The following is a 115,343-nucleotide window of genomic DNA, read 5'->3' as shown; positions in this document are numbered from 1 at the left end:
TAGAAGCGATCGCTGCTTTGCGTCGTCAGCACTATGACGTTGTGTTCATGGATGTTCATATGCCAGAAATGGACGGATTGATTGCTACACAACGCATCTGTAAAGAATGGTTACGCGAGCGTCGCCCTTGGATTATCGCGATGACTGCTAATGCGATGCAAGGCGATCGTGACAAGTGTATCGCTGTCGGGATGAACGACTATATTAGCAAACCAATCCGGGTAGACGAGCTAATCCGCTCCTTAAGCGAGTCACAGCCTCGTGTGAAGAATCCAGAACCCGTCCCTGTGCTAGAGGAGGCGATTGACACTTTGGTACTACGAGATTTTCGGGCTACCCTAGGTTCGGATGGCAATCAGTTTCTGGTGCAATTAATCGAGCTTTACCTAGAAGATGCACCATCACTACTGGCAGCGATGGACGAGGCTGTGACCCAAATCAATCCAGCACAAATGCAAGAAGCGGCTCACACCCTCAAGTCGAGCAGTGCTTCCTTGGGTGCAATGAACCTCTCAAATCTTTGTGAACAACTGGAAATGTTGGGACAGACTGGAACGACAGTAGGGGCACGAGAAATCATAACGCAGGTTCAGTCAGAGTATGAACGAGTCAAGACTGCTTTGCAACTAGAGTGTCAGGAAGCTTGAACTACCGCCAGTGTCACTGCTGCTGGAACTGCTCATAAGCGCGATTAATCGCTACCGCTCTTTCGTGAGCATCGACACTCTTATTGATATCCGGATGATACAGTCCCACTAGACGGCGATAAGCTTTTTTGACCTCATCTTTGTCTGCGTTTGGTTTAACGCCTAAAACTTCCCACCATTCTCCAGAGTTAGGAATCAGGATTTCCTGAATTAACTCCCAAGACACACCATAGACAACCCGATAGATGAGCTTGAGACGATTGATACCCAACCTTAATTCAGCTACCTCATGCCACTCAATAAAAGCTTGCCGGAGCATATATTTATCGTTTCGATCAGCAAGGCGACCTCTTTTAGAGAATTCTCCAAAGGTCAACGTTGGGACTCTAGATTTTCGTTCTGGCATGAAGAATGGGTTCTTGCCATCTGGTAGTGCTTGTAGCACTAAACGTGCGAAATCATCGGGTTCTGGTAAGGTCAAAAGTAGACTCAGTTCAGGACAAACCTGCTGTGATTCAGGATGATCTGACCATGACCAGTAGTGAATATTTGGCTTTGCTAGCAAACTTGCATAAGTTTCCAGCAACGTCATTTTCCGATCAATTGTCGGCGGCTCCACACCTAGCTCAGACAAGCTTAAGATTTTGTAGAAGTAATTGACGCGAATATAAAATCCTGCTCCTGAATCTTGCATCCGGATAAAGCCACCACCCCACTGACGCAGGTACTCATGGAAATTGTCTCGATCTAAGGTCTGATTGGGGATACCATTTTGCAAGAGCTGATCAACAAATTTCTTAGTGATTTGAATCGCTTCGAGATGAGTCGGTAAGCTCAGATTCGTTTCCAGATCGATCGCACTAAATTCACCCGGAAGATCGCCGACTCGTGCCCTACCTCTGAACCCAATAAACTTGTTCCGCACCAGTGGGATAGCTTCAATCGCCACATCTCGGTGAACTTGGGTATAAATCTCTCCCGCTTCCCAGAGTCGTTTGGCTTCAGATGCGATCGCTCTTTCTTGTGTTAACGATTCTGTCGTTGTCACAGTACGCTTGTGCTTGGGGACAGCCTGCCGTTCGTCATAAAGCCAATAACGCGGACGCTTATCGTTTTTTGTTTGAAAACACCCATCTGGATCGCCTGTATCCCTTGGTTTCAATCCTGCCTGGAAAAGTTGCCCGACTGTCTTTAAGGGGTCTGGGATATCCCCCCACCGACCAAAGCGGGGAACGCCTGGACAAGGGCTTATGGGAGGTTCACGCCATTGCCAGCGGCAAATTGTACAGCGGCAACCGTATTCATTCTTTGTCAGATAGTGTTTTTTCATCACAACCCCCCAGGCACTTCCACATCGGCTTAGACTACCTTCATAGAGAAACCCCGCTTAGTATTGACTAGCGGGGCATACAAGAGAGTAGAATACCGAATTGATTTCGAGCAAGGATATCAAAGGGCTTTAACAACGTTTTCACAGCGAATGTAGGTAAAGAAGCTGCAACCTAAGCAGTATCTCAAGTGAGCAAGAGCCTAATTTTATCTTTACAGAAGCTCACCAGCGTTGTCCACCTCAAGAGAGCTTCTGTTCAATCGAGTTCTTGCTCAAAGTCAGGGGAAAGCTGAAAGGGGAAGATTAGGCAGCAGTGAGGAAGACAAAATTAAACGAACACAATCTTTCTAATAATTTATAGAGAATCTTGATACTCTTCGAGCAAATCCATCAAATTCACCTGGCACTGCATGGGTAGCAAATCAGCTAAGGGGACTTCCCGTTTACCACCCCCTAATTTGACAGGAATACGTTGGAGGATTTGTTGCACTTGATCTTCTGACAAATTCTTGTTAGTCAGCAGAGGATAAATTTGTTCAGCCAAAGTGGTATGGAGATGAGCATCCCGCAAGTAGAGGTGCCACTTGGCGACATCAATGTAAATGTTTTCGCCAATTTCCGCCGCGAGGGCTTCAATTGCTTCAGTGGTGTTTGAACTAGCCATAGCGATTTAATAAGTGTTTAGTTGAGTCGCTGGCGTTAGGTTACGCCAGTTTGTGATTAAGAGGATTTTGTGGAAGGATCTTTGGCAGCCAAGGGAGAATAATCTGCGATCGCAAAGATATAAATGGCGTGTCCGATCAAAATCCCTGCCCAAAGTCCAGTGATTAAGTACGCCCAACGCCAGTCAGCATACTGTAGAGTTCTAAAGAACCAAATACCGGAATTACAAGCCGCAAACAGGGCAACATGTACGGCAAAGTTCATCCGGTCATCTAGACGGCGGTAGCTGGGGTCACTCCGATCAGGTTTACGGGGCCAACGAGGAGGCATAGATAGATGGTTGTCAGTTGTCAGTTGTTCGTTATTGGGTCTAATAACTAGCTTAATTCTACGCCTCTACCTGTCATCCTCCGTCAGATGGTAGTCACCTGACTTACCGCCAGTTTTGCTCAACAGGCGAATCGATTCAATCTGAATGGACTTTTCTAAGGCTTTTGCCATGTCGTAGAGAGTGAGCGCAGCGACAGAAACGGCTGTCAAGGCTTCCATTTCTACACCAGTTTCAGCTTTAGTCGTGACAGACGCTTGAATCTGATATCCCGGTAACTGGGAGTCAGGCATCACTTGCACTTCTACTTTGTGCAGTGGTAAGGGATGGCACAAGGGAATTAGTTGGGAAGTCTGCTTAGCTGCCATAATCCCGGCTAGTCTTGCTGTTCCCAGGACATCGCCTTTGGGCGCATTGCCAGCTTGAATTGCCTCAAATGTGGCAGCTTGCATCCGCACTTGCGCCACTGCAACAGCCTCCCGCTTAGTTGGCACCTTGGCAGAGACATCAACCATCTGAGCCTGACCCTGAGTATCTAAATGACTTAACGGTTGAGTTTTCGGAGATTCTTGCGTCATTGAATAAAGGTATGATATTATCAATAATCGGTGACTGAATAGAAAGTACACCATTCAAGCAAGGGCTTGTAGCTCAGTGGACTAGAGCACGTGGCTACGGACCACGGTGTCGGGGGTTCGAATCCCTCCTAGCCCGTCCCAGAAGAAGGCGAAAGATGTAATATCTTTTGCCTTTTTTATTTGCCGTTGTTGACAGATTACTGTCGTTTTGTTTAATTGGGTGTCATCTTGTCAAATTTACTGTTATTCGGTTGATGTTGACAAATTATTGTCACTGCATGAACTCGCATCCGCTAAGCCCAAATTGATGTAGATACTGTAATGATAAAGCTTCAATTAGCGCTAGGAGGGATTTGCTTTCAACCCACTCTAAAGCAGCCAGATTAGCAATAAATCTGGCTGCTAAACTTATGTTGTCAAGCAATCTTCAACCTACCCCTAGCTGGGATGGCAATGGGTCAATGGCGTGTGATCGCAACATATCCTTAAGTTTAGTTGGGGATATTCCTTCCCTCTCAAACTGATTGAGGTAAACCGAAGGGGGTTTGGAGCCGATTTTTTTGTTAGTACTGGCTGACAAAGGGGTGCGATTGACTAAGCAGTTGTAATATTTGGGGTCGATGCCTTGCTTTCTACACCAGGAAACAGGGAAGAGCTGGTGCGATTTAACCCGTTCAGTATTTTCACGGATGTACAACTGATGAATAGATCTTACTTTGAATTATTGAACATATTAAAAACTATGTCTTTTTTTATCTAACCTTCTAACTTTCAAAGGAGGCAAAAATTACTTTTACAAATGATTTCTGGCGAGATAATAACTTTCGCCTTGAACCTTGGGGGACTGATTACGAACCCCCGATTGAGCTGAGTGAAGAACTTTCTATCTCTGAAAGCGAGGTTGACCCCACAGTCGAGACAAAAGACTGGACGGCATTTAAGCCTCAACAACAACCTTCACTCCCCAACCGACTCATCTTTATTGATGGTCGTCGCCGCATCGATGCTGCTCTTGTGGGAGGAGAGAGAGACACCGTTTATTACGGAGCTTTTGGCACCATTGCTGTTGGTGCTGTAGACGTGAATCGAGCAATTGGTACAGCAACTTACTCACACTTGACGATTCGTAGAATTCTCGGTTTCGGTGGCAACCAACAAGCCCCACTTACCTGTATCCCCTGTCCTCTGGGTAGCACGGCTGAATTAATCTATGAACCCATCGAACCGACCTATGACAATACTCCTCAAGTTCGGAAGTCTCTCATCCAAAACGTGATGCTGAAAGCCGAGGATCGACTAGCGGCTGAACTGCTGGCAAAGGAACCTGAAACCTTGGTAATTCGAGATGGGCAATTGCGCTGGTATGACAAGCCCAATGCCATGCTGGGTTACGTCAAAACGATGCATAAAAACTACTTGCCTGGAGACTGTGCCGCTCTCCTTTGGAAGTTAGAACCAGGAGAGAGAACTCCCATTTTCTGCATCGGAAAGGAAGGCGATATAAGACGGCGTTGGAGTTGGTATCTGCGTTCTGGCACCTCGGATGTCTGCCCAAAGCGCTTGGGCTATCACAAGCTACAGGGAATTGTGCGCTTGGAGTTGTACCGCGAAGCGGTTCTCTTAGACAAGGCAGTAGAAATCGCTGACCAAAGTACCTACCTAATTCCACAGTATGCCTCCCATCCTTCCCGTGACCCCCGCGCCCCGCAAAATCTCACACCTGTTGGAGCGCTAGAGAGGGAACTGGGACGACGGATGGGCGATAGAGCAGTCATTGAACGTCGTTTGCGGTCTTTCTTTGCCTCTTTAGGAGTGATGTCATGACGATGAGTATTGGTTTTGTTCTCGGCACCCTGGAAGCCACGCCTTTAGAGTTTTGGGTTGCCGTTTCACCGGGTCATGTTTTGCGACTGGATGATGTGGTGGAAGTTCAGACTCATCGACCTGATGGTGAAGGTGTTGTCCGCTTTTATGGTGTGGTGGACTATGTCCGCACGATGTATGAAGGAGCGCAATTTGACACCGACACTTTTCTGGTCAAAAGTGGCAGTTTGCCTGCAAACATATCTTATGCCGCTCATGTCCAAGTTACCCGGATTGAACCGGAGGAATATTTACCTCCCCAGCCTGGAGACTCCGTAAATCTGGCTGTGGATGAAGATTTGAAGCGTGCCTTGCACTTTGATGGCATGGAAAAACGCATCCCAGCAGGCACGATGCGTAACAGTTTTCCAGCTTACTTGAACTATGAGTTCATCAATGGCGAGAAGGGCGCTCATATCAACATCTCAGGTGTATCGGGGGTAGCAACCAAGACTTCCTATGCTTTGTTTCTCCTCCACTCCATCTTCAATTCTGCTGCCCTTGGCGCTCAACGAGCGAATACGAAAGCCCTGATTTTCAATGTTAAAGGTGAGGATTTATTTTTCCTTGATAAGTCCAATAGCAAACTTCGTTCAGAAGATTACACCAGCTATCAGACTTTGGGGGTTCCAGTCGAGGCGTTTAAAGATGTCCGCTTCTGTGCAGCTCCCAGGAAAGGCTCTCACGATGTCGATCCCCATCTAGATCAGCGTCCCGATAATATCTCAGTATACCTATGGAGTATCCGGGAATTGTGTCGCGATCGCTTATTCAGTTTTCTCTTTGCTGGAGAGGACTTAGAACGCGGTAACTTAGGCTTTTTGGTTGCTGGTGTTGAGGAAAAACTCGCACGGTTAGCTGAAGATAACGATCGAGCAGACAAAAAAGCAAACCGCAAACCTGGAGTGCATTTGGAGGTCGAGCCTTTTGGCGCTCTCGATAAGCAAGAAGTCGAAACCTTTAGAGACTTAATCGAGTTTCTAGAAGACAAACTGGTAGACAATCCTGACAATAGCTGGTTGGGGCGCAACGCGGCTTCTACTGCCGAAGCATTGATTCGCCGACTGTGGGGAATTAACAACGAAATAGGTCACTTGATTCGGGGAGATTTATCCCCAGAACGAATGACTAAATATCAGCTTGACCCACTTTCAGACGCACACCGGCTTACAGTTGTGGATATCAACAAACTGGGAGGAAAAGCCCAAAAGTTTGTGGTGGGTGTGCTGTTGCAAAAACTGTTCTCTGAAAAAGAAAAGCGAGGACAAAACCCAGTTGTCTTTATTGTCTTAGATGAATTGAACAAATATGCGCCTCGCGAAGGTCGTAGTCCCATTAAAAGTCTACTGGTGGAAATTGCCGAACGCGGACGTTCTTTGGGCATTATTCTGATTGGCGCACAACAAACCGCTTCAGAAGTCGAGCGGCGTGTAGTTGGACAAGCGGCGATTCGGGTTGTTGGCAGACTCGATTCTGCTGAAGCGGAACGTCCAGAATACAACTTTCTCACTGGAGCTTGCCGAAAGCGATCGCTTCTCCTCAAATCCGGCAGTATGTTCGTCCATCAGCCCGAAGTTCCAGCACCGCTACTGATTAATTTCCCCTTCCCCGCCTATGCCACTCGTGAGAGTGAAGCCAGCCGCACGGAAGCAGAAATTGCCCAAATAGAAGATGACCTTGACCGTTTTTAGCAGGAAAAATTATGCGTCTAATTCATACGTCTGACTGGCATTTAGGAAGACGACTAAAAGGGGTTGATCGTACCCCAGAAATTGAAGCAGCACTCAATGAATTACTTGAGTCAGCCAAAACTTTAGAAGTTGATGCTGTCTTAGTAGCAGGTGACATCTTCGACGTACCTAGCCCGACGGCTGACGCTGAAAAAGTTGCCTATAACTTCTTCTGCCAGCTACGAGAAGCCAAAATTCCAGCGGTTGTCATTGCTGGAAATCACGACTCAGCCTTTCGTATTGATGGTGTATCCAGACTTCTATCTCATGTGGGAGTTCATGCATTAGGTAGACCCCGAAAAGCCAATCAAGGGGGAGTCATTCAGCTAGATACGCCTAGCGGCAAATTGTCAGTAGCTGCGATGCCTTTTGCCTCAGAACGGCGTTTATTGAAGGCTGAAGATTTGTGGGACAAAGATGATTTAGAACAACGCCAGCACTACAAACAGTTAGTTGCCTATCTATTTGACAACTTAGCTAGCAACTTTCGAGAGGATAGTGTCAATGTGGTGATGGCACACCTCACCCTGGATGGCGCTCTTAGAGCTTACTCAGAAGTGGATTATTACACGCGAGATACCTACAGTCTGGCGGGGCAAACCCTACCCCCAGAAGCTCAGTATATTGCCTTAGGTCATATCCACAAACCTCAACAGGTTTCCAACGCAGCTCCTACTTATTATTCAGGTTCGTTAATTCAAGTAGACTTTGGAGAGGCGGGGGAGGACAAGGGGTTTAATTTAGTGACCGTTGAACCCGGAAGACCCGCTAAAGTTGAGTTTAAATCAATTCCCTGCCAGAAACCGTTAAAGATTATCCAATGTGATGAAAATAACCTAGATGAAACGTTGGAAGCGAATCGAGAACATCCAGGTTTTTTGAAAGTAATTGTTGAACTCAATACCCCCAAAATTGGTTTAGCCGACAGTGTGCGTAAAGTCTGCCCTCAAGCCTTGATTATTGAACCGCGCTACCCGGAAGCTAAAGCCCAAAAGCGGCAACAATCCCAAGGCACTAATCAGTTTGATGCGATTGAGGAGTTCCGCAACTACTGGCGTGACCGCGTAGGAACAGCTCCCGACTCTTCCGTTTTAAAAGCATTTGAAAACTTATATCAGGAATTGAGCGATGCGACCCATTAGACTGACTTTAGAAGGCTTTACCAGTTTTCGCACCCATCAGAGTCTCGATTTTTCCACCCTCGATTTATTCGCAATTACGGGGCTAACTGGAGCAGGAAAGTCGTCTTTACTCGATGCTATTACCTATGCGCTTTACGGAAAAGTTTCTCGAAAATCGAATATCGACGAACTGGTGAGCCAAGGAGCTACTGAGTTAAAAGTCGAATTTCAGTTTTCTGTGCAACAGACAGAGTATAAAGTACTCAGAACGTGGCGGTATCGTCCCAGTACTCCAGTTACAAAGTGTCTGCTGGATAAACTTCAAGATGGGAAGTGGGAACGCTGCGATCGCACGGTGAAAGTAGAGGACATCTTAATGATGGATTTCGATACCTTTACTCGCGTTATTGTCCTTCCTCAAGGACAGTTTGATGAGTTTCTTAAAGGAAACCCTCCAAAGCGTCGAGAGCTTCTGCGCCAGTTAGCTGGATTTGAAATCTTCGAGCGGATGCGGAAAGAAGCGAGTGAGCGTGTCAAACAGTTAGATACTCAACGCAAGTTGATGGAGGGACAATTAGAGAGTCTTCAAGCTCCAACAGAAGCTGAAATCAAGGAAAAGCAAGAGCAATTGAAAGCTTTAGAAGACGAAATTCCTCAATTGGCTCAAGCAGCTACCACTGCCCAAAAATTACTTGATGATGAAGAAAGACTATTGACTCAAATCAAGCGTCAAGCTGAATTGCAAGAAGATTTAGCGACGCTAGAAGCTCAAGCTCCTAAAATTGCGTCGTTGCAGCAAAAGTTAAAAGAAGCTCAATCTGCCAGTACTCTTCAATCAGATTGGATACTCTTACAAGATGCTCGGAATCAAGCAGTCAAGGCAGAGAATGCCGTAAAAGCCGCTGCTGAAAAACTGACTCAAGCTCAAGCCGATTTAGAAGCCCAGCATCAAAAATACGAGCTTTTCAAATCTCAACAAACAGAAGTAAGAGAACAGCTAGAGATTCGCGAACGTAACTTAACAACGGCTAAGGCTTACGAGGAACAGCGCCAACAGTACGAGCAGGAGGTGACACAGGCATCAAAAACGTTTAAGTCAAAAGAGCAACAGCGTTCGGACGCAGAAAAAGAATTACAATCAGCTCAGAAAAAAGAAAAAGCCGCTCGCGCACAGCTTACTGAGACTAACGAAAAACTGGCAAAGTCCTCTCCTGGAGGCTCTCGCCTAGAGATACTCAACCAAGTTGTCTCCCCATTAACTCAATGGGAAACTATCAATAAAACCACCCAAACAGCCCGGAAGAAATGGGAAAAAGCTCTCAAAGAGCGGCAAAAAGCTGAAAGTGATTTTAAAAAGGCTACCTCGCAGCGCCAACAAGCTGATGCTAATTTCCAAGCAGCTAAAGCTGCACTCAAAGAAGCCGAACAAGCCAATACGATTGCAACTCGACACAATCATTCTGCTGCCTTGCGTGCTTCACTTCAACCTGGAGAACTCTGCTCAGTTTGCGGTGGTGTTTACCCGGAAGCTCATCAGCTACCCCCACTGTCAGAATCTGCTGAAGTGGATACCACCCCATTGCAAGAATCGGCAACAGCAGCAGAACAGGCATACCATCAAGCCTCTACCGCACTGACAAAGGCACAAACGAAGCTAGAAACACTCCAGGAGCAGGAGTCCGAGTGTCGTCAGGATTGGGAAAGCCATGAGGCTGAACTAATTCAATGCCACGCTGAAATTAGTGCTGTTTTAGATACCGAAAACTGGGAAATTTCCGCGCTAAAGCAGGCACATCAGACACTGATTGAGAGTAATGCCCAACATCAAGAGGCATTAGCTGCACAAGCCAAGACAGCGAATGAACTAGAAAAGTGGGAACAGACTTTACAGTTTGTCCAGAAAAACCATGCTGCCGTATTAGAGGATGTACAAGCTACCAGCCAAGAAGTTGAACATCGTCAGCGTAACCTTAAGGAAGTACAAGCCAAGCTACACCAGCTAACTGAAGGTAAACCCTACGAAATACTGCGCCAAGCACTAAAGCGAGATAAGCAAGACTTGGAAAGTAAACAAAAAGCCGTAGAAGAATCTTATCAAGCTGCGGATAAGCGTGTGGCTCAAGCAGAAGAAGCCGATAAACAAGCGAGAGTTGCAGCTGAGTCTACCCGTGCTAAAAGACAACAACTTGAGGCTCAGTGGGAAAAGGCGTTGCAATCAGTCAACTTCTCTGAGGAGAGCTTCCTAGATGCTCAAGTTACTCCTGCCGAACAGGAAAAGTGGAAGAATGCGATCGCACATTACAACAACGAAAAAGTTGCGTTATCAAGCCGCATTAAAGAAGTAACCAGCTCAATTGGAGACAGGACAACTGACGAGGAACTATTAGAGCAGCGCCGCCAAGTCAAATGTTATGCCGATGAACAAGTTGACCTGGCACGTTCACAACGAGCAGAACTATCAGCAGAGATGAATGTAGCTCTAGACAGGCAACAGCAAGCCAAACAACTCTTAGAGCAGCAATCCACACTTGCTGCACAGGAACAGACTTATCACACCCTATCACGCAATCTCAAGTCTGATGAATTTCAAGATTACATCTTGGAGCATCTACAAGCCGAGTTAGTTGCTTGTGCCACAGAACGACTCAAAGAGTTAACAGATTCTCGCTATGCCTTGAGAATTCAGGACGGAGAATACTGGGTTGAGGATAATTGGAACGGAGGCGAAATTCGGCGAGTACGAACCCTCTCCGGGGGCGAAACCTTTGCCACTTCCCTATCGATGGCGTTAGCACTGTCGGAAAAACTGTCAATGGGTGTTGAGTTAGGTAGTCTGTTTTTAGATGAAGGATTTGGAACTCTGGATGCAGAAACCCTTGAAAGCGTTACCCAGATTTTGCGATCGCTGGGACAGCAAGATCGACTGATTGGGGTGATTACCCACATTCGAGCCTTGGCAGAGCAATTACCCACCCAGATTAAGGTTCACAAATCTCCAGAAGGTTCGCGGTTGGTAGTTGAGGCATTTTAGAAGGGATGCAATCTATAACTGCTGCCTGACCCAGTTGTGGAAATTCCGGGTAGAGGTCAGTTCACCAACCTTTCGGCTCTCTTTGATAAACCGGGGAATCTCTTTGACTGGCACAGGGGCAAAGGCAAGACTGGAGCCGGACTCTGTATACTGCCCTGATTCGAGTTTGTAAATTCGCAACACACTCCCGTCATAGCGCCAAAATTCGGGAATTCCCATTGCGGCATAGAGGGAAAGCTTATCTATCTTTGACCTAGAGTATTCCACTTCTAATACCAAGTCAGGGGGTGGGTCAGATTCTAGATCGATCTTTTCTTTATCTCGAACTAAAGGCTCATTCTGGATGTAGTAACTGCTATCCGGTTCAGCTCCACGCTCTAAGTCATCTCGCGTTAAGGTTAACGAACCAGTTCGTTTGATCTCCAAGCCCAACTCTTCGCACAGCACGACAACAAAACCTTCAATAAATCGGTTGGAGTTCTCCTAAAGCTTTCGATAGATTTGCGAAAAACCTGAGGGCTTTAGTCAACCCCCAGGTTTTTACTAAATTCGAGACGCGCTTAAATTACATTAGTCCCCAGTAGTGCAATACACCCTGTCCAGAGAAGAATTCAATAGCGATCGCAATCACAAATCCGAGCATTGCTAGCCGTCCGTTCCAAATCTCTGCTTGTGGGCTAAATCCGCCTACCCAAGCATTGCGTTCTTCGGGATTGGTAATGGGTGGTGTTGGTGTTGGTACGTTACTCATTTGCTTCTTTCCTTACCTTGATTAATTAGTCAGTTCTATTCGACTTACATCAAGCCCCAGAAGTGCAGAACGCCTTCGTTTGAAAATAGCTCAATCCCAATAGCGATGACGAATCCCAGCATTGCAAGGCGACCGTTCCAGATTTCTGCTTGTGGGCTGAAGCCAAACTTAACAGCGTTGCGATCTTCAGGATTGGTAATTGGTGGTGTTGGTGCGTTAGCCATTGGTTTGATTCCTTTTATTGATTACTATGTGAAAGGATTGCTCTTGATACGGATGCTTGGGGCTTATAGAAGACCCCAGAAGTGCAGAACACCTTGGTTCGTGAATAATTCGGTCAGCAGTGCGGCGACAAAGCCAATCATGGCGAGGCGACCGTTCCAATTTTCCGCTTGGGGTGTGAAACCTGATTTCCAAGCGTTGCGCTCTGCTGGATCTGTAATCGGCGGTGTTGGTGCGTTTTGCATGGTTACTGATCAGCTTCCTGACGACTTGGTTGTTTCTTTTCGTCTTATATTAAGTAATGTAACGCAAATTTTGAAATTAGGCTCTCTGCCTGAAGTTAGAGGCTACCAAATTTGTGAAAGCAAAGCAGGATGAAGTCCCTCGTTCCTTATAGATGCCAGAGGCACGAGAGAAATCGCCTATTTGTTTCAACGGCTGATTAGCCGGAGGAGGTAACAGTTGCTTTTGGTAGTCAGCGTAAGTCCGAATTCAATCCAGTGGGAATACCCAGTACTGAACAAGGGAAATGGGTACCTAGTTGCTGAATGATCGGATGACTAACCGAATTACAACCCAAGAACAGTAGAGTTGCCGCTTCTGATTCAACAACTTCTCTCAGTTCACTTGCCACGTCACCAAACCGTAGATGCGCTTTGAAGGAACCCCGCCATTCTTCTGCCAAACAACGTGCTTGCCACAAAATTCGATCAGCCTGCTCAAATGAATCTGCTTGGCAAGAGGTGGATTTGGGACGGCGTGATTTTACTGATTTCTTGGGTGATGTAGCTAAGGCTTGGGGTTTGGTTTCGGTCAAAACCGATAGCTTAGACTTCTTTAACGATGTGTTTATGTTTAACAACTCTGATGGCGACTGATGTTTTGACAAGTCGCTAGCACTAGCCGTGTTCAAGCCATCTGAATACTGATTCTTTTGATTTTCATCAACGACGTAGACAACTTGAACCGTGACTTGCTTTTGTGTAACCAAACGAGTTTGATGAGCAATCCACATCGTCAAGTCCAAAGCCGTTTGACTGCTAGGAGAGGCATTGTAGCCAACAACCAGATTTACCGATTTTGTAGAGTTTGACCACTTGGCAGCCGCTGAAGCGGGTTCAGGCAGCAACACCATTTGTTCAATTAAATCATTGCGATCCATCGCGCCTTCAAGACGCACTAACATTGGCTTGATGTTCACTGTTTTTAACCTCTCTTAGAAGAAAACGATAGATAAGTGAGAGGTGGGTCAAGAACAGATACCTCAGTTGTGTCCCAGAACATAGAGGTATCTGTAAGGAGACTCCAATTGCTTTTTGTTACAAAAGCGATAGTCTTGGTACTCCTAGCATCGCCGACGGAGTTTGTTGACGGGCTAAAACTGGAAGATGCCTCTCTCATGCCGGAGATTAGCCCCAAAAATTGGTTCCTCCGCTCCCAACCGAAAGCTGACAGCTAAATTCTGTCAGCTTGTGATTGAATTAGGCTGCCCACTCAAAAATAAAGTTAAGGGATTGTACGCTACTCGTCTTGGTTGAAATATCGATCCAGGAAGTTCAAGGCATGGTTACGCAATTCAAAATACTCTTTTGATTCGCGTAGTGCTTGGCGATCGCGTGGATGGGGAAAAGGTACCTCCAAAATCTCTCCGATTCTAGCATTCGGTCCGTTCGTCATCATCACAATGCGATCGGACATATACAGAGCTTCATCGACATCATGAGTCACCATCATTACAGCTTGCGGGTTGTTCTCCCAAATGTCGAGTACCTGTCGCTGCAACTTACCGCGAGTTAAGGCATCAAGCGCCCCAAACGGTTCATCCATCAACAACATTTTAGGACGAATTGCTAACGCTCGCGCAATACCTACTCGTTGTTTCATCCCACCAGAAATTTCATCCGGATATTTATTTGCCGCTTGGGTTAAATTCACCATTGCCAGATGTTCGCTGACAATCTGCTTTTTCTCAACAGGAGAAGCATTTTTAAGTACTTCATCGACCGCTAATCGGACATTTTCTGTAACTGTCAGCCACGGTAGGAGAGAATAGTGCTGAAACACCATCATCCTCTCTGCACCAGGCTTGCGAACCTCTTTGCCCTCCAGCCGTACCATTCCGGAAGTGGGCTTTTCCAAACCAGCGACCATCTTGAGTAGCGTTGATTTACCGCAGCCAGAGTGACCGATTAGAGAGATATATTCATCATCAGCAATGGTGAGATTGACATTATCTAAAACAACCAGCTCCCCACCCTCTGAATTGGGGTAAGACTTTACAATATTTTCAATTTCGAGAAATCCTGCTCCATTAACGGTTCGAGAATTAGTCTTGTCAGAAAAAGAAGTAGATTTTGTCATAGAATGCTCCGCGAAGAAGTTTAAGGTTTAGGGTCTTAATTCAAAACTCAGCACTGACCTTTGAAAAGCTTGTATAAAGCGTGTATAAAGCTTTGATGAATTTAAGACATGAAGAACGATTTAGGAGCATTGGCTCTAATTTCAAAGCTGTTGAGATACCCGACTGGATCGCTAGGGTCAAACGCTTTGTTGTCGATAAAGAATTCAGCAGGTTCAACTTTGTAGTCTTCCTTAGGACATTCAATCCCCATTTCCTCAGCAATCTCTCGATACAAGTCAGTTTTCCAACCTTGACGCGCCTTTTGTTCGGCATCTTTGGGAAATTGATCGATTTGTCCCCAACGAGTTGCCTGGGTCATTAACCAGATAGCTTGTGATTGCCAAAGAAATGTGGAATGGTTGCCTGGGATGTTGGCAAGTTTATCAGGCAAATCGAAGAAAATGGTGCTGTAAGGGTCATTAGCCATGCGCTTTTGCCCGTCAAAACCGCCGTAGTTGTATTCCCCAACAATTGCTGGTGCCGTGAATTTATCGATTGGGGCATCTTTCTTCTTCGGTTTAGCACCTGTAAAGGAGGGACTAGTAATATATTTGGCGACTTCAGGACGATTTTTGGGGTTACTGCAATACTGGCAAGCTTCAATCATTGCTTTTACCAAGCTTCGGTAGGTTTTGGGATTTTCCTCAATGAAGGATTCCATAACCCCAAGCAATCTATCTGGGTGTCCATACCAGATTTCCTTCCCTTGGGCAAAGGTAAAGCCAACACCTTCGTTACCAGCGATCGCTCTCGTGTTCCAGGGTTCTGCGACCATGTAAGCTTGCATCGCGCCAATCCGCACATTATTGACCATTTGGGGCGGTGGAATGATGATGACTCGAAACTCCTCGGCTGGATTAATCCCAACAGAGGCAGATAAGTAGCGGACAAAGTACTCATAGATGGAAGAACTTAAAACCACAGCCCAGATGCGTTGCTCTTGAGGTAGGCTTTGAAAGTAGCCATGAAAATTCTTCCCAAATTCTTCTAAGTTGCCGTTATATGTGTTCCAAGGTCGTAACCCAGAGTTCCACATAGCTTTGTTCATGGTCATGGCGTTGCCGTGCCGATGAATGGTCATGGCAGCACACAACGACGCATGACGTGCCCCTTCAGCACCAATTCTGGCGTTGGTGACTGCCCCAGAGACAACGGGTGAGGCATCAAGACGCCCAAAAATGATGCCATCACGGGAGTTTGCCCAGCTTGCCTCGCGGCTTAGGGTGACGTTTAGTCCGTATTTGCGAAAGAAGCCTTTTTCCCAGGCGATCGCAAATGGCGCACAGTCATTAACAGGGACAAATCCTACTGTAAGATTGGGTTTTTCCAGGCTGCTGGGATCTACAACGGGTTCGACGGCTTCGGCAGTTTTCGAGAGTCCGTAGGGTGCGGTAACTCCCTTGATGGCACAAGACGACAAGGCGAATCCTGCTGCCGATGCACCCATTTGTTCAAGAAATCTTCGTCGGTTCAAAGAATTCATGGCGGTATCACTAATGTTGTTAGTTCTTATGATGAATGGCTAGCAGTAACGATTCAGCTATGACTGTAGCTGAAACTGACGCAATGTCAGTGAGGCGTAGTTCTAGTTGGTAGTTGCAGTGGGTCGTCGGTGAGTGGCTAGAGATTCAATTTTGCCCAAAATGTAGTCAAGCACTAGCCCCGTTACACCAATCACAACCACTGCCAAGAACACAGAACTCAAATTTAAGCGGTTCCATTGATCCCAAACGAAGAAGCCGATGCCAATACCACCGGTGAGCATTTCGACAGCGACGATGACTAGCCAAGCAATTCCTAAACTAATCCGCAAGCCAGTGAAGATGTAAGGTAAGCTTGCAGGCCAAATGATTTTTGTAATCTGTCGCCAGCGAGGCATTTCTAGAACGCGGGCAACATCCAGATAATCTTTTTGAACGCTGGATACGCCGAGTGCTGTGTTGATAATCGTCGGCCACAACGAGGTGATAAAGATAACAAAAATTGCTGAAGGTTCTGCCAGGTTGAAGATGGCGAGTGCGATCGGTAACCAAGCCAATGGTGATACAGGCTTAAAAACTTGAATCAAAGGATTGAGAGTTAGCATCGCTGCTCTGGACATCCCAATCAGAAATCCCAAAGGAATTGCCACAGCCGCACCCAACGAAAATCCCAGTAATACCCGCCGCAGACTTGCCAGCAATAACCAACCGAGTCCTAAATTACCAGGGCCTTTCCGAAAGAACGGGTTGGCGTATTCTGCGCTATCGAGAAGCGCTTGCAGCGGGGTGGGCATTAAATCTGTTAAGAATGTTGCAGTAAACCACCACAGCAAAATTACTCCCAAAAACCCTAGGGCAGGCAGCAAGACCACATCTCTTATAAGTACTGGTTTTGCTTTTTTCCAGGTAGCTTGTCCAGCGACAGCGACGATCGCTGCCAAATTTAGCTGAAACAACATATTGCAATGCCTCAGACTCAACAACAGGTACACAAAACTGAGCAGTACCAGCCGGAGAAACTGACAAAATCAAGACATTGCTAAAAAATGCCGATCTTTTCAGAAGTCTCCTCTCAATGCCTACGGAGTTAGCTGACGGGCTAGGGCTGAGAGATGCCCCTCTCTACTCACTCTCTGAGTTAGAGAATACGCCCCCAAGGATGGTTCCCCCGTTCCTTACTTCACCTTGTTTACAGATGAACGTGTTGGCGAAGCTTTTGGATTAGGCTGACTTACTCTAGTTAAGGATGAAGAATAACACAATTTTTCCGGATTCTTGTTCCTTCTAAAGTAATAGTTAACATTAACCGTTTATGCGGCTTAAACCCCCTTAGGGATTGAATTACAAGAGAAATGAACTACTGCCAGTGCCTACGGCTCAGGCAGTTTCCGACTTCACGGGGGATTGCGTCAACTTCGACTTGCGTCCAAGTTTCGGACTCACATCCCCTCCATCAGCAGCAGTCCTAGTTCCTAAGACCGATAGCATTCTGATTCCCTCTGCTCTTATGTTCTGACTAGCGTTCTCGTCCCTATCGTGATGAGTGCCACAGCTAGGGCAAGTCCAAGCCCTAACATCTAGCGGGAGTTCACTGATTTGATAGTGACATTTTGAGCAGAGTTTAGAGCTAGGAAACCACCTATCAATTTCTACCAGTACCTTGCCGTCATGGTCTAATTTGTACTGCAAGAAATTGACAAACATTCCCCATCCCACATCAGAAATAGCTTTGGCTAGATTATGGTTGCGAACCATGCCCTTTGTATTTAGGCTCTCGACTACGATGACTTGATTATCGTCAACAAGCTTACGTGAAAGCTTATGTAAGTAGTCTTGACGGACATTACCAACTCGTTCGTGAACCCTAGCTACTAATCTTCTTGCTTTGTTTCTGGAATTTGACCCCGTTATCTTTCTCGCTAATTTTTGCTGCTTCCTCTTTAGGTTACGCTCGTGTTTGGCTAAATGCCTTGGATTGGCAAACTTAGATGTTTTTATACCATCGTGAACAATGGCGAACTCCTTCAGCCCCAGGTCTATACCTGCAACTTTTCCATTAGTATGCGGGGTTGGGTAGTCACCTTCTAATTCCACCAAGATAGCCGCGTAGTAATTTCCTGACGGATTCTGACTGATAGTTACTGTCTTGATGGTGCCTTCAATCTCTCTATGCAGTTTGCAAGAGACAACACCAACACTACCTGGAAACTTGAGACAACCTTCAACTATCTTGACCGACTGAGGATACTGAATTGACTGCCTATTTTTCTTGGCTTTGAATCGAGGGTATTTAGCCCTGCGTTCAAAGAAGTTCTTGTAAGCCGTCACTAAGTTGAGTGTTGTGGCTTGCAAGACTTGAGAGTAGCACTCACCTAGCCAAGATGTTTCCTCCTGTCTTTTGAGTCCTGGAAGCATTTTGTTCAATGCAACTTGAGTCAAGCCTTTGCCTGTCTCCTTGTAGGTTCCGATGCACAAATTGAGCGCATAGTTCCACCACCAGCGACTACAGCCAAAGTGTTGAGCTAGTATCTCTTGCTGTTCAGTTGTTGGATATAGCCTGACTTTGATGGCTTGGTGTCGCATTGATTTACCTCCTCTTAGTACTATATAGTATTTTTGCTAAGAGGTAAAGCAAGCCAGTACATTGATGAGGACTGGAGCTGGAGGTTTCCTCCAGCTAAGGAAGTCCGTTCGCTCTCATCCCAAGCGTGCCTACGGCTCAGGGGGATTTCTCGCTCACATCTCGTTAAAAAAATCGGCATTCCGCCCGTCAATTCCAAATAAGCGATCGCTAATTAAGTTACTCGTGAAACTCTCAAAGCAAAGTACAACAGCACCTGGCTACTTACACCTCACTAGCGTCAGGCGAATCTTCAAAAATTGCCCCTCGCCGGATTAAATCCAGCTTTGTTTCCTCAGAAATTCCTAAGTTGTTGCCAAATACAGCATTCTTCACGCTAGCACTACTTAAATCAGCGTCAATGAGGTTAGCCCTCAGCAACTTAGAATGGCGCAAGTTAGCTCTCACCAATCTTGCTCCTTGAAGGTTGACCCTAGATAAATCGGCACGGCTGAGGTCAGCATCTGTCAAATCTCGTCCCTCTGCTCCCTGATTGACAATTTCCCAAATTAGATGCCATTTAGCATCAAGTTGTGTCGCCTCGTTGATTGTTGCCCCTTCAAGCAGTGTCGTACTCAGGTCAGCACCGTTAATTATTGCTTCCTCTAGATTAGTATTGCGCCAATCGGCACTATGAATCGTTGCTTCCTCTAAGTTTGCCCGCCTCAAGTCTGCTCCCTGAAAATTTGCCTCACTGAGGTTGGCATGACTCAAATCTGCTCCCTGAAGATTTGCCTCGCTGAGGTTAGCATTGCTCAGGTCAGCACCCTTTAGGTTTGCCTCGCGGAGGTTAGCGTTACTCAAGTCAGCTACTTTCAGGTCAGCGACTCTCAAGTTTGCCTTGTCAAGATTTGCTTCGCTGAGGTCAGCGACTCTCAAGTCTGTTCCCCTAAGGTCAGCACCTGTTAAAACCGCACCCCTGAGGTCAGTACCCCGGAAGATAGCTGCGCTTAGATCAGCCCCTTTTAAATTTGCTCCATTCAAGACGGCACCACTTAGATCAGCTCCTTTCAGATTTATCCCGTTCAAATTTGCATCACTTAAGATCGCATCACTTAGATCAGCCACTCTAATGTCAGCACCACTAAGGTTGGTATGGCTGAGGTTGACATTAGTGAGATTCGCATGGCTGAGGTTAACTTGGCTGAGGTCGGCTCCCTTGAGGTTTGCTCCTCGAAAGTCGGCATGGCTCAAGTCAGCCTGATTCAAAATTGCCTCGCTCAAAATTGCCGCCCTTAAGTCAGCGTTATTAAGGCTGATATTACTGAGGTTTGCCCTGCTCAGGTTGGTACTGCGGAGGTTAGCGCCACTAAGGTTTATCCCTTGGAGGTTTGCCTCGCTCAGGTTGCTACCTGCAAAATCTTCAGCCGGATTTAGGTCAGCTATCCTCGCTAATTCCAGAAAGGCTTGGGTTTGGCACTCCATCACTCGCTGGGTCAGGTCTTGAACTTCTAGGCAAAATTCTTCATTAGTCATATCGTAGTTGTTGCCGACTGAGATAAGGCTTTAGTTTTCGCTTGAGCAACAGTTGGGCAATTCCTCTTTCTAGGACTGCTAGCTGGTTTCGGCTAATGTTTGGCGACCACAGTCCCTGCGTCTGTGTCAGATAGACATCTTTCAGTGAGACTTCAAATGTTACTTCTATATAGCAAGGTAAAGCGATCGCTTTTAGGGTTGCCAACTTGACATTGTTTATTGAGCCTTTCAAAATTGGCTCACCTGTTTCTACTTCAAACACCCAGGCGGGATTCTGCTGTGAACCCTTCGTCGTTACTTGAAAGGCAACCAACTGAGACGGATTGGTTTTGTCTTCAGTGAGTTCTGTCCCCCTTTTCCCTAAACTGTTATCTTCGCTCTGGATAACAGAACTTTCTACAGTATTTTGCGCTTGATTATCTTGAGAGTCTTGCTCTTGTTGGCGGTAAGAAAGTTTTAAGGAACCCGATAACTCACGAAACTCATAGGGAATACTACCGTTTTCCAGTCTTAGCTTGAGTTCTCCACCTTTTAAGCCAAATTTAACGCGATCGCCAACTAGAGGCTCACACTGCTCGTTGAAGTTAATCGTTAAGTACAGGTCAATCTGACCAGGCTGAACGGGAATTCCTTGTAGTTTCATCGATAGGCAGCCTGGACATCGGTTCTCAAGCGAGCTTTCCTGAGCCGATGAGGGGAGAGGTTGTTGCATTGCCAAGCATCAAATAAATCGTTCAGTTGGTTGCCTACCAAGCTAGCACGAGGCTTCAGTTCAAAAGTGTTATTTGTTGTTTGTTCTTCGTTATTAATATTACTAGACTCAAACAACTGTTCAGTCATTTGATTAACTACTTTTATAGTTCCTGAAGATGTTGTCTCGATTAATTAGTCTCGCAGAATATGGCACTTTATCTAGATAAAATATGTGAAGAAGTTGTGAAGTAATTCCTGCTGTCAGCTTTGTTAAAAAAAACACTCAAAATTATGGTGTGATTAGAGTTGAATCTTCAAAAATTGCTCCTCGGCGTAAGAGATCAAGCTTCATTTCATCAGAAAGCCCAACGTTATACCCAAACCTAGCCTTTTGTACATTTGCACGGCTCAGGTTAGCATTCCTTAGATCAGCACGACTCAGGTTAGCACCGCTTAGCTGGGCACTACTTAAGTTAGCGTTCATCAATTTAGCAGCAACTAAATTCGCACGGATTAGGTTGACACCAATTAATTTTGCCCCGATCAATTTGGCACTAATTAATTTTGCACCTCTGAGGTCTGTACCACTCAAGTCAGCACTGCTCAAGTCAGCACTACTTAGGTTGGCACTCACCAAGTTGGTACTAATTAAATTAGCTTTGCTCAGATTAGCACCGCTGAGATTAGCACCACTCAGGTTAGCACCGCTTAGGTCAGCTCCAATCAAGTCAGCACTAATTAGCTCAGCGCGGCTTAGGTTGGCACTAATCAAGTTAGCACCACTGAGGTCACCAAGGCTGAGGTCGGCACCACTCAGGTTAGCAAGACTAAGGTCAGCATCACTCAAATCCGTTTCATTCAGGTTTGCCCCCCTCAAGTCAACACCACTCAGGTCGTCGCCACTTAGATCTTCACCACTGAGATCGACACCAACAAAATCTTCAGTAAGATTTAAATCAGCAATTTCCGCTAGCTCAGAAAAGCTCTCTGTTTTTGCTCCCATAATTTGCTGGATAAGGTCTTGAACTTCCAAGCGAAATTCGTCATTAGTCATATCGTAATTGTTGCCGACTCAGATAAGGCATTAATTTTCGCTTGAAAAAGTGACGAACAATCGCTCTTTCGATGATTAGACGGCGTTTCTTGCTGATGTTTTGTGGCCAGAGTCCTTCAGCCTCAGTCAGACAGACATCTTGTGGCAAGACATGAAAGATTGCTTCCACATAGCAGGGTTTTGCTTTTACATTGATAGTTGCTAGTAAGGCGTTTTTGAGTAACCCTTTCAACACAGATTCACTTGGCTCTACTCCAAAAACCCAAACTGGAATTTCCTCTGAACCTTTAATTCTTGTCTGGCAAGTAGTGAACTGAACATTATCAGGTTTCTCGGTTGTTTTTTTGGGGCTGGGGTTTATTTTTTCTTCGAGTTTTCCCTTACCCATGGAAGCTTCTCTATCACTTTGATTTTCAGAGTCTTCTTGCTGTTGCTCCTGCTGGATAGCAAGCTTACAGGAGCCAGATAAGTGACTTGATGACAAGGAAATTTTGCCATTCTTCAACTTGACGCTCAGTTTGCCACCTTTTAGTCCAAATTTAACGTGCCCCTCAAGCAACTGCTCCCGCTGTTCGTTAAATTGGATAGTCAAGTGCAGATTAATTGGTGTTGTTGTCGTAGATTGTGACTGCTTCTGTGTCTGACTCGGAATGGTTTCCAATTTCATGAATAAGCAGCCTAAGCACTTGTTCTCAGGTTCTTGCGGAGGCATTGCGGAGACTGGTTTTTGCATTGCCAAGCACCAATCGTTCAGGTTGTTGCCTATAAGCTACCATGATGCTTTGAGCTGTTGCTTATATATATTAGAGAACTCGGTATCACAAGCTCTCGGCGGATAACGATGCATTCTCCATCTGAAAGGATGAAGGCTTCTCTTTTGCCAGAATATTAAATTATAAATAAATTTTGAGGGAGTCGGGATGTATCCCAAACCAAAAACTCATCGCCGTGCTATCCAAGCTTGTGACTGGTCGATTGAGCAATTGCCTGGATTAAGTGTTCAAGACCAATCAAAGCTCAGAGAATTGGGCATTACAACCACCAAACAACTGCTAGAAGAAACCAGCACACCACAATCACGACAAGCACTGGCAAGTCAGTTGCCAATAAAAGTTCAGTACGTGAACAAATGGGTTGCTCTGGCAGATTTAGCGCGTGTCCCCGATATCGGTTGCCAATATTGTGGGCTATTGTTACACGCTGGGATTTGTTCTGTAACTCAGCTTGCTCAGACTCCTGCCCATAAATTGCATCAACAAATTTTACGGCTGCAAGTGGCAACCCTGCAACGCCGTGACCTCTGTCCTCATGTGGAGGAAGTAGCAGGATGGATTAAACAAGCACGAATGTTGGTGGTTAGTTGAGGGTTGGTGGTTGATGGTTGTTGGTGACTAATCTTTTGCTAAGACACCATTGAGGAAAATATCGGCAATTCCTTCTGCCATTTCTTGCATCGCTTGGGGGGAGGCTCCTGGCTCCATAATGGTTTCATGGCTGAAACCAGCAACAGCAAACATTCCTAAGAACACCTGCGCGACTATCTTGGGGTTGGTGCGACGATAGATGCCTCGATCCATCGCTGTTTGGAAGAAGGCTTCTGCAACATCCGTCATTTTCATGATCACGTCTGACTGAATGCGATCGCGTAACTCTGGATGAAACTGCGCTTCCATAAAGCAAACCTTCATCATGTCAGCGTTTTCACGCATCCGCATCATCCGTCGCCGCATCACTTGAGCAACGGCTTTATAGCTACCCATCTCGCTGAGTTCTGTCAGCAAATCCGTGAGAATCTCTACCCAACCTTGTGTTGCCACTTCGATTAAGATTGCTTTCTTATTCTCGAAATGGCGAAATAGTGTGCCTTCTGCGACTCCAGCCGCTTGAGCCAAATCGCGAGTAGTTGTACCGTCATATCCCCGACGTGCAAATAAACGTTGCGCTGCCTGGAGGATGCGGTTTCTTGTCTCCGTCTCTGACTGAGGAGGCCGATTTAAAATTCGCATCGAAGTATAAAACAAAAGTTGTAGGGCTATTGTGCAACAGCTTGTCTAATAATTGGCAAAAGCGTCATAGTTCCTCACAATTTCCTCCCCGACAAAGGGGAGTATCGTTCTGGCGCTTTCGAGAGTTTTGCTTACAAACAGCTATTCTTTGAACCGATTGTTGGCGGTGGTTTATTCACTGCCGCCGCACCGCCATTAATTAACCGATTTTGGCCAATTCCCGTCTTACTACTTACAAGCGTTATTCTTGCCTTCTGGCTTATGTTTGGTTTGTTGAACTACAGGCAAATAACTAGCTCAATGGAGCCTAAGCAAGGATAACTTCAGGATAGTTATTTCTGCCACGCTGCACTATGGCAATTCTTGTCTCAGTGAGGTATAGCAAAAGGCAGAAGGCAGAAGGCAGAGGGCAGAAGCTTTATTACTGGTACGTGGTTGTTTCAGCCGTTAGATTTGTCCTAACCTTTATGGCGACAGCTATACATCTAAGTTTCTTGCCAATTCCCAATTCCCGAAAACCCAGAAATTTGTACCTCATCCACATGAGAACCGCTATAAATTTATCAACCATTGTGAGCTAGGCGAACCACCAGCCTCACAACGGCTGATTTTTTTTGTCACGATAGACCAATAGCTCAAGAAATTCTTAGGCTAATAACAGTGCCGATCGCTACCGTTTTATGAGTCAGTTGAGTCAATTTATTTTGTATTGCAGGCTTTTTACTGCCCGGTTGAGAAAACACCGATGGCAATCTGTAATTGTGGCTTGCCTGGGAGTTGCAATTTTGGCGTGGGGAAGCTTGCCAACGGCGGCTTTTGCTCGCACCGAGACACCTACGGCTACCTCTGAGTCGATCCAACCTTACTTAGACAGAGTTATTCAGCAAGTCACTGAATTTCAGTTGGATAATGGCATGAAGTTTATTGTTCTGGAGCGACACCAGGCACCTGTCGTGTCTTTTTTCACCTATGCCGATGTCGGTGGTGTCGATGAGCCTACGGGGAAAACAGGTGTTGCTCACTTCCTGGAGCATTTGGCATTTAAAGGTACAACCCGCATTGGTACGCAAGATTATCAGGCGGAAAAACCTCTGTTAGACCGATTGGATGAGTTATCCAAACAAATTCAAGCGGCTTCATCGGCGGGTAAAGAAGCAGAAGTCACGCAGTTACAGGCAGAGTTTGCCAAAGTTGAGGCAGAGGCAGCCAGTTTAGTCAAGCAAAATGAGCTAGGTCAAATTGTTGAGCAAGCTGGAGGCGTTGGCTTAAATGCTGCAACCTCTGCGGATGCCACGGTATACTTCTACAGCTTCCCTTCAAACAAGCTAGAGCTATGGATGTCTCTAGAGTCGGAACGCTTTCTAGACCCTGTGTTTCGCGAATTCTACAAAGAAAAAGACGTGATTTTAGAAGAACGTCGTCTGCGAACTGATAACTCTCCCATCGGTCAGATGGTTGAAGCATTTCTCGATACAGCGTTTCAGGCACATCCCTACCGACGTCCAGTGATTGGCTATAACGAAGACATCCGCAACCTTACCCGTGAAGATGTCCAACAGTTTTTTGACACTCATTATGTTCCCAATAACTTGACGATCGGGGTTGTGGGCGATGTCGATCCAGCTCAAGTGCAGCAGCTAGCTCAAACTTACTTTGGACGCTTCAAAGCTGGCGCTGCACCACCAGAAGTAACGATTACTGAACCACCCCAGCAACAAACACGGGAAGTGAAGTTAGAGTTACCTTCCCAACCTTGGTACATGGAGGGTTACCATCGACCCGCCATTGACCATCCTGATAATGTGGTTTACGACATCATTGGTAGTCTGCTTAGTAATGGTCGCACGTCTCGGCTTTACAAGTCTCTGGTGGAGGAGCAACAGGTTGCGCTTTCTGCGGAGGGATTTAGTGGCTTTCCTGGTAATAAGTATCCAAATTTGATGTTGTTGTACACCCAGACAGCGCCAGGGCATACGGTGGATGAAGTGGCGACATCATTGCGTAATGAAATTGAACGACTCAAGACGGAACCTGTTTCAGCTATTGAGTTGGATCGGGTGAAGACACAAGCGCGGGCTGGGCTTTTGCGATCGCTTGATTCCAATTCCGGTATGGCACGAAATTTGGTGGAGTACGAGGTAAAAACAGGCGACTGGCGCAACTTATTCAAGGAGTTAGAAGCGATCGCTGCTGTTACCCCAGCCGACATTCAGCGCGTCGCTCAAGCGACATTCCAGCCAGACAATCGTACTATCGGACGTCTTTTATCAAGTCAGTAGTTAGTTGTTAGTCGTTAGTCGTTAATGGCTGATGGCTGATGGCTAATAGCAATGTTTGCGTAGTAAAGCAGTGCCATTTGGTACACCGCAAACAATTAGCAACGAAAAATTAGCAATGAACAATCCAAAATCCAAAATCAAAAAACCAAAATTCCTACGCTGGCTGGGGCTACTGCTGCTGACAATGCTACTGGTGGTTGTGTCGCGTGTACCAGCAGTGGCAGCGACACCACGGCACTACACGGAGTTAGAGTTTGCTCCTGTACCAGAAATTCAGATCCCAGAGTACACGCGCTATAAGCTGGACAATGGGATGGTTGTGTATCTGATGGAAGATCATGAACTGCCCCTAGTTGGCGGCACTGTCTTGATTCGTACAGGCGATCGCCTTGAACCAGTCGATAAGATTGGCTTGGCAACGATGGTTGGCGAAGTGATGCGTACTGGTGGTACAAAGCAGCACTCTGGCGATGAACTGAATGCGCTTTTAGAACAACGTGCGGCTTCTGTGGAAACTGGCATTGGTACAGCATCGGGTAGTGCTAGTTTCAGCGCCCTAACAGAAGACTTAGATATGGTTTTTGATTTGTTTGCTGAGGTGATTCAAGAACCCGTCTTTGCCCCCGATAAGCTGGAGTTAGCCAAACGCCAACAAGCAGGGCAAATTGCGCGTCGGAATGATGACCCCAATGATATTGCGGGTCGAGAATTTCAGAAACTGATCTACGGTGACAATAGTCCTTACGCCCGTACTGTTGAGTATCAGACTCTTGATAATATTACTCGTGACGATGTAGTGGCGTTCTACGGGCAATATTTTCATCCTGAAAATATGATTCTGGGAATCATCGGGGATTTTGATTCTGCAAAAATGCGATCGCGCATTCAGGAGCAATTTGGCAATTGGAAATCTGCCTCAAAGCGATCACAACCGACTATGCCAGAGGTATCTCAGGCAAAGCAAACAGGTGTCTTTCTGGTGAATCAGCCCCAACTTACCCAAAGTTATGTCCAGATGGGACATTTGGGAGGACAGTTCAACAGCCCTGACTATCCGGCGTTGGATGTCTTAAATCAGATAATGAATGGATTTGGCGGACGTTTATTTAACGAAGTGCGATCGCGCCAAGGGCTTGCCTATTCTGTGTACGGATATTGGAATCCTAGCTTTGATTTTCCAGGTACGTTCATCGCTGGTGGACAAACTCGCTCAGATGGTACAGTCCCTTTAATTAAAGCGGTTCTCGCAGAAATTGAGGAACTTCGGACAACACCTGTGACACAAGCTGAACTTGCCTATGCCAAAGATCAGGTAGTCAACTCATTTGTGTTCAACTTTCAAGACCCTGCTCAAACGTTATCGCGGTTAATGCGTTACGAATATTACGGGTACCCAGAGGATTTTCTGTTCCAGTACCAAAAAGGTGTTCAATCAACGACTGTTGAAGATGTCCAACGTGTCGCACAAAAATACTTACAACCCGACAAAATTGTGACTCTGGTCGTAGGAAATGCAGCAGCCATTCAGCCACCGCTTACGAGTCTCTCTGCCGACGTGACTTCATTAGATATTACGATTCCAGAGCCAAAAAGCAGTTAATAAGCTTGCTTAGCACCTAAAGAGTTCTACTATAGCGAAGGGTGGGCAATGCCCACCCTTCGCCTTTTCCTTTACCAAGAATAGTGGGTCTAAAGCCTCCCCCTTCCAGGGGGACTTTTCTTAACTTTATAGCAATCTACAGCTATAAAAGTGATATAGTATTCCTATGATAACCCTAGAGTTTAAGTTAAAAGGTAAACAGCAGCAGTATCGGGTCATCGACGAGATGATTCGCACCGCTCAGTTTATCCGCAACAAGGCTTTGAGGCACTGGATGGATAACTCCAGCGTTAAGTTGTCTGACCTCTACAAGCAATGCGCTGTACTAGCGAAAGAGTTTGAATGGGCAGGTAAACTTAACTCAATGGCACGACAAGCTTCGGCTGAACGTGCCATTTTTGCTATCCAACGTTTCTTCGCTAATTGCAAATCAAATAAACCTGGAAAGAAAGGGTATCCGCAGTTCAAGAAGTTCTCTCGCTCTGTGGAGTACAAGACTTCAGGGTGGAAGCTTTCTTCTGATAAAAGAAGTTTGACTTTCACTGATGGTTTTGCGGCAGGAACGTTTAAGTTAGTGGGTTCTCGTGACCTACACTTCTATGCTCCGAGTGAGATTAAGCGAGTGCGGGTGATTCGTCGTGCCGATGGCTACTACACCCAGTTCTGCATTGCCGTCGAGAGGACCGAAGCACTCACTCCTACGGGGAAAGCCCTTGGAATAGATGTTGGACTCAACCACTTCTATACCGATTCAACGGGTGCAACCGTTCCTAATCCTCGCCATCTCCGCAACAGCGAGAAGGCGTTGAAACGGGCACAGCGTAGAGTTTCTAGAATGAAGTTGGGTTCAGCTAATCGCAAAAAGGCGATTAACCGATTGGGGAGAAAACACCTAAAAGTCAGTAGGCAGCGTAAAGACTTTGCTGTAAAGACAGCTTTGTGCGTGGTGAAATCTAGCGATTTTATTGCCTATGAAGACTTGCAGGTGAGGAATATGGTGAAAAATCACAAGCTTGCCAAAAGTATCAGTGATGCGGCTTGGTCGCAGTTTGCCCAATGGTTGCAGTACCTAGGGAAAGTGTATGGGAAGACAGTTGTTGCTGTCGCTCCCCAGTACACTTCTCAAGACTGTTCAACCTGCGGCACCCTAGTTCATAAGGCTTTATCTGTCAGGACTCATGTTTGTGAGTGCGGGGCAGTGTTGGCTCGTGACCATAATGCAGCGCTGAACATCTTAGCTAAAGCCTTAAGGCAAGCAGGTGTCAACTTAAATACGGTGGGGCACACCGAAATTAACGCTTGGGGACAGACCGACCTCTAAAGAGCTGGTGGTGACATCAACTCTTCAAGCCGACTGATTGAACCAAGAATCCTCGTGCCTTCAGGCTGAGGAGTGTCAACCTGCTGTCATTGCTCTGGTACGGCAGAACACAACTTGGGATTAGTTTCCGTGATAACATAGAAAATCATACTTTGTCATACTTTTTATCCAAACAGCGTTCTAGAAGTTGAATTCTGTATAGATAGGCAAAAAGCCTAGGATTGAGTATTAGTTTATTTGTAGAGCTAAAGATAGGCTGGTTGAGAAATTCCCAGATAGGAAACCGAACTTTGACGAGTTTTGGAGCCATAGAAGGAAAGTGATAGAGAAGAGAACCAGTTTGAGAAAGCTTGGTACTTTGCGTTAGCTGACCAATTTGGGTGCTTAGTTAAACTTGCCACACTATCTCGTAGATTTTCTTGGTGAGAATTACGGAATAGTAAAATAGTTTTTTGGCAATGTCTGTAGTTTCACGGAAGGGAAGAAGGCTTCACTGCAAAACTATGCAGTCTGTATAGTTACAGGCTTGGGATTTGGGTATCAATCCTGGCAAAAGTTAGTAAAGTTGTTGCCACATTAATCATTAATATTGCAATATGTAAATACTGAGTCTACGCCTTGACAAAGTGATTGCCTCCTGACACATATCTAATTCACAGTCAGTCCAAAATAGTTGTGTATTTGCACCACAAAGTCTGGTATATGAGTCTGCTACATACTAGCACGGATAAATCCTTGTCGAGTAGGTTTTGGGACATAGCACATCCTCCGAAAGAAGGATTTACTAGAGAATAACCACAATTTCGGTTCTTTTAGTGAACCACTACTTGGCTTTAGGTCAGTACTAAAGGTTTTAGATAAATCTTGTCAATTGCACGCGGTAACGTTCTTTCTTGGTTACAGCGACTTCCCCAACTTCCAAGCGTCCTTTACCGCGAATCGCAATCAAGTCTCCTGTTTTGATGAGGTAACTGGCTTGGCTAACATCTTTCCAATTGACTCGGACATCACCCGCCGTAATCAAATCAGCCATTTTGCTGCGGGAGACTCCAAAGCCAGCCGAGGCGATCGCATCTAGGCGCAGCGATGCCTCTACCGTTGTCATCTCTTTTTTCTTCGGTTCTCGAATCTTCAGTTCACTCAAGTCAATGCGTCGAGTTTTCACGGGTACAGAGCGAACTTGATTGAGTTGCGTCTCCAAAAACTCTGCCATTTCGGGAACGACAATTACCTGTGCCCCTCGTTCTCCTAAGACAATGATGTCGCCAGTTTTTTCTCGAACAATACCACAACCTAGCATTGCCCCTAGGAAATCTCGATGGGTTGGCGGGTCAAAAAGAAAGTTACCTGCAATATCTAAAGCCACGACTTCTACCTGAGATTGCTCAAGCGGGAGTTCTGAACGAGCGATCGCTACACGTTGTCGTTCGGCTTGGGGATAGCCTCCCCAAGCCAGCAGTTGTACTTCCGTCAAACGTCCAAACTGCTGTTGGATTTCGGCTATTACTGGCGGCGAGAGAAAATCACTCAAGACAACTTCCCACGTCTTGATTGCCTGATCAGCTTGGTCGATGACACGGGCAACAGTATCTCGATTTTCGACTCCTTTGAGTAAATCTTCTCTCGGCAGCATTCGTAATCGCTTTTGTAAAATACTTTCTTGATTCTACCTAGGCATAAGCGATCGGGGATGAGGGCTTGTGCATTAGTGATTGGGGATTGGGGACTGGGGATTCAGGATTGGGAGAAAGAGACTGTTGTTATGTACGAGTTAGATACTGGCTGGGTCAACATAGCCTTGAATAGTCTCAGGCTCGAATTGGCGTAGGATTCGGGTAGCTTGCCTAGTCAAACTCTCAGAACCTTTGACGACAATTAAATATTTACCTTCATTAAGCCGATTGCGGTAAGGTAAGGCATCACCGCCACCAAATACTAAGCCAACACCGCCACCGACAAAAAAGCTGCCCATTGCTGCTGCGATCGCACCAAATACGCCACCAATGATGTGGTTACCGATGCTACCTGCCCATTCAAACACTTCTATCCCTGTTTGGAGGTTAAAGGCATAACCAGCTACAAATCCAAAGGGAATTAGCCAGTAAGCAAGTAGACGGCTTTGCTTTTGCGCTTCTAAACCGGGGTCAATCAAACCAAATTCATCAGCACTTTTGTACCCTCTACCCAGAATGGAGATTTTATCCAACGGTAAGCCTTCTTTCTCCAAGGCTGAGTAAGCTTCTTCTGCTTCTATACGGTTTTGCAATACGGCGATTAAATAGTTCATTGCTCTATCTAACGATTAAATCGGAATCCGGCTTCCAAAGAGTACGGTAACAGCTTTCGTCTCATAGTGCCCAACCCCCAATTCCCCAATTCCCATGAAACTTAAAAACTTTTAGATAATCAGCGGTTTAGCACCTCCTTTGCAGTTAAAATAGCCTCCTGCGGTACTACCTTGATAGTGAGGTAAAAGTATAGGTGTATCAAAAAACGCCTACTGCATTTAACCGCGATCGCTTGTCGTATTACCTGTAGCGCTCTTGGATTGGATATGATTCGCTCATTGAAGGACAGGGCGTGATGTGTGTAACCCCTTTCAACCCCTCTGCTGGTAATGTCTAAGGTTCTCGTCTCCGACACAATTGATCAAGCCGGAATTGATATTCTTTCTCAAGTTGCTCAGGTTGACATCAAAACCAATCTACCGCCTGAGGAGCTAATTGCGATTATTCCGGACTATGATGCCTTGATGATTCGCTCTGGTACACGAGTTACCAAAGAAATCATTGAGGCTGGTAAACAACTAAAAATTATTGGACGCGCTGGTGTTGGTGTTGATAACGTCGATGTGCCAGCGGCTACCCGTCAGGGAATTGTTGTTGTTAATTCTCCTGAAGGGAATACAATTGCCGCTGCTGAACACGCACTGGCAATGATGCTGTCCCTATCTCGCCATATCCCTGACGCTAATCAGTCCGTCAAAAACAACCAATGGGATCGCAAAAGCTTTATCGGAACAGAAGTTTATAAGAAAACATTGGGTGTCGTTGGGTTAGGGAAAATTGGCTCCCATGTTGCAACAGTGGCACGAGCGATGGGAATGAGGTTGCTGGCGTATGACCCGTTCATTTCTCTGGAACGGGCAGATCAGATAGGCTGTCTCCTCGTTGATATGGATATGCTTTTGCAGCAATCTGACTACATCACGCTGCATATGCCGAAGACCCCAGAAACCACTCATCTGATTGATGCCGAGGCACTGGCGAAGATGAAGCCCACGGCTCGAATCATCAACTGTGCCAGAGGCGGTATTATTGATGAGCAAGCCCTGTTTGAGGCGTTGGAAGCAGGTAAGATTGCGGGCGCAGCATTGGATGTGTTTGAGTCAGAACCACTGGAAGATTCTCCGTTGCGATCGCTTGGGAAAGAAATGGTTCTCACTCCCCACTTAGGTGCCTCAACCGCAGAAGCGCAAGTGAATGTGGCAATTGATGTCGCTGAGCAAATTCGTGATGTCCTTTTGGGCTTACCCGCACGTTCAGCGGTCAATATTCCAGGACTCTCGCCAAATGTTCTCGAAGAACTCCGACCCTACATGCAGTTGGCTGAAACCTTGGGTAACTTGGTGGGACAGCTATCGGGTGGACGAATTGAGATGTTGAATGTTCACCTCCAGGGGGAACTCGCAACAAATAATAGCCAACCGTTAGTAGTTGCTGCGCTCAAAGGCTTGCTGTCTCAGGCACTGCGAGAGCGCGTCAACTATGTGAATGCCAGCATTGAAGCGAAAGAACGGGGAATTCGAGTCATTGAAACGCGGGATGCCTCGATTCGGGACTACTCCGGTGGGTCATTACATTTATCTGCGATCGGTTCCCTAGGCGAACATTCGGTAACGGGGGCACTGTTGGGTGATGGTGAAATCCACATCACAAGTGTTGATGAGTTCCCGGTGAATGTTCCTCCCAGTCGCTATATGCTGTTTACCTTGCACCGTGATATGCCAGGGATTATTGGTAAAATCGGCTCTCTGTTGGGCAGTTTTAATGTCAATATCGCTAGTATGCAGGTTGGTCGCAAGATTGTCCGGGGTGACGCTGTAATGGTATTGAGTATTGATGACCCGTTACCGGAAGGAATTTTGTCAGAGATTACGAAGGTTCCGGGAATTCGAGATGCTTACACGGTAACTTTGTAGTTATTTGGTTGTTGGTGGTTAGTTGTTAGAAGCAAGATTAGCAGAGTTACCTGTCGTTCTATAGCTAAGGGATAATAGCTAATTTCTAACAACTAATAACTAATAACTAATAACTAACAACAAATATGGCAAACAGCTGGTGGGAAATTCAGATTCTCTGCGACCCAGCGTTGGAGGATTTAATCTTCTGGCGATTGGAAATGTTTGGCTGTCGCGGCACATCAAGTGAAACGAAAGGGCATTTGCAACTCATCGGTGCATATTTGCCCCAGATGCAGGCACAGTTGTTGGATTTGGCAGCGCTTTCTCTGTGGTTGCGTCAAGATGCCCTAACGGTAGGACTGCCAGTGCCAGTAACGCAGTGGCACCTGATTGATGAAGAAGATTGGGCAAGTAGTTGGAAGCAACACTGGGAACCGCAAGAAATAGGTGATCGCTTATTAATTTACCCAGCTTGGTTGCCAATCCCAGAATCCTCAGAACGATTGCTGTTACGCCTTGACCCTGGTGCGGCATTTGGAACAGGTACCCATGCAACCACTCAGTTGTGCTTGGAGGCGTTGGAAATGCGCGTCACTGAGGATAGCAACTCTGTGATCGCGGATATTGGTTGTGGTTCTGGCATTCTCTCAATTGGAGCTGTGTTATTGGGGGCGAAGAAGGTTTATGCGGTAGATATTGACCCCTTAGCTGTGCAGGCAGCCCACAGTAACCGCGACTTGAATCAAATTACTGAAGAGCATCTTGTGGTAGGAAAGGGGAGTGTTGAGCTATTGCCGCAGCTTACTGATGGTAAACCTGTTAATGGGATTCTCTGCAATATTTTGGCAGAGGTGATTATTGATTTAATCCCAGCGATCACTGAAATCGCTGCGCCTGAGTGTTGGGGAGTCATGAGCGGTATTTTGTTAGATCAAGCAAAACCAATTGCCGATACCCTAGAACAACACAACTGGATTGTCGCAACGCTTTGGAGGCGTCAAGATTGGTGTTGCTTTAATATTAGGCGGTCTTGAATTGTTGGTTGTTGGTTTTTGGTCGTTGGTTTTTGGTTGTTAGGCAATCTTTCAATGACTGCTATAAATTCCTCCCAACTTCCCCTGCCACAAAGATTCTTGAATTGGTCTTAGAGGGGACAGGGAGTTTAAGGATAAAAAGCGATCGCCTGTTTCCCCTCTACTGATTGACGTGCTGCGTCTGCCACTTTTAGGGCATATAAACTAGCTGCTGCTGACACATACAGAGGTGTTCCTTCAACTAAGTAATCCAACACCATGCCTGTGTCCTTCCCAAACAAGCCACGTCGCCCACCGACTTCAATGGGTATCCGTTCTTCTCCCCGAATCAGACTACCTTGATCACCCTCAAAAACCAGCGTTCCTTGCTCACCATGTACCTCAAAATTGCGTAAACCTTGCCAGAATACTTCCCCTTTCCCATAAGTGACTTCTGCAATGAGATTATTGGTAAAGCGCAGTTGAGCGGTACACAGACAAGCCTTGTAATAATCAGAAGCCTCCCAAAACCGAGACTGACAACTCACTGTTGTGACATTGCCGAACAAGTCAGTAAATCGTTGAATTCGGGAAAGGGCACCACTTAAGGGAAAGCCAAATTGTTCTGGGTGATAAGTCCAGCGCCTTGGTGCAGGATGCTGAGGCATGATAGTGATGTAACGGGCATAAAATGGATTACCAATCTCTGGTAAGGCTTGCCGAAGTGCTTGATGTAAGCCGCCTAATAATTCAATATGCTCAACATGAAGTAGCTTTCCTTGAGCTTCGGCAAGAGCAATCAGCGACTCAGCTTCTACGGGATCGAGGGAAAGAGGATATTCGACAACAACGTGCTTCCCAGCCTCAAGGGCAGCTTGTGCGATCGCACCATGGTCACGATTAATGGTACAAATTATCACCAAGTCTAAATCAGGATGCTCTACCAACTGCTGCCAGGAATCTAAAGCTATGGCTTCGTGGTTCCTCGCAAACTCTTGAGTTTTTTCAGGTGTATGACCACTAACCGCCACTAAATGCGATCTCGAATCGCTCTGCAAGGCTTCCGCCCGTAGCTTCGCGGCAAACCCAGTTCCAACAAGACCAGCTCTAATAGGAAGAGAAGGAGTATTAATCTGCGTCACTAGTAGTACCCAAGAATTTGGAGGTCATTTACTACCATTTCATCATTAGACTATTCAGGGCAAGTTAGCTTTATCAGGAATCAAAGTTATGGCAATCAGCAGTCAGCTTTCAGCGGTCAGCTTTGGGTCAAATTCCCCTACTCTTTCTAGTGCCGCCACAAAGCAATACCGCCCAATAAGCCAGATATATTAGGGACAATTTTGACATTGGGTGGTAGCTCGATAGTGATTTTCTTAGTTTCACCACCACCAATGTAGAGGTAGTCGTAGTTAAATAGATGCTCAAGCGAGGCGATCGCTTTTTCTAAGCGACTGTTCCATTTTTTTTGCCCCCCCTTCTCCAACGCCGCACGCCCTAGCTGCTGCTCATAGGTTTCTTCTTTACGAAACTCATGATGCCCCATTTCCAAATTTGGCACCAGCTTTCCATCTAAGAATAGAGCAGAGCCAAAGCCTGTACCTAGAGTAATTACCAATTCCACCCCTTTCCCAGAAATGGCTCCCAATCCTTGCATATCGGCATCATTAATCACACGAACTGGCTTATCTAAACGCTGAGATAACGCCGTTGCCAAGTCAAACCCAACCCAATCTGGATCTAAGTTCACGGCTGTTTCTGTGACACCACCACGCACTACACCAGGGAAGCCCACCGACACCCGATGAAACTCCCCTTGTCCTGCTGCTAGATTTGCGATCGCATCAATCACCGCATCTGGCTTAGGGGGTTGCGGTGTTTCTACGCGGCGACGTTCTGTCAAGGCATTGCCAGCTTCATCTAAAACCATTGCCTTAACGCCACTGCCGCCAATATCCACAGTAAGAGTGCGGATTGAGCTATCTGCTTGAGCCATTTGGATAGTCCCTCTTTAGGGCTGAGATCTGCTTTTCCTTCCAGTGTAGGGGGCTTTAGGGAGCGGTCAGCTTTCAGCTTTCAGCTTTCAGCTTTCAGCTTTCAGCTTTTTAAGAAAGCCTGCCCTGTCTTCAGATAAAACATCAAACCTGACAAAGGCTTCTACTTTATCCTCGCCCAAGTTGTGGCTTGTAGGTAACTTTTTCTCTGGCTGATAGCTGAAAGCTGACCGCTAAAAGCTTCATTGCTGCATTAATTTTTGCTTAGCTTTTTCAGAACGCGCCTCAGCACTATCCATCACTTCAGCCATCTTTTCGAGGACTTCGCCTGGATAGTTTTCAAGAACTCTGGTGGACAGAGAAATGCGACCTTTTGCTTCATCCAAGTCAATAATTAACGCTTTTATAGGCTGACCAATTTGGAATACAGCCGGGAGGGATTCAATAAAGCTTTGACTGACTTGCTTAATGTGTAGTAAGCCTGTGATGCCTTCAAAATCAATAAAGGCACCGAAAGGCTTAATTGAAACAATCTTGCCTTCTACCAGTTGCCCTAACTCTAGCTGATTGAAATTAGCAGAGCGAGTGGCTTCGCGCTGAGAAAGCACTAGCTTTTTGCGATCGCGATCCACTTCCAGAAACGTTGCGGTGAGGGTTTGACCAATTAACGATTCTAAGTTTTCTCGCTCACTCAAATGCGATCGCGGAATGAATCCACGCAATCCACGCACATCCACTGTGACACCACCTTTATTCACCGCAGAAACGGTCACCTGTAGTGATTTACCATCCTCCTGTAGCTGTGCTAACTCATCCCACACCAGCTTCTCTTCCAACTGACGCCGTGAAAGCGTTACCTGTCCATCCGCATCCTGTTCCTGAATGATCAGGAAATCCATCTCCTCCCGCAACGGCAGTATCTCAGCCCAATCTCCTGTCAGTTTTACTGAAACTTCATTGATTGGCACATACGCTAAAGACTTGCCGCCAATGTCAATATACGCACCATCATTCTCGTAGTTGTGTACCCGACCACGCACCACTTGTCCTTGTTTAAACTCGTAGTCGTGTTGTTCCAAGGCTTTAGCAAAGTCATCCATCGTAAACGATGAACTGCTGGCTTGAGAACGGGTTGATTTTGAATTCATGACAATTACTTTGCAAAAAGAAGAGAAAAAGGGTTAATAATTACCTGCTTAGGTCAGCAAGCGTGAGGCAAAGATACAAGACACCGACCTTAACGAAGTTCCTGCCTAAACAGATGCTTCACTTGATCCCAGGCATCAAAGGCGGCTGCCTTATTGTAGCTAGCTCGTTGATCACAGAAGAAGCCGTGGTCTGCTCCTTCATAGCGAAAAATACGGTGAAGTACTTGGTGTTCGTTGAGTGCGTCTTCGATTTGGTCTACCTGTTCAGCCGGGATACTAGCATCATCCATTCCAAAGAAGGCATAGAGTGTCTTGCCTCCCTTAATGTCTTTGGTTCGTGTAATAGTAGGCTCACCACCACCCGGAGTCATCATTGTAATCCCAGCACCATAGAAAGAAGCTACAGCAGCAATATCGGGTAGGGTCGCGGCAAGATAGGCAACATGACCGCCAAAACAAAAGCCAATACAGCCGATTACATCTGCTTTTGCTGGTGTCTGGCTGATGAGATAATCAATGCTGGCTTTGATGTCACCCAATAGTTCTTCTGCTTTGGTTTGAGCTTTATATTCCTTCCCAACTTGAATGTCTTCGGGGGTGTAGCCAGTTTCAAATCCAGGAGCTTGCCGATGGAAAAGTGCGGGTGCGATCGCAACATAACCTTCTTTTGCGAATCGTTCGGTGACATCACGGATATGGCTATTTACCCCAAAAATTTCCTGCAGTACCACAATTCCTGGAGCTGATTCTACCCCCACTGGCATTGCCAGGTACGCTGGAATTTCTAGATTGCCATTGGTAATTTTGACTGAATCTGTTTGAATTTCTCTATTCGCCATAATAAGGATGTGATGGTTACTCGACGCTCTGTTGATGTTAGAGCGGCTAGCCTCTATCGAGTTATTGGCTTGCTAAGCGCTACAGGAACTTAAGTCTAATTTTAACTCTAAGCTACCCTCTGTTTCTAAAACTTTAGAATTGAATTTATTTTTCAAGTGTATGCCATTAATCAATAGCGGTTTTCAGCAGTTTTATTGCACAATCATTAAATGAATTACTCAATTATTTAAATTGTGTAAACATTGGGTTTATTAAGTATATCTGCATGGAATAAATTATACAATAAGCTAGTAATTTATTAGATTTTACTAGTCTTTGGACAAAATCTGTGCAAACTATTAATTCAATTTAAATTAACTTGCTTATCAAGGTTTTGAATTTGAGAATAGTAAGTTAATAGCATAGAGTAGCCACTGCTGAAGTAAGCTGAAAAAGTTTAATATTGAAGTAAGTGGATATAGATAAACCTCACTGGAGGCTTGTCCGTTTGACCCACTACCAACCAGTGACTCATTCCTACCTACGTTTATTTACAGCTCTTACTTACCCTCGCCCCTTGTTCTTAACTTCAGCTATGATGCTTTGTCACATAGGTTGGGTTTGTAGCTAGCCAATCCTACAGAAACCTAGTGCTGAGTAAGAATAAGCGCGACATTAGACAAAATAGTTGTTGTAAATAGTGCCCATGATAGAACTACCACTCTTATTGATTTACCAGTTCGCTTTGGAGACTCGGTAATGGTTCAGTATCATATTCAGCCAGACAGCGAAATCCCGGCTTCTAAGCAGCTATTTGACCAAATTCAGTTTGCGATCGCCTCCCGCCAATATCCCCCTGGTCATCGACTGCCAAGTACGCGGCAGTTGGCAATGATTACAGGTCTACACCGCAATACGATTAGCAAGGTCTATCGGCAACTAGAAGAAACAGGTTTAGTAGAATCCCAAGCAGGCTCAGGCATTTATGTTAAAGCACAAGGTCATGAGGGTGGTACACAACGCCAGTCTCCTATCCTGAATCAATATCCTGAAGCCTATAAAGTTGTGCAACAGAGCCTTGATGACCTATTAGGACAAGGTTGCTCCCTCAGCGAAGCAAGAGAATTGTTTCTAGCGGAAATTGACTGGCGATTGCGCTGTAGTGCGCGGGTACTTGTTACCGTTGAGTCGCGAGATTTGGGTGCAGGTGAATTGATGGTGCAGGAACTTGAACAAGCATTAGGAATTCCTGTGCAGTTGGTACCGATGGAGGAACTCTCCGAAGCACTGGATTTAACCAACTCTGGTACGGTGGTAACTAGCCGCTACTTTATTGGACAAGCCGAAGCGATCGCAGCTCCCAAATCGGTTCGCGTTATCCCCGTAGATATCTACGACTACGCTAAAGAAATCCAAATTATTCAACGCCTACCCAATAATAGCTGTCTGGGTGTCGTGAGTCTGAGCGTCGGTATTCTACGGATTGTGGAAGTGATCATCCACAGTCTGCGGGGCGATGACATCCTCCTGATGACGGCGCAGGTTAAAGATGCCTACAAACTCAACGCTCTGGTTCGCAGCGCTCAGACCATTATTAGCGACCAAGCAAGTTATCAAACAGTCAAAGCCGCAATCTTAGCAGCCAGAGAGGACATTATTCGTCCCCCAGAACTCATCCTTTGTGAGAATTACATCGGCAGTAAGTCGATTAACTTGCTCAAGCGCGAACTAGGTTTAGGTTAACGTCACTTCTGCTCAGCACAACAGTAGCTTCTTGCAGAACAAGTGAGGGACAAGGCCTATTTAATTTGTCCCGATCGCTAATCTCCAATCCCCAGTTTCCAGTTGACCGTTAACTGTCAATTGCACCATGCTAAGTTTATTTTCACTACTAGTGAAGAGGAAAGACGATGACAACTGAAATGCCTTCAACACTGGGATTAAAAGAAAGTATTGAGCAGCGTCGTGCTGCCAGAGCTTTTCGCAGTGACCCCATTCCCGACCCGATTTTACGAGAAATCTTGCGGTTAGGTGTTCGCTCACCATCTGGTTATAATCTACAGCCTTGGCGCTTTGTGGTTGTGAGGGAGCAAGAGAATAAGGAGAAACTCAAAGCTTGTGCCTTTAATCAGCGGCAAGTTAGCGAAGCACCAGTAGTCTTAATTTGCTGCGGTGACAGACGAGTGGGAGACTCAGACTACATCGAATCAGTTATCCAATTAGGTATGGAGGTAGGTGGAGTAAACGAGCAGTTTGCGAATGTGATGCGTGAGCAAATCCCTGCTTTGTTTGAATACCATTCCTCCTTTGAAAACGTTGAAGCTTGGACAAACCGCCACACGATGCTAGCTGTTGCTCATATCATGATTGTGGCAAAGAGCTTTGGTGTCGATAGTTGCCCAATGGAAGGGTTTGTTAGCGCTCAAGTGAAAGAAGCCTTTCAGATTCCAGAGGAAGTCGATGTCTGTTGTCTGCTACCACTAGGTTATGCGGCTGAGCCATTCAAGGCATATGGTGGGCGCTTTGAGATTGACCAGGTTTTCTTTGCTGAAAGTTACGGTGAGTATTTCGAGCTATAGGAACATCAAGAGACTTCTTGCAAAGGTACTTGTATTCAGGCGGTGTTGGAAGGGCGATCGCATCTCTATCAAAACAGCTAGGGTAGAGAATAACCAGACTCTACCCTAGTTAGTATGCAGAGGACTTTCTCGAAAACTAACAAGCAACGCGATCGCGCCCGATTATGGCAAGTCCCCTATCTGCAAGGGATAGATATTTTGCACGCCCATTATGTCACGCAATCCTTCACCCGTCATGCTCATGATGCTTTTGTCATTAGCGTGATTGATCAAGGAAAGGGAGATTTTTGGTACCGGGGCAGTCTGAGGAATTCATCAGCGGGATGTGTTGGATTGCTGAATCCTGCGGAACCCCACACCGGACATGTAGTGAGCGATTGCGGCTGGGCTTATCGGGCACTTTACGTCGATCCAGACGTGATTTTTAAACTTGCTCGCGATATTACTGACAAGCCTTGGCAGGGTTGCTGGTTTCCTCAGCCGATCATCTATGATGAACAGCTTGCCCAACGGCTGCGGCGTTTGCATCACACCCTGAGTTGTTCTGGAAGACTAGAGTGTGAATCTGAATTCTTAGCCGTTTTGTCTCACCTACTGTTGCGCTATGCAGAACATCCCCCAGTTGGGCAACAGCTTGGGCAGGAACACAAAGCAATTGTTCAGGTGCGAGACTATATTGATGCTCACTATGCAGAAAATATCTCCCTGCAAACCTTAGCTGATATTGCTCAACTCAATCCCTTCTATCTCTCCCAGGTTTTCCGCAAAGCCGTTGGGCTACCCCCTCATGTTTATCTCAATCAGGTGCGGGTGTCTCATGCCAAAGCATTAATTTTAGCTGGAGAAGCGATCGCTCAGGCAGCTTACGCAACAGGTTTTGTTGACCAAAGTCATTTAACTCGACGGTTTAAGCAAATTTTTGGCATCACACCGGGACAACTGGTTAGATCCGCCGCTTAGTAATCCACCTCAAGAATGTACAAGATCGCTACCTGTGTTGTCTGCAAAGGTAGAGACAGTTCTTACCAGAGGTGCCTGATGGTCAAACCATCGAACGAACGCAGCAAGCAGCAGGGGACAGATCATGTCGTTGCGTCAACGAAAAGCGGTTCTACAGCTAGTCAACCTTTGACACTGATCTACCTCAAGTTGACGGGAATGACAGTCATTTGGGGTGGGACATTTATTGCAGGACGAGCAGTTGTTCAAACGGTAGGGCCATTCTCAGTGGCTTTCTGTCGTTATGCGATCGCTACATTGCTCCTACTCCTCCTCTCGTTCAAACTTGAAGGAGGACTGCCACGGTTGCGGCAACATCATCTATTGCCGATTGTCATGCTGGGCTTGAGTGGCATCTTTGCCTACAATGCCTTCTTTTTCTTGGGATTGCAGACTGTTCCGGCAAGCCGAGCTTCTCTAATTGTCACGATTAACCCAACCGTGATTGCTCTGTGTGCTGCCCTCCTGTTTAACGAGCGGCTTACTCCGATTCGGTTGACTGGAATTGGTGCAGCGCTTTTAGGCGCGGCAATTGTAATTAGTCAGGGAAATCCTCTTGCAATTCTGGCACAGGGAGTTACGGCGGGAGATTTGTTCTTGCTTGGCTGTGTTGGGACTTGGGTGATTTACACGCTAGTTGGAAAGCAGGTTATAAAAACGCTGTCTCCCTTGGCGGCAACAACCTATGCTTGCCTAGTAGGAACGCCACTATTTCTAATCCCTGCTATTCGAGAAGGACTCCTACAAAACTGGCAAACCTTTTCTTTTACAGTTTGGTTAGGGATTTTGTATCTTGCCGTTTTGGGAACAGTGGCAGCGTTTTGCTGGTACTACGAAGGACTAAATGCGATCGGGGCGACAAAAGCCTCCATTTTTATCAATCTTGTACCTGTGGTTGCAGTACTCCTTGCAATTGTTTTACTGAACGAACCGCTTACTCCTGCTTTGATTCTTGGCGGAGTACTCGTAGTTGTGGGTGTTTCACTAACCAATCGTAAATAAGTCAATCTTTGTAACAGGACGAACCTACTGTTAAAAAGACTTGATAAATGTGGCTGCACTGTTAAAAAATAAGCAATGGTTGTTAGGTAATCTTAAAAGTTGTCGCGCCTATTCCAAATTAGCAATTTGTTGAGCAAACCAAGTCGCGGCACTGCCATTTGTACCCTCATTTAGAAGTGCTAAAGTTTGCTCTAGTAAGGAAATAGGTAATCCTTCGAGCGTTAATGATTGAGTACATTCCTTATACTTACAATTTTGCTGCAACTGAAACGCAATTACCCGTTGCCCCCGAACATCAACTACCCAATACTCAGGAATTCCAAAATCAGCATAGAGTTGTTTTTTCTCGTCTAAATCAGTTGCCAAAGTAGTGTCTGCAATTTCGCCAACTAAGTTAGGAACTCGCCATTGATTTAAATCAATGCGACGTGATTCTCCTGTTTTCCAGCGGGGGTAATCTTCACCTAAATAAAGCACTAGATCGGGCGCACCTGCTTTTGTATTAGGTTTTTCTATCAAGCAACGCCCTAGCGAACTAAATATCTGTTCTGGTTTCTGGTTGAACCAGATAAAAAACAACATAGTAAATAGATCGCTAATAGTAGCGTGATTAATTCCTTCTCCACCCATGTCAATAACTAAAAGATATCCCTGATGAAAAAACAGCCTTACCCTCTCTGTCGTTGGATCATCACGGTAGGTTAAGTACTCTTCCCAGGTAGCAGGTTTCCATATATGTAAAGTCTTTGTGGGGTTTGTCTCAATGACTGTAGGGATTGAGGCAGTCATGGCACTGACGCTGATTAGGGTTGTAGAGAAATTATAGCGATCGCTCTTTTCAATCGCTGAGCATATGGTTGCCGTGCATCATTGACGCTGCTTATAAGGCTAGTTAGGATCGAAAAAATCTTGATAATCTTAGTTATCCGTGAAGAAGCCACAGGCTATTAAGCTACTTGAGGGTGAAGGATGGACAAAAGCAGACGCTATCCGAGCTGTAGAAGTAATTGACTTCAATACCAATCCTGATGAGCTTACCATTCGCAGAGCTATTTCGTCATTTTCCGGTTCTGAACTAATTAAGCGTCAGCGTCTTCAAGCTGCTCAGAAAGCTCTTGTAACGAAGAAAACCAAAGAAATTGAGCGAAAGGATAAGGAATATGCTGTCCAAATTGCTCGACTTGAGAAGGAGCAAAAACCGAAATCAGAGAGAGGTGAAGCTGAAATTCAAGACTTGGTTTCTAAAAATCAGACCCTAGAAGTTGAAGTTAAGACTTTACTTTCTCAAAACAATGAACTAATTGACGTAAACAATCAACTTAAAAAAGATAATAAAGCTTTAAAAAACTTAGTCGATCAAATTAAGCTCCAGCTCGCGAAGGATACAAAAAAGCTTCTGCAATATGAAGATAGTGAAATTAGGAAAGCACTAGTTAAACTGTTCAAATGGACACTAGGCTAAGGAACTAAGCCAATGACAAAGAAAAACAACAAAGCTAAGAAGTTTCAGGAGATGAGTTATCGCGAGGTTCAACGTGCTAACTCGAAGGAGCGAAGTAAACTCCAGAAAGAAGACCAAAGGTGGTTGAAAGATAATGGTTACAGAAATGTTGGCTGGGATAATATCATCAATCTTCATGAAAAAACTAAGGAGTTCCTAGATAAATATCAATTAAAAGATTTAACAATTGAAGAATTGTTTTTAGAAGCTGATCGAATTGGGAATAAATATCTAACTAGTCAAGAGATAGAAAATTTTAATCAAAGGTTATCTAAAGAAGTCGAGGGAATTAACGACGAGATCGATAAACAGTTCCCTGATACAGAGATTGAAATCATTGATTTCAGTGGCAAGACTAACAATAGCTCTCGGAATAATTACAATCAAAAGTCACATAAAATTGTCAAATTTTAGCGAGAGACACTGTGAACCTTGAAGACAAAGAACTTAAGGAATTATTTGAGCTTGCAGACAAAATTGGTAAAAGGCGATATCACAAACTAACTTCTCAAGATTTTGAGAATTATAGGAAATTTGATTACTGGCGGTATGTTAATGGTGATTATGAGTGTGGAACAACCCAGGAAAGCAAAGAATGGGTGAAAGACCATTCAGACTGGTACTGTCCAATCTGTGGAGAAAAGTACTCTGAAAAGGGTGGTAAGACAATCGATCACAAGCTACCTCGATCACAGTATCCCTGGTTGGCAATGGAAGTCAAGAATTTGTGGGTCATTTGCCAAGTTTGTAACAAAGAAAAGGGTGAGATGCATTGGTACGAGTATGAACACTATATGTTCGTTCATCATCTCGATCTCTATCTTGATGTGAAGGTTGCACGTCCTAGCCAGTTGCTCCAATCTCTAAAAGATTAAACAAACCAGCGTGATCACCTATCGCCGTCAATTGGATTCATGCCCGTTAAGGCGATCGCAAATAGGCAGCTACATCTCATCCAAGATGGCTCAAAACTATGCGATCGCCTTTTCAACTACCTGTAATCTTGGGATTGAATAGTCCACAAGCGAACCTCAGAACGCTTAAACCTATGAAAAAATTGTTACCTTCTTCCATTAAGGACATTGAGGATGTTGCCCACCATTAGCGCAGATAAACTTAATTTGCTTAGCATCTAAATTCTTAGCTTTGGCAAAATTAACACCCTTAACGCGAGCAGCCGTTGCGGCAGATGGTGGTTTTTCTAGGAATTGATTCGACTGTCCTGGTGTTGCAGCAGCAAAGGTGACTCCCAGAAAATCAGCTCCCGTTAGATTAGCGCCCTGCAAGTTTGCTGCACTTAGATTGGAGTTGCGGAGGTTGGCATTTTGCAACTGGGCATTGCTAAGATTTGCCTCAACTAATTTAGTAGCGCTGAGGTCAGCCTCTCGGAGATTAGCATTGCTCAAATTCGCTCTCGAAAGGTCTGCGCCTTGCCAGTTGGATTGACTCAAATCAGCGTAGGAGAAGTCTCCTCCCATGGCATTAGCCTGTCCTAAACGTGCGCCATGCAGATTGGACAAGCCTAACTTTGCCTGTCCCAAATTTGCACCAGTCAGGCTAGCATTTTCAAGCATAGCTTGCTGTAAGTCAGCGCCAATGAGCTGTGTGCTGCTGAGGTTAGCACCTCCCAAATGGCTGTTGGATAAGTTTGCTTGGTTGAGAGTTGCCCGAACGAAATTGGTACGATTCATCGGGACATTGCTGAGATTTGCACCTGTGAGGTCAGCTTCTTTGAGGTCAGCACCGCTCAAATCGGCAAGTGAATCATCAAAGGTACCAAAGCGCTGGTCTTCACCAGCACCGTAGAAGCGGCTGTTGCGTAGACTGGCATTGGATAAGATTGCAGAGCGAAAGTTGATGCCGGATAAGTCAAGGTTATCTAGAACTAGAGTGAATTGAGCTGCCCCACTATTCACTTGCCCTAGGTTAGTACGGCTGAGGTCAGCGTTGTGGGTTTGACCTGCGTAGACTGTGAGAATTTTTGCGATCGCTCGACTCGTTGCTCGTTGTCGTAAGGCTACTATTTGCAACTCTTTTGCCGCACCCCGCCGCTTTAACGTCTCTTGGTCATTTTGTAGGGATTGATTTAAGCGTCGCAAAGCGGGTAATGATTCTGGCCCTGTACTCACCAACGCTTGCTGAATCGCATCAATCAGCGTGGGTGTCCTTTCCTGACCTAGCATATCAACCAGCAAAGGAACAGCACGCGAATCATCCAGCCGTGCTAATGCCAAGAGTGCGCCTCTTCGCTCCTCTAAAGCCGTTGGGGAAGTCGAGCTTAACTGTTTAACTAGCGCCAGAAATACTTCGTTATCCTGTTGTTTAAACTCTCGTCGATTTGCCTGACTTTGGATGTAGATTTGGGTACCAACAAACGTTCCCAATACAGATGCCATTCCCGCAAACGCGATAATCAGCAGCGTTAAACCCGGATGGCGGCGCATCCACAACCATAGATTTAGCGATCGCCGATTCGGTTGTTGTGAAGTCAGAACAATGGTTGTAACCGTTCGCTCAGGTCTTTGACTTGTGGTGGTATCTTCAGAAGGCGACTGCCAACCGTTTTCTACTTCCAGCGTGACGAACTGCTCATGTCCTCGCCGAGGGTGAAAACGTTCTGAATAAGGTGGTACACGACCCGCCTCAACAACATAGGTTCCTGCTAGCCGATCGTGCAAGGTACGCCGTCGAGAGTTGAACAAGGCACTCGCACTCTCGGCTAAGAGCATTAATCCTGCTAGTCCCAGCAAAATCCCAATATCAGGAAAAGCTCCCGTATAGCGCCAGAGAAGATAAGCCGTTCCGACTGGTATTCCCCAACGTCCTACTCCCTCACGCCAAATCACACGTAGCAATCCGGGCGCTGTCCCATATGCAGTAACAACTTGAATTCCCAACCAGTCTTTTGGAGTCGTTTTCCCCGTTTTTCCCAGCCGATAGAGCTGCCAGCTTACTACTACCACTGGCATGACCAATGCACCACACCAAAATAAATTGGTCAAGGGGGCGACTTGCCGAGTGTGTAGCTCACGTAACGGATAGGCTAGCGTTTCGGCGATCGCTTCCTCTGTAGAAGCTAGCACTGGGTTTAGGGGAACAGGTTGAGCCGTCGAATGCTCTTTGGCATACAACCCAATACTGTACGGAACTAACGCACTCGCGGCAACCAGCGAGACTTCCATTAGAACAGCCGCGCAACGTCGGGTTACAAGGGGTAACGCCAAGTGGAGTCGCAGCGGAAACGACTGACCAACCTCTTGACTTTTGCTTCTTTTAATGCTGGGGCTAGCCATACTCAGATCTCACGCCACGCTGAAAGAGTTTGCACTTACTTCGATGACTTGGAGGTAACGAAGAATTTATACACCAAGTACAGTATTACTCCCAAAATGGCAAGACTGATCAGGGAAGCGACCAACTGTAGCACACTTCTCAAAATGGCAAAGCCAACAACTGCCGCGACGATACCGACAGCCACTTTCCCCCCACTCGGAAGGCGGTTAAACCAATTGGCAACCTGACTCAACACAGATTTCTCCGGTTGAGACTGATTAACATTACGAGTTAGAAGCGGCTGCCCCAACTGGTTATCGACCGTTGGTATTCGGTCTTTATCCAATTCCGTTTCTAGCTCCTGAAGTCTACGCTCGTAGTCTCGATTTTCTTGAGGATTCATCTTAAGATTCGCTGCTTGCCTGGGACTCAAGTTTGGTTAGATAACTATTGCTATCACAACCAAAGGAGCATCTGGTGTGATTGTAACGTGCGTTAGCTTAACAAAATTCTTTAAGTTCAGTGAAATACTTATAAAGTGTAGAAAGCTGTAGAGTCTGATGTCGATAGTGACAGTTATGAAAGAGGAACAGCTATTCTCTCAAATGTTAAGTAATTTAGGACAATTGTATTAGAAAGACTGGAGGCAGAACCAGGGGATGACAAGGTTAATAACTTGATAGGAAGTGGTACATCCCGCCCCGCTTCCTCCTCGTATTAAGACTCGACGAGGTTTTTAGCGGTAAGAATGTAATGAAAATACTTAAGTCCTCGATCGCTATTCCCGCCGCATTGGCGATGCTCTTGACGAGTGCTGGTGCTGTTCGCAGTCAGCCGATACAAATTACGCCAGGGTTCCAGCCTGATCCAATGGTTGTTACAGGCACCTCTGGCGGCTCACAATCAGGTAAAGGCTGCGGTATGACAGGAGCAACACCCAATCATGTCGTTAGATTAGACAATAACTTCAACTACTTGCGCTTCAGCCTACAAAGTACAGGTCAACCGACACTGTTGATTGAGGCACCTAGTGGAAATTCCTGTTTGCAAGCCGATAGTTTCTCTGGAGGAACGATTCAAGCACCAGGCTATTGGGAAAAAGGCACCTACTCAATCTATATAGGCGATCGCGCTGGTGGTCAAAATCCATACACGCTCTCGATCACTCAAACTCGTTAAGCTGTTGGTTGTTAGTTGTTGGTTGTTAGTCGTTAGTGGGAAGCCTACTAACGATTAATTGCTAATCTTCAATCTGCTTAACTGATACTTCTACTGCTTCAACATCAATCGTACCGGGAGGTGTCAAACGGTTAAAATGCCCCTGTTCAACTCGTAGGGGTTCTCCACAACTGGGACATTGACATTCCGTTTGGTTAAACCCAGTAAACTCATAGGTACAAACTGGGCACTTATCTTCAACGAGATTGCGTCTCAACCACCAGCGAAACACAAACCACCCAATTACAGGTGAAATCAGTACTAATCCAATCAGAATCAAAAACCCGTTGACCACCCAGCCCAAGCCAACCGCTCCTAGCAACAAAAACGTTGTTAAGAGCGTGAGCCAACAGCCCATGCCAGATAGGTTAAGCCGAAAAGTTTTAGGGATGTCCTGGTTCACAGTAACGAAGATTTCATGATGGTATGGGATACCTCCATCCTAGTTCAGATTCGTCTTTACCTGAGATTGGGAATTGGTGATTGGGAATTGGGAATTGGGAATTGGGAATTGGGAATTTCAAGAGTCTTTGTCAACAACCCTCCTCTAAGAAAAAAAGGTAGAGAGAGCAGAGGAGGCAGGGGAGTCTAATCTCGAATTACTAAGGGAGTATCCGATTCTCCAATCCCTATTCCCCATTCCCCCTATTTAGAAGCTGTTTTAACTGCCGAGTGAGTGCTTCTTTCCCAAATCGGGCAAGGGACTGTTCTCGTAACCACTGACTATTACAGCGCTGGTCATTGCCTTTAAGAATTTCGATACAAGCAGAAGCAACCGCTTCGGGATTTCTGTGGGGGACTTGCCAGCCAAGATGCCCATCCTGTAGGGGGTCAGCGGAACCATCAGCATCACCAGCCAGCACTGGTTTACCACAAGCCATTGCTTCTAGATAGACAATGCCAAAACCTTCTTGAGAGGGCATGATGTAGGCATCAGCAAGGCGGTAGTGTTCTACAAGATCGGCGGTGGGGACGAAACCCGCAAAGATAACGCGATCGCTAACCTCCAAATCTTTCGCCAGTTGCGCTAGTCTTGGTTGGTCATCACCACGACCAATAACTAGATATTTAACATTCGGGAAAACTTTTGCGATCGCAGGTATTGCTCGAATCGTGACATCGACACCCTTGTAAATATCACCCGACCACAGTCGCGCTACGGTCATCAGCACCTTGGCACCTGCTATACTATACCGTGCGATTAATTCGGGTGATTTAGAGCCAGGGGTAAAGACCTCGCCATCCACTACACAAGGCAACATCTGGACTTTCTGGGTATTCAAGTCATTAGCCGCACAAAGGCGATCGCGACTATAACGGCTAATTGTCCAAATTTCTGTCGCTGCTGCTAGGGCACTATGTTCACGATTTGGCAAGCGATACCAAACTTCTTTCCCATAGGTCAATACTGTATAGGGAACACCCCGCCATTGACACAATAGCTGAGTTAGTGGTGCTAGCTTAATATGTCCACAGTAAACATGACTAGGACATCGCCGCCAAAAACACCAGCTAAGTGCCATTGCTAACCTCAAACGTCCTAGTAGAGGTAGCCGAGTTTCCAGGTAATGAAATTTAAGTGGGTAGGTATCCAAGGGATTTTCGCAGTTAGGACTATCCCTGAGCAAAAACACCTCAGCTGTAGTTTGTCCTGTTTGAGAAGTTAGGGACAAGTAGGCTTGTAAAATATCTTTGACATAGGACTGAATGCCTCCTTCACACTTAAAAATTTCTAGAAAAATAAAGATGTGGTCAGTTGTGCCTTTAATCGTCTGACCTCCAAATTTCCTAACTGTTTAAGATAGACTTTCATGGGGATTACTCACGAACGTTGCGATGAAAATTCTTCTTCCCTACTACCTAACACCTATCTTCAACTTAGACACCATGAGACTAAAGCTCACAACAAATGGATGAAAATCCTTCTGCCTTCTGCCTTATTTTCAAGTTAGAGGCTACTGCAAATCAATAGACAATTCCTACCATCTTGACAGCGTTCATAGATAACGTGATCAGCAAGGCGTCTAAGTAGAAACCACCCATACCCACCAATGCAGAGAGTTCCTGGCATAGGTTCCACTAAATTATTTGGATCAAAAGGCTCTCCATAATCCCAGATCCGAATTTCTATCCGCTCATCCCAGATAGCTAGCTCGATTTCAATTGCTGTTTCGGAGGGTAATTTGTGATGAGCATGGCGAACAGCATTAGTAAATCCTTCTGTCAGAGCTAAATTCAAGTGAGCGAATGAATGAGAAGAGCTGTTGATCCGAGAGATATAGTTTGAACAATTTTGTGCAAACCATCCGTTTAAGTCAGTGATGACATTCAGATCGCTTTTGACTTTGAGGCGCTCAAATAATAACATCCCTTTGCTCGACTTTTTGCTGAGCCTACCTTACAGCAGCTTACTAGAAATTGAAAAGTAAACAACCATATTACCGATTGTTTTAAATAATTACTATTAACCTAAAGATAAGAGCAAAAAAACTTAGCTTACTCTGTAAACTCCCATCAAGTGGCTTTTAGTAAATTCTGCACGGATACCAGTGATGCTCATTTTGCATAGACACCCTGAGCTTTTTGTAGAGCAGCTCACTCTCAAATAGGATAGTTTTCCAACTGAGGTAGTTATGTATCGCTAATTTAATGCTACCTCAATAGGTATAAAGAAGAATATTAATAAAAATAAAGATAGGGGAATGTTTTCAATTTGAAGCAACTAACAAATTTGATGGCATGAATGATGAAGGGTGCTTCCCCTCACCCTCTAATTTTTAAACGTTGATATTCAGAACTTACAAAAAACTGATGCCTGTTAATGTCTTTTGGCAGTACATCCGTACAGCTAAAACATCAACAGGCATTGAGGTGAGCGATCGCTTTCTTAAAACAGACCCCAGGTCAGGGATTTGTCGATTGGTAAGGTTGCGCCAACACCCAACCAGATCGTAACAAGGGTGCCAATCAAGAACACTGTAGTCGCTACAGGACGACGGAATGGGTTCTGAAACTTGTTCACGTTCTCAATGAAGGGAACCAAAATCATACCCAAAGGAATGCCAGCCATGCAAGCAACACCCAACAGTTTGTTCGGTAGCGTGCGTAGAATTTGGAAAACTGGGAATAGATACCATTCGGGGAGGATTTCTAAAGGCGTTGCGAACGGATCGGCTGGTTCACCAACCGTTGCTGGGTCAAGCACCGCCAAACCAATACACAGCGCAATCGTCCCCATAATGACGATAGGGAAGGTATAAAGAAGGTCGTTTGGCCAAGCGGGTTCACCGTAGTAGTTGTGACCCATCCCTTTGGCAAGCTTTTCACGTAATTTTGGATCAGCTAGATCCGGCTTTTTGAGAATTGACATCGTAGATTATTCTCCTTAATCAACAAAGATCAGCAAGCAGGAGGCAGTTAGCGTTTAGCTCTTAGAAGATTATCAGGCAAGATAAATGATGACTAAGGACTAATGGCTAACTGCAACGTATTAATTTACAAGGGACCAGAAATACCTTGTTTGCGGATCATGATGAAATGTAACAGCATGAAGACCGCAATCAGCCAAGGCAAAACAAAGGTATGAGCACTGTAGTAACGAGTAAGGGTAGCTTGACCAACGCTACTGCCACCGCGTACTAGATCGGCCATAAAAGTACCGACAAAAGGAATTGCCTCAGGAACACCAGAGACAATTTTGACAGCCCAGTAGCCGATTTGGTCCCAAGGCAGCGAATACCCGGTAACACCAAAAGAAACCGTGATTACTGCCAGGATTACACCAGTCACCCAAGTCAACTCACGGGGCTTTTTGAAACCGCCAGTGAGGTACACACGGAACGTGTGCAAAATCATCATCAGCACCATCATGCTGGCAGACCAGCGGTGAATAGAGCGGATGAGCCAGCCGAAGTTGACTTCCGTCATTAAGTACTGCACGGAGGAGAATGCCTCGGTGACCGTTGGTCTATAGTAAAAGGTCATTGCAAACCCAGTAGCAAACTGGATTAGGAAGCAAACGAGAGTAATCCCACCCAGGCAGTAAAAAATATTAACGTGCGGAGGTACATACTTTGTGGTAACGTCGTCGGCAATTGCCTGAATTTCTAGACGCTCCTCAAACCAGTTGAAGGCTTTTGAGTCGGTTATCTGCTTTGAAAACATGAAGCCAGAATTCCTAAAAGGATATTGCTGTTTTTGACGTAGTTAACGCTCGATTGGCAGTCTGCCACCGAGGAAATTGATTATGGCTTTGGGTGAGGGGAGACACACCAATAAAGCTGAGCTTACACAAATCTGATCAGGAACGCTGACCCGGTTTGATGTCCACTATACAAGAAATGTAACATAGCTTGTCAGAGGTAGACATTGCTGTTGAAGTAACTCTCAAAGGTCTGCCCGCGAAGTGTGCCTTAAGGGTTACGACAGGGGGGATGCTGTTGACGACTGACGGTTGCTTGTTGAAGTGTGAACTATGAACCGTCAACAGTCTACGGTAGTTTATTTCAAGAGATCGCGTCGTCCCTAGGCTCTGCCACACTGACAATTTAGGGAATTAAAGCCTGAAGTGAAAATTTTAGTCATGCACAAACGAGCTTTCTGGGTTGGAGTTTTACTAATCTGCCAAATCATCTTCTCATCGGCATGGTGGACAGCACCAGCATCTGCTTTTACAGAGGAGCAAAAGATTTTCTCGCAAGCGTGGCGAATCGTCTCTCAAGCGTATATAGATGACACGTTTAATGATCAAAATTGGTGGGCATTACGAGAAAAAACGTTGAAACAGCGGCTAGATAATCGCGAAGCGACCTATGCAGCGATTCAAAAAATGCTAGAGAGTCTTGACGACCCTTTCACACGACTCTTGAAGCCCAACCAGTATCGCAGTTTACAGGTCAATACCTCCGGAGAACTATCGGGTGTAGGACTACAAATTGCTCTGGATGCTGAGACGGGAGAATTAGAAGTAATTGCCCCAATTGCTGGGTCACCCGCTGATCAGGCAGGAATTAGCCCACGCGATCGCATCCTGGAAATTGATGGTGTACTAACTTCAGAACTCACTCTCGATGAAGCCGCCTCTCGGATGCGCGGCCCCATTGGTACGACAGTTACTCTGAGAATTCAAGGTGATGATGGGAAGCCAAAGTCAATCGAACTGGTACGCGATCGCATCGCTCTCAACCCAGTTTATGCCGTCTTAGATACCCACCCTGGTAGTACCCCAGTTGGTTACATTCGCCTGACCCAGTTCAGTGCCAATGCCCCGACTGAAGTCGCTGACGCGATTAATCAACTCGAAGAACAGGGCGCAGATGCTTATGTCCTTGACCTACGAAATAATCCCGGTGGTCTGTTGCAAGCTGGTATCGAAATTGCTCGTCTCTGGTTGGACAAAGGAACAGTTGTTTATACCGTTAACCGACAGGGAATGCTAGGTAGTTTTGAAGCCAATGGCCCGGCACTAACGGAAGACCCTTTAGTAGTCTTAGTCAACCAAGGAAGTGCCAGCGCTAGTGAGATTCTCGCTGGAGCATTACAGGATAACGGGAGAGCTAAACTAGTTGGTGAAAAAACCTTTGGCAAAGGCTTAATCCAGTCATTATTTGACCTATCGGATGGGTCAGGATTAGCCGTAACTGTTGCCAAGTACGAAACACCAAACCACCATGATATTCATAAACTAGGCATCACCCCAGACTTTCAGGTGCCGTTAGAACAAATAACGTTCAATCAAGTCGGCACAACAGCAGATGGTCAATATCAAGCAGCTATAGAGTTTCTGGCATCCAACTCCGTAGTGGCTGATGCTGTAAGTAACTAAGCTTGTTGTCCAGTTAACCTCATCGCACGTCATTAAGGGCGTGGGATGAGGTTAACGTGTTGTTAGCTTCAAAGATGTCAGAAAAGCTTCATAGCAAAGGTTGAATATGTCGCAAAGCTGCTAAATCCAGTTGAGTTAGTTGCTCATACGCCTGATCAATTACGCCTTTGCCTCGCAAACTTCCTGTATTAGCACCAGGGCAAATATAATGCAATGTTGTCGGTATAAAGCGCTCAATTAAGGACTGCACACTTTGAATTTGTCTTCGCCAATGAAAGGTTTTTGAAGTGCGTAAAGGTTCTGGTTTGCCTTGTCGATTTGGCAATAGATGACGCCCAGAGAAGAGAACACCACCTGCACTGGTGTAGTAAAGACAAGAAGAACCTGGCGAGTGACCCGGTGTCCAGATAGCGCTACAGTTGGGAGTGAGAGTAAACTCGTGTTGGAAGGGAGTTATGTCTAGTCCCGGCAACAGGTAAGCTTCTTGTTCTTGAACCACAATAGTACAGCCGAACGTCTTCTGAATTTCCTGCGCTCTCCCAATGCCACCTCTATGAGTCAGGAATAGTAAGGACACTCCCCCTTTTTGTCGAATGAATTGTTCATTGGTTTCATTCAACGCCGGACAATCGATCAGGAGATTGGCGGAATTTCCTACAATAAGATATGCCGTACCACCTAACGTATCGCGATTGGGTGGAAATGCGAAAATTGTTTCTAGGACAGGGCGTGGTGGTTTGAGTACAGCAGGTTGCAGATTTGACGGTGGGGTTTGAGGAGGAGTAATATTGCCCTTTTCGGGGAAATCAGGTTGCACAATGCTTGTCTGCCTGTAGTTTGAGTGAACGGTACTAACCTTTATGAAAGATGGAGAGAGTGGGAGATGAGGGAGAGGGGAAGAAAATGCTACCCAGTAGGGGGCAATTGATATTCCGAAGAAGAACTAAGTAGAGCGTTGGAAATAAACATTGCTGGTTTAAGTGATTAAAGCTTGGGAAACTTTACCCAGCCACTACTCACTAGCCCACAGTCCCCAAAACGATAAGTTCTGTTTGATTGCGCCTACTTGCTTATCTTGACTTATGCCTCATGGTGCCAGTGCCTATACGGAACAAGGCATCTACTATAAACTCCTCCCCTCTTGGTCAAGATCGCTCCATTACACCAATTGTGATCTATCATCATGGAACTGTTGCTCCTAATTCTACTAGGCATTATCACTTACTTCATCGTCCAGCGTAGTGTGGCAAGCATTACCCGGACACCAGTCTGGTTATTGTGGCTGGTAATGATGACTCCTGCACTGGTCTGGAGTGGATGGAATCAGCTGTATGAAGATGCACCGATGCCACCTGCCCTTGTATTTGGACCTTTCGTGATTTGCCTGCCGTTGTACTGGTTCTTGATTCAGTGGGGACGCCGCGATTCTACCCCTCCAGCAACTCAGGGAACAGAGACAACACCTCCAGCATTAACGCCAAAACCAACAGTTCCAGTAGCGAGTGAAGAGTCAGCGCTACGCCCAATTAGCAAACAGGAAGAAACTGACCTTAGAAATTGCTTTCCCTGGGGAGTTTACTATCTTCAGAATGTTGAGTATCGTCCCCAAGCTGTTTTGTGTCGAGGAAAGCTACGCACAAGCCCAGAGGCAGCCTATCAGACAGTACGGCAAAATATTGAAGCCGAATTTGGCGATCGCTTTTTTGTAATTTTTCAAGAAAGCCTGAATGGGACTCCCTTCTTTGCTTTAGTTCCGAATACGCAAACTCAAGCCAAGGTAGGGACTGAGTCGGAACCTGTGTCGCGCCCAATTTTGGCGTTGGGGTTACTGTTGACTACTTTGTTGACCACCACAATGGGAGGCGCACTGATTGCGGGGCTTACTGAAAAAGAGCTTAACCCCTCGACTTTAGTGAAAGGGTTCCCTTATGCCTTAGCACTGATAGCAATCTTGAGTGTCTATGAATTGGGTCATTACTGGGTAGCAAGGCTGTACAAAATGCGGATAACGCTGCCCTACTTTATCCCGTTGCCTCCAATGCAATTCTTTCCCCTAGGGACAATTGGTGCATTTATTCAGATGCGATCGCCTGTTCCGCATCGTAAAGCCTTATTTGATGTTGGGATTACTGGCCCCTTAGTCGGGTTGATTGTCACCTTACCAATTTTAATTTGGGGGCTTATCCACTCCAGAGTGGTTCCAATTTCAGATGCCTCAGGACTGTTAAATTTTGAATCCCTTAATCCAAGATTTTCCTTCTTGCTAACCCTACTCAGTAAGTTGGCATTAGGTAATGAATTAACGCCAACAATGGCAATTAATTTGCATCCTGTGGCAGTGGCAGGCTATGTCGGTTTAATCGCGATCGCGTTGAAGTTGATGCCAGTGGGGCAACTTGATGGAGGTCACATCGTCCATGCTATGTTTGGACAGAGAACGGGTGCAACAATTGGTCAGATTACCCGCCTGCTGGTGCTGGTACTTGCCTTGCAGGAGTCAGATTTATTAACGTTGGCGATTATTTTATTATTCCTGCCAGTCGCAGATGAACCAGCCCTAAACGATGTCTCAGAACTTGACAACTGGCGTGATTTAGTGGGATTTCTGGCTCTATTGATTTTAGTAAGTATCATTTTACCGCCACCAGGTACGCTCACTGGGCTGTTAAATGTTTAGGAGGCTGAGGACTAGTGCGTAATTAGCTATTCGTCTTTTAGGTTGCACATTCGCAAAGTTCTACCTCAAGGGAGAAAAAGTCATTTAAGCTAATGTGTATTCAAGTTGCATTTCATGGAAGATGGTTAAGCTAATCTACTTCAAAATTCAGGGTTGCGTCTCTAAGATTTCGTGAACTAATGCTCTTCAATTGAGCGCATATAGGCAGTCTTCTGCGCTCAATTGTCGAAGTTGCACTGTCAGCCATCCAATCTTTTGTCCTGCAAAACTTCACTTCGTCACGAGAAGTCGCTTGACGTTTTATTCAAACCCTGTAAAGCCAAGGATTGTGAAAATGCCTGAAGCCGAAACCTCTCACTTCCATCACTCGAAACACAATCTTTCACCTATTGGTTCAACTACAAAGCCAATCTCCCCTTCAGAACCGCAAGAGGTTCATTGGTTGATTGTGAAAGATGACCAGGGACGGAAAGAAATTCCCTTGGGAGGAGAGGTATATTCCATTGGGAGAGACGCTGAATGTGATATTCGTCTCTTTTCACTGTTTGTTTCTCGCCGACATGCCACGTTAGTCCGGCAACAGCGTGATGACGGGAACTACTACTACCAAATTGTCAATGGAAATCTTCAAGGTCAACTCAGTGCTAATGGTATCGTGATTCATGGACGCAAAATTCAAAGCTATGACCTCAAAAATGAGGACAAGATTGTGTTTGGGCCTGGGGTAAGTGTTACCTATTATTTACTCAAACGCAACAATCGCAAGAGTGGACCACTTGATCCATTTGACATTACACTGATCGACCCTGGCATGGTAGAAGAACAAGAAAAGTAAACGTCTTGGGAGTACAAGCGCCAACCTCAACAAGTGACCATGGAGGAAGTAGCGAGGCAAGAATACTTCCTTGAACGGGGCAAGAGACGAGGAGGATGAATGATGGAGAAGCAAATGATTCATGTAATTGGTGGTGGACTAGCTGGTACAGAAGCCGCATGGCAGATTGCTAAGGCGGGTGTGCCAGTGGTACTCCATGAAATGCGCCCCTTAAGAAAAAGCCCTGCTCATCACACCGAGGAACTGGCGGAACTGGTTTGTAGTAATTCCTTTGGTGCCCTCTCAAGCGATCGCGCGGCGGGTTTGTTGCACGAAGAACTCCGTCGCCTTGGCTGTATAATTATCGGCACGGCTGATGAACACGCGGTTCCTGCGGGTGGCGCACTAGCGGTAGATAGAGGAGTGTTTAGCCACAACTTAACGGAAACGCTTGGGAGTCATCCCTTGATTGAGTTGCGTCGCTCAGAAGTTCAGGAAATTCCCACTGAGGGAGTTGTTGTTCTGACCACTGGCCCTCTGACTAGTCCTGCTTTAACTGAAGACTTGCAACGCTTCACAGGCATGGAATACTTCAGCTTTTTTGATGCAGCAAGCCCAATTGTCACAGGAGAATCGATTAATCGTGAGATTGCTTTTTTTGCCTCGCGCTACGACAAAGGCGAAGCCGCTTATCTCAACTGTCCGATGAATCGAGAGCAGTATCTCCACTTCTGGCAGGAATTGTGTGCTGCCGAAAAAGCGGAATTGAAAGATTTTGAGCAAGAAACTGCCAAATTCTTTGAGGGTTGCTTGCCAATTGAAGAGATGGCACGGCGCGGCGAAGATACAATGCGCTATGGTCCTTTGAAACCAGTGGGGTTATTTGATGCCCGAAAGGGAGATTTTCGCGCTCCAGAAAACCAATCCCAGCGTCCCTATGCTGTCGTACAACTTCGACAGGAAGATAAGGCGGGTCAGTTGTGGAATATGGTGGGATTCCAAACCAATCTGCGCTGGGGTGAGCAGAAACGGGTATTTCGGCTGATTCCAGGTTTGGAGGAAGCGGAGTTTGTCCGGATGGGTGTGATGCACCGCAACACGTTCCTGAATGCGCCTCAACTATTGCACTCGACGCTGCAATTTAAAAAACGCCCAACGTTGCTAGCGGCTGGTCAACTGGTTGGTACAGAAGGCTATACAGCAGCAGCGGCTGGGGGTTGGCTGGCGGGGACGAATGCAGCGCGGTTAGTACTAGGATTGGAGCCTGTAACGCTGCCAACTACGATGATGATGGGTGCGCTATTTGACTTTATCAGTTCGGCATCACCGAAGCATTTCCAGCCGATGCCACCGAATTTTGGGATTTTGCCAGAACTGGGTAAGCGAATTAAGAATAAGCAAGAGCGATATGGAATGTATCGCGATCGCGCTTTAGGTGATCTTGATAGTTGGAGTAGAGGGCTGAGAGCGTCTGCCGCTTGAGTTATAAGGTTTTATTGATTGACTAATGCGATCGCTTCGTCTCCTTCAAAGGGGATGAGAAAGCGATCGCCTTTTAGCTAAGTGGGTAAACAAGAAGGTAATCAGAAGAATATCGAGGCTTAGGCACGAATAATCGATTTTCTTGCCCAATCTCTTGTATTTTCCAGGTTTAGAAGAACCTCTCTCCCTACTTTGGAGAGAGGTTTTCTTTGGTGGCTAACTTATCTGACTTGCCCGAATGAACTTAGGAATCAGGCTTTGTTATCCTGTTCTCTTTATTCGGGAGGAGTGAAGATAATCTCAAACTCAGCCTTTGGCATAAACCGTTGCAAAACTCTTTTGTGGTCATCAGCGTCTTGACGGTTAAAGAAACAAGCGGCGGTATAGTGCTGAGCATTTAGCAAAATAAGCACAATTGCCCAAGGGCGATTCCCCTCAGGATAGCTTCGCTTCACCCTTTGCTCACTCATTGGTTTTAACATTGGTAGAGTCTCCTCTTATTTGGGAGCCAGAAGCCAGCGGAGAGCCTAGGAACTTTGCCGCTGGCTTTGACTTGTTTCAATTTAGCACAAATACAGCATACGTGTGTGCCTTATATGAGCTAGATTCGACATAAAAGCCTAAATACAGCACAGTAATGAATGATCTGCCTAGACGAGAAACTTCTGAATCTCTAATGACTAAACGCTTAGCAACCTATTTAGCAGATGGGATCTATGACCTACTCGAAGAGTGGGCAACTCAAGAACGCCGCTCAATCAGCAGCTTGGCAGCATTCCTTCTGGAAAAAGCTGTAAGAGAGCATCAGGAGCAGAGGCAGATACCAAAGCCGCCCCCACCATCTGATGAGCAACAGGGGCGTTGGGAGTAGTTTAATTAAGAGCGATCGCCCTTTCAATAACAGGCTTAGAAGTCACAAAATTGAAGTAGGGATTTACACTCAGATCAGCCACGCTTTGCAGACAGCTAATCCGAGTTAGCTCCAACTATGTCAAAATCCGATGGTCAACTCGATACCCCACTCGCTTCAAACCAGCCCCTCATTGAAGCGTTTGAACAAGACTTGCTCAGAGGCTCCTTACCGCCTCTAGATGTTCCCAACGCTGACAATACAACCTATCTACCAGGAACTGAACCCAGCCTCCAACAAACCTATTATTGGCTAGCGCGGCTTGCTCGTCAGCTTAAACAAGACAAAGCTAAAGAGTTTGTGATTGAAAGAATGCAATCTTCTTGGTTAGAAACTTCCCAACAAAAGTGGTTCTATAAGATTTCCGTGGGACTGATAACTGGGTTGATAGTGGCGCTAATTTACGTGGGAACGACCGGACTCATTGGAGCAAGTATTGGTGGCATCACTTACGGGTTAATTTTAGGACGTACTCAAGAAATCTATCCCATTACTCGCCTCAAGTTTTCTCTCGAATTTGCCAAATCTAGATTCTTAGGTTCAGTGCTTGAAGGGCTGTGGTGGGGATTAATTTATGGAGTAATTGATGCCCTAATTTGTTGGATAATTTGGGGGCTTGAGGGATTAATTTTAGGAATGACTGATTCGTTGGTCTGGGGCTTAATTGAAGGCTTGATTTGGGGACTATTGGTTCCAGAATTTAATAATACAACTGTCAAAAATCAAGGTATTAAAGAATCAGCCCTAAATGCAGGAATTTTTACAGTTATTGGTGGAGTAGCCTGGGTACTACTTTATGTTGGGGTACTCTTAGCCGTGGGAGAACCTTTAGAACCCCGTGATTTACTGATTGACGGAATCGGGAATGGAGTGTTTTTTGGCATCTATGTTGGAGGTTTAGCTTGCCTTCAACATTTTGTACTGCGCTTAATTCTAAAGCAGAATGGAGCTATCCCTTGGAATTATGCTAAGTTCCTTGACCATGCTGTTGAACTGGGAATCTTGGAACGCGAGGGTGGGCGCTATCGCTTCATAGACGACTCAGTGCAGGAGCATTTTGCTCAGATGCAATTCAATGCAAGGTAAAGCGTACATCTCTCTTGAAAATAGGTGGTGGGTGGTAGGTGATAGGGGCTTTCCGGCTCCCCCTTCCCTGGTAGGGAAGGGGGCTGGGGGGTTATGTTCTCCGAATTCGCTAACAGTATCCTTAAGTTCCGGGTAAGTTTCGGGTACTTTTTAGAAATAAGGAAGCTCAGAAACAGCTTAAAAACTGGTAGCGTCAAAAAAAGAAAATGTTGTTCTGGACGTTACCTCTTGAAAACGCGCTCTAATTACTGGCAACTCCTGCCTTATATTCGCCCTCACTGGAAAACCATTACTCAGGCATTTGTTTGCACACTAGGTGTTACAGTGTTTTGGCCCCTACAAGCCGCACTAGCAGGGCAACTGGTCAGTTTAATTGGACAAGGCAATATGGTAGGGCTTGCGCGGATAGCTGGAAGCCTTGTCCTGGTTTTTCTTGTCCAGAAAATCCTGATGTATGGTCAAGACACCCTGATGGCAAAAGCTGCCCTGTTTGTCGCTTTAGACTTACGCAAGCAAGTCTATGCCCACATCCAACGCCTCAATCTCAGCTATTTTGAGACAGTTCAGACAGGTGACTTAACGTACCGCTTCACTGAAGACATTGACCGAGTTGGTGAGGTAGTCAATAAGGTATTCCATGACTTTACCCCCTGTGTGTTGCAGTTAATTGTGTTGCTAGGTTACATGATTTATCTCAACTGGCAGCTAACGCTGGCAACATTCATCGTTGCGCCGTTGATGGGTGTTTTGATTGGCTGGTTTGGCGAACAGATGCTGAAGTTTTCCCGCCGCAGTCAAAATCGCATCTCTAACTTATCCGCTTTGCTCACAGAGGTGTTCAGTGGGATTCGCCTTGTGCAAGCGTTTGCGGCTGAGGAGTTTGAAATTGAGCGCTTTGCACAAGAAGCAGAAGAAAACCGTCAAGCGAAGTATGCCACTGAACGGCTGAGGGCGATTCAGAACCCAGTCGTGGGATTTGTGTATGCGATGAGTGTGTTGCTGTTGTTTCTCCTGGGTGGTTGGCAAATTTCTATGGGGAACCTCACGGGCGCACAATTTGCCACCTTTGTTGCTGCGGCATTGCTACTTATTGACCCGATTGCCCATATCACCAGCAACTACAACGAATTCAAGCAAGGTGAGGCGTCTGTTGATCGCATATTTGAACTGGCAGCGATTCAGCCAACTGTGGTGGAAAAGCCTGGTGCAACTGTCTTGCCAAGCGTTACGGGTAAAGTCGAGTATCGCAATGTGTCATTTGCTTACAAGGCAGATGAACCCGTGCTGAAAGACTTAAGTTTACTAGCACAGCCAGGAGAAGCGATCGCATTAGTGGGTGCGTCGGGTGCTGGTAAAACTACTCTAGTCAATCTACTCCCTCGCTTCTATGACCCTCAATCCGGTGAAATTTTCATTGATGGGATAAATATTCAGGATGTCACCTTAAAAAGTCTACGACGACAAATTGGCATTGTCCCTCAGGAAACCACACTATTCTCTGGCACGATCGCCCAAAATATCGCCTTCGGTCAAGCTGAATTTGACCTTAAAGACGTTCAAGAAGCCGCTAAGATTGCGAATGCTCACCACTTCATCACCCAGTTTTCCCAAGGCTATTACACCTGGGTAGGGGAACGAGGTGTGAATCTATCGGGAGGACAAAGACAACGAATTGCGATCGCGCGTGCGGTTCTTCTCAACCCCAGTATACTCATCCTTGATGAAGCGACTTCTGCTTTAGATTCCGAATCCGAAGCCTTGGTACAAGAAGCCTTAGAGCGGATTATGAAAGAGCGCACGGTTTTTATCATCGCTCACCGACTGGCAACCGTGCGCCGTGCTGACCGTATTCTTGTTGTAGAGCAAGGACAAATCGTTGAATCGGGAACCCACGAGGAACTTTTAGAGAAAGGCGATCGCTATGCTCGATTCTATGCTCAACAGTTTAGTTAAGGATTGGGAATTGGGAATTGGGAAGATTCTATATGCTCTCGTTACTCTTTGGTTGCTCAGTCCCCAGACCAACTTGGCACAAACCCACCAGCACAAACTCTTCCCCTGCTTTCCCTGTCAGAACTGGAGGGAAACTTTCGCCGTGAAGGTCTAGGTCAAACAATCCTCACAAGTCTTCCAAGTAGCTTAAAAGGTCTGACATTTCCTGAGGGCTAGGCTGGAACTTCGGCATTGGTGGTGTCTCGCCACTTGTCACCTGATGAATCAAGTTGATCTTGGACTTTCGCTGAGAAACATGCTGCAAGCTTGGGCCGACCCGACCATCCGCTTGTATTCCATGACAACCAGCACAGTTGATTTGAAAAATCGCACGACCTCGCAGTGAATCGCCATCTAGTGACAAGACATTTTGGATGTAAGGGTCTGAAGTCTGAATTAGGTGGAAGCCTAAGATGCTTATAGCGATTGTTAGCAGCGCCGCAAGCACCACTAAGGTAATCCGCCGAATTAGGATTTCAGGATGGGCAAGCTGGTTCTCCAAACGAACTCCTGTCAAATTAAGAATTTACTAAGCGTTCTTTGTCGATATGAAACGAAAAACCGATTTTGTTATACGAGTAAGGTGATAACGTAACGGCTTGTCGAAAAGTATGTCGATTAATAAACATAGCTTAAAATTTACAGAATGAGTAAGCAAGTCTAAACTTGCACTACGGTTGAATTTTGGCTTTCACAATGCAGCTAATTCTTTCAGCTCAGTCTGTAGCTGTTGCGGCGTGAGAGCTAGTACGATGAGAAACAAGCAAAGAAACTTATTAATGTAGGAGAACAAACGTGGTAGAACCGCTGCTTTCAGGGATTGTCCTTGGCTTAATCCCAGTTACCCTTGCTGGACTGTTTTTCGCTGCCTATATGCAGTACAAGCGTGGCGACCAGCTAGGTATCAATAAGTAGGGAATAGGGAATGGGGAGTAGGGCAAGAATCTGGAACTTGCACTAAACAGCAAAACGAGGTTCTACCCCACTTCCGATTCCCCCTCTTCTTCAACAGCGACGATAGAAAGTCAAGGCAGTGTTGCCGTAGACTTTCTGCTGACAAATTTCTAGGTTGGGAAGTGGTATTTCTAGTCGGTTGTTTGGGCTATGCTCTACGGCTAGTTCACCCTCAGCATCGAGTAACTGGTACTGAGCGATCGCTTTTAGCACTGGCTGATACAAGTCACTCGCATAGGGTGGGTCGAAGTAAATGTAGTCAAACGACTGACCTGCTAATGTTTTTAATCGCCCAACAACGTTCCCCTGTATCACCTGAAACTCCTGTTCAGGCTGAGCTACTTGTTCCCAGTTCTGCTGAATAACGGCACAGGCTTTTGCCCACTTCTCAATTCCCACAACCAAGGAGGCTCCTCGACACAGGGCTTCTGCACCCATTGAACCTGTACCTGCACATAAATCAAGCCATCGGCAATCAGCAATCGTACCTTGCCAGATATTAAAGACTGCCTCTCGTACCCGTGCTAGCGTCGGGCGGGTATCTTGACCTGGTAAAGTCTTTAGTTGCCGATTGCCGTATATTCTCATTTACACTAGAACAGCCGTCTTGACTTGAGCCACGAAATTAGACAAGATTTGCAATCCTGCGGTGGAAGATTTTTCGGGGTGAAACTGGACTGCCATTAAGTTGTCACGAGCGATCGCAGCCGTTACTGTTTGGCTACCGTGGGTAACAGTTGCGGCGCGAATTTTGGGGTCAACGGGGTCAACATAGTAGGAATGGACGAAATAGACTCGTGGATTGCCTGATAAGTGTTGCCACAACGGAGAATTCGGCTGATTGAACTCTAATTCGTTCCAACCCATGTGAGGAATCGTAATACCTGGTTCCCAGCGAAATCGGCGTACCATTCCAGGAACAATCCCCAGTCCTGGTTCAGTGCCTTCTTCACTCCCGTCAAAGAGAATCTGTAAGCCTAAGCAAATGCCTAAGAAGGGTTTACCACTAGCGATCGCTTTTTTGATCGGTTCCTCAAGTCCACGCGATCGCAAATGTTGCACAGCAGGGTCAAATGCTCCCACGCCTGGTAGAACTACAGCATCCGCCTGCTCAACGTCTGCTGGTGAATCGGTAATTTTCGTCGTCGCCCCAGCTTTCTCCAGACCTTTACAGGCAGAGTGCAGGTTTCCCATGTCGTAATCTACAACGGCAATAATTGGCATTAACCCGCTCCCCCTTACATTTGTTATTGAAGCCACCTCTATTTTAAGTTGCCGCCTCTCTCCTATGAACGGAAAAATTCTCCTAACATCGTTTCAAACTTGGCTACCGCATCAGAGATCTAACGCTTCGGATGATTTATTAGAAGAAATTGCTCAATTAAATAGTCTCTCTCCCTCCTTAACTTTATTGCGGCAGTTACCCGTTGATGTTCCCCAATCCAGTCGTATCGTGATTGACAAAATTGAGGAACTACAACCCGATGTCATCATTTGTTGTGGTATGGCAGAGTGCCGCACAAAATTGACGGTTGAATCTTGTGCAACTTGCAACAATGACTTACTTAAAACCTCAGTGAGTCTAGAGAAGTTAGTAGCTGAGTTAGCTAGCACAGAGATTAGTCACGATGCGGGTAAGTTTGTCTGTGAAGGACTGTACTACGAGGTCTTAAGCTATTTGCGATGCCGCAGGCGGTGCTACCGCACATCACATAACCTGAACACCTGCTGTATTTTTGTCCACGTCCCTGTTCTCACTCCAGAGAATTTACCCGCCATCGTGGCAGATTTCCGATTAATTATTGAAAAAGTTGCCGATTTCGCTTCTCAAAACAGCACAAAAAGCTGATATTACCTATCTACTTCCACTTTCCGTTCACTGACTTTCTACATAAGTAGGAAAGCTCTGAGAGATAGGTAGTGCTGTCAAAAGTTATCTAAGACCACTCTAATGAACCAGAGCAACCCCTACCAAGACAATCTACAGTTATGGCAACAGTATCTAGCCAATGTCAGATTGTCAGGTGACCGTTATGGCGAAGCTATTGCCTTGACTAACCTTGGTGCTATCTATGATGCCTTAGAACAATACGATGAAGCTCTTGAGTCATATCACCAAGGACTAGTAATCTTCCGAGAGATGGGAGATCGGAGTAAAGAAATCTGGGTACTCAACAACATCGGTACAACTTACAACACACTTGCCCAGTACGATAAAGCCGTAGAAGCTTACCAAAGCGCCGTTGCAATTTCTCAAGCAGAAGGAACGCTCGTTCGAGAAGGTTGGGTTCTGAGAAATTTAGGTCATACCTACCGCTGTATGGCTCAATATGAAAAAGCCGTTGAATCCTTCCAGCAGGCGCTTAGAGTTTTTCAAGCAACGAGTAGCGGCGAGGAACAGGCAGAGGTGATGCGCCTTTTACAGGAGGTTCAGCAAGAGCGCGACTAGTGGTAGTACATTTCGCAAATCTTCAACGACCAAGATGCCTCTAGGTGCTAGCTTGCTGTTGATGTTACCCTTGCCGATTAGCAGCACTGGTCTGACACTCGATCGCTGGGGTCTGATTCTGCTCCCTTCTCTCTCTTGCCTTCTTCAAAGCGGAAAGGATAATTGCCTTTACTTCCGGCTTGAGCTGATTCAGCTCAGCGCCCCATAGTTTCTCTAGCGTCATTTCATCCATCGTATCAGTACCCAACACACTTCTATGCCTCTATTATTACCACCATCTACCACTTTAGACGGATGCACTTAATTAGAAAACACACTTAACCATCTTGAATACCTAAACAAAAGAAAAAATCAAACTCAAATGGTGTTGACAAACAATAAAGAACACAACAAAGCAGCGGACAGCTACCCCTCCCCTTCATAGAAGGAAGAGGCTACCCGCCGCTTTCTGTGACAGTTGAAGGGACTGTGCAGTTGCGAGGCAGTCTGTTGTAATCTGAGTTGAAGCAGCGATCACTCTTCTGTACTTTCCACGTCCAAGCGTGTTTCAACGACTAAACAGTTGCTGTCGTCTGACTCTTAAGTACGCCCAAACTGGGAACTGATAAAACTCAATCACTAGCCATCCAATAATCCCTAAATGGCATAAGAACGTTAACCCAGTCCAAGCTGCTGGAAGCCAAGCCAACCGACTACCGGAAGCTGGGGGAAACGTGTAGGCGGATAAACCAATCAAGGTGGTAGGCAGGACTACAAAGCCAATAGCGAACAGCCAGTAAGTCCATCCCCATTCAACTCCCTCTAGATGTGCGCCTGTCCAATTTCTGCCATTCCAAAGCCAGATTAGAGGCGGTTGCCTAGCTGGCATTTTGATAAGCTGTCGTTCTAGATCAGCCGTAAAAATATGACGACAGCAGTCACAAGCCATCGCGTCCATTAACGGCATCGCTTTGAGTTGGTTTAAGCGACAGACGGGACAGGGATAAACCCCTTGATAGTCAAAAGGGTGTTTTTTGTTCTTTGAACTGTACATTGGAAAAGCAATCTCGCTTTTAGTCTGCCCTTCCTGATATCCGTTAAGTTTTGGTTACCAGAAGGATAAGTAGTGGCTATGTTGTGATCATACCTAGAGTCGTTTTGTTGATTTTGCAGGCGTGACAGATTACGCCAGTAGCTAGGTAGCAAAGTGGTGAGAAACCTTAGCCTTGATACACTAGAGGCTCAACGGCTCAAAAAGAAGGCTCGTCTACCATATTTAGAGGTGAATTTACAAAAACTTTACATGGGTAGAAGTAAAATACATTATCTCTTGATGAAAGCTCCTCTGCCGCTCGGCATAATTATGAATAACTAAACAAGTAGCACTCGATGAGAGCCGAAGCCAAGATGATTGCACTAAACAACGTCAACGTCTCTGCAAGCCACCAAGTTATCTCAGATGTCAAGCCGCAGTCAGGCATCTTATCAGAACGAGCAGCGATCGCACTTTGTAGTTTAGGCGTAGCAGTGTTTGCTATCCCCATCTTGGTAGTCATTCAGATTTGCAGTGGTTTGTTCTGGGGAGGAATGACTGTTTATCAACTACTCAACGGTTCTGGAGTCAATGGCTTGGACGAGATTTGAGATAAGAAACGTTGAGCGCTACTTTCTCATCCTGTGCTAGTAAGGAAGTGACACCGATGGCAAAGTTTGCTCAATAGAATTTAAAACCGAGAAAAGCCGCCTCCCCCATACTTTACCTGGCTCATGAATCGCCTCAAAGTTGCCTCTCTAGTTGGGTACACAAGAGTCGGATAAAGTATAAATATTTCCAACGTTGAAGAAAGGTTTCTAATATTTCCATAGGTGAATGCCGCTGTAAAGTTCTTAGCCAATGGCTGATAGACTTTACAGTGGCTTATTTGGCAGGGCAGAGGATAAGCGATCGCCCAAATAAGCCTTAGCGAAATTTAATTATTACACGCTCCTAAATAGCAGATCTTGAAGCGATCCTCCAGACTGAGGTGCAAGAGAAGCACCTTTTGTCTCGCTTCATGGAGAGAGTTACGCTCAAACTGCTCATTAACTTGTGTTCCTCTGGAAGTGTCCCTTGTTCAGCTTGAATCATAAATTTTTAGGCAGCGACTTAATAAGTATCGATTAAGACAGGCTCATTTACGGGCTTTTATTTTAGGAAATTGCTAACTTAGTCAAAGTTTAGTTTTCTAAAAATTGCTAAGACTTAAAGTATGCAGACAGTTACTACTCTGATCAATCGTTTCTTCGGTTCTAAAGATTTATCAGCTTTTCCTGCCAAAGGAGAATTTGTTAAAGGGATTAACTTCAATGGTAAAGCGATTACAGTCGATGGATATCCTTGGATAGCTTACAGTGATGCTTTAGCCGAAGGCTTATCTGTGCCTGATTCTATTGCTACTGAAACTGGGGTAAAACCTAAACCAGGTGTCAACCGTGGCATGAAAAAAATGTTGAATACTGTGGTTTGCAAAAGGCATAAGCTCGAAATTAGTCAGAGTGTGCCTAATGGTAGCTATGAAGTCTATTTATGGATTATGGAAAACTACGCTTCTAATCACCATGAAATGAATGTGATTTTGGACGGTCAAACAGTGGACAAAGGTATTGCGAAGCTGGAGGTTAATAAGTGGGTGAAATATGGTCCCTACGCGACTACAGTAACTGATGGGTCTTTGAATCTAGCGCTATTAACCACCAATCCTGAAAGAGATGCTCATCTAATGGGCATGGCTATCTTCAGAGTCTAGTGCAAGAAGGCAGCAGGCAGCAGGCAGCAGGAACATTGCTTGTAAGGTAAGCTTTTTAACCTTTTTCAACTGGATAGTTATTTGGGTCACACTGCACTAGTTTTTTTGAGGTTATATAAAAAAGTCGTCTCAGACTCAGCTCAAGATTTCCCTCCTGTGAGTAGGGGAACTCTAGAGCAGAAAGTGCTATTCTCCACAGTGAGTGTGTTGTGTGAGGAAAAGTGAGTTATGGTTACATCCCCCGCCCGGACTCAGGGCTTACGTCGTTTTGAATTGTCGCGCCGTCATCAGCAGTCTTCTTCAACGGATGTTGGTCTAGCGAGCCTACCCTTAACGCTACCAGCAACACCCTTATTTGGTACCGATGGCATTCGGGGACGAGTAGGAGACTTGTTAAATGCTGATTTGGCGTTACAAGTTGGGTTTTGGGCAGGTCAGGTGCTACTCGCCTCAGCACCAGCACCTGGACCCGTGATTTTAGGGCAGGACTCTCGAAATTCAAGTGATATGTTGGCAATGGCTCTTTCTGCTGGTTTGACATCGGCAGGGTTAGAGGTGTGGAACTTAGGGCTATGTCCAACTCCTGGTGTTGCCTATCTCAGCAGCGTTACCAATGCTGTTGGTGGGATTATGATTTCTGCTAGTCATAATCCTCCGGAGGATAACGGAATTAAGTTTTTTAGTTCAGAAGGTACGAAGCTACCATCAGCGTTGCAACAGCAGATTGAAGCAGGCTTGAGGAGTGGGGTAGGCAGCGCCATGCCCATTCATACTTGTGGACAGCATTACAATAGACGCGAGTTAGTTGCGGCTTATGTTGAATCCCTGCGGTGTCCTCTAGAATCTGTAACGGATTTACGAGGGATGCGAATTGTGCTGGATTCAGCTTGGGGTGCTGCTGCACAACTGGCGGGGCAAGTGTTTACCCAAATGGGTGCAGATGTAATTTGCTTGCATGACGAGCCAGATGGCGATCGCATTAATGTTAATTGTGGCTCGACTCACCTGAATCCCCTCAAGGAAGCTGTACGCAAGCACTCTGCTGATATGGGCTTCGCGTTTGATGGTGATGCCGACCGAGTGATGGCAGTAGACGCAACAGGACGTGTGGTCGATGGAGATTACATTCTCTATCTCTGGGGCAACACCCTGCGCCAAAACGATCAGTTGCCTGATAATTTGATTGTGGCAACAGTTATGGCAAACCTAGGCTTTGAGAGGGCTTGGGAACAGTTGGGTGGTAAATTCGTGCGTACTGCCGTTGGTGACCAGTATGTTCAGGCAGAAATGTTACGCACTGGAGCGATGCTAGGAGGTGAGCAATCAGGACATATACTCTGCCATCACTACAGCAGCACTGGGGATGGACTACAGACAGCTCTACACATAGCATCTTTGGTGCGTCAATCAGGTGCTTCTTTATCGCAGTTAGTAGACCAAAGCTTCCAGACTTACCCGCAGTTACTATGTAATGTGCGAGTCGAAGACCGCGATCGCAGATTACAGTGGCAACAGTGTGATGCTCTGACAAATGCGATCGCTCAAGCTGAGACAGCGATGGCAGACCAAGGACGGATTCTGGTTCGTGCTTCCGGTACTGAACCCCTAATCCGTGTCATGGTAGAAGCCGCCGATGCCCAAGTGGCAGAACACTGGGCATCTGAACTCGTTCTAGTAGTACAGCAATATATTGCTTAGTAGTCTATCAAGTTGAATTGAACGGTTAAAACTAACACAGGGACGCGGAGATTTCTCTACAAAATCTCTCCGCGTCTTCTGTTTCTACCCCTGTAAAATAGTTAAGCTTGCGCCAGAGTAATTACTGTAACTTCTGGTGGACAAAATAGGCGTCCTGGTGGGTAGGTGCCTAAGCCGCGATTGACATACAACTGGTTTTGTCCAACCTGATGCAGCCCCTTCGTCCATTCCCAATGCTTCACTACCCTGACACACTCTTTCATGTAAGGTATCCGGCGCTGCACTGATTTGGGAAGATATTGCTCAAGTATTTTAAACACAAGTGGCGCTGGTCCAAATCCTGGGATGATGATCTGACCACCATGGGTATGACCCGACAACTGTAAATCCACTCGCCATTGCCGTAAAGGTTCAGCACTATCAGGATTGTGAGACAAGACGATGCAAGGTGTCTGAGGGCTGAGTTGATTCATCACGGGGGCAGGATCGAATTCTCGTGACCAGAAATCAGCCAGTCCGACCAAGGGTAATTCTGGCCCCAAGGGATAGGCGATCGCATTCCATAAAACTTCTACGCCGATACTAGTGAGAGCATCAGTCACTTGTGCTTTTGACGAGTGAAAACAAAGGTCATGATTGCCCAGTACAGCATAGATTCCCACGCGACTTTGTAAGTGCTTCAACCGCTGTACAAGCTGATGTACGGGAGATGGGTCGTCAGTCACGTAGTCGCCCGTCATAACGACTAAATCAGGTTCAGCTTGATTACTCGCTTCAATCGCTTGAGCTAGCAGACCTTCTGATAGCCGCAAGCCATCATAATGAAAATCCGAAAGCTGTACAATTTTTGTACCTTGTAACGACGCTGGTAAATCAGCGATCGCAATGGTCATCTTCTCAACAGTGACTGAGCCTGCAAATACCCAATTCATTTGGCTGACTTTCCCTTCCTCAAAAGCGCGATTCCAGCATAGCTCAGAGATTTACTTTCCTGGGTAGGACAGACTGATATCTAATGTTGGAGACAAAAGGAGAAACCATCTATAGGTCGGTACTCATACCTTTACCCTACTGCTTCACCTGAATAACTCCCACAACTAAAGTTTCTAAGATTCAGGGTTCTTTATCATGTCTTGTTTTTAGTTATAGTTCTGAGCTGGTAAATATAGAAGTAAAGTAACCGGATGCTAATTTTGTTCTAATCAACAATGATTTATCTCAGCCACGATTGTTGTATGAGCATTGAAGACAACAGCATCTATCTAAAGGTATAAAATCTTATGACTAAATCACAAGACAGTCTAGATCAAGCCCAGTTTGTTCTGTTTCACTGCAACCACACTGTCTCGGTAAGCAATACAGTCTGCCAAAAAGCATGAAAGAACTGATTTTAAGTAGTCCACTAATTCTCGTTTTCCTAGTAGCAATTGGCTTAATATATGTTCTTGTTATTTTTCATTATGCAGGAACCAACAAAAAATTAGCTTCAAATTTAGAAAAACTTTTTTTTGGCATTTTTATTATTAGTATATCAGGTGCTACAGGTGTCTCCATTCTTCCCTTTAACAAACTAAACCCTCAGGTTTTAACACTTGCCAGTACAACGTTACCTACAATAGCTGGAAATATCGGTCTGTATGTACTTGGTTTCTTTATTGTAATTTCGCGTCTTCGTTATACCCTGAAAGATTCAATTCAGGTTCTAGCAAACATTATTGTTAAAGAACCTTTTTTGTTTGTGCTGCTCTTAATGATTGAGCTATCTTGTTTGTGGTCAAATGCACCCCTTTTTACCTTAAAGACGAGTGTTGTTTATTTAGTTGTTTCATTATTTGCTGTTTACTTGGGTAAGCAATATTCTTGGCAAGAAATTTATCCGCTGTGGCGTTGGATTAACATAATTGTCGTCATCCTCAGCTTTGTTGAATCCTTAAAAGGAGACCCAGGTGCAAACTGGAGCGGTATCTTAGGACACAAGAATCAGTTTTCCTTTTTCATGGCTCAAAGCGCAATGTTGTGGTTAATGCACGCTGTTTATTCACCGAAGCAACGTCGCCTTTCTATTGGCTTTCTTGCTTTGTCATTAATTGCACTACAAAAAGGAGGCAGCGGTGCCAGTAAAGTTTTAATGGTAGTATTAATTAGCCTATGGGGATACTTCGGATTTGTCAAAAAGCTGAAAGTACAATGGGCTTTTGTGTCTGTGATTCTTTTTATGATTTTGAGTATTTGTATAACAATTCTAGTTACAGAAAACCTAGAATTTATTGTTGTCGATACTCTTAATAAAGATTTGACTCTCACGGGACGGACAGATTTCTGGCCGATCATTGTCGATAAAATCAATCAGAGTCCCTTGTTAGGGTACGGAATCGCTGGCTTTTGGCAACCCTGGCGAGGAGCCGATGATCCAGGCAGTGAGATTATTGTTGCCGCTACCCAGTTTCAACCACCTCATTCTCACAATGGCTTTTTAGACCTTGGTCTAGAGTTAGGTTGGTTGGGAGTATCACTCTATGCTTTATCCTTCTTCAACAATGTTGCAAAGGCAGTTGTTTATTTAGGTAGGACTCGCTTACCTGAAGCTGGACTACCACTTTTGTTGTTGACCTACACCCTAATGACTAATTTAACTGAAACAGGGCTTCTTGGAGCAAACAGCATTTGGTTTTGGTATGTAGTGACGACGGTAAGATTAACGTTGGATACTTCGGGAAAGAGCATAGCCTAAAACTAAGCATTGTGTGAATAGCTGAGGAGTTACCTAAACATTTATCAAGAAAATTTAAAAGAGGGATTGATGTGATTTGGTGGCTACGTGTATTCCACTTTAAAAAACCTACTCTTTTGTAATGGATTGAACGTTTTAATGTTAAAGAATCTCACTGCCATTAGTCAAAAACTAACCCCTAATCTCCGACAGATTCTTGGTAATACAGCTTGGCTATTTACAGAGAAGATTGTGCAGATGGGTTTAGGTCTGCTGGTTGGAGTTTGGGTTGCTCGTTATTTGGGTCCAGAGCAATTTGGTCGCTTTAATTATGCAACTGCATTAGTGGGATTATTTGGTCCGTTTGCCAAACTTGGACTAGATAGCATTGTTATACGAAACCTAGCGCGTGACTCGTCTTACAAAAATGAAACTCTTGGTACGGCTTTTGTACTAAAGCTGATTGGCAGTATTGTGATGTTATTTGTAGCAGTTGGGGTGATTACAATTTCTACTCCAGATGCTACAGCTAACAACATAGAAGCGCGGTGGTTAGTAGGAATTGTTGCAGCGGGTGCAATTTTCCAATCCTTTGAAATTATTGATTACTGGTTTCAGTCGCAAGTTCAGGCAAAATATTCAGTTTGGGCGAGGAACGTTGCCTATGTAGTGATCAGTGTGGTCAAAGTGGTCTTAATTCAGACAAAAGCACCACTTGTAGCTTTTGCGATCGCTATGGCTACAGAATATGCTTTAAGTGCTATTGGTTTCGTCATTACTTACCAACTTCAAGGCAATTTGATCAAGGCATGGCAAGTTAATCTTAGGTATGCAAAATTATTACTTAAAGATAGTTGGCCTCTCATTTTATCCGGCATAGTCATTATGATCTATATGCGTATTGACCAGATTATGCTGGGACAAATGGTTGGCGATAAATCAGTGGGTATTTATTCAGCAGCTGTAAAGATATCAGAGTTATGGTATTTTGTACCAGCAGCCATTGTGAATTCCGTATTTCCGTCGATAGTGCAAGCTAAGCAAATTAGTGAGACTGTCTATTATGAGCGGATGCAAAAACTTTTTAATGTAGTAACTGTCTTGGCTTATGCTGTTGCTATTCCGGTTACATTTTTGTCTGATCGAATTGTTACATTGATTTATGGTGAATATTATCTCGAAGCTGGGGCAATCTTAAATGTGCATATTTGGTGTGGTTTATTTGTATCTCTAGGAGTAGCCAGGGAGATTTGGTTAACAACAGAAGGATTAATGAAATTCTCTGCAGCAACAACAGCAGTTGGAGCCGCTGTTAATGTTGTTTTAAACTATTTTCTTATTGATAAATATGGGGGCTTAGGAGCTGCCTTTGCTACTGTAGTGGCACAAATTCTTTCTGCTTATGCTGTTGGAGCCTTTTATCCAAGAACAAGGAAAATTTTTATCCATCAGACAAAAGCAATTACCTTGATTGGATTATTTAATAGATGATCTAAAATTCAACTTTTAAGTTTGTCTATGAAAAATGTTTATCAAAACTATTGGAAATGTAATCAATTCAGAGTTTATTCTTACAGGAGTGTGTTAAATGAACAAAAAAATTAAATCTGTACTCAGACCTTACTGGTCTATTTTTAAAGACACGATTAGAACGGTAAAAGGTTTATTAATTAAACCAATCCAAACCTTGCCAATTAGTTCAGAAGTCATTGGACCTCCAAAAGGATTTTACGATTCAACACAGAAGTGGCTAGCAACAAATGAGCCTCCTCAAAATAGCTCTCAAGGAAGCTACAAAGAGATTTATCCAGTTCATCTAATCCGTCGAGCAAAACCAGGAACCTTGGATAAAGATGTTCATTGGAAATTTAAGATTGAATATGAACGTGAAATATCTCCTTCCTTTATTGCGGTAATTCCACAAGGACGAGTTTGGGTTAATAAAGGAAAAATTGTTGATTATACTGCTGTTATTACGGCAGATGATTGTCTTTTATCCGAGTTATCTATCGAGTTTGGTAGACTACCGAATAATCACTCAATTTTTACTGAATGGAAGTTACCTCCTGTACATACCATCGAAGGAACAGCCGCTGTTCTTACCTCAGCTAAAGCGAATATCTATTTCCATTGGATGACAGATTTGCTACCACGCATCGAGTTACTACGCCGTAGTGGTATTGCCTTAGATAGTATAGACAGCTTTATTGTTAATAGTTACAAATCTCCTTTTCAGAAAGAAACCCTAACGACTTTAGGTATTCCACCTAGTAAGATTGTTGAAAGCTCTAAGAACCAACATATAAAAGCAGATAAGCTAGTAGCCCCCTCGCTACCAAGCTTACCGGGAAATCCTCCACTTTGGGTTTGTGACTTTCTCCGGGAAGAATTTTTAACTACGGTTCAGGCAGGAACAGTACTTCCTAATGTGGATAAACCAGAACATATTTACATTAGTCGGGCTACTGCCAGCTATCGTCAGGTGATTAATGAAGCAGAGGTAGCGAACTTTTTAAGCCAACTAGGATTTCAAACCGTAGCACTAGAGTCTCTAACGGTAGCTGAACAAGCCGCGATTTTTAATTCAGCAAAGGTTATCGTTGCGCCCCATGGTGCGGGACTTACTAATACAGTATTCTGCCAACCAGGAACCAAAATAATTGAATTCTTTTCACCTAAGTACGTGAATGTTTGTTATTGGGCATTGGCTAATCAAGTTAACTTGGACTACTACTACTTACTCGGTGAAGGACAAAGTCCGCCTGAAGGAGTAGATCCTCATTTATCGGGAGAAGATATTTTTGTAAACGTAGACTCATTATCCAAAGTTATGAAAGCTGCTGGGGTTGCGTAATTTTTTTAAACCAAAATTTTTTAGAGAAGGTTTAGCCAGCAGTATTGAGCATCATACAAGTTATGCTGCTATATTTGATTTGGCTCAAAGCTACCCTTGCCAAAGAGTTTAGGATGAAATATGTATGGCTAATTGGGACTTAAAAACGCCTGTGGTCTTGATGATTTTCAATAGACCTGATACGACAGAAAAGGTGTTTGAGAAAATTCGTCAAGCCAAACCATCTTTACTCTTAGTGATTGCAGATGGTTCCCGTGCAGATAAGCCTGGTGAAGACCAGAAGTGTGCGGCGGCTCGTGCAATTATAGAGCGTGTGGATTGGGATTGCCAAGTTTTAAAAAACTACTCTGAAATTAATTTGGGTTGCGGTCTGCGTCCATCAACAGGCTTGGATTGGGTATTTAACACAGTTGAAGAGGCAATTATTTTGGAAGATGACTGTGTCCCACATCCTACATTTTTTCGCTTTTGTGAAGAATTGCTGGAGCGCTATCGTCACGATGAACGGATAATGTCGATATCTGGGCAAAATGTCCAATTTGGACAGCAGCGAAGTGATTATAGCTACTACTTCTCTCGCTACAACCATTGTTGGGGATGGGCAACTTGGAGACGAGCTTGGCAGTACTATGATTTTGATATGAAACTTTGGTTAGAAATTCGGGACAATAATCTCCTTAAGGATATATTAGTAGACCCTGACGCTACAAAAAGTTGGACAAATATTTTTCAGTCAGCTTATGAAAAATGCCACAATACTTGGGATTACCAATTTACCTTTGCTTGCTGGGTTCAAAATGGTCTTAATATTATAGCGAATGCAAATTTGGTTTCTAATATTGGTCATGGTTCAGAGGCAACCCATACCAATGATGAAAGTAGTCCTTTTAGTAATATGCTAGCTGAAGCCATAGATTTTCCTTTAGAACATCCACCTTTTATTGTTCGTAATCAGCAAGCTGATGACTTTACAGAAAATATTTTATTTAATTATCACCCTCGGCTATTCAAGCGAGTACAAAGGAAAATAAAAAATATAATAAAACCTATAAAATATGGATAATTTAAGAATATTAGTTTCATCACAAGTATTAAATTTTAGAAAGACCAAATAAAGCTATTCATGATTAAGGTTTTGCATCTTAGTAATTCTGATGATGGTGGGGCTGGACGAGCCGCTTTACGATTAAGTCAGGGTTTATGGAAGATGGGTGTAGATTCTCAGGTTTTAGTGCAGTTTAAGTCTGGGGATGATAAAGCCGTTCTGGCTCCACAAAGTAGCTTAGAAAAGGTAATTTTGAAGTTAAAAGTGACTGAGTATCTAGATAAATTACCGTTAAAGTTTTATCGTCAGCGCGATCGCACCGACTTTTCCCCTGAGTTACTCCCCGATGCGATCGCATCAAAAGTCGCTCAACACAATCCAGATATCATTAATCTGCATTGGGTATGCAATGGATTCCTAAAAATCGAAACCTTGGCTAAGTTTACTCAACCCTTGGTTTGGACGCTCCATGATATGTGGGCGTTCACAGGTGGGTGTCATTATAGTCAAGAGTGCGATCGCTATACGGATTCCTGCGGGGCATGTCCCATACTGCACAGCGATCGAAATTGGGATTTGTCGCGCTGGATTTGGCAGCGTAAAGCCAAAGCTTGGAAGGATCAGAATTTAACAATCGTTACTCCCAGTTCCTGGTTAGCAAAGTGTGCAAGTTCCAGTTCTCTTTTCAAGAATCTGCGTGTTGAGGTGATTCCCAATGGACTTGATACGCGAAAGTACAAGCCAGTACAGCGACAGATAGCGCGAGAACTCCTAAATTTACCTCAAGACAAATATCTTGTCCTATTTGGAGCCATGTATGCCAGTAGCGCTCGCCGCAAAGGATTTCATCTACTTCAGCCAGCCTTGCAAAGCTTGAGCCAGTCTGGATGGCAAGACAGAATTGAACTTGCAGTTTTTGGTGCCTCTGAGCCGACAGAGCCGATTGAACTAGGTTTCAAGTCTCATTATTTGGGTAAACTTAGCGATGAAATTTCTTTGGCACTAGTCTATGCGGCTGCCGATGTCTTTGTCGCACCGTCCCTTCAAGACAACTTACCCAATACTGTAATGGAAGCGATCGCTTGTGGAACCCCTTGTGTTGCTTTTAATATCGGCGGTATGTCTGAGATGATCGAACATCACGTTAATGGCTATCTTGCACAACCTTACCAAATAGAGGATTTAGCTCAAGGAATTGCCTGGGTGATTGAGAATCGAGAACGTCACCAAAAATTATGCGATCGCGCCCGCGAAAAAGCCGAACAAGAATTTACCCTAGAAATACAAGCGCGTCGCTACGAGTCTGTTTATCAAGAACTCAAGCAAACCTCCAAGTTCTCAGGGAACTGAACCTGTCTTCTTTGGAGAATACGCGAAAAAAAGCGATCGGGCATTAGGCGTATCGTTGAAGCAAGCGGTCAACCGCTAATGATCGGGGTGTATGGCAATACTTTAAAATAGAAGGCTTCTTGCCGATTAACCTTATAGAGAGCCAGGATTCCCAGCTAATCAACAATGAAAACCCCTGTTACCTTAATTATCTTCAACCGACCTAATCAGACGGAGAAGGTGTTTGAGGTCATTCGCGAAGCCAAACCACCTAAGCTATTAGTCATTGCTGACGGTCCCCGTGCCGAGCGACCGGGTGAAGAGGAAAAGTGCGCGGCGGCTCGTGCAATTATAGAGCGTGTGGATTGGGATTGTGAAGTTTTCAAGGACTACTCAGATACTAATTTGGGTTGCGATCCCCGCATTATCAAGGGATTAAATTGGGTGTTTGATACCGTTGAAGAGTCAATTATCCTAGAAGATGATTGTGTCCCCCATCCCACATTTTTTCCCTATTGCGAAGAACTACTAGAGCGTTATCGACATGATCAACGAATCATGAACATCTCTGGACAAAATGTTTTATTTGGACGAAAGCGAACAGACTATAGCTACTACTTCTCTCGCTTTACACTTTGTTGGGGATGGGCAAGCTGGAGAAGGTCATGGCAGCACTTTGATGCTGACGTTAAACTTTGGCCAGAAGTTCGAGACGGGAATTTTATTAAAGATATATTAGAAGACCCTTATGCTGTAAAAGTTTGGGGAAGAACTGTTCAGCTTCTTTATGATGGACATCTACCAGCCTGGGATTTTAAATGGATGTTCAACTGCTGGATTCAAAATGGTTTATGCATCATTCCACAAGAAAACTTAATTACTAATATTGGTCATGATGCAGACGCTACTCATACCAGTGACGAAAAAAGTCCTTACAACAAGATGGCAACAGAAGCCATGAGTTTTCCTTTAAAACATCCACCTTTTGTCGTTCGTGATTTGCAAGCCGATAAGTTTACCCAAAAAACACTCTTTGACTATGATCCGAACTTATTCAAGCGAGCGAATAGGAAAATAAAAAAGATATTGAAGATATGAGCTAAGAAGGAGATGTACTCTTTTGGATTCCAGAACAATTCATGGTTCTTTAGACAGACGACAAACGACAAATAACAAACAACAAATAACTCTTACCTGCTGAGGAAAAACGAGTGAGTGCAATACGTTTTGAGGAAGTGTTCCTAAAATTTCCGGGTGCGTCCCATCCGGCGGTTAATGGCTGTACTTGTGAAGTTGAAGCTGGTGAATTGGTCGTAATTCTAGGGCCATCCGGGTGTGGGAAAACAACACTTCTCAAAATGGTCAATCGTTTGTATGAGCCAACCTCAGGGACGATTTACCTTGACGGGACAGACATCCGCAAGATGAAAGTTACGAAGTTACGCCAACAGATTGGCTACGTGATTCAGCAATCAGGATTATTTCCTCACATGACTGTTGCTGAGAATATTGCTGTAGTGCCGAAGCTTTTGGGTTGGTCTAGGACACAATACCAACCTCGAATTGATGAGTTGCTGACATTAATTGAGCTACCACCTCAAGACTACCGTAACCGTTACCCGTCCCAACTATCTGGTGGTCAGCAGCAGCGAGTTGGTTTGGCACGCGCCTTGGCAGGTGACCCAAAGGTGATGTTGATGGATGAGCCATTTGGGGCAATTGATGCGATTACTCGTGAGACTCTACAAAATGAGATTTTGCGTCTTCAGCGTCAACTCAAGAAAACAATTCTGTTTGTTTCCCATGATGTTGAGGAAGCGCTACGTCTGGCTGACAAAATCATGATTTTGCAAAAAGGTCAGATTGTGCAGTTTGATACGCCATTTAACATCTTGACGCGACCAGCCAATGCTTTTGTGCATGAACTGGTGGGGGCGGATGATATGGTGCGTCAGTTGAGTTTGCTGCGCGTTGAGACAGCAATGATTGATGTGCCTCAAAACCACCAGCCTCAAAGTGAGCATACGATCGCACGACATGATAATTTACGTCAAGCCCTCTCGCTTCTACTGCGAACGGGTGCCCAGAAACTCACTGTACTGGATGGGGGTAATGCTGTCGGTGTCCTTACCCTGGAACATATTCGTGATTCTGCGAGTATGGGCGCAGGTGTTTAAGGGGTTTTTAGTCCTTGGGATTGATGCGCTGAGATAAACCCAAACCTTCAACCAGCAACGAGAAATTGGCATGGGCTACATCTTTAAAAATCCTGGAACTGTTTTTGGTTATCTGCTGGAACATCTACAGATGACGGGTTTAGCGGTGCTGATTTCTGTCGCGATCGCATTACCCTTAGCATTGCTGGTTACTCGTTACCGTTGGCTGAATGTGCCAGTCCTCGGTGTCCTCGGAACGCTCTATACAATACCGAGTCTGGCGCTCATTATCTTACTGGTGCCACTTTTTGGGTTGAATCGCCAGTCAGTGGTTGTTGCGATGATTATCTATACCCAAGTGATTTTGGTGAGGAACTTCTCAGTAGGACTGCAATCAGTTCAACCCGCCGTCATCGAAGCAGCACGCGGTGTGGGGATGAATCCCTGGCAACGCTGGTGGCGGGTACAGGTACCACTGATTTTACCAATTTGTTTAGCCGGAGTGCGTCTAGCAACGATTGTGGCGATCGCAATTGCTGCAATTGGAGCTAAGTTTGGGGCGGGTGGATTGGGAGTGCTGCTATTTGATGGCGTTTCCCAAGGGCGCCCAGACAAGATTTGGGCAGGTGCGATCGCGGTGGCTGTGTTAGCGTTTGCAATTAATGGAATTCTGCTGGGATTAGCGTGGCTGTCTAGTCCAGCGAGAAAAATTCAACAAGCGTCTCGTCGGAAGAGTCGAGTTACTGTACAGGGTTCGCCTGTAGTTTGATCGCAAGAGCGATCGCACTCTCTCGAATGCCAACCCCGATAAAAATGCGATCGCCCAGTTTGGCTGAGTGGATGCGATCGTGTTGCTGAAGGGTTGAGTATTAACGTGGGACAAAAGCTACTTGTGCCAGTTCGTAGATTGTCCACTCAAAAACTCTATTAACAGTAAGAATTACTCAAAAAATATGCATAACTGATAGTCATTTGCGCTAGTTGCATAGTGTAACTCCTAACACCATAAGAATTCCTTATCATTTAAATATAAGGAGTTGGGTGGAAAAGATGAAAGAGATTGAAGACCATGACGATGGAAACCTATTTCCTATACGCCATAAACACAATCCAGATGCATTAACTCAAGAGGAAGTCGCTAGCATTCTACAAGTAGCTGATTCCCACGACCTCTCGAAGGAAGAGACATTAAAATTGCTCTTACGCTTAAGGGATAGGAAAAGAGCCGCTTACGCTAATAAGACAAAGCAGCAAATGGCTTAGCTTTCTTGGGTTTAAATTGAGCTAGAACTAGAATTAAAAGTCAATAAGCAAGGTTGGGCTGATAGCATTAGTATTTTGCTGTTTAGCTTTATCCTCGCAAACCAGGGCACGAAATGTCGTGCCTCTGTTATATGTAATGTAGTTATACAGCGACTTGATATTACTGTTAGTAGCAATTGAGCTGTAGGGAATTGCGTCTTAATCACTAAATCTACTTAAATATAAGAAATAACTGAGTAAAAATTCCTAGACTGATGTTCTAGCCTTACATACTGACTCTTCAGCACTATTGATTGTTCCCAATAAAAATATGTTTAATTAATTTTAAATAAAACCTCAGTAGAACTAGAAGAGTTGTTGTATTTCCCAGAAAAGGTGTACAGTCTATGTAGTTAGTAGCAGAGTGAGTTGACAATTAACGTTCACCTACTCTCCTTTTGTTTTTCTCCCTTCAGAAGCTTTTTAAGACTTGGACTAAACCTAATACTTGGCAAGTATTCGCTAATCTTAGCGTTACTTATTGACGTTTCTCTGGCTTGCCCAAGTCTTACCACTGTTGAAGTACTAATCATCAAAACTCAAAAATGGAAATCGTCGCAATTGTTATTCTTGGTCTTTCCGTACTCATTGGTTTTTCTACCAAGGAGAACCAACCAAAACCTGATACGAATAACGAACCTGATAACGACCCGGATTCGGTTTTTAAGCAACCCTATGATATGGATAGCAGCAAAGAACAACTGACAACAGGCGAGTGACAGGCAGCAAGCCAAAAATAGAAAAACTTTTGGAGTAATTGCTACATAACTGCTTGAGGTGTCACCACAATCTGCCAAGAAGCGGTTTGGGGTACCGTGATGAGAGTTAGTGACAAAACTTCCCCTAGCCACTGCTGCTCACTAATTGTCACACCAGTTACCTCAACGTGACTCCCTGTAACTAATCCCCTCCAAAGAATTTGGAAACTTCGCTCATCTGGCATTCCCTGGTAGCTACCTCGGACTGGCTCACAAGTGAGAAAAAAGCGATCGCCTTCACAACGTTGCGTAAATAGGCGGCGGCTACCCGCATCAGTGCGGTAGGTTGCACTTTCACCGTCATCCTCATAAAAGTCAAGTTTCCCATCTGCTCCTGCATACACTTCCAGGATGAGAGTCGTTGGGGGGGCAGTTCCCACTCGGCGGGAAACTTCCGCTAGTGGCAGAATGGCTCCAGCACGGACAAATACTGGCACCTGATCGAGAGGTGCGTACAAGTTCAAAGGCTGAGATTCTGAATAATAGTTACCCGTAGAACGCTCCCACCAACCTCCAGCAGGTAAGTAAACTGAGCGGTAGCCTCCTGCCTCAACCACAGGAGCGACAAGTAATTGTTCACCCAGTAAAAACTGTGTTGGCACTTGGTAGGCTTCTTTGTCCTCAGGATACGCAAGATACAGAGGACGGCATAAGGGAAGCCCGGTATCATAGCTAACTCGGCTGAAGTGATACAGATAGGGTACAAGTTGGAGCCGTAGCTGCAACGCCTTACGCACAGCATCCTGCACCCAGCGTCCGTAGTTCCAAGGCTCACGCCGACCATGATCGGAATGTAGCCGGACAATCGGACAAAAGCAGCCAAATTGTACCCAACGCACAAATAATTCTGGGTCAATAATTGGAACACCAGGGACATGACCGAAGAATCCCCCTAAGTCATGCGACCAATAATTTACCCCGACATTGCCTGCTCTTGTTGTGAAATCTACCAGGAACCGGAGGACTTCCCAGTGTGAGTAGGTATCAGCCGAGAACTGTACGGGATAGCGATGTGAACCAATGCCACCTGTACGGGAGAGAATCAGAGGGCGACGATTGTGCTGCGCTTCTAAGTGGGTGAAATAAACGTGGTTTGTCCACAACTGGGAGTTGATACCTGGGTAAGGTGCATTTGCGCCATCAATCCACCAAAAGTCGATACCATCCTCTTCGCGAGGACTGTGCAACACCTGCATGAACAAATCTGCCTCAGATTGAGACGCTAGATTGAACAGCAGCCACCCTTCTTCAGAATCAGCATTAATTGGATTATTGGGTTGTTGGTCGTCAGGTTGCCAAGACTCAAAAAACCAGCCAGCCGTCGGGTTCTTCAGGGCGAATACCTTACCCGCTCTAACTTCGGCAGGGTCAAGCCCTCGGCGTTCACACAGAGATTGAAACTGGCTTTCTGTGGGTGATACGCCTTCAACGTGGACATTAGCACCAATATGCAAGCCTGTACCATGCGCCCACTCAAGAAAGGCTCTTGGATTAGGGAAAAAATCGTGATTCCAGTCCCAACCACACCAACCGGAAAGGTGCCAATCGACATCGAGAACTAAGACATCTAGGGGTAGTTCTAGTTCATCAAAGTGCTTAACGAGTTGGCGGTAATCGTCATCGTGCATTTGGTCATAGAGCGAGAACCAGACACCAAACGCCCAACGCGGCAGCATGGGAATACGCCCATACAGTTGTACAAAGTTAGAAAGTGCCTGTGGGTAGTCTCGACCGTAGGCAAAGAAGTACCAATCTTGACAATCAGGGTCGGAACGTTGGGCAAGCCAGCTATCCTTAATTGTGGCGCTGGTTGAATCATCAAGAATGCTATAACCACTGAGGCTAAGCACTCCTGGAGGGAAGTGATGCCATTGTTTCAAGCACTCTTGGACAGAGTCAGGAAGGTCAGCATGACGGTAAGCATCGAGGTACCAAAGGGGCGGTTCTTCAAACCGGGTCGTTTCACCGCGATCGCGTAAATGCCGATGGGCTGCTTTTAAAGGAGTGTAGAGCCATTCATTTGTATAGGGATACTTTTGAGAAACCGAAGCGGGATGAACACCTTGGGGTTGAAAGTTGCGGTGGATGAGGTCGAGGCTTGCTACAGTTCCACCGAGGTTTTCATCATCAACTGTTGAGGGTGTCCAAGTGCCCGACTCGGTTCCACAAGTCCAGTGGATTTGCAGGTTTGCATCGTTGAAGGGTTCATCACTTAGCTGATAGACGATTTGCATCAACTCGGTATGCAGGTGCAGCACTCCCTCGTCTGTCAGGGTGACGTTGGTAAAGGGTATCGCTTCCGGTCGCGTCAGGACAGTTACTGTGGGATTATCTTCAAATTGACCCTTGGCTGACCACTCAAGGCGAACTAAGCCGTTGCTCAAAGCGCTAAAGCATGCGCCCCCACACAAGATGCGCTCGCCAACAAGCTGATAAGTCACAGATGCACTCCCGATAAACTGAAAAGGCTCTACACGTCCAGATTACCAATTGACGTTCTCTCTAACCCTTAAGCGTTATGTCTTTTGCCCTTCGATTACGGCATTAAAGCGGTCTCTTCCTTCGTTGTAATCCTTGCTTTCGTAACCCATTACATGACGGATAATCCATTTTTGAGGTTTACCGTCTTCTAGTAATAATGCGATCGCTTTTCTTAAAATTTCATCGTCATCAATAAAGCATTTCGAGAACCACTCACTAGTTTTTGAGAAACCACGCCTCTCCTCCAAAGTGTTGCACTCAACATAAATCGCTCCTAACAATACCTTGAATGACTTAACGCGAATAATGTCTTGCTCCAGATTGAACCCTGCCAAATCTTCCGGCGTGAGTTGACTAAGATACTCACTCTGCCGTTCATTACTGACAATTTCCTTATATAACTGTATAAGTTGACGTTCACTCACATAAGGTAAGTTGCGATATAGGTAATCAGATGCGATCGCTTTTAGGAGCGCATCACCCAGAAATTTTAGCTGCTTATTTGGTGAGGGACGCTCCTTCAAGTCTTTGAGGTGACGCTCTAGCAACGGAGCAATTAGGTTCTTAACCAACCAGTTACGAGTTTGCGAGAAACCACGATCTAGGTGAATCGCGCCAACTAGAGCCTCAAAACCACTCTCGAAAGGATTGTTCGGTTGCTGCCGGAGGCGATGTCGTTGTTCTGCTAAGCCCAAAAATGGATAAGCTTCCCCTAAACCCAGTTGGAACCAAAGCTTCGTCAGCCTTTCTCTTTCCAGCAGCTTGTCACGCAGCGCTGAAAGGTTACCAACTTCTAGATAAGGACAGTGATGATATAAGTAGTCAGCCGCAACAACGTTTAGAATTGCTTCACCTAAAAATTCCAGACGCTCATTGTTGTTGTCTGGTTCGCTAATTTGCTGAGCATAGGAACGATGACTGAGGGCAAGGTAAAGGATTTCGCTATTCTTGAAGTTGATGCCGATTTTGGCTTCGACTGGCTCAGAATTCCATTCCATGTTGGGGTAATTGGTAACTTGGTGATAAGCGCTTTCTTGCAACAGCCTATTGCCGTTTTAGCCTCGTAGGAGTTGTTTAACTGTACCAACTAGTTCTTGCGGGTGGAATGGCTTAGTCACATAGGCATCAGCACCTTGCTTGATACCCCAATAGCGATCAAATTCTTCCTTCTTGGCTGAACACATGACTACTGCTAAGTTCTGGGTTTGGGAATTGGCTTTGAGCCGACGGCAGACTTCATAGCCATTCATCCGGGGCATGATGATGTCTAGGACAACGAGATCAGGACAAGATGATTGAATTTGCTCTAGTGCTTCAACGCCATCACTCGCAACAATTACGCTTAGTCCACTTCCTTTGAGAAGTGATGAAATCATCTCCCTTTGAGTCAGACTATCCTCCACCACCAGAACTGTGCCCATAAATACCCACCTAGATTGCTTTATTAAATGTTAATGAGAAATGATGATTTTCTGCGAGACCAATGGTTTTTTTTAACTGACTGCAACGAGAGCTAAATCTGCTTTAGCCCGAATTACCAGTTAAAAGTGCCCTTGACAACGTTTCTTATGTTCTCGCAAATTGGTAAGTTTTGTCGGTAGATGGCTAAACTAAAGCCGTCTTGGACGCCCCAAAGTAGTGATATATAGAACAGCCTCATCCGTTGGGATGCCTAAGACTTCATTCACTTGGTCATCAAAGAAACCCGCAATACCGCTTACCCCTAAACCTAGATAGATTGCGGCTAAATTCATTCGTTGCCCCAGATGACCAGCATCCATGTGTAGATAACGATAAGCGCGATCGCCAACTTTTGTCACAGCTTTCTCTAAATCAGCCGTGTGAAACACCACTGCCGCCGCATCTCGTCCTAACTCTTGCCCTAAACACAGGTAGTGCAACTCTCTCCGGAAATTTTTAAATCGAATCTGCCGCAACTCCTGGGCTTTTGGCGCGTAATAGTAACAACCTTCCTCTAAGTTAGTGACTCCAGAAACCGCGACAAAGGTTTCAATTAAGTTCAGATCAAAATAATCGGGTGAACTATCAAGTCCTTGTGCAAAGGAGTGCTGCGGTTGGTAGGTAAAATCTAGTACAGCGTTCAGTTCGTCTAGTGTCAAATTAGCTCCGTTGTAAGCACGGGTGGAGCGTCGCTGGAGAATCGTGTTCGACAGGGCTTGTAGGGGTAAGTCTTCACTTTGCCAATCTATAGGTTTTGTCGCGGTTGAGACTTTAGTGCAGAAGGGAAAGTTGTATTTATCTTCTAATTGTTTCTCTGCATTCGTGTTTGAGTCATCCTTGTCGAGGTTCCAATTCCTGGTATCCTCGATTTGTGTAGCCCGATGCAAGTAGCCCAGTAGTTCTCCCTCAGGAATATTTGGGTAGCTTATTTGAGTTGAAGAGGGCAAAACAGTTGGGGCTGGTGGTAAGTTTTGGCGGGGATTGAGCTGATCGGCTAAAGGTATAATCGCAATCGTTCCTTCAGCATCCGGGTCAAGATACAGTAAATTATTCACCGTCTCATCCGAAAAACCACCTACTAGGTGAGGACGGTAAGCGGTGAGCGAACAAGCTAGCTCAATGTTGCCCAGTAAATGACCTGTATCCAGGAAAATCCGCCGATAGGCTCGATCCTCATAACGCCAAGCTGAACGATGAAAAACGGCTGTAATTACAATCGCCAAGTCAGTGCTTCCCAAGACTGGATGCCAGAAACAAGCATCTTGCAGAACTGCCCAAACCTCACTCTCCCAAAAATGAATCAGAGAGTGGCTACGACACTGATAGTTGTAAAGTCCGGTTGGTAATATAGGAGTGCCACGGGAGACTAAATAAATCTCGGCTGGATACAACCCACCCGCAGAGGGTGCCGCTCGGAGATAGAGGGGTGGACCATTGAGTGTCGGCATCCTTGCTGTCAAACCATAGCTATGAAGAAGTAGTTGCGACAGCCGCCGCCAAGTTTTACCCGGTTCATCGATATAAGCTTCATAGTCTTCCTTTAGGTAGGGTTTTAGGTCAAAGGTGGTACCGACTTTGTATTCTTTATAAGGGACAGGCTGATTTTCCCAGTCTAGTTGTTTGTTTTTAGATGCGATCGTCTCTGGATCGTATTTGGTGCGCTCGTGGTAGTGCTGAGCAATTGATACTCGCCGTTCTGACATAGTGTTTTTATATATTTGGAGCTTTGCTTTTCATCTTGACATTTCACGGCGCTGGACTTGTTATATCAATTTGATGAAGCGCAGCAGAAAACGATCACGGAGGTCTGTAACCAATTGAAGTTATATGCATAATACAGCGCATTTCGTCAAGGTATACAGGAAAGTTTTAGCAAATCTTCGCAAAGATTAAAAAAAAGTTAGAACAAATGTGTCTTTTGCTACAGTGTTCTACTGTTAAGGAAGTACTAAGCATAAATACATATTGATGTTGCAGTAGAAATAACCTCCGAAGAAGCCAGTCAAGGCTTCCCGATTAAAAGCGCCACCGATGAAGAAGATTTCTGGAGCCGAGTTATTGGCTCAATATGCCAGTGGAAAACGAGATTTTAGTGAAGTAGATATCAGCGAGGCTGACTTGTTTGAAGCCAATCTACAAGGAATTGATCTAACTGGCAGCAAGCTGCAAAAAACCTATCTGCCCTACTCTAATCTGAGTCAAGCTGAGTTACAGCAAGCTCAACTTCAATCAGCTCAGTTGAGTGATGCTCAGCTTTACCAAGCCAATTTATCTGAAGCTAACCTAAGGCAAGCAAATTTATTTAGAGCAACTCTCCGTCGTGCCAATTTACGAGGAGCAATTTTGGAAAATGCCAATTTACAAGGAGCAGATCTAGGAAACGCTGACCTCAGTGGTGCGAATTTGAGTAATGCTGATTTGAGTGGAGCAAATCTAGATAGGGCTAACTTATCCCAAGCTCAGTTAAGTGGAAGTAATCTGTTTCGCACCCAAAATGTTGACTTCTCCAATGCCTACTTAGACAGTTCAACGATTTATCCGAATGGGCATCGAACGGATAATCTTCAAACTGGGGAGTAGAGACTGGGTGATGAGTTGACATACTCTGCCAGTGACTTACGTCTCAGGCAGATTCTCAGCAGAGTTGCTGATTCTCAGTTCATCCAGATGACTTAAAAAGTCGATATCTCTATCGGCTATCCAGCGGTCAAGCTGTCCCTGAGCGTTCACCCTTTTGGGGTCGGTTCCTGAATGCCCTTCAGTACCGTTTAAGTATCCAGCTAGTAGCTTTAATCCTTTCGCCAAGATGTTACGTGCGGCGTTCAGATCACGGTCTAGAACTATTTTGCACTTATGGCAAGAATGCGTTCTAGTGCTTAAAGTCTTATGTACTTTTTCCACATACTGAACAATCAACAGTTGTATTGTGCGGTGGTACAGCAACAACAATAGTTCCGTATATTTTGGCAAAGTATTGAAGCCATTGCGTGAATTGATACCACGATGCGTCAGATATCGACTTAGCTAGCTGATGGTTTTTCACCATGTTTTGAATGTTCAAGTCTTCATAGACAATTAAATCTTTCGACTTAACTAGCGCTAAAGCATCTTTAATTGCTTTATCTTGACGCTGTCTACTGACTTTTAGATGTTGATTGGCTAAAGCCTGACGTGCTTTATGGTATCTATTAGACTGCTTCTTCCCCTGGATATGTCTTCTAGAAGTCCGTCGTTGAAGCTTTTTTAAACGGGCTTCAGACTTCCTGATATATCTAGGATTTTCTACAGTCTCTCCGTTGGAATCGGTATAGAAATCCTTCAATCCAAGGTCTATTCCAGCAATTTCTCCCTTGAACTCATGCTGTTCTTGTCTATCCCAATCAATTAAGAACTGAGCATAGTAGCCATCAGCACGACGGATTACCCTTACTCTCTTGATTTGTTTCTCGGAATACCAAACTAAATCTCTCTTATTCCAGAGTCCAAATGTTCCTGCTTTAAATCCATCAGTGAAAGTTATCTGCTTGCGGTCAGCCGATAACGCCCATCCTGTGTTTTTATATTCAAGAGAACGATTGAATTTTTTGTACTTTGGGTATCCCTTCAGACCCGGTTTACCCAGCCTACAGTTTTCGTAGAATCTAGAGATTGCTGCCCAGGCTCTATCTGCATGAGCTTGCCGAGCTTGAGAGTTGAGTTTTCCTGCCCAAGGAGTTTCTTTATTCTTAGCTAGTTTAGAGCAAAGCTTTTGAAGGTCATTACGACTGACCCCAATATTATCTTCCTAGTAGCGTAGACAGCTATTTCGGATGAATTGTCCGGTGCGGATTGCTTCATCCAATTTGCCGTACTGCTTATGGGTTCCTTTTAGCTTGGCTTCAATTACTAGCATTCCAAAATTTTATCGTGATTTACCTGCTTGTAGCAATGGGTAATTTGTTAAATTGAGTGGCTCAATGCCATTCAATTTAACCCGACTCTCATCCCCACTTGAGCCATTGACGGTACTCACCTGGAGGTTCGATCAATCCGTCTCGCCACTAATGGGGCTTTCTCGTCGGCTCTTGGTAAATTCACTAACCGATCGCGTAGCTTTGTTCCAAGTATTTTGAACCTCTAACCCCAGAGGTTGTTGTGGCGTTGTCGTCGAAACGGCGGATTCTAGGTGCAAGGTGATAGTAGAGTAGGCTACGCGGTTCGTTTAGTAGACGGCTAAAGTTCGGGTTGTTGCGGTTTGCGTAACGGAGGGACAAAGAGCGATCGCATAAACTCGAAAGCAGTAGTCTTAAAACTATCAACATGGCAAAAATGCAGAAATACTGCAAACTAGCCCGCAACTGGATAGCACTTGCTTTACTAACGCTTACTCTTTGTAGCTTGGGTTGCTTTCCTGGTATAGATGCTAGTACAATCCTGCCTTCAGCCGTTGCTAGTTTGTCAGATACTTTAATAACAATGGCATTACCAGACACTGAAGCTGTGCAGCCGAGCGTTCAACAACTTGTAGAAAGGCAAGCTAAGGCTTGGGAAACTGCTGACAGTGACAAAATTATTGCTGATTTTGCAGAAGATAGTTTGTTTGTCGTACCTGGTTCTACATTCAGAGGCAAGCAAGAAATTAAAGACGCAGCCAAGAAGTATTTTGCAGAATTTACAGATACTAAAGTGACGATAAAACGAATTATTACCAATAAAAATAAGGGAGCGGGTGAGTGGAGTTGGAGTGACAAAAATAAAAAATCAGGTGAGATATCTCAGGCTGAAGATGCCATTATTTTTGAGCTTGAGGCTGGAAAGATAAAATATTGGCGAGAATATATTGATACGCAGCTATAACGACGTTAAAAATGAAGGAGGATAGATAATACTTCATTTCAAGGGACGCGAAAGCTGTAGTACTTCCTATAAATTAAGCAATCTTGATGAGGAGCTACTTGACAAACATGCGATCGCACTCCTCTCTCTTCACAATTTGCTTCTCTAAGTTAGACACTGTTCAATCCAGGGTCTATCTATAGATGGAGAATAGGCGATTCGCTTTGAGAATTTTCTACCTTAGGTGACCTAACTCAGCTTGACGAAGAGGAAATTGGTTACCTAGCAAACATTTCCTAAGCCGAACATCTACTATTTATTATTCACTGAACAATGTAATGCTTTAAACAAAGAACCATTGCTTTGGCAAGCATCTATACAAAAAATAAAACATTTTGTAAAATCTTGAATAGTCTGCATGAATAACTCACAAATCCAGGCGTGTTGCCTCAGCTTTCACAGACTAGAACTAACCTCTACAACTATCTAAGTAATTCTTATGGTGTCCACTCCTCCCTCTCAATCTTCGGCATCTCAGTATGAAATGTCAGATGCAAAAGTTAACGAGACAGTTGATGCTCTTATAACAGAAACTCCAACAGAACCTGATTTAGATTTAGAGTTTCTCTATACCAGAGATATCGAATTTCGTCAGGAAACCCTTTACTTCATTGTTGTGGATCGATTCAATGATGGTGATGCCGAAAATAGTGAGGGACCAAACCCAGAGCTTTATGATCCAGATAAAAAGGATTGGGGGAAATACTGGGGCGGGGATTTACAGGGAATTATTGACAAATTGGACTACTTAAAGACATTAGGTGTAACAGCGATTTGGCTTACTCCTTTATTTGAGCAAGTCGAAGACTTGTTTATTGACAGTGCAGCAATACATGGTTACTGGACGAAGGATTTTAAACGATTAAATCCTCGTTTTATTCACAAGGATGACAACCCATCTCTCAATAAAACCCAAGAATCGAGAAATACAATTTTCGATAAATTGATTGATGAGTTACACAAACGCAATATGAAGCTGATTCTAGATATTGTGTGTAACCACAGCAATCCTGATTTTAGTGGTAAAAAGGGAGAACTCTATGACGACGGTGTAAAAATTGCCGATTTCAATGATGATAATGATAACTGGTATCATCACTATGGTGAAGTCACTAACTGGGAAGATGAGTGGCAGGTACAAAACTGTGAATTGTCAGGACTCGCCACGTTTAATGAAAATAATACGGAATATAGAGAGTACATCAAGTCAGCGATTAAACAATGGCTAGATCGAGGTGTTGATGTTTTACGAGTTGATACGGTAAAGCATATGCCTGTCTGGTTCTGGCAAGAATTTACGGCTGATATTCAAACTTATAAACCAGATGTTTTTATCTTCGGAGAATGGATTTATAGTAGCCCTTTGAATGAGCGTTCGGTTGAATTTGCTAATGACTCTGGGATGTCAATTCTTGACTTTGGTCTAGCAATGGCAATTCGAGAGGCGTTAGGTGTAGGAAATTCTGAAGGATTTCACTTAGTTCAAAATGTTTTTGACCAAGATTCTCGATACAACAGCGCTACTGAATTGATTACGTTTATCGACAATCATGATATGCATCGCTTCCAGACGTTAAATGCTGACCCGGAGAGTTTACGTTTGGCGATCGCATTAATTATGACCTCTCGCGGTATTCCCTGCATCTACTACGGCACAGAGCAGTATCTCCATAATGATACGAACGGGGACGGTGACCCTTATGGTAATAACGATCCCTACAATCGCCCAATGATGGAAAGCTGGGACACTGAAACACCACTTTACCGAGACATCCGGCTTCTTTCAGGAGTGCGGCGATTGAACCCAGCGGTATCAATGGGTAGTCAGTGGCAAAAGTACCTAACTCCAGATGTTTATTGTTATATCCGGCGTTACCGGGATTCACTGCTGTTTGTGGCGATGAATCGAGGGGAAGCGGTGAAGCTTGAGGCGGTTGAAACTGAGTTACCTGACGGAGAACATACAGATGTCTTGTCCCGTCGTAAATTTGAAGTCAAAGACGGGCATCTTCATGATCTACAATTAGAATCACGGGAAGTAATTGTAATCAGTCACGTTGCTGAGAGAATCAAGGGGCAAACCATTGTCCGGGTACAACTCAATGGTGTCCAGACTAATCCTGGTGAAATTGTTGTCGTAACAGGCGATTGTCCAGAATTGGGGAACTGGGATATCTTGAAGGCGTACCCTCTAGAATTCATCAACACCAACACCTGGTTTGCAGAAATTCCCTTTAATGAAAGTGCTGGCAAGCTCATTGCTTATAAATACGCAATGTGGCGCGAAGGTCAGTCTCCCTTGCGAGAAAATCTGGTTGCTCGTCGTTGGGTAATCGCCAGCGAAGGCACCGTAAAATGGCGCGATCAATGGGCGTCCGGACGGGAGTCCTGACCTTTCGGATTAAGGTAGAGGTGTTATCAAGCCGTCTCTCCGCTTTTTCTCCAGCAGAATCCAACCTGGTTGAGCCATCAAACAATTGCCTTCAAGCGCAGCAAGAAAGGCGTCAATCCCTATTTGGGAATTTGGGAGAGTGTAAAGAATAAATCATTAAGTGTTCGCCGTAACTCCAAGCAGATTTTTTATATGCTTCCAAGGAGTAATCAAAAGTTTGCGATCGCTTGTGTCTGGTTAGTCTTTACTTTTTACCTAACACCTAATACCTTTTCATTAACCTCATTGCTCGTTGGTTCAGTGATGAACTTTGGAACGAGTGATAATTTGCTGTACCTGAGGAAATCTTCAAGAAGAATTTCCTCAGGCATCAAATTATCACGAGTCGCTTTCCAAAGAAGGCAAATTTGTTGCTAATCAATCACAATAAAAATGAAACAAAAGTTAAACATTTTCTAATCATCCCAGCCGCTGCCCCTCAATGACTGCCATCCCTCCCGCCAAGGTGCTGCAGCCGAACTCGTCTGCCCTTGCTTTACCGTATCGTTTCCCCCGCATCCTGAATCGTTTACAACCATCACCGGAAACCGTTGTCCTCTTCCTGGCTTTCGCCATTGGTGTCACTACAGGCATGGGGAGCGTGACCTTTCACTTCTTAATTGAGCAAATCCACACCTGGATGCTGAGAGACTTGATGGGGTTTATTTCCGTTTGGGGAGCTTGGACCTTAGCCTGTGTCCCGACGCTTGGCGGATTAATTGTTGGTTTGATGCGCGTTGCGCGACCTGACTTTGGGCCAAGTATGTCCGCTCTCATTGCGGCAGCTCAAGGTATCCAGAAAATTTCACCCTTGCGACCTGTCACCAAAATGGTAGCCGCCGCCGTTTCTCTAGGCACGGGTGCTTCTTTAGGCCCAGAAGGTCCGAGTGTAGAGATTGGGGCTAATATTGGGATGCTCCTAGGTCAGGTGCTACAAGTCTCGAAAGAGCGGCATCGCTTACTGTTAGGTGCAGGTGCAGCAGCAGGACTAGCGGCTGGTTTTAACGCCCCTATTGCTGGTGTTTTCTTTGCCTTAGAGGTGGTTTTGGGTACGACCTTTGCGACTTCTGCCGTGAGTGTTGTGCTACTAGCCGCCGTTGTGTCGGCTTTGATTGCCCAAATTGTCCTAGGTGCCCAACCCGCTTTTACACTACCCGTTTATGAAGTCCGTAGCCCCTTAGAATTACCCCTGTACTTAGGATTGGGTTTGCTAGCAAGTCTTGTCTCTTTGGCTTACACCAAGTCCATTCAACTAGCACGGCGTTGCTTTAAGGGAGAAGTTGTCGGTTTGCGCTGGCTGGGGCAACTGCCGCCACCGATAAAACCAGTAATGGGTGGTTTCTGCGTTGGTTTGGCAGCTTTGTATGCACCTCAAATTTTGGGTGTTGGCTATGAAACGATTCAAGCCATGCTCCAGGGTGTTGAGTTTACTCTACCCTTGTTGCTTACCCTGCTCGTTATCAAGCTGGTGGCAACAGCGATTAGTTTAGGTAGTGGCTTGGTCGGTGGCATTTTTGCGCCCGCGATGTTTCTGGGTGCTGCTTTGGGAGCTACCTATGGAACAGTTCTAGCAGCAATTATCCCAGCAGGAATGGTGAATATTGCTGCCCCCCCAGCTTACGCGATGGTTGGGATGGCAGCCGTTCTGGCTGGTAGCGCCAGGGCACCCTTGACAGCAATCCTGTTGTTGTTTGAGCTAACACGGGACTACCGCATTGTGCTACCTCTGATGGCGGCAGTGGGACTATCTGTTTGGTTGATGGAAATGCTCACACCCGCACCAAGCCAAGAACCACAGCTACAGGCAACTCTTGGTCTTAGTGTTGAGCCAAACCCAGAGCGGGAAATTATGCAGCAAATGCTTGTGGCAGAAGCGATGCATCAGCCGTCCTTGATGCTATTGAGTTCAATGCCTGTATTAGAAGCGGCTCTTGCTTTGACAACGAGTCAATCTCGTAGTGCTTTGGTCGTCGATGATGCTGAACACCTAGTTGGTCTTGTCAGCTTGCAGGACATTAATCGATCGCTTATTCGTGCCAAAACGGACTTTCCTACCGCTCAGATGCCGAAGCTCCTGCTGGGTGACATCTGTACGCGAGATATGGTGTACGCTTACCCTGATGAAGCGATCGCAGAGGCTGTAGATCGGATGGGGGCAAGAGGTCTACATCAGTTACCTGTTGTTAAACGAGACGATCCGAGTCAGGTGTTGGGTGTCTTGGAACAGGAGGGAGTGACTTTGGCGTGTAGTTTAGCGGCGACGCGAGAGGTGCTGCGTCAGCATCTTTCTTTGCCAACTGTTACGGAGGAATTAAGTCCGGTACCTGTTAAGCAACTGACCTAACGAGAACAACGATTTTTACCTTAAGTTGAATGGCACTGACTTAAGCAGTGAGGGCACACAAATAAGAGGAATTAAGCAACCGCCTTCTGAGATTTGAGAAAGTCACGGGGTTGCTGCATCCAGCCATAGGGCTTGGGGCGTTGTTTTTTGAGTCTGGGTTCATAACGATAGGGGCGCTCTGGTAGCAGTTTGTCAGTTACCACAGTCAATAGAGTGTTGTAGAGCTGCAAGCGTTTTTTGGCTCCGACTTTGTACAACTCAGGGCAGAAGTGTCCCAAATGCTGACGAGTGCCTTGCAAAGAAATGCGTACCGGACAAACTCCCGCTTTTCTGCCAGCCTGCCACATCACGGTACGCAGCAAGTTGTAAGCCATCAAATGCACGTAGATTTCCTTACGTACCATGTCGGGAGTTTTCCCTCGCAACATTTCCATGCCTAAAGTAGTTTTCACATGACGTAAGTCCACCTCCACCTGCCAACGCCATTGATAAAGTTGAGCGAGCTTGGCTTTGGTATAAACCTTGGCATCTACTAAGGTGGTAACAACAATAATCTCCTTTGGGCGAAACCCCTTTTGCCGAATCAGCAGATGCACTTCTCGCACCTTGACTTGATTAGGGAGTTCGGCAAATTCCTCCTTACTCATGCCAGGAGGACGACGCTTAGGCTTGCTCCAAGTCACGATGTGGTCTCCAATCCCCAATTTTTTGCCCCGTCGGAAGTCACTTTTACGACTTTGATGTTTCCGAAACACGGCGTCAGCAGAGTACTGCTGCACCAAGACTAAGTCCACATAACTACCGAAGGCACGGTCTGCTAACAGGATATCCCCAGGCGTGAGTTTGGGATAGAGCTGACGAGCCAGAGTCACTTCTCCTGTTCTGAATGGGGCAATCAGTATTTCTAGGGCGGCTCCGGTTGCCAAGCTAAACATCACCACAATTTTGGCTATTGGGAAACCACAGCCAGGGGCTTGATTAGCGTGCTGGGGATATTCTGCCTGGTTTTTTGGGGTGTCACTCATGATCACCGTTGACCCATCACACAGTTTGACATGCCGATCACACCAGAGGTCTTCGCTTCCGGTCTGCTTCTCTAGCCCTTGAGCAGTTTTCCCTAAAAGTTTCAGTAAGAATTTCTCCGGCAGTCTTTTTCTAGCTTTAGAGTATCCTCCTGTATCCGCCGCAGGAATGGCTTCTCCAGCCGCCGCCAACCAAGCAATGATTCGACTTACCGCATTTTGCAAGCTTTTATCTGTATCTAACACTTGAGACAGGAATGCCCAGAGAGTAACGATTGGGTTGAACAGGCGGTTACGATACTTCACCTTTTCGGCTTCTAAAACTTCCGTGATACTGCCTTCTGGCAATAACTCCTCAAAGGGCAGTCCGACACTGTTAGCAAACTTCTGCTTGAGAATTTCGACGCGATTGGGCATAGTAGAGGCACTGAATAATTCCATCTCCTAGGCGGTGAGTTATTCAAACCTAGCCTGGGAGACTTTTTTACCACATTTGGCTTCTCTGCGATCGCTGCTTAAGCCAGTACCATTCACCTTAAGTTCCTGGTAAAGTACGCAAACGTTCATCTAAATGAGTACGGTCAGCCAAAGCATGAAGTAATGGGCCATGAGAACCAAATTCAACAATGCTCACTGAACCAACTGGACATCCTAAACGAAAGCGAAAGCGTCCAACATCAATTCCTAAAAGACTACACAAAATAATGCGAATGGTTGCCTTGTGGGAGACAATCAAAACATTACCCGTAGAGAACCGTTGCTTGATTTCCTCAATAACTAGCAAAGCACGAGACGCGATCGCAACAGCGGGTTCTCCTTCAGTTGGTGGATACCAAGCGGGGTCAGCCGTCCACCGGATGTAGTCATCGTGGTAATCACGACTTACTATATCAACTGATTGACCTTCCCACTTGCCGTAGTGGATTTCTTTTAAGCCATCCCGCAGTTCTGGCTGCATATCAATGGCTTCACATAGAGGCTTAGCCGTTGCAACGGTTCGTGCCATTGGACTACAAAAAATCGCCGTCCAAGGTGTAGAACGATAAGCGATCGCAAAAGCCTTTGCCATGTCCACCCCATCTGACGTTAAGTCTGCGTCAGTTGAACCGCAAAATGCATTATTCCGACTACTATCTGTTTGCCCGTGACGTAATAAATAAAGCTTGAGACTCAAAGTAAATTGTCTCCCAGTATTTGTGTTAAGGGTACAACAGCAAGATGCAAACTTGTTATTACCACGAATGTACCTTGAATCTGAGTTTCTTCAAAAAAAAGCGATCACCCAAACTCCAGTACGGGCGATCGCTTATTCAACTCGTGTTTTTTACAATTCCCAAATTAATAGGAATGGTCTAAGTTAACCTGTACCTCATGAAAGTGTTCACGTTAAGTCAACGTGTTATTAGGCATACAACTACTGAGTGTATGTACTCAATATTGGCTCAAGAGATAGCAATGATCAGCAAACACTTGGTCAAATCCTTATAGTGTATTTTTATATACAGACTTTCTGGACACGATTCTCTTCCTACCGAGAGAGAAGAACCAAGCTTGATGATGTTAGCTTTGAGCAGCATTTAACAAAGATATTACTCAGACCCGCCTTCCTGGCAAGGCGGGTATTTCTCTGAAATTACTCTGACACAGGAGCAGCATCATAACTATTCTGTTGGGCAGTGCGCTCTACTTCCACTGAGGCAGAATCCTGATGTCTCCAAGGTTGAAAGCCGATCGCTCCAGCAGCAAATGCGGCTCCCACAAGCATCACCACAAGTACATTAGAGAATGATTGATCTTCCCGCATTTTCTTAAAACTGTTTAGCAACTCTAGCTTCAAAATAGCTAAGCGAAGGAAGCTAAACACTCTATCAGGAGAGTAACTCCTGCTCTTTCAAAAGAGCTAACTTTGCGCCCCTAGGAGTCTTCATAATGGGTGAGAAGCTTACTCTAGTGCCAATCAAAGAATTGTCTAGCCTAAATGCCGAGTAATCTACTTCTTTTGGCTAGTTTCACTACCTAAAGCTTAGTCACTTAAACCAGTTGCATATCGCTATCCTTGCCGCTCATCAAGGCTCCCTACTGTTGTCATATCAACAGTAGGACAAGGCGATGTTTAACTTAAAATTTACTTGCAACTTGACCAGTACCATCATCTTCGTGACTTTACTCACTCTTGGCTTAGCCGAAGTTCATGCTCAACCAGAAAGGGCGGCTAAACAGAAACAATTTTCACCTATTGAGCAGGGTATCAAAATGGGAATAGTTATTAAAGGTCTAAAACTGCGCTAGTCCTTAATATTAGGTCAGTGTGTACACGCTCTACAAAAATAGTAGCGAAGCAAGCTCTTAATATTTACTTAATGAATCGCCTCTAAACACAATGTCTTGTTAGTTGAGAGGATAGGATTGCTGCTGCCGGATTGAGCGGAAGACATCGCGATGAATAGGTACAGCCCGCTGGCAGCTTAGCCGCACAGCTACCCACTCTCCATTTACCTGGATGGCTTCGATTTCTTCGGGAGTGACTGGCTTGCACAAGTCCCACGTCAACACCGCAGCAATTGTGCCCTTGTCGTCGCTACTTAAGGGTGCAGTTGTTCTGGGTAAAGTTGCTCTTGGCATGAGAGAAAACTACTTAATCGAAGTCGTATAGTCATAAGTAAGCCTGCCGGAACCAGGCTCAATTAACACTGAACCCAAGTATCCCAGCAAGTAGTACATATATACTATTTTAGAGGCTCAAAGAGTTTCTTGCCCGACTTATCAACTTTTTTAAAGCAAGTCGGCTTAAATCCTTAAAAGTCTCTCTATGCCTTGATTGTGCTGGTTTATAAGGGGGTAATTTGTCCGACTAACTCTACCTGATTTTGCTGATTAGCCCGCAGCACAACGGATTCACCGGATTGGGGTACAATCTCAGCGATCGCAGTAATGTTGACTTGATGGGTAACCAGAATAATCACGCCGGGAGTGGAACGGTTATCAGCAATAAACTGGCGCACTTGTGCCGTTTGCCTAGGTTCAGTAAGGCGATCGCTAAAAAATGAGTTAATCGCTGGAAACGCTTCCACTGTGCCTAAATTCATCAGCCTCGCCGTCTCCAAACAGCGGCACCATTGACTGGATAAAATTCTCGCAACCCGAATGTTACGACGGCGGAATGCCTCACCCATTCGCACAGCCTGCGCCCTACCTTCTGCTGATAGATTTCGTTGTGTCGTGCAATCCTCAACGCGGAAGTTAGGCGGATCGCCCGTTCCAGGTGCGATCGCATGGCGCATCATCACTACATAACCGGGTTCCCCTTGCTGAAGCAAAGACCAAATATCTTCTTGTTTCGCTGAAGTCGTGGGGTTAGATGCGAGCGCACTCGGAGTAGGTGGAGTTGGATGCAATGTTGGGTATGGCGTGAAGGAACAGCCCGCGACGAGTACCAGCAGGATAAATGCGATCGGCCAGTGACAATGTTTAAAACTCTGACGAAACAAGAACATCTTTAGTAATGGAGCCTACTTTTTTTGGTAGTTATCGCTCTTGTTTAAAGAAAGCTCTCACTTGAGAACTTTGGCTTTTGGAGATAGGTGTCTCTTTCCTTTGCTTGATTCTCTTGAGACGCAGGATGTTGGCTTGATACCGTTTTTTGCCTAGGCTTTTGAGCCGTGTCGCCTAAGTTAATCTGAAGTTGAGGGCCAGAGGTAGCGAGAGCAACGATCATGCCGTCAACTACAGGAATAGTTGTGATCAGTTCCCCATTGAGATACGTCCCATTATTTCCAAAGTTAATCACTTGCCAGTAGCTGGCTATGTGCCGGATTTCAACATGATGACGTGAGACAACAGAACTGTGGAGAACGACATGGTTATCAACCGCACGACCGATTCTGATAATCGGTTCGTTCTCAAATGTCCATTTTTGTAGTGGAGTGGATTGGTGCGGCTGCCGCAGCGACACTGTAATTACCATTGGGGCAAGAGTTGCCCTCAGTAAGGCGTTATTGCTCAATTTCTTCGACCCCACAAGAGAGATGACACCTTAAATCTACAAAATTTCTTGATTTTTCTAATCCGTAATTCCACAGAGTTTTGGGTGAAGATCACCCGACGACTAGGTATAGCCACCTGCTAAAGATAATCGCCTCAACTGACAGTCGAGGGCGATTTTCGACGCACAGGATCGGCAAAGAATCCAACTGGACAGTGATGAACGCTTTTTGAAACCCTAGTCTAGGGTTCTGTTTTGAGCGCTCGGTCAATATCAACTTCTAAGCCGCCAAGAAAACACCAACATATCAAATATTTCTCAAAAATCCTCCGTGATTTCACTAGAGAAACACTTTAAATCTCTTTATTTATTTCCTGGATTCTACTGATCCTAGTAACTCACAACAGCCACTAATCTACAGAAAAGCATTTTGCTCTAGAGACAGAATTTCGCCTCTCAAGAAGCCACAAAATTTATAAGGATGCACATGAAGACGTTAAAGCTGTCACTGCTATCACTAGGCGTAAGCTTAATCTCGGCTACCACACTCATAACGCCAGTAGTAGCTCAGACACCGGACTCAGAACCCGAATTACCTTCAGAAACTGGTTCAGCCGACGATCTTAGAGTTTCTCCCAGAGGTGGAGTAGGCTTTACCACCACAGGTCCGGGTTATGAAGAACCATTTTTTAGCCTTGAAGGCTTTATTCCTCTACAACAGAGTCCAGGAAACAACCTTACCTTCCTAGAAGGAAAATTGTTGTACTTGACTGACTCTACTATGGGCGGAAATCTAGTGCTAGGACAGCGGTTCTACAGTTCATCTCAAGATCAAATTCTAGGAGGCTACATTGCTTACGACTTCCGTGACACTGGTAACAGCTTCTTTAATCAAATTGGTGCTGGTTTTGAGCTACTGACTAATAAATGGGATTTCCGAGTTAATGGCTACCTTCCTATTGGCGATCAACGCCAACAGGTCGCCGAATCCTTCTCCAATCCTAACTTTGAGGGAAACTTCTTACTTTTAGATCGAGATAGACGGTTTGAGGCAGCCGTGGGAGGCTTAGATCTTGAAGTCGGTACCCAACTAGCGCGACTTGGAGAGGGAGACTTGCGAGGCTATGGGGGTGTGTATTACTACAATGCTCCAGGTGGTGATGATGGCTTTGGGATTCGAGGAAGACTGGAAGCCCGTCCATCCGATAACCTTCGAGTCGGTTTAATGGTGCAGAATGACCCACTATTCGATACAAGGGTCGTTTTGAGCTTGGGGGCTACCTTTCCAGGAACTCGACCCCGTGGTGCTCAAAGAAATAGCACTTTGGCTCGCATTGGAGAGTCAGTTGGCCGTACTTCAACAATTACAGTTGATGAGCAGGAGGATTTTGAAACCATTACAGCAACCAACCCAACAACCAATGAAGCCTACCGATTCCAACACGTAAACCTGGGTATTGGGAACAGTGATGGTACCTTTGAGAGTCCCTTTGCAACTGTCCAAGAAGCTTTGGCAATAGCTCAACCCAATGACATTGTTTATGTACGAGCCACTATAGATCCAGGAATTGCTGCCTTTAGGATTCCAGATAATGTATCAATACTTTCAACTGGCCCCGCACAGATCATTGACACAGTAGAAGCTGGCAATGTGCAGTTACCCTTCTCTGGAACTGGTCTGCTACCAACCATCACAGGTACCGTTGCACTGGGAAACAACACGATTCTATCCGGATTCAGATTTCTCAATTCGACAGGCAATGCTATTGAAGCAACCAATGTCAGTGGCGCAATCATCCGTGACAACGTGATTACTGGTGCTGCTCAAAGCGGTATTTCTCTTAGTAATGTAACTGGAACAACTACCGTTACTAATAATACCATTATTGATAGTAACGCGGGCATTTCACTGAACAACAATACTGGTAACGTTAACCTGAACATTGATGGAAACTCGCTAACTAACAACCTGGAAAACATCACTGTCGGCTTAGTTGATACAGCCGTGGGAACTGTAGGGGTTGTAGAGAATGAGGTCATCGGCGGGGTAATCGGGATAGGTGTTGAGGCAGGAGGTAGCTCTCTGATTGACGTTAACATCGGCAGCAACACTGTCAACAACACTACAGGGACAGGGATTGCCGTTGATGTTCTTGGGCAAGCTCAAGTTGATGCCACGATTAGCGAAAACACTCTCACGAATAATCTGGAGAACATCGGGGTTGGCTTAGTTGAGACAGCCACAGGAACCGTGGGCATTGTGGAAAATGAGGTCACAGGTGGTGGACTGGGCATTAACGTTGATGTCGCAGGGAACTCTGTCCTCACTGGCAACATCGGTAACAACACCGTCAACAACACGACGGAAACAGGTATTGCTGTTGATGCCTTAGAACAAGGTCAACTGGCAAATGTCACGATTGGTGACAACACCCTCACAAATAATGTGGAGAACATCGCGGTTGGCTTGGTTGATACAGCCGTAGGTACCGTAGACATTGTAGAGAATGAGGTCATCGGTGGGGGAATCGGGGTAGGTGTTGAGGCAGGAGGTAGCTCTCTGATTGACATTAACATCGGCAGCAACACTGTCAACAACACTACAGGGACAGGAATTGCTGTTGATGTTCTTGGGCAAGCTCAAGTTGATGCCACGATTAGCGAAAACACTCTCACGAATAATCTGGAGAACATCGGGGTTGGCTTGGTTGATACCGCTACAGGTACCGTAGACGTTGTAAATAATGAGATTACAGGTGGTGGATTGGGCATTAATGTTGATGTTGCTGGAAATTCTGTCCTCACTGGGAACATCGAGAACAACACTGTTGAAGACACGACACAGACTGCCATTGATGTTGATGTCTTAGAACAAGGTCAACTGGCAAATGTCACGATTAACGATAACTCCCTCACGAATAATCTGGAGAACATCGGAGTTGGCTTAACCGATACAGCCACAGGAACCGTGGGGATTGTGAACAATGAGGTCACAGGTGGTGGATTGGGCATTAACGTTGATGTTGCTGGAAATTCTGTCCTCACCGGGAATATCGGTAACAACACTGTTGAAGACACGACACAGACTGCCATTGATGTTGATGTCTTAGAACAAGGTCAACTGGCAAATGTCACGATTAACGATAACTCCCTCACGAATAATCTGGAGAACATCGGAGTTGGCTTAACCGATACAGCCACAGGAACCGTGGGGATTGTGAACAATGAGGTCACAGGTGGTGGACTGGGCATCAATGTTGATGTTGCTGGAAATTCTGTCCTCACCGGGAATATAGGTAACAACACGGTTGAAGATACGACACAGACTGCCATTGATGTTGATGTCTTAGAACAAGGTCAACTGGCAAATGTCACGATTAACGATAACTCCCTCACTAACAATACTGAGAACATTGGGGTTGGGTTGACTGATACCGCTACAGGTACCGTAGACGTTGTAAATAATGAGATTACAGGCGGTGGACTAGGCATCAATGTTGATGTTGCTGGAAATTCTGTTCTCACCGGGAATATCGGTAACAACACTGTTGAAGACACGACACAAGCTGCCATTGATGTTGATGTTTTAGAACAAGGTCAATTGATAAACGTCACCGTCAGCGACAACTCCTTAAGCAACAATCCTGAGAACATTAGTGTTGGCTTAGATGATACAGCCGTAGGCACTGTCAACATTGTGGAGAATGAGGTTACAGGCGGTGGACTGGGTATTAACGTCGATGTCGCGGGAAATTCTGTCCTCACTGGGAACATTGGCAACAACAGTGTTGATAATACCTCCGAGACAGGGATTGCTGTTGATGTCTTAGAACAGGGTGAACTGGCAAACGTCACGATTAACGGTAACTCTCTCACTAACAATGAGGAGAACATCGCGGTTAACTCGACTGATACAGCCACAGGAACGGTTGACATTGTGGCGAATCAAGTCACAGGTGGTCAAACGGGAATCAGCATTGAGGCGGCAGGCGATTCTACCCTTACTGGGAACATTGGCAGCAATAGCGTTAATAACACTTCCGAGACAGGGATTGCTGTTGATGTCTCAGAACAGGGTGAACTGGCAAACGTCAGCGTCAACGGTAACTCTCTCACTAACAATGAGGAGAACATCGCGGTTAACTCGGCTGACACAGCCACAGGAACGGTAGATATTGTGGCGAATCAAGTCACAGGTGGTCAAACGGGAATCAGCATTGAGGGAGGAGGCAATTCGGTAGTGGGTGTCAATGTTGACGGCAATGGTGTTCAATCCACAACAGGGACTGCAATTGATGTTAGTACTGTTGAGCAAACTCAGGTTGATGCAACCATTAGCAACAACACACTCGATAACAATGTTAATGGTGTCAGTGTTGATTCGACAGGAGCAACTCAAGGAACGGTGACAGTTGTCAATAATGATGTCAGCAACACTCTTAGTGGTGTTGGTGTCGCTGTCGCTTTGGCAGAAAATGCAGCTCTCGTTGTTGGTATCGGTGATAACAGTGTTGATACTCCTCCTGGCACGGGCATTGTTGTTCAGGCAGCGCCAACTACTACTGCAACTTTTACCGTTGACCCAGAGACTACTACTAACTTGCAAGTCAGTGGTAATCCTGTAATTACTGTCAACCCTAACGTAACGCCACCAACTTTCTCACCGCTTTTAGCAGCACCGAATAATTCAATTTCTCTTCCATAAAGCACTTCTAGTTCAAGCTGCTTGATAAGTTCGTAGGTCATCGTTTTTTCGACGTTGACCTACTTTTCTTTTTCCTCTCTTACTTTGGCAAGAATTATACTGTTTCTATCCTGAACTTAGTACTAGCTAATGTGCCTTTAAATTTTATGTAGGAAACAGCCGAAATGATTCCTTATCAGGTTCCCCTAGATGAATTTTGTATTTTAAATGGCTTATTGGTTATGGGTGTTACTTTAGCGGGGTAAGGTAAACCAGAAGGTAGTACCAATATTGGGACAGCTATCAACGCCAATATCACCGCCATGGGCAGTAATGATTTGGTGACACAGATATAACCCTAAGCCGAGTCCTCTTTTAGGACGTTGTTTCGGGGTGTTGCCTTGAGTGTAGAGTTGAAAGACCATTGCTATAGTTTCCTGATTCATCCCTACACCGTTATCGGAGACACTACAGCGAATTAAATCAGGCTCTACATTGGCTTCTAGTGTGAGATGAACACCCGGCGGGTTGTGGTTCATTGCATTGGAAAGCAAGTTTTCAAAGACTCGCTGTAACTGAGTTGAGTCGGCAAGAATCACTGGTAAGTCAGTAGTGACATGGTTCGTTAGAGTCGCTTGATTTTTTTCCAGTAAGGCAGCTAAATCCTCAACAAGGTTTTGAATGAGGGTTTTTAGCTGTAAGGGTTCCCGTTGTAGAACCATGCCTTGAACTTCACTCTGATGGACATCAAGGAGTGAGTCGATCAGGCGTAACTGGCGATCGCTACTTTGAATCATTCGCTCTAAGATTGAGCGAGATACTGGAATTGTTTGTTGTCGGTTGTTCGTTGTTGGTTGTTCGTTGCTGCTGACAACCTGACGATTGAGGACTGGTTGCTGGTTGAGTAGATTATTCAGGACAAGTAACCAACCCATGACAGGGGTACGCAAGTCGTGAGATACAGCGTGTAGGAAGACATCTTTGAGTTGATGTAGTTCTTGCAGTTCAGCGTATTTTTGTTGGAGTTCTTGGGTACGTTGCTCAACTAGCCGTTCTAAATTGGTGTTGAGGTCTTGAACTTCTTGGTATAACTGAGCTTGTTGCAGAGCGATCGCAACTTGTGTCGCCAATTGTTCTAATAAATCAATTTCCCATTGTTGCCATTGCCGAGATTTACTGCATTGATGAGCGGCTAATCGTCCCGATATGCTACCACTGACTTCAATTGGTACCGCGAGGCTCGCTTTAACACCGTACTTGGCAAAATACTCAGCGCGTAGGGGTGATATCTCTGCGGTTGACGCATCGTTGATGACAATTACCCCTCCAGCGATAAACATTGGAATTAATTGCCTGAGTGTATCATTGTCTTCCAAGTCTTCAAAAAACAGTCCTCGGATTGAACCCCAACCCGTAGCAACCGATTCAGCAAACATGGGGTTTTGGGACTCGTTAATCTGGATAATAAAGACTCGATCCGCGTTGAGAAACTGCCGAACTTCTGTGACAGTTGTTTTGAGAATTTGCTCAATATTGAGGCTTTGCCGAATCCGAGAGGCGATTTCTGCTCTAAGGCGATCGCGTTGTGCGCCAAGACGTATTTCGGCTTCTGCTTTTACTTGTTCAGTGATGTCACGTACCACTGCTAAAAAATGTGGCTTGCCTCGGTACATAAAGCGTGTACCAAGCACCTCAACTTGAAATACAGTACCATCTTTACGAACATCATCAGCCTGACCGATAAACAGTTCACCTGCCTTCAGTTTGACCATGTATTCTTTATATAAGTGGTAGCTATTGGGGTGGATAAAGGCTTTAGGATTTAGTCCAATAAATTCATCGTAAGTGTAGCCATGCATCTGACAGCAAGCAGGATTTGCCTCGACAATTAAGCCTGTATCTGGATCATTAATGATTAAACCATCACTTGTAGATTCAAAAATGCTGCGATACTGTTCTTCTTTTTCTCGCAATTGCGCTTCTGCACGTTGGCGATCGCTAATATCCAGCAATGTTCCGATCACCGCTGGCTTTCCCTTGAATTCTGTTTTATTTCCCAGTACTTCCAGAGTAATCAACGTCCCATCTTTTTTTTGTCCTCTGAAGGTGTAGTGAATGGTTTCAACTTCACCCTCCAACCGCTTTCTGACATTTTCAGCAACCAAATCTGCATCTTCTGGGATTGGGAGATTGGATAAGTCACGACTAGATAGAAATTCTTCTAGCGTATAGCCAAAAATCTCGGCAAACTTGGGATTAACATAAGGAAACTTACCATCTTGAATGACGTAGATTCCTGCCAAAGATTTTTCTACTAAATTGCGGAACCGTTCTTCACTTTCTCGTAAGGCGCATTCTGCCTGCCTACGTTCTGTAATATCACGGACAATTGTCAAAACTTCATCTTCACCACTGACAACAATTCGTGCTTCATAATCACGTTCTTTGCCGTTAAAGGATAGTTGATATTCAAAGCTTTGAACTTCCCCAGTCTTCAATGCTTGCTCAACATAATACATCCGCTCTTGGGCAACATCTAGGGGAAGCACATCATAGACCGTTTGACCAATTGCCTGAGTTGGGTCAATCAACAAATCGCTTACATTTTCCGCTTTGACATCTAGATAGGTTCCATCCCGTTGCAGCCGAAACATTAAGTCGGGAATCGCGTTGACAAAGGCACGATTTCTGGCTTCACTTTGCCGCAAAGCCACTTCCGCCTGTTTGCGGTCTGTGATATCTACCATCAAGCCGTCCCAAAGGATGTCACCGTTTGGCTGTTGCTGTGGTCGGGAACGACCTTGAACCCACTTAAGTTTGCTGGAAGGGGTGATAATGCGTCCTTCCCAATTCCAAGGCGATGAAGTGGCAATCGAAGCAGCTACAGATTGTTCATACGTCTCACGGTCATCGGGGTGAATCAAGTCGGTAAGTAACTGAGAGTTGGCTTGAATTGTCTTTGGCTGTAATTCATAGAGTTCAGTACAACCAGAACTGGCATAGAGGATACAGCGGGAGCGATCTTTTCGCTGGAGAAATTGAAAAATCATTCCCGGTACATTAGCGGCAATTTGTTCGACTCTAGATTGGCTTTGGCGGAGTGCAGCTTCAGTTTGGCGATGTGCGATCGCGCCTCCCAAGGTTGCTGCCATTGTCATCAAAACCGCTTCTTCATCCTTTGACCACCGCCGTTCACTCTGGCAATCATCAAAGCCAACAACCCCCCAAAATTCTCCATTCACTGGAATCGGCACTACGATAATCGACAGAATCCCTTGAGGTTCAAATCGTTGCCGTTCTCCTGAATCGACGGGATAATCTCGAACTAATAGACTCAGTGGTTGTCCGTGCTGAATCTCGTCGTACCACCTCTCCATGCCAAAGGCGGAAAACGGGACATTCTGCACGCGAGGATTGGCAATTTGAGGCTCAACGGTATCCCTTGACCACTCGTACCGCAGACTGGTTGCAGGCTCACCTGTCTCTGGATGCGGATGAATTTGGGCAATATAGACTCGATCCACATTAGTGACTTGCCCCAAGGTGGCTAAGGCTAGATTAATTCCCAGTCCATAGTCAGCCGTTGTCAGTAGTTGACTGGTAGCTTGAGCAACACCTTGTAGCAGATTCGACCAAGAGGAGTTAGTCAGCATGTCTGTTGTGAGTTTTCCTTTGGGGCAAGAAACTTAGAGTTGACCTCTGCTTCAACTAAAGTATGGGGAATTCCGTTGAGTGTTTACTTTTGTAACAAATTTAATAACAAATTGACTCCTCCTCTAATTAAAGTACGGGCGATTCTGTTAACGGTTGACATAAGTGAAGAAATCCCGTCAACCATTAACGTTGGCTTGTGTTTCTTCCCCTGTCTAGAAATGGCAGATTTCCATAGTGCTTCTTGTGTGAGCTTTGTGATGTGACTTGAGGGTGATCCCGATTAGCAAACACTGCGCCAGAATTGGAACAAGAACCCCAATCATTCAAGGAGAAAACGATGATTATGAACCGTTTGCGTAAGATTTTGGCTCCTTTGCTTTTATGCCTATTACTTTTCGTAACATCCTGCGCGACAGAGGCTCCTTCTCGTTTTGACCAGGCACAGCAGGAAAGCAGTCAGCAGAAAAGTGGTCAGGCTGTTGCGAAAGATGCCACACAAGGCTCTAGTTTTAATAAGTTCTTCCCGAAAGGGGGCAATGGCTATGATTTTGCCTATGCTCAGGAGAAAAAAGGATTTGCTGAGGGGAAGTTGAAAAAAGATGGCAAAGATGTTGCAATGCTATCTATTTCTGACACGAGTAGCACTCCGGCCGCAGTAGCGAAATTTCAGCAAAGTACAAAAAAAATTGGGGGTTATCCAGCCGTAGAAGTTGGCAATACTCAAACGGCTGTCCTCGTCAACAACCGCTACCAGGTGAAAGCCTTATCTCGTGACCCTTCATTTACAGCAAGCGATCGCGAAGCTTGGCTACAAAAATTTAACCTCAATGGTCTTGCTCGACTTCAGTAAATCAGGCTTGATGGCATCAGAACCCCCTCAATATTCTTGAGTAGGAGGCTTTCCCTGACTGCCATTTCAAGACTCAAGACCTAATGATTGAAGCATCTGGTAAAAACTCAAAACGAAGATAAGGAGCCTTTTTGTGAGCAAACCAATTTTTGAACTCGTTAATGAACTGCCAACTAAAAACATTACCACGATGGCACTACGGTCACTAGACTTTGTCATTCCTGGTCAGTGGAATAATTTGGTTGGTTTTGAGAATACAATACGCACCGTTACGGGTGAAACGGATGAAGCCCTGATTCAGCAAATAGGCGATCGCGCTGTCTATTTGTACAACGATCGCTCTCAGGGCTACCAACGCGCCATGTGGCTTTACCAAACCGTTGACAAGACTGATTATGCTCTTGGTGCTGCTGCCCTAGCTAATAAAGTTGGCGAGAAAATTCCCCTAATGGGTTTCTTAAACCGACTAACACCGAAAGCTGACAAAGCACAGACTATTGATTTGTGCTTGAAATTAGTCGTGGAGGTCGTCGCCTTCTGCCAAATTAACGGTATCCCTGGCGATAGTATTGGGGACTTCGTTGGTTCTTTGGGGGACTATGGTGGCGAAAACTTGATGCGGATGGCAGCACTGGTTTGTTTTGATGGTCTGATTCCCCTTGGTCCTGACTTTATCCAAAAAGCACAATCAACCATTTCAGGTCTAAAGCCTTCAGATTTAGAACAAAATCAGACCTTCAGCAGTATCAAAGACACCATTCCTGGTGGCGATTCCGGTGGCAAGCTCAACTTTATTGGTCGTAGCTTTGACTCGGTTAAAGGTTGGATGGGTAATTTTGTTGCCTCAAAAGCTTTAACTCCCCAAAAAGTAGCAAATAACTTGCAAGGGTTTATTGATGTTGCCGACAATAAGTTGGACTACCTAGGTGCCTTTCTGGATGTATCCACAAACTACTACGAACACACGGGCACTCAAACCCTGGCAAGGCGTTTGATTGAACGAGCTGTTGCTGAAATCTAGCGTCGTTTACGCATCAGTAGACAATTGCGCTCATCATCCAGCCGAGCGTAAGAAAGCTCGTCTGTTAGTTGCTGCATAAAAATCAGCCCTCTGCCTCCTTCTTTTTCAAGTGGATCACATTCCTCCTGGCAGAGGGATTGGAGTTTTGCTTGAAAATCAAAGGGGGGCCCATGATCCCAGATTCGCATCTCTAGGAAATCAGGAAAAACCTTTAATTCTAGATCAATTGGAGTGGTTGGAGGTAAGTCATGATGGGCATGGCGAACCGCATTGGTAAAGCCTTCGACCAAAGCAAGTTGGCACTGCGACCCAAGTTGATGAGGCAGTAGAGATGAAGTAAATTCCTCGAACCACTGCAAAACTTCTGTCACAGCATTCAAGTCCGTCTTCACCTGAAGATGGGATTGTTGGCCTGGTCTTTCATTGTGCATGAACCGAAGCTGGTTCCAGGTTTTTCTAAACAGCGCCACTATCTTTACGAAACACAACCAAGATTGTTTTGACGATGAGTTTCAGATCATACGCTAACGACCAGTTTTGCTGGTAGCGTAAATCCAGTTTAATGATGTCTTCAAAATTGCGGACTGAAGAGCGTCCATTCACCTGCCATTCCCCGGTCATTCCTGGCTTAACATCTAAGCGTTGCCACTCCGGTACTTCATAGATGTCAACTTCATTCGGTGTTGGGGGTCTAGTACCAACCAAACTCATCTCACCTCTAATGACATTCCAGAATTGAGGCAGTTCATCTAAACTGGTTTTCCGTAAAAAGCGACCTACAGGCGTTATTCGGGGATCATTCTCAATTTTAAAAGTCTTACCGTCTGACTGATTTATGCTTTCAAGTTCTTTTTTTCTTTCTTCCGCATCCATATACATAGAGCGGAATTTCCAGATTGTAAAGGGTTTTCCCATCCAACCTAAGCGAGTTTGACCAAAGAAAATTGGGCCTGGACTATCGCGTTTAATCGCGATCGCAATTGGGATAAGGGCAACGCTAGTAATCCCTAAACCCACAATTGCGCCCACAACATCTAAAGTACGCTTCACGGGAGAGCGTACAGAAGGGTGAGTGGTTGGCAGCTGCGTTTTTCCCCAATTATCAGTTAGCCGTTTGGGTTCATCCAGTTGCTCAAGGGTCAAAACCTTGTCAAGCGCTGTCATTTCCAGCACAGCCATCACCTGAGGAGTTACATTCCTAAGTACTAGTTCAACTCCTTTTCCTCTAGCACTCTTGTGATTACTCACCAATGCACCAATTCCACTACTGTCAATAAACGTAGTCTGGCTGAAATCGAAATTAATTTTTTTGGGAATAGAATCCCCTTGCAGAAGTTGCTGACAAGTTTCTTTGAAAGCCACAGCTTCCAAACCACTCAGGCGAATGGGTATCTGGATCAAGGCTGTATCGTCTAAAGAGACGATCTCGAAACTCGTTTTTGGCGCTAGGTCAGCCATAAAGTCCTGGTAATCAGTTGTAACCTATCTTAATTCTGACCATTATTCTGTCTCAGAATCTTCGACTTCGCCAACTATAAAGATATGTTTACTCTTTCCTGACATCCTCTGTTGGTCAACGCCAGCCGATACTGACAATCAGGCGATAGTCATTACCTTTGATGTTGAAGAGAGTGAAGTTCCCAACTTCTTCAGCTCAACCTCTACTCAAATTCACTAACCAACTCACTCGCTTCCCCAGGATAAAAGCGATCGCCTAAAATTTCCGTCAAACTGTAGGGACACTCAATCGGAAAAGTACTACTAGGCAGCTCAGTTTCCTTCACAGCCAATATGACACCCTTAGCATATGCTTTCTGGAGTGCTTCCTCCAAGTAGGGTTTGAGGCTGGGATTCTCTTCAAGCAGTTCGGACACATCCAGACGCTGCACCTGAATTGTTGCAAGCCAACTACGGCTACGGCTAGAGAATTGGTACTCCCATTTCAGTAAATGACCAATCAATACACTCAACCGATTTCGCAGTTCCTGACGTTGCTGTTTCCCCAAGGATTCAATCTCCTCAATCAAATTGAGCAAGTCAAGCTCACTCCACTGATGTTTGCGAAGTAATGAAGCTTGTTCCTGCGTCCAGGCATAGAAATCTGATTCGTAGAGGCTTGCTGTAGGCGTTGCTGTCTTTTCGTTCGTTTCCGGCACAGGCATGAGCGTTTTCCAACCTCAATGCCCTTATTGTAGAACTGCCCACCAACTCTACTCTTCCTGGTTACTGGCACGATCACACTTATGTTGTCTAGCAGGTGTAGTAAAGCTATAACGGTATAAAGGTTTGAAGCTATGCTAAGTCTTCGAGACTCCTGCGGCTGAAGTCAAACTCGCATCTACTCAGCCTTCTAGATGCGAGTTTGTCTGGGTTAAAGCTAAAACTGTCACTTTCTAGGGGTTCCTGGGAACGCTATCAGTAGATCCTATAAAATTTGTCCCTCAATCAGAGTTTCCCGTAGAGAACCAGCTACCTGGGAATTGATACAACGCTACGAAAAAATAGTGAAAAATGACTAAAGAAATACAAGAATCAAGAATAAAAGCCTATGAACTCGGTCTTATAAACCTCTTAGGAGAAGGTTACTTATTTGAAATACCTGATTATCAGCGTCCGTTTGTTTGGGAAACTAAAAATTTTGAGCAGTTGTTCGATGATATTAAACAAGCTGTATTTGACAATGAAGAAAAATATATCCCTCTTCTGTCACTCTCCGAGAATTAGAATGAAGAAATAAATACTGTAAACCTCGTGCATTGTAGGTAGGGCAATGGATGTAGAGTTACAAATCCTGAAACATTTGGCAAGA

General features: G+C 45.2%; 110 protein-coding genes, 1 tRNA gene, 2 pseudogenes and 2 riboswitches (1 of these 115 running past the window's edge). Of the genes and pseudogenes, 53 read left to right on the top strand and 60 right to left on the bottom strand.

Annotated features, from left to right (window positions below; genetic code table 11):
* Positions 1-647: the 3' portion of a response regulator gene (locus H6F98_RS13385; protein WP_192219181.1), read on the top strand. 3,850 nt of this gene lie to the left of the window's left edge; the window shows 647 of its 4,497 coding nt (coding positions 3,851-4,497); the start codon falls outside the window, past its left edge; it ends in the stop codon at positions 645-647.
* Positions 648-660: 13 nt separating this feature from the next.
* On the opposite strand, the gene H6F98_RS33510 is transcribed toward H6F98_RS13385, so the two are convergent.
* The 4 genes from H6F98_RS33510 to moaC form a co-directional block, all read right to left on the bottom strand.
* Positions 661-1,977 (bottom strand): DnaJ domain-containing protein, encoded by a 1,317-nt coding sequence (locus tag H6F98_RS33510; protein ID WP_242058516.1) that lies wholly within the window; start codon positions 1,975-1,977, stop codon positions 661-663.
* Between the two features lie 355 nt (positions 1,978-2,332).
* A complete protein-coding gene (locus H6F98_RS13375; RefSeq protein ID WP_192219180.1) occupies positions 2,333-2,641 on the bottom strand; it encodes a DUF3181 family protein in 309 nt (102 codons plus the stop codon).
* Positions 2,642-2,697: 56 nt separating this feature from the next.
* The gene (locus H6F98_RS13370; RefSeq protein WP_192219179.1) at positions 2,698-2,970 is read right to left on the bottom strand and encodes a 2TM domain-containing protein; all 273 of its coding nucleotides are present in this window, start codon (positions 2,968-2,970) and stop codon (positions 2,698-2,700) included.
* 66 nt (positions 2,971-3,036) lie between these two features.
* On the bottom strand, positions 3,037-3,546 hold the full coding sequence (gene moaC, locus H6F98_RS13365; RefSeq protein ID WP_192219178.1) for a cyclic pyranopterin monophosphate synthase MoaC: 510 nt from the start codon (positions 3,544-3,546) through the stop codon (positions 3,037-3,039).
* Positions 3,547-3,608: 62 nt separating this feature from the next.
* Between moaC and H6F98_RS13360 the strand changes: the two genes are divergently transcribed.
* From H6F98_RS13360 to H6F98_RS13340, 5 genes are all read left to right on the top strand, one after another.
* A tRNA-Arg gene (locus H6F98_RS13360) sits at positions 3,609-3,682 on the top strand.
* A gap of 878 nt (positions 3,683-4,560) precedes the next feature.
* Entirely contained in the window at positions 4,561-5,370 is an 810-nt protein-coding gene (locus H6F98_RS13355; protein ID WP_199348450.1) for a hypothetical protein, read from the top strand.
* Complete coding sequence (locus H6F98_RS13350; RefSeq protein ID WP_192219177.1) at positions 5,367-7,100, top strand: ATP-binding protein; 1,734 nt, start codon at positions 5,367-5,369, stop codon at positions 7,098-7,100. The genes H6F98_RS13355 and H6F98_RS13350 overlap by 4 nt, the downstream gene beginning before the upstream one ends.
* An 11-nt stretch (positions 7,101-7,111) precedes the next feature.
* Complete coding sequence (locus tag H6F98_RS13345; protein ID WP_192219176.1) at positions 7,112-8,281, top strand: exonuclease SbcCD subunit D; 1,170 nt, start codon at positions 7,112-7,114, stop codon at positions 8,279-8,281.
* Entirely contained in the window at positions 8,268-11,291 is a 3,024-nt protein-coding gene (locus H6F98_RS13340; protein WP_192219175.1) for an AAA family ATPase, read from the top strand. The genes H6F98_RS13345 and H6F98_RS13340 overlap by 14 nt, the downstream gene beginning before the upstream one ends.
* A gap of 12 nt (positions 11,292-11,303) precedes the next feature.
* On the opposite strand, the gene H6F98_RS13335 is transcribed toward H6F98_RS13340, so the two are convergent.
* The 14 genes from H6F98_RS13335 to H6F98_RS13265 all read right to left on the bottom strand — a co-directional run bounded on the left by H6F98_RS13335 (position 11,304) and on the right by H6F98_RS13265 (position 22,722).
* On the bottom strand, positions 11,304-11,738 hold the full coding sequence (locus H6F98_RS13335) for a Uma2 family endonuclease (RefSeq protein WP_199348449.1): 435 nt from the start codon (positions 11,736-11,738) through the stop codon (positions 11,304-11,306).
* Positions 11,739-11,856: 118 nt separating this feature from the next.
* Positions 11,857-12,042: a chlorophyll a/b-binding protein gene (locus H6F98_RS13330; protein WP_192219174.1), complete on the bottom strand. Its 186-nt coding sequence runs from the start codon at positions 12,040-12,042 to the stop codon at positions 11,857-11,859.
* 44 nt (positions 12,043-12,086) lie between these two features.
* Positions 12,087-12,266: a chlorophyll a/b-binding protein gene (locus H6F98_RS13325; RefSeq protein WP_192219173.1), complete on the bottom strand. Its 180-nt coding sequence runs from the start codon at positions 12,264-12,266 to the stop codon at positions 12,087-12,089.
* A gap of 63 nt (positions 12,267-12,329) precedes the next feature.
* A complete protein-coding gene (locus H6F98_RS13320) occupies positions 12,330-12,509 on the bottom strand; it encodes a chlorophyll a/b-binding protein (protein WP_192219172.1) in 180 nt (59 codons plus the stop codon).
* Positions 12,510-12,739: 230 nt separating this feature from the next.
* Complete coding sequence (locus H6F98_RS13315) at positions 12,740-13,465, bottom strand: universal stress protein (protein WP_313929860.1); 726 nt, start codon at positions 13,463-13,465, stop codon at positions 12,740-12,742.
* Positions 13,466-13,601: 136 nt separating this feature from the next.
* A riboswitch (cyclic di-AMP (ydaO/yuaA leader) is annotated at positions 13,602-13,728 on the bottom strand.
* A gap of 57 nt (positions 13,729-13,785) precedes the next feature.
* Positions 13,786-14,625, bottom strand: coding sequence for an ABC transporter ATP-binding protein (locus H6F98_RS13305; protein ID WP_192219170.1), 840 nt, complete (start codon positions 14,623-14,625; stop codon positions 13,786-13,788).
* Positions 14,626-14,726: 101 nt separating this feature from the next.
* On the bottom strand, positions 14,727-16,148 hold the full coding sequence (locus H6F98_RS13300) for an ABC transporter substrate-binding protein (RefSeq protein WP_192219169.1): 1,422 nt from the start codon (positions 16,146-16,148) through the stop codon (positions 14,727-14,729).
* Positions 16,149-16,250: 102 nt separating this feature from the next.
* Positions 16,251-17,105: a nitrate ABC transporter permease gene (gene ntrB / locus H6F98_RS13295; protein ID WP_192219168.1), complete on the bottom strand. Its 855-nt coding sequence runs from the start codon at positions 17,103-17,105 to the stop codon at positions 16,251-16,253.
* A gap of 103 nt (positions 17,106-17,208) precedes the next feature.
* A riboswitch (cyclic di-AMP (ydaO/yuaA leader) is annotated at positions 17,209-17,366 on the bottom strand.
* Between the two features lie 157 nt (positions 17,367-17,523).
* Positions 17,524-18,729, bottom strand: coding sequence for an RNA-guided endonuclease TnpB family protein (locus H6F98_RS13290; RefSeq protein ID WP_192219167.1), 1,206 nt, complete (start codon positions 18,727-18,729; stop codon positions 17,524-17,526).
* A 262-nt stretch (positions 18,730-18,991) separates the two neighbouring features.
* Positions 18,992-20,242: a pentapeptide repeat-containing protein gene (locus H6F98_RS13285; RefSeq protein ID WP_192219166.1), complete on the bottom strand. Its 1,251-nt coding sequence runs from the start codon at positions 20,240-20,242 to the stop codon at positions 18,992-18,994.
* Complete coding sequence (locus H6F98_RS13280) at positions 20,235-20,885, bottom strand: hypothetical protein (RefSeq protein ID WP_192219165.1); 651 nt, start codon at positions 20,883-20,885, stop codon at positions 20,235-20,237. Before H6F98_RS13280 ends, H6F98_RS13285 begins: the two co-directional genes overlap by 8 nt.
* A complete protein-coding gene (locus tag H6F98_RS13275) occupies positions 20,882-21,082 on the bottom strand; it encodes a hypothetical protein (protein ID WP_192219164.1) in 201 nt (66 codons plus the stop codon). The genes H6F98_RS13280 and H6F98_RS13275 overlap by 4 nt, the downstream gene beginning before the upstream one ends.
* A gap of 142 nt (positions 21,083-21,224) precedes the next feature.
* Positions 21,225-21,989 (bottom strand): pentapeptide repeat-containing protein, encoded by a 765-nt coding sequence (locus H6F98_RS13270; RefSeq protein WP_192219163.1) that lies wholly within the window; start codon positions 21,987-21,989, stop codon positions 21,225-21,227.
* On the bottom strand, positions 21,982-22,722 hold the full coding sequence (locus H6F98_RS13265) for a hypothetical protein (protein ID WP_192219162.1): 741 nt from the start codon (positions 22,720-22,722) through the stop codon (positions 21,982-21,984). The genes H6F98_RS13270 and H6F98_RS13265 overlap by 8 nt, the downstream gene beginning before the upstream one ends.
* A gap of 187 nt (positions 22,723-22,909) precedes the next feature.
* Here H6F98_RS13265 and H6F98_RS13260 point away from each other — a divergent pair, with 187 nt between their 5' ends.
* A complete protein-coding gene (locus H6F98_RS13260) occupies positions 22,910-23,353 on the top strand; it encodes a DUF4332 domain-containing protein (protein WP_192219161.1) in 444 nt (147 codons plus the stop codon).
* 27 nt (positions 23,354-23,380) lie between these two features.
* Here H6F98_RS13260 and H6F98_RS13255 read toward each other — a convergent pair whose 3' ends face one another.
* Positions 23,381-23,995 carry a TetR/AcrR family transcriptional regulator gene (locus H6F98_RS13255; RefSeq protein ID WP_192219160.1) on the bottom strand — a complete coding sequence of 205 codons (615 nt, stop codon included), beginning with the start codon at positions 23,993-23,995 and terminating at the stop codon, positions 23,381-23,383.
* Positions 23,996-24,675: 680 nt separating this feature from the next.
* Between H6F98_RS13255 and H6F98_RS13250 the strand changes: the two genes are divergently transcribed.
* The 3 genes from H6F98_RS13250 to H6F98_RS13240 all read left to right on the top strand — a co-directional run bounded on the left by H6F98_RS13250 (position 24,676) and on the right by H6F98_RS13240 (position 29,195).
* A complete protein-coding gene (locus tag H6F98_RS13250; protein WP_192219159.1) occupies positions 24,676-26,274 on the top strand; it encodes an insulinase family protein in 1,599 nt (532 codons plus the stop codon).
* A 115-nt stretch (positions 26,275-26,389) separates the two neighbouring features.
* The gene (locus tag H6F98_RS13245) at positions 26,390-27,874 is read left to right on the top strand and encodes a pitrilysin family protein (protein ID WP_192219158.1); all 1,485 of its coding nucleotides are present in this window, start codon (positions 26,390-26,392) and stop codon (positions 27,872-27,874) included.
* A 166-nt stretch (positions 27,875-28,040) separates the two neighbouring features.
* Positions 28,041-29,195: an RNA-guided endonuclease TnpB family protein gene (locus H6F98_RS13240; RefSeq protein WP_192219157.1), complete on the top strand. Its 1,155-nt coding sequence runs from the start codon at positions 28,041-28,043 to the stop codon at positions 29,193-29,195.
* 853 nt (positions 29,196-30,048) lie between these two features.
* Here H6F98_RS13240 and H6F98_RS13235 read toward each other — a convergent pair.
* A complete protein-coding gene (locus tag H6F98_RS13235) occupies positions 30,049-30,828 on the bottom strand; it encodes a photosystem II S4 domain protein (RefSeq protein WP_192219156.1) in 780 nt (259 codons plus the stop codon).
* Between the two features lie 138 nt (positions 30,829-30,966).
* Positions 30,967-31,482: a hypothetical protein gene (locus H6F98_RS13230; RefSeq protein ID WP_192219155.1), complete on the bottom strand. Its 516-nt coding sequence runs from the start codon at positions 31,480-31,482 to the stop codon at positions 30,967-30,969.
* 330 nt (positions 31,483-31,812) lie between these two features.
* Between H6F98_RS13230 and serA the strand changes: the two genes are divergently transcribed.
* Positions 31,813-33,396 carry a phosphoglycerate dehydrogenase gene (gene serA / locus H6F98_RS13225; RefSeq protein WP_192219154.1) on the top strand — a complete coding sequence of 528 codons (1,584 nt, stop codon included), beginning with the start codon at positions 31,813-31,815 and terminating at the stop codon, positions 33,394-33,396.
* A gap of 125 nt (positions 33,397-33,521) precedes the next feature.
* A complete protein-coding gene (prmA, locus tag H6F98_RS13220) occupies positions 33,522-34,412 on the top strand; it encodes a 50S ribosomal protein L11 methyltransferase (protein WP_192219153.1) in 891 nt (296 codons plus the stop codon).
* 128 nt (positions 34,413-34,540) lie between these two features.
* Here prmA and H6F98_RS13215 read toward each other — a convergent pair whose 3' ends face one another.
* From H6F98_RS13215 to H6F98_RS13200, 4 genes are all read right to left on the bottom strand, one after another.
* On the bottom strand, positions 34,541-35,533 hold the full coding sequence (locus H6F98_RS13215; protein ID WP_192219152.1) for a Gfo/Idh/MocA family oxidoreductase: 993 nt from the start codon (positions 35,531-35,533) through the stop codon (positions 34,541-34,543).
* A 146-nt stretch (positions 35,534-35,679) separates the two neighbouring features.
* On the bottom strand, positions 35,680-36,387 hold the full coding sequence (locus H6F98_RS13210) for an ROK family protein (RefSeq protein WP_192219151.1): 708 nt from the start codon (positions 36,385-36,387) through the stop codon (positions 35,680-35,682).
* Positions 36,388-36,627: 240 nt separating this feature from the next.
* On the bottom strand, positions 36,628-37,533 hold the full coding sequence (locus tag H6F98_RS13205) for a S1 RNA-binding domain-containing protein (RefSeq protein ID WP_192219150.1): 906 nt from the start codon (positions 37,531-37,533) through the stop codon (positions 36,628-36,630).
* An 89-nt stretch (positions 37,534-37,622) separates the two neighbouring features.
* Positions 37,623-38,372: a dienelactone hydrolase family protein gene (locus tag H6F98_RS13200; protein WP_192219149.1), complete on the bottom strand. Its 750-nt coding sequence runs from the start codon at positions 38,370-38,372 to the stop codon at positions 37,623-37,625.
* 739 nt (positions 38,373-39,111) lie between these two features.
* Between H6F98_RS13200 and H6F98_RS13195 the strand changes: the two genes are divergently transcribed.
* From H6F98_RS13195 to H6F98_RS13180, 4 genes are all read left to right on the top strand, one after another.
* Positions 39,112-40,095: a GntR family transcriptional regulator gene (locus tag H6F98_RS13195; protein ID WP_192219148.1), complete on the top strand. Its 984-nt coding sequence runs from the start codon at positions 39,112-39,114 to the stop codon at positions 40,093-40,095.
* Between the two features lie 167 nt (positions 40,096-40,262).
* Positions 40,263-40,931 (top strand): nitroreductase family protein, encoded by a 669-nt coding sequence (locus tag H6F98_RS13190; RefSeq protein WP_192219147.1) that lies wholly within the window; start codon positions 40,263-40,265, stop codon positions 40,929-40,931.
* 114 nt (positions 40,932-41,045) lie between these two features.
* Positions 41,046-41,891 (top strand): AraC family transcriptional regulator, encoded by an 846-nt coding sequence (locus H6F98_RS13185; RefSeq protein ID WP_192219146.1) that lies wholly within the window; start codon positions 41,046-41,048, stop codon positions 41,889-41,891.
* A gap of 78 nt (positions 41,892-41,969) precedes the next feature.
* Positions 41,970-42,932, top strand: coding sequence for a DMT family transporter (locus tag H6F98_RS13180; RefSeq protein WP_199348448.1), 963 nt, complete (start codon positions 41,970-41,972; stop codon positions 42,930-42,932).
* A gap of 108 nt (positions 42,933-43,040) precedes the next feature.
* Here H6F98_RS13180 and H6F98_RS13175 read toward each other — a convergent pair whose 3' ends face one another.
* A complete protein-coding gene (locus H6F98_RS13175; RefSeq protein ID WP_192219145.1) occupies positions 43,041-43,721 on the bottom strand; it encodes a Uma2 family endonuclease in 681 nt (226 codons plus the stop codon).
* 139 nt (positions 43,722-43,860) lie between these two features.
* Here H6F98_RS13175 and H6F98_RS13170 point away from each other — a divergent pair, with 139 nt between their 5' ends.
* From H6F98_RS13170 to H6F98_RS34060, 4 genes are read left to right on the top strand one after another with little or no spacing between them, the layout of a single operon-like run.
* On the top strand, positions 43,861-44,394 hold the full coding sequence (locus H6F98_RS13170) for a hypothetical protein (protein ID WP_192219144.1): 534 nt from the start codon (positions 43,861-43,863) through the stop codon (positions 44,392-44,394).
* Between the two features lie 12 nt (positions 44,395-44,406).
* A complete protein-coding gene (locus H6F98_RS13165) occupies positions 44,407-44,847 on the top strand; it encodes a hypothetical protein (RefSeq protein ID WP_199348447.1) in 441 nt (146 codons plus the stop codon).
* A gap of 11 nt (positions 44,848-44,858) precedes the next feature.
* Entirely contained in the window at positions 44,859-45,308 is a 450-nt protein-coding gene (locus H6F98_RS34455) for an HNH endonuclease (RefSeq protein WP_192219143.1), read from the top strand.
* Positions 45,309-45,318: 10 nt separating this feature from the next.
* Positions 45,319-45,450: a hypothetical protein gene (locus H6F98_RS34060; RefSeq protein WP_277927573.1), complete on the top strand. Its 132-nt coding sequence runs from the start codon at positions 45,319-45,321 to the stop codon at positions 45,448-45,450.
* A gap of 56 nt (positions 45,451-45,506) precedes the next feature.
* On the opposite strand, the gene H6F98_RS13155 is transcribed toward H6F98_RS34060, so the two are convergent.
* Positions 45,507-47,726 carry a pentapeptide repeat-containing protein gene (locus tag H6F98_RS13155; protein ID WP_192219142.1) on the bottom strand — a complete coding sequence of 740 codons (2,220 nt, stop codon included), beginning with the start codon at positions 47,724-47,726 and terminating at the stop codon, positions 45,507-45,509.
* 35 nt (positions 47,727-47,761) lie between these two features.
* Positions 47,762-48,109 (bottom strand): hypothetical protein, encoded by a 348-nt coding sequence (locus H6F98_RS13150; RefSeq protein ID WP_192219141.1) that lies wholly within the window; start codon positions 48,107-48,109, stop codon positions 47,762-47,764.
* Between the two features lie 350 nt (positions 48,110-48,459).
* On the opposite strand from H6F98_RS13150, the gene H6F98_RS13145 reads away from it, so the two are divergent.
* Positions 48,460-48,885: a hypothetical protein gene (locus H6F98_RS13145; protein WP_192219140.1), complete on the top strand. Its 426-nt coding sequence runs from the start codon at positions 48,460-48,462 to the stop codon at positions 48,883-48,885.
* A 61-nt stretch (positions 48,886-48,946) separates the two neighbouring features.
* Here H6F98_RS13145 and H6F98_RS13140 read toward each other — a convergent pair whose 3' ends face one another.
* The 5 genes from H6F98_RS13140 to petB all read right to left on the bottom strand — a co-directional run bounded on the left by H6F98_RS13140 (position 48,947) and on the right by petB (position 53,088).
* Positions 48,947-49,327 carry a hypothetical protein gene (locus tag H6F98_RS13140; protein WP_192219139.1) on the bottom strand — a complete coding sequence of 127 codons (381 nt, stop codon included), beginning with the start codon at positions 49,325-49,327 and terminating at the stop codon, positions 48,947-48,949.
* Between the two features lie 226 nt (positions 49,328-49,553).
* Positions 49,554-50,693 (bottom strand): glycosyltransferase family 4 protein, encoded by a 1,140-nt coding sequence (locus H6F98_RS13135; RefSeq protein WP_192219195.1) that lies wholly within the window; start codon positions 50,691-50,693, stop codon positions 49,554-49,556.
* A gap of 179 nt (positions 50,694-50,872) precedes the next feature.
* Positions 50,873-51,292, bottom strand: a complete 420-nt coding sequence (locus H6F98_RS13130; RefSeq protein ID WP_192219138.1) for an ATP-binding protein — start codon at positions 51,290-51,292, stop codon at positions 50,873-50,875.
* 519 nt (positions 51,293-51,811) lie between these two features.
* Complete coding sequence (petD, locus tag H6F98_RS13125; protein ID WP_192219137.1) at positions 51,812-52,294, bottom strand: cytochrome b6-f complex subunit IV; 483 nt, start codon at positions 52,292-52,294, stop codon at positions 51,812-51,814.
* Positions 52,295-52,419: 125 nt separating this feature from the next.
* Positions 52,420-53,088 carry a cytochrome b6 gene (gene petB / locus H6F98_RS13120; protein WP_192219136.1) on the bottom strand — a complete coding sequence of 223 codons (669 nt, stop codon included), beginning with the start codon at positions 53,086-53,088 and terminating at the stop codon, positions 52,420-52,422.
* A 418-nt stretch (positions 53,089-53,506) separates the two neighbouring features.
* Between petB and ctpA the strand changes: the two genes are divergently transcribed.
* Entirely contained in the window at positions 53,507-54,748 is a 1,242-nt protein-coding gene (ctpA, locus tag H6F98_RS13115) for a carboxyl-terminal processing protease CtpA (protein WP_192219135.1), read from the top strand.
* Positions 54,749-54,836: 88 nt separating this feature from the next.
* On the opposite strand, the gene H6F98_RS13110 is transcribed toward ctpA, so the two are convergent.
* Positions 54,837-55,505: an MBL fold metallo-hydrolase gene (locus H6F98_RS13110; protein WP_192219194.1), complete on the bottom strand. Its 669-nt coding sequence runs from the start codon at positions 55,503-55,505 to the stop codon at positions 54,837-54,839.
* Between the two features lie 426 nt (positions 55,506-55,931).
* Here H6F98_RS13110 and H6F98_RS13105 point away from each other — a divergent pair, with 426 nt between their 5' ends.
* The 3 genes from H6F98_RS13105 (at position 55,932) to trmFO (ending at position 59,721) form a co-directional block, all read left to right on the top strand.
* A complete protein-coding gene (locus H6F98_RS13105) occupies positions 55,932-57,425 on the top strand; it encodes a site-2 protease family protein (RefSeq protein ID WP_192219134.1) in 1,494 nt (497 codons plus the stop codon).
* Between the two features lie 334 nt (positions 57,426-57,759).
* Positions 57,760-58,260, top strand: a complete 501-nt coding sequence (locus H6F98_RS13100) for an FHA domain-containing protein (protein WP_192219133.1) — start codon at positions 57,760-57,762, stop codon at positions 58,258-58,260.
* 99 nt (positions 58,261-58,359) lie between these two features.
* Positions 58,360-59,721, top strand: a complete 1,362-nt coding sequence (gene trmFO, locus H6F98_RS13095) for an FADH(2)-oxidizing methylenetetrahydrofolate--tRNA-(uracil(54)-C(5))-methyltransferase TrmFO (protein WP_199348445.1) — start codon at positions 58,360-58,362, stop codon at positions 59,719-59,721.
* A 275-nt stretch (positions 59,722-59,996) separates the two neighbouring features.
* Here the strand turns inward: trmFO and H6F98_RS13090 are convergent, their stop codons facing one another.
* On the bottom strand, positions 59,997-60,203 hold the full coding sequence (locus tag H6F98_RS13090; RefSeq protein ID WP_199348444.1) for a hypothetical protein: 207 nt from the start codon (positions 60,201-60,203) through the stop codon (positions 59,997-59,999).
* Between the two features lie 194 nt (positions 60,204-60,397).
* Between H6F98_RS13090 and H6F98_RS13085 the strand changes: the two genes are divergently transcribed.
* The 3 genes from H6F98_RS13085 to H6F98_RS13075 all read left to right on the top strand — a co-directional run bounded on the left by H6F98_RS13085 (position 60,398) and on the right by H6F98_RS13075 (position 63,670).
* Positions 60,398-60,592, top strand: a complete 195-nt coding sequence (locus H6F98_RS13085) for a ribbon-helix-helix domain-containing protein (RefSeq protein ID WP_192219132.1) — start codon at positions 60,398-60,400, stop codon at positions 60,590-60,592.
* Between the two features lie 117 nt (positions 60,593-60,709).
* Positions 60,710-61,717, top strand: coding sequence for a hypothetical protein (locus H6F98_RS13080; protein WP_192219131.1), 1,008 nt, complete (start codon positions 60,710-60,712; stop codon positions 61,715-61,717).
* A gap of 228 nt (positions 61,718-61,945) precedes the next feature.
* Positions 61,946-63,670 carry an ABC transporter ATP-binding protein gene (locus tag H6F98_RS13075; RefSeq protein ID WP_192219130.1) on the top strand — a complete coding sequence of 575 codons (1,725 nt, stop codon included), beginning with the start codon at positions 61,946-61,948 and terminating at the stop codon, positions 63,668-63,670.
* A 166-nt stretch (positions 63,671-63,836) separates the two neighbouring features.
* Here the strand turns inward: H6F98_RS13075 and H6F98_RS13070 are convergent, their stop codons facing one another.
* Complete coding sequence (locus H6F98_RS13070; protein ID WP_242058515.1) at positions 63,837-64,226, bottom strand: cytochrome c; 390 nt, start codon at positions 64,224-64,226, stop codon at positions 63,837-63,839.
* 278 nt (positions 64,227-64,504) lie between these two features.
* Between H6F98_RS13070 and petG the strand changes: the two genes are divergently transcribed.
* Complete coding sequence (gene petG, locus H6F98_RS13065) at positions 64,505-64,624, top strand: cytochrome b6-f complex subunit V (protein WP_192219129.1); 120 nt, start codon at positions 64,505-64,507, stop codon at positions 64,622-64,624.
* A gap of 90 nt (positions 64,625-64,714) precedes the next feature.
* Here petG and rsmD read toward each other — a convergent pair whose 3' ends face one another.
* Together rsmD and hisH are read right to left on the bottom strand one after the other, a co-directional pair.
* Positions 64,715-65,251, bottom strand: coding sequence for a 16S rRNA (guanine(966)-N(2))-methyltransferase RsmD (gene rsmD / locus H6F98_RS13060; protein ID WP_192219128.1), 537 nt, complete (start codon positions 65,249-65,251; stop codon positions 64,715-64,717).
* A complete protein-coding gene (gene hisH / locus H6F98_RS13055) occupies positions 65,252-65,887 on the bottom strand; it encodes an imidazole glycerol phosphate synthase subunit HisH (RefSeq protein WP_192219127.1) in 636 nt (211 codons plus the stop codon).
* A gap of 64 nt (positions 65,888-65,951) precedes the next feature.
* Here hisH and H6F98_RS13050 point away from each other — a divergent pair, with 64 nt between their 5' ends.
* Positions 65,952-66,512: a peptidase C15 gene (locus tag H6F98_RS13050; RefSeq protein WP_192219126.1), complete on the top strand. Its 561-nt coding sequence runs from the start codon at positions 65,952-65,954 to the stop codon at positions 66,510-66,512.
* Positions 66,513-66,614: 102 nt separating this feature from the next.
* Entirely contained in the window at positions 66,615-67,112 is a 498-nt protein-coding gene (locus H6F98_RS13045; protein WP_192219125.1) for a tetratricopeptide repeat protein, read from the top strand.
* A gap of 64 nt (positions 67,113-67,176) precedes the next feature.
* On the opposite strand, the gene H6F98_RS13040 is transcribed toward H6F98_RS13045, so the two are convergent.
* Both H6F98_RS13040 and H6F98_RS13035 read right to left on the bottom strand, forming a co-directional pair.
* Positions 67,177-67,362, bottom strand: a complete 186-nt coding sequence (locus H6F98_RS13040; protein ID WP_192219124.1) for a hypothetical protein — start codon at positions 67,360-67,362, stop codon at positions 67,177-67,179.
* A 297-nt stretch (positions 67,363-67,659) separates the two neighbouring features.
* Positions 67,660-68,145, bottom strand: a complete 486-nt coding sequence (locus tag H6F98_RS13035; RefSeq protein ID WP_192219123.1) for a hypothetical protein — start codon at positions 68,143-68,145, stop codon at positions 67,660-67,662.
* Between the two features lie 353 nt (positions 68,146-68,498).
* Between H6F98_RS13035 and H6F98_RS13030 the strand changes: the two genes are divergently transcribed.
* The 3 genes from H6F98_RS13030 to glmM all read left to right on the top strand — a co-directional run bounded on the left by H6F98_RS13030 (position 68,499) and on the right by glmM (position 71,575).
* Complete coding sequence (locus H6F98_RS13030; protein ID WP_192219122.1) at positions 68,499-68,735, top strand: hypothetical protein; 237 nt, start codon at positions 68,499-68,501, stop codon at positions 68,733-68,735.
* 605 nt (positions 68,736-69,340) lie between these two features.
* The gene (locus tag H6F98_RS13025) at positions 69,341-69,877 is read left to right on the top strand and encodes a hypothetical protein (protein ID WP_192219121.1); all 537 of its coding nucleotides are present in this window, start codon (positions 69,341-69,343) and stop codon (positions 69,875-69,877) included.
* A 228-nt stretch (positions 69,878-70,105) separates the two neighbouring features.
* The gene (glmM, locus tag H6F98_RS13020) at positions 70,106-71,575 is read left to right on the top strand and encodes a phosphoglucosamine mutase (protein ID WP_192219120.1); all 1,470 of its coding nucleotides are present in this window, start codon (positions 70,106-70,108) and stop codon (positions 71,573-71,575) included.
* A 101-nt stretch (positions 71,576-71,676) separates the two neighbouring features.
* Here glmM and H6F98_RS13015 read toward each other — a convergent pair whose 3' ends face one another.
* Complete coding sequence (locus tag H6F98_RS13015) at positions 71,677-72,507, bottom strand: metallophosphoesterase (RefSeq protein ID WP_192219119.1); 831 nt, start codon at positions 72,505-72,507, stop codon at positions 71,677-71,679.
* Between the two features lie 443 nt (positions 72,508-72,950).
* On the opposite strand from H6F98_RS13015, the gene H6F98_RS13010 reads away from it, so the two are divergent.
* The 10 genes from H6F98_RS13010 to H6F98_RS12965 all read left to right on the top strand — a co-directional run bounded on the left by H6F98_RS13010 (position 72,951) and on the right by H6F98_RS12965 (position 83,690).
* A complete protein-coding gene (locus H6F98_RS13010) occupies positions 72,951-74,306 on the top strand; it encodes an O-antigen ligase (RefSeq protein ID WP_192219118.1) in 1,356 nt (451 codons plus the stop codon).
* Between the two features lie 87 nt (positions 74,307-74,393).
* Complete coding sequence (locus H6F98_RS13005; protein WP_313929858.1) at positions 74,394-75,776, top strand: flippase; 1,383 nt, start codon at positions 74,394-74,396, stop codon at positions 75,774-75,776.
* A gap of 97 nt (positions 75,777-75,873) precedes the next feature.
* The gene (locus H6F98_RS13000) at positions 75,874-77,139 is read left to right on the top strand and encodes a DUF563 domain-containing protein (RefSeq protein WP_192219116.1); all 1,266 of its coding nucleotides are present in this window, start codon (positions 75,874-75,876) and stop codon (positions 77,137-77,139) included.
* Positions 77,140-77,263: 124 nt separating this feature from the next.
* Positions 77,264-78,202, top strand: coding sequence for a glycosyltransferase family 2 protein (locus tag H6F98_RS12995; RefSeq protein WP_192219115.1), 939 nt, complete (start codon positions 77,264-77,266; stop codon positions 78,200-78,202).
* 63 nt (positions 78,203-78,265) lie between these two features.
* The gene (locus tag H6F98_RS12990; protein ID WP_192219190.1) at positions 78,266-79,534 is read left to right on the top strand and encodes a glycosyltransferase family 4 protein; all 1,269 of its coding nucleotides are present in this window, start codon (positions 78,266-78,268) and stop codon (positions 79,532-79,534) included.
* 165 nt (positions 79,535-79,699) lie between these two features.
* Positions 79,700-80,611: a glycosyltransferase family 2 protein gene (locus tag H6F98_RS12985; RefSeq protein WP_192219114.1), complete on the top strand. Its 912-nt coding sequence runs from the start codon at positions 79,700-79,702 to the stop codon at positions 80,609-80,611.
* 113 nt (positions 80,612-80,724) lie between these two features.
* Positions 80,725-81,690: an ATP-binding cassette domain-containing protein gene (locus H6F98_RS12980; protein WP_192219113.1), complete on the top strand. Its 966-nt coding sequence runs from the start codon at positions 80,725-80,727 to the stop codon at positions 81,688-81,690.
* 70 nt (positions 81,691-81,760) lie between these two features.
* The gene (locus H6F98_RS12975) at positions 81,761-82,438 is read left to right on the top strand and encodes an ABC transporter permease (RefSeq protein WP_192219112.1); all 678 of its coding nucleotides are present in this window, start codon (positions 81,761-81,763) and stop codon (positions 82,436-82,438) included.
* A gap of 281 nt (positions 82,439-82,719) precedes the next feature.
* Complete coding sequence (locus tag H6F98_RS12970) at positions 82,720-82,932, top strand: hypothetical protein (protein ID WP_192219111.1); 213 nt, start codon at positions 82,720-82,722, stop codon at positions 82,930-82,932.
* A gap of 584 nt (positions 82,933-83,516) precedes the next feature.
* On the top strand, positions 83,517-83,690 hold the full coding sequence (locus H6F98_RS12965) for a hypothetical protein (RefSeq protein ID WP_192219110.1): 174 nt from the start codon (positions 83,517-83,519) through the stop codon (positions 83,688-83,690).
* A 41-nt stretch (positions 83,691-83,731) separates the two neighbouring features.
* Here H6F98_RS12965 and H6F98_RS12960 read toward each other — a convergent pair whose 3' ends face one another.
* The 4 genes from H6F98_RS12960 to H6F98_RS12945 form a co-directional block, all read right to left on the bottom strand.
* A complete protein-coding gene (locus H6F98_RS12960; RefSeq protein WP_192219109.1) occupies positions 83,732-86,170 on the bottom strand; it encodes a TIM-barrel domain-containing protein in 2,439 nt (812 codons plus the stop codon).
* A 75-nt stretch (positions 86,171-86,245) separates the two neighbouring features.
* Complete coding sequence (locus H6F98_RS12955) at positions 86,246-87,250, bottom strand: ribonuclease III domain-containing protein (RefSeq protein WP_242058514.1); 1,005 nt, start codon at positions 87,248-87,250, stop codon at positions 86,246-86,248.
* Between the two features lie 15 nt (positions 87,251-87,265).
* Positions 87,266-87,631, bottom strand: a complete 366-nt coding sequence (locus tag H6F98_RS12950; protein ID WP_192219107.1) for a response regulator transcription factor — start codon at positions 87,629-87,631, stop codon at positions 87,266-87,268.
* Between the two features lie 189 nt (positions 87,632-87,820).
* Positions 87,821-89,374: a SagB/ThcOx family dehydrogenase gene (locus tag H6F98_RS12945; protein WP_192219106.1), complete on the bottom strand. Its 1,554-nt coding sequence runs from the start codon at positions 89,372-89,374 to the stop codon at positions 87,821-87,823.
* A 328-nt stretch (positions 89,375-89,702) separates the two neighbouring features.
* Between H6F98_RS12945 and H6F98_RS12940 the strand changes: the two genes are divergently transcribed.
* Positions 89,703-90,251: a pentapeptide repeat-containing protein gene (locus H6F98_RS12940; RefSeq protein ID WP_192219105.1), complete on the top strand. Its 549-nt coding sequence runs from the start codon at positions 89,703-89,705 to the stop codon at positions 90,249-90,251.
* A 36-nt stretch (positions 90,252-90,287) separates the two neighbouring features.
* Here the strand turns inward: H6F98_RS12940 and H6F98_RS34450 are convergent, their stop codons facing one another.
* The 4 genes and pseudogenes from H6F98_RS34450 to H6F98_RS12930 all read right to left on the bottom strand — a co-directional run bounded on the left by H6F98_RS34450 (position 90,288) and on the right by H6F98_RS12930 (position 92,143).
* The gene (locus H6F98_RS34450) at positions 90,288-90,476 is read right to left on the bottom strand and encodes a hypothetical protein (protein WP_313929866.1); all 189 of its coding nucleotides are present in this window, start codon (positions 90,474-90,476) and stop codon (positions 90,288-90,290) included.
* Between the two features lie 36 nt (positions 90,477-90,512).
* Positions 90,513-90,572: pseudogene (locus H6F98_RS34445) on the bottom strand (hypothetical protein); the annotation flags it as partial.
* Positions 90,556-91,446: a transposase gene (locus H6F98_RS12935; protein ID WP_313929864.1), complete on the bottom strand. Its 891-nt coding sequence runs from the start codon at positions 91,444-91,446 to the stop codon at positions 90,556-90,558. The gene H6F98_RS12935 and the pseudogene H6F98_RS34445, both read right to left, overlap by 17 nt.
* Before the next feature lie 301 nt (positions 91,447-91,747).
* Complete coding sequence (locus H6F98_RS12930) at positions 91,748-92,143, bottom strand: hypothetical protein (RefSeq protein ID WP_192219104.1); 396 nt, start codon at positions 92,141-92,143, stop codon at positions 91,748-91,750.
* Between H6F98_RS12930 and H6F98_RS12925 the strand changes: the two genes are divergently transcribed.
* The 3 genes from H6F98_RS12925 (at position 92,127) to H6F98_RS12915 (ending at position 97,321) form a co-directional block, all read left to right on the top strand.
* Positions 92,127-92,507 (top strand): nuclear transport factor 2 family protein, encoded by a 381-nt coding sequence (locus tag H6F98_RS12925; protein WP_192219103.1) that lies wholly within the window; start codon positions 92,127-92,129, stop codon positions 92,505-92,507. The genes H6F98_RS12930 and H6F98_RS12925 overlap by 17 nt on opposite strands.
* 478 nt (positions 92,508-92,985) lie before the next feature.
* Complete coding sequence (locus tag H6F98_RS12920) at positions 92,986-94,938, top strand: alpha-amylase family glycosyl hydrolase (RefSeq protein ID WP_192219102.1); 1,953 nt, start codon at positions 92,986-92,988, stop codon at positions 94,936-94,938.
* A gap of 481 nt (positions 94,939-95,419) precedes the next feature.
* A complete protein-coding gene (locus H6F98_RS12915; protein ID WP_192219101.1) occupies positions 95,420-97,321 on the top strand; it encodes a chloride channel protein in 1,902 nt (633 codons plus the stop codon).
* Positions 97,322-97,392: 71 nt separating this feature from the next.
* Here the strand turns inward: H6F98_RS12915 and H6F98_RS12910 are convergent, their stop codons facing one another.
* From H6F98_RS12910 to H6F98_RS12900, 3 genes are all read right to left on the bottom strand, one after another.
* Positions 97,393-98,784: an IS4 family transposase gene (locus tag H6F98_RS12910; RefSeq protein WP_242058513.1), complete on the bottom strand. Its 1,392-nt coding sequence runs from the start codon at positions 98,782-98,784 to the stop codon at positions 97,393-97,395.
* A 94-nt stretch (positions 98,785-98,878) separates the two neighbouring features.
* Positions 98,879-99,517: a histidine phosphatase family protein gene (locus H6F98_RS12905; RefSeq protein WP_192219099.1), complete on the bottom strand. Its 639-nt coding sequence runs from the start codon at positions 99,515-99,517 to the stop codon at positions 98,879-98,881.
* 459 nt (positions 99,518-99,976) lie between these two features.
* A complete protein-coding gene (locus H6F98_RS12900; protein ID WP_192219098.1) occupies positions 99,977-100,147 on the bottom strand; it encodes a hypothetical protein in 171 nt (56 codons plus the stop codon).
* 305 nt (positions 100,148-100,452) lie between these two features.
* Here H6F98_RS12900 and H6F98_RS12895 point away from each other — a divergent pair, with 305 nt between their 5' ends.
* Positions 100,453-100,632, top strand: a complete 180-nt coding sequence (locus H6F98_RS12895; protein ID WP_192219097.1) for a hypothetical protein — start codon at positions 100,453-100,455, stop codon at positions 100,630-100,632.
* 99 nt (positions 100,633-100,731) lie between these two features.
* On the opposite strand, the gene H6F98_RS12890 is transcribed toward H6F98_RS12895, so the two are convergent.
* From H6F98_RS12890 to H6F98_RS12880, 3 genes are all read right to left on the bottom strand, one after another.
* Positions 100,732-100,965, bottom strand: a complete 234-nt coding sequence (locus tag H6F98_RS12890) for a hypothetical protein (protein ID WP_192219096.1) — start codon at positions 100,963-100,965, stop codon at positions 100,732-100,734.
* 206 nt (positions 100,966-101,171) lie between these two features.
* A complete protein-coding gene (locus H6F98_RS12885; protein ID WP_192219095.1) occupies positions 101,172-101,837 on the bottom strand; it encodes a histidine phosphatase family protein in 666 nt (221 codons plus the stop codon).
* A gap of 44 nt (positions 101,838-101,881) precedes the next feature.
* Positions 101,882-102,361, bottom strand: coding sequence for an FHA domain-containing protein (locus H6F98_RS12880; protein ID WP_199348442.1), 480 nt, complete (start codon positions 102,359-102,361; stop codon positions 101,882-101,884).
* 451 nt (positions 102,362-102,812) lie between these two features.
* Here H6F98_RS12880 and H6F98_RS12875 point away from each other — a divergent pair, with 451 nt between their 5' ends.
* The gene (locus H6F98_RS12875) at positions 102,813-107,030 is read left to right on the top strand and encodes a right-handed parallel beta-helix repeat-containing protein (protein ID WP_192219094.1); all 4,218 of its coding nucleotides are present in this window, start codon (positions 102,813-102,815) and stop codon (positions 107,028-107,030) included.
* A gap of 233 nt (positions 107,031-107,263) precedes the next feature.
* Here H6F98_RS12875 and H6F98_RS12870 read toward each other — a convergent pair whose 3' ends face one another.
* Positions 107,264-110,662, bottom strand: coding sequence for a PAS domain S-box protein (locus H6F98_RS12870; protein ID WP_192219093.1), 3,399 nt, complete (start codon positions 110,660-110,662; stop codon positions 107,264-107,266).
* A gap of 338 nt (positions 110,663-111,000) precedes the next feature.
* On the opposite strand from H6F98_RS12870, the gene H6F98_RS12865 reads away from it, so the two are divergent.
* Complete coding sequence (locus H6F98_RS12865) at positions 111,001-111,513, top strand: hypothetical protein (protein WP_192219092.1); 513 nt, start codon at positions 111,001-111,003, stop codon at positions 111,511-111,513.
* Positions 111,514-111,646: 133 nt separating this feature from the next.
* The gene (locus H6F98_RS12860) at positions 111,647-112,534 is read left to right on the top strand and encodes a hypothetical protein (protein ID WP_192219091.1); all 888 of its coding nucleotides are present in this window, start codon (positions 111,647-111,649) and stop codon (positions 112,532-112,534) included.
* On the opposite strand, the gene H6F98_RS12855 is transcribed toward H6F98_RS12860, so the two are convergent.
* From H6F98_RS12855 to H6F98_RS12840, 4 genes and pseudogenes are all read right to left on the bottom strand, one after another.
* Positions 112,531-112,965, bottom strand: coding sequence for an ATP-binding protein (locus H6F98_RS12855; protein ID WP_192219090.1), 435 nt, complete (start codon positions 112,963-112,965; stop codon positions 112,531-112,533). The genes H6F98_RS12860 and H6F98_RS12855 overlap by 4 nt on opposite strands.
* Positions 112,966-112,990: 25 nt before the next feature.
* Positions 112,991-113,992, bottom strand: a complete 1,002-nt coding sequence (locus H6F98_RS12850) for a sugar transferase (RefSeq protein WP_192219089.1) — start codon at positions 113,990-113,992, stop codon at positions 112,991-112,993.
* A 115-nt stretch (positions 113,993-114,107) separates the two neighbouring features.
* A pseudogene (locus tag H6F98_RS33500) lies at positions 114,108-114,179 on the bottom strand (type II toxin-antitoxin system HigB family toxin); the annotation flags it as partial.
* Positions 114,180-114,195: 16 nt separating this feature from the next.
* Positions 114,196-114,696 carry a DUF29 domain-containing protein gene (locus H6F98_RS12840; RefSeq protein ID WP_192219088.1) on the bottom strand — a complete coding sequence of 167 codons (501 nt, stop codon included), beginning with the start codon at positions 114,694-114,696 and terminating at the stop codon, positions 114,196-114,198.
* Between the two features lie 349 nt (positions 114,697-115,045).
* Between H6F98_RS12840 and H6F98_RS12835 the strand changes: the two genes are divergently transcribed.
* Positions 115,046-115,258: a DUF262 domain-containing protein gene (locus H6F98_RS12835; RefSeq protein WP_192219087.1), complete on the top strand. Its 213-nt coding sequence runs from the start codon at positions 115,046-115,048 to the stop codon at positions 115,256-115,258.
* The last annotated feature ends 85 nt before the right edge of the window (positions 115,259-115,343 follow it).

It is taken from the genome of Microcoleus sp. FACHB-SPT15, from assembly GCF_014849525.1.
GTDB classification, from domain to species: domain Bacteria; phylum Cyanobacteriota; class Cyanobacteriia; order Cyanobacteriales; family Coleofasciculaceae; genus Symplocastrum; species Symplocastrum torsivum.
Note: the sequence above shows the minus strand (reverse complement) of the source record. Positions and strands in the feature narration are given on the sequence as shown.

Excerpts from the sequence above, each read along its gene's own strand:
- H6F98_RS33510 (WP_242058516.1), bottom strand. The coding sequence starts at position 1,977 with ATGAAAAAACACTATCTGACAAAGAATGAATACGGTTGCCGCTGTACA.
- H6F98_RS13375 (WP_192219180.1), bottom strand. The coding sequence starts at position 2,641 with ATGGCTAGTTCAAACACCACTGAAGCAATTGAAGCCCTCGCGGCGGAA.
- H6F98_RS13370 (WP_192219179.1), bottom strand. The coding sequence starts at position 2,970 with ATGCCTCCTCGTTGGCCCCGTAAACCTGATCGGAGTGACCCCAGCTAC.
- moaC (WP_192219178.1), bottom strand. The coding sequence starts at position 3,546 with ATGACGCAAGAATCTCCGAAAACTCAACCGTTAAGTCATTTAGATACT.
- H6F98_RS13350 (WP_192219177.1), top strand. The coding sequence starts at position 5,367 with ATGACGATGAGTATTGGTTTTGTTCTCGGCACCCTGGAAGCCACGCCT.
- H6F98_RS13345 (WP_192219176.1), top strand. The coding sequence starts at position 7,112 with ATGCGTCTAATTCATACGTCTGACTGGCATTTAGGAAGACGACTAAAA.
- H6F98_RS13340 (WP_192219175.1), top strand. The coding sequence starts at position 8,268 with ATGCGACCCATTAGACTGACTTTAGAAGGCTTTACCAGTTTTCGCACC.
- H6F98_RS13330 (WP_192219174.1), bottom strand. The coding sequence starts at position 12,042 with ATGAGTAACGTACCAACACCAACACCACCCATTACCAATCCCGAAGAA.
- H6F98_RS13325 (WP_192219173.1), bottom strand. The coding sequence starts at position 12,266 with ATGGCTAACGCACCAACACCACCAATTACCAATCCTGAAGATCGCAAC.
- H6F98_RS13320 (WP_192219172.1), bottom strand. The coding sequence starts at position 12,509 with ATGCAAAACGCACCAACACCGCCGATTACAGATCCAGCAGAGCGCAAC.
- H6F98_RS13305 (WP_192219170.1), bottom strand. The coding sequence starts at position 14,625 with ATGACAAAATCTACTTCTTTTTCTGACAAGACTAATTCTCGAACCGTT.
- H6F98_RS13300 (WP_192219169.1), bottom strand. The coding sequence starts at position 16,148 with ATGAATTCTTTGAACCGACGAAGATTTCTTGAACAAATGGGTGCATCG.
- ntrB (WP_192219168.1), bottom strand. The coding sequence starts at position 17,105 with ATGTTGTTTCAGCTAAATTTGGCAGCGATCGTCGCTGTCGCTGGACAA.
- H6F98_RS13290 (WP_192219167.1), bottom strand. The coding sequence starts at position 18,729 with ATGCGACACCAAGCCATCAAAGTCAGGCTATATCCAACAACTGAACAG.
- H6F98_RS13285 (WP_192219166.1), bottom strand. The coding sequence starts at position 20,242 with ATGACTAATGAAGAATTTTGCCTAGAAGTTCAAGACCTGACCCAGCGA.
- H6F98_RS13280 (WP_192219165.1), bottom strand. The coding sequence starts at position 20,885 with ATGAAACTACAAGGAATTCCCGTTCAGCCTGGTCAGATTGACCTGTAC.
- H6F98_RS13275 (WP_192219164.1), bottom strand. The coding sequence starts at position 21,082 with ATGACTGAACAGTTGTTTGAGTCTAGTAATATTAATAACGAAGAACAA.
- H6F98_RS13270 (WP_192219163.1), bottom strand. The coding sequence starts at position 21,989 with ATGACTAATGACGAATTTCGCTTGGAAGTTCAAGACCTTATCCAGCAA.
- H6F98_RS13265 (WP_192219162.1), bottom strand. The coding sequence starts at position 22,722 with ATGCAAAAACCAGTCTCCGCAATGCCTCCGCAAGAACCTGAGAACAAG.
- H6F98_RS13260 (WP_192219161.1), top strand. The coding sequence starts at position 22,910 with ATGTATCCCAAACCAAAAACTCATCGCCGTGCTATCCAAGCTTGTGAC.
- H6F98_RS13255 (WP_192219160.1), bottom strand. The coding sequence starts at position 23,995 with ATGCGAATTTTAAATCGGCCTCCTCAGTCAGAGACGGAGACAAGAAAC.
- H6F98_RS13250 (WP_192219159.1), top strand. The coding sequence starts at position 24,676 with ATGAGTCAGTTGAGTCAATTTATTTTGTATTGCAGGCTTTTTACTGCC.
- H6F98_RS13245 (WP_192219158.1), top strand. The coding sequence starts at position 26,390 with ATGAACAATCCAAAATCCAAAATCAAAAAACCAAAATTCCTACGCTGG.
- H6F98_RS13240 (WP_192219157.1), top strand. The coding sequence starts at position 28,041 with ATGATAACCCTAGAGTTTAAGTTAAAAGGTAAACAGCAGCAGTATCGG.
- H6F98_RS13235 (WP_192219156.1), bottom strand. The coding sequence starts at position 30,828 with ATGCTGCCGAGAGAAGATTTACTCAAAGGAGTCGAAAATCGAGATACT.
- H6F98_RS13230 (WP_192219155.1), bottom strand. The coding sequence starts at position 31,482 with ATGAACTATTTAATCGCCGTATTGCAAAACCGTATAGAAGCAGAAGAA.
- serA (WP_192219154.1), top strand. The coding sequence starts at position 31,813 with ATGTCTAAGGTTCTCGTCTCCGACACAATTGATCAAGCCGGAATTGAT.
- prmA (WP_192219153.1), top strand. The coding sequence starts at position 33,522 with ATGGCAAACAGCTGGTGGGAAATTCAGATTCTCTGCGACCCAGCGTTG.
- H6F98_RS13210 (WP_192219151.1), bottom strand. The coding sequence starts at position 36,387 with ATGGCTCAAGCAGATAGCTCAATCCGCACTCTTACTGTGGATATTGGC.
- H6F98_RS13205 (WP_192219150.1), bottom strand. The coding sequence starts at position 37,533 with ATGAATTCAAAATCAACCCGTTCTCAAGCCAGCAGTTCATCGTTTACG.
- H6F98_RS13200 (WP_192219149.1), bottom strand. The coding sequence starts at position 38,372 with ATGGCGAATAGAGAAATTCAAACAGATTCAGTCAAAATTACCAATGGC.
- H6F98_RS13195 (WP_192219148.1), top strand. The coding sequence starts at position 39,112 with ATGGTTCAGTATCATATTCAGCCAGACAGCGAAATCCCGGCTTCTAAG.
- H6F98_RS13190 (WP_192219147.1), top strand. The coding sequence starts at position 40,263 with ATGACAACTGAAATGCCTTCAACACTGGGATTAAAAGAAAGTATTGAG.
- H6F98_RS13185 (WP_192219146.1), top strand. The coding sequence starts at position 41,046 with ATGCAGAGGACTTTCTCGAAAACTAACAAGCAACGCGATCGCGCCCGA.
- H6F98_RS13180 (WP_199348448.1), top strand. The coding sequence starts at position 41,970 with ATGGTCAAACCATCGAACGAACGCAGCAAGCAGCAGGGGACAGATCAT.
- H6F98_RS13175 (WP_192219145.1), bottom strand. The coding sequence starts at position 43,721 with ATGACTGCCTCAATCCCTACAGTCATTGAGACAAACCCCACAAAGACT.
- H6F98_RS13165 (WP_199348447.1), top strand. The coding sequence starts at position 44,407 with ATGACAAAGAAAAACAACAAAGCTAAGAAGTTTCAGGAGATGAGTTAT.
- H6F98_RS13155 (WP_192219142.1), bottom strand. The coding sequence starts at position 47,726 with ATGGCTAGCCCCAGCATTAAAAGAAGCAAAAGTCAAGAGGTTGGTCAG.
- H6F98_RS13150 (WP_192219141.1), bottom strand. The coding sequence starts at position 48,109 with ATGAATCCTCAAGAAAATCGAGACTACGAGCGTAGACTTCAGGAGCTA.
- H6F98_RS13145 (WP_192219140.1), top strand. The coding sequence starts at position 48,460 with ATGAAAATACTTAAGTCCTCGATCGCTATTCCCGCCGCATTGGCGATG.
- H6F98_RS13130 (WP_192219138.1), bottom strand. The coding sequence starts at position 51,292 with ATGTTATTATTTGAGCGCCTCAAAGTCAAAAGCGATCTGAATGTCATC.
- petD (WP_192219137.1), bottom strand. The coding sequence starts at position 52,294 with ATGTCAATTCTCAAAAAGCCGGATCTAGCTGATCCAAAATTACGTGAA.
- petB (WP_192219136.1), bottom strand. The coding sequence starts at position 53,088 with ATGTTTTCAAAGCAGATAACCGACTCAAAAGCCTTCAACTGGTTTGAG.
- ctpA (WP_192219135.1), top strand. The coding sequence starts at position 53,507 with ATGCACAAACGAGCTTTCTGGGTTGGAGTTTTACTAATCTGCCAAATC.
- H6F98_RS13105 (WP_192219134.1), top strand. The coding sequence starts at position 55,932 with ATGGAACTGTTGCTCCTAATTCTACTAGGCATTATCACTTACTTCATC.
- H6F98_RS13100 (WP_192219133.1), top strand. The coding sequence starts at position 57,760 with ATGCCTGAAGCCGAAACCTCTCACTTCCATCACTCGAAACACAATCTT.
- trmFO (WP_199348445.1), top strand. The coding sequence starts at position 58,360 with ATGATGGAGAAGCAAATGATTCATGTAATTGGTGGTGGACTAGCTGGT.
- H6F98_RS13090 (WP_199348444.1), bottom strand. The coding sequence starts at position 60,203 with ATGTTAAAACCAATGAGTGAGCAAAGGGTGAAGCGAAGCTATCCTGAG.
- H6F98_RS13085 (WP_192219132.1), top strand. The coding sequence starts at position 60,398 with ATGACTAAACGCTTAGCAACCTATTTAGCAGATGGGATCTATGACCTA.
- H6F98_RS13080 (WP_192219131.1), top strand. The coding sequence starts at position 60,710 with ATGTCAAAATCCGATGGTCAACTCGATACCCCACTCGCTTCAAACCAG.
- rsmD (WP_192219128.1), bottom strand. The coding sequence starts at position 65,251 with ATGAGAATATACGGCAATCGGCAACTAAAGACTTTACCAGGTCAAGAT.
- hisH (WP_192219127.1), bottom strand. The coding sequence starts at position 65,887 with ATGCCAATTATTGCCGTTGTAGATTACGACATGGGAAACCTGCACTCT.
- H6F98_RS13050 (WP_192219126.1), top strand. The coding sequence starts at position 65,952 with ATGAACGGAAAAATTCTCCTAACATCGTTTCAAACTTGGCTACCGCAT.
- H6F98_RS13045 (WP_192219125.1), top strand. The coding sequence starts at position 66,615 with ATGAACCAGAGCAACCCCTACCAAGACAATCTACAGTTATGGCAACAG.
- H6F98_RS13035 (WP_192219123.1), bottom strand. The coding sequence starts at position 68,145 with ATGTACAGTTCAAAGAACAAAAAACACCCTTTTGACTATCAAGGGGTT.
- H6F98_RS13030 (WP_192219122.1), top strand. The coding sequence starts at position 68,499 with ATGATTGCACTAAACAACGTCAACGTCTCTGCAAGCCACCAAGTTATC.
- H6F98_RS13025 (WP_192219121.1), top strand. The coding sequence starts at position 69,341 with ATGCAGACAGTTACTACTCTGATCAATCGTTTCTTCGGTTCTAAAGAT.
- glmM (WP_192219120.1), top strand. The coding sequence starts at position 70,106 with ATGGTTACATCCCCCGCCCGGACTCAGGGCTTACGTCGTTTTGAATTG.
- H6F98_RS13015 (WP_192219119.1), bottom strand. The coding sequence starts at position 72,507 with ATGAATTGGGTATTTGCAGGCTCAGTCACTGTTGAGAAGATGACCATT.
- H6F98_RS13010 (WP_192219118.1), top strand. The coding sequence starts at position 72,951 with ATGAAAGAACTGATTTTAAGTAGTCCACTAATTCTCGTTTTCCTAGTA.
- H6F98_RS13000 (WP_192219116.1), top strand. The coding sequence starts at position 75,874 with ATGAACAAAAAAATTAAATCTGTACTCAGACCTTACTGGTCTATTTTT.
- H6F98_RS12995 (WP_192219115.1), top strand. The coding sequence starts at position 77,264 with ATGGCTAATTGGGACTTAAAAACGCCTGTGGTCTTGATGATTTTCAAT.
- H6F98_RS12985 (WP_192219114.1), top strand. The coding sequence starts at position 79,700 with ATGAAAACCCCTGTTACCTTAATTATCTTCAACCGACCTAATCAGACG.
- H6F98_RS12975 (WP_192219112.1), top strand. The coding sequence starts at position 81,761 with ATGGGCTACATCTTTAAAAATCCTGGAACTGTTTTTGGTTATCTGCTG.
- H6F98_RS12970 (WP_192219111.1), top strand. The coding sequence starts at position 82,720 with ATGAAAGAGATTGAAGACCATGACGATGGAAACCTATTTCCTATACGC.
- H6F98_RS12965 (WP_192219110.1), top strand. The coding sequence starts at position 83,517 with ATGGAAATCGTCGCAATTGTTATTCTTGGTCTTTCCGTACTCATTGGT.
- H6F98_RS12950 (WP_192219107.1), bottom strand. The coding sequence starts at position 87,631 with ATGGGCACAGTTCTGGTGGTGGAGGATAGTCTGACTCAAAGGGAGATG.
- H6F98_RS12945 (WP_192219106.1), bottom strand. The coding sequence starts at position 89,374 with ATGTCAGAACGGCGAGTATCAATTGCTCAGCACTACCACGAGCGCACC.
- H6F98_RS12940 (WP_192219105.1), top strand. The coding sequence starts at position 89,703 with ATGAAGAAGATTTCTGGAGCCGAGTTATTGGCTCAATATGCCAGTGGA.
- H6F98_RS12925 (WP_192219103.1), top strand. The coding sequence starts at position 92,127 with ATGGCATTACCAGACACTGAAGCTGTGCAGCCGAGCGTTCAACAACTT.
- H6F98_RS12920 (WP_192219102.1), top strand. The coding sequence starts at position 92,986 with ATGGTGTCCACTCCTCCCTCTCAATCTTCGGCATCTCAGTATGAAATG.
- H6F98_RS12915 (WP_192219101.1), top strand. The coding sequence starts at position 95,420 with ATGACTGCCATCCCTCCCGCCAAGGTGCTGCAGCCGAACTCGTCTGCC.
- H6F98_RS12910 (WP_242058513.1), bottom strand. The coding sequence starts at position 98,784 with ATGGAATTATTCAGTGCCTCTACTATGCCCAATCGCGTCGAAATTCTC.
- H6F98_RS12900 (WP_192219098.1), bottom strand. The coding sequence starts at position 100,147 with ATGCGGGAAGATCAATCATTCTCTAATGTACTTGTGGTGATGCTTGTG.
- H6F98_RS12895 (WP_192219097.1), top strand. The coding sequence starts at position 100,453 with ATGTTTAACTTAAAATTTACTTGCAACTTGACCAGTACCATCATCTTC.
- H6F98_RS12890 (WP_192219096.1), bottom strand. The coding sequence starts at position 100,965 with ATGCCAAGAGCAACTTTACCCAGAACAACTGCACCCTTAAGTAGCGAC.
- H6F98_RS12885 (WP_192219095.1), bottom strand. The coding sequence starts at position 101,837 with ATGTTCTTGTTTCGTCAGAGTTTTAAACATTGTCACTGGCCGATCGCA.
- H6F98_RS12875 (WP_192219094.1), top strand. The coding sequence starts at position 102,813 with ATGAAGACGTTAAAGCTGTCACTGCTATCACTAGGCGTAAGCTTAATC.
- H6F98_RS12870 (WP_192219093.1), bottom strand. The coding sequence starts at position 110,662 with ATGCTGACTAACTCCTCTTGGTCGAATCTGCTACAAGGTGTTGCTCAA.
- H6F98_RS12865 (WP_192219092.1), top strand. The coding sequence starts at position 111,001 with ATGATTATGAACCGTTTGCGTAAGATTTTGGCTCCTTTGCTTTTATGC.
- H6F98_RS12855 (WP_192219090.1), bottom strand. The coding sequence starts at position 112,965 with ATGCACAATGAAAGACCAGGCCAACAATCCCATCTTCAGGTGAAGACG.
- H6F98_RS12850 (WP_192219089.1), bottom strand. The coding sequence starts at position 113,992 with ATGGCTGACCTAGCGCCAAAAACGAGTTTCGAGATCGTCTCTTTAGAC.
- H6F98_RS12840 (WP_192219088.1), bottom strand. The coding sequence starts at position 114,696 with ATGCCTGTGCCGGAAACGAACGAAAAGACAGCAACGCCTACAGCAAGC.
- H6F98_RS12835 (WP_192219087.1), top strand. The coding sequence starts at position 115,046 with ATGACTAAAGAAATACAAGAATCAAGAATAAAAGCCTATGAACTCGGT.